Below are 115,343 nucleotides of genomic sequence, written 5' to 3'. Positions count from 1 at the left end.
GCCGCGACCGGGCCGTCCGCGCCCACCGTCGGGCGCGGTGGCCGTTCGCGAAGCCGGTCAGGATGAGCAGCATCGTCGCGACCAGGCCGAGCACACCCAGCTCGAGCAGGATCATCAGGTACTGGTCATCGAGGATGCGGTAGTGCCGCGGCACGAAGGTGAACAGCCCGCGGCCCAGCCACGGGTGCTCGCCGTAGAGCTCGAAGACCACGCCGTAGTCGTCGGTGCGCCCGCTCACGCTGGGGTCGTTCTGGACGTTCTTGAACAGCGAGACGATCGTGCCGACCAGGCCGGGGATCGCGAGCCGGAGACCGACCACGACGAACGGCGCCAGCATCAGCGCCCGGATCCGCCAGGCGTTCGGCCACCCGAGGAGCAGCACGACCATCGTCACCGCGAGCACCAGGATCGCCGATCGCGACACCGACAGCGTCGCGCCCACGAGCACCAGCCCGACCGGCAGCAGCGCACCGCGCCGGCCCCACCGGTGGATGCTGTAGTGCAGCGCCAGCGGGAAAATGCTGGCGAGCACCACGCCGAACTCGATCGGGTGCACGGCCGTCCCGGACACCCGGTTCAGCGTCGAGCGCGCCAGCACCGCACCGAAGTCGGCGTTCGGGGTGAGCCCCGGGATCTGGATGTAGCGCGCGATGTCGATGCCCCAGAGGAACTGCGCCAGCCCGAGCGCGGCCAGCAGCGTCCCGAGCCAGGCCACCACCGCGACGACCAGCTCCAGGTCCCGCCAGGAACGGATCCCCTCCGCAGAGATCAGCACCACCGCCATCCAGCCGGCGAAGGAGAGCAGCCCGCGGTCGGCGGCCTTGATCATCGTGGCGGTGATGTCGGAGACCGTCGGCGGCACCAGGGTCCACAGCTCGTCGGTCACCTGACGAACGTCCGGCGGGGCGTACCAGCCCGACACGGTCCCGTTGGCGTACGCAGCGAGCACCGCCACGGTCAGCATGCCGACGGCGATCCGGGTCGCGGTGGCGCCGCGCACCGGGTTCAGGCCGCCGACCGTCGCGCAGATCCAGCACAGCAGCCCGCCGAGCGCCCAGAGGTTGGCGGGAGTGCCCGGGGCACCGAGCGGCGCCAGGATCAGCTGCGAGGGCACGGCCAGCAGCAGCACGGCGTACCCGACGACGAAGAACGCCGCGGCCCGGGGCGCACCGCGGTGCTCGCCCAGCCCCAGCCTCCTGATGACCCACCGCATCGGGGTCAGCTCGCCATGGCCGAGGTTCCACCGGCCTCCTTGTGCTCGCCCGCCACCCGCATCCGGGACGGAGAGGCAGCCGAGGCCTCCTCGTCGGCCGCCGCCTCCGGGTCGCCCTTGCCGCGCTCGGCGGCACGCGCGCGGCGCTCCCGGCGGAGGTTCGCGATCCGGTCGGTGCCGAAGGCGAGCAGCAGGGTGAGCAGCATGCCGGCACCGGCAGCACCGGCGAGGGCCCGCATCCGGCTGCCGGGCAGCACCTCGGCGTTCTCGGAGGTGCTGCTGATCTGGGCGGTGATCATCTGCCGGTTCGGCACCCGGGCCGTGGTCTGGATCGCGGCCAGGTCGGCGGAGATCCTGTCCATCACGGCGTCGCGGGTGGCCAGGGCGACCGCGGGGTCCTTGTCCTTGCTGGTGATCACCAACAACGGCCCGGCCTCGGGGGTCAGGGCGACGGCGTACTCCGCGCTGTTCCCCTCCGCCGCGAGCTCGCGCTGGGCGTCCTTGGTGGCCACCCGGCCCGCGACCAGCGACCCGGCGGTGGACAGGCCGGCCTGGAAGTTCAGGAACGGGCTGGTGGGCGTCGACTCGCCCGACGCCTCCGGCGGCAACAGGAACAGCATCTGGCCCGAGGCCTGGTAGTCGGGTTCGACGTACTTGATCACCGCATAGCAGGCCCCGCCGGTGAGGAGGACGCCCAGCAGGACGACGACCCAACGGCGCAGCAGGACGGTCAGCGCGTCAGCGAGGTACATGGCACTTCCCCTTCGGAGTTGTCGCGGATGTCGGGTGCTACACCGCTCCGGTCGGGCGCGACGGGTCGGGCGACCACGCGCAGCAGGGCCTGCTCGACCTGGGCGCCGGCCCGGTCCCAGCCGACGTCCTCGACCGAGTCCGCCGCCGCCAGGGCCCGGACCCTGCGTGCCGTCGGCGGCTGGCCGACCAGGTCGGCGAGCGCGTCGGCGAGGTCGCGCGGGGTCGGTGTGGCGTAGCGGACCTGCGGGTTGTCGAGCACCGCCCGGTGCTGGGCGGCGTCGTTGACGACCGGCACGCAGCCGGCGGCGAGCATCTCCAGGGGAACCAGGGAGACGTTGGTCGCCGAGAGCACCAGTCCGGCGACGCAGCGCCGGTACAGCGCGCCGAGCTCGACCGGTGAGAGCCGGCCGTGCTGGATCGCCGGGAACGGCAGGTCGGCGACGACGGTGCCGTAGCAGTGGATCGGGACGTCCGGGTGCAGCCGGGCGAACCGGGTGAGGGCGAGCAGCGCGAGCTCGTGCGCGCGCCGGGGGGTGCCCGGACGGCAGTAGTAGGCGATGCCGTCGCGCGGCACGGTGGGCTCGTCCTCGCGCGGCCGGTAGACCGCGAGGTCGCAGCCGAAGTCGAAGTGGTCGGCCGTCATGCCGTGGTCGGCCCGCAGCCGCTCGGCGAGCCAGGGCCCGGCCGTGAGGCCGTGCATGCCGAAGTTGTAGGTCGCCTCCGCGAGCAGCGCCGCGCTCCCGGCCGGGTAGAACATCGGCTCCAGGTCCTGCACCAGGTAGCAGCGGCGGCCCCGGGCCGGCGAGGCGAGCACGGCGTACGCCGACTCCCAGGCGGTCGCGACGACGGCGTGCGAGTCCGCGATCCCGCCGGCGAGGTCGTGGACCCCGGCGCGCACCTCCGGCCAGTGGGTCCGGATGATCTCCCGGTGCTGGTCGAGTGACCAGCCGTGCCGGTCCCGGAGGTAGAGGTCGCACCGGTGTCCGGCCTGCTCGAGTGCGCTGACCAGACGGAACATGGTCGTGTGCCCGCCCGAGCCCGGGGCCGGCGGCGTGCAGACCCACGCCACGCGCATCGGCTCGCCCGGCCGCCAGGGCAGCGGCCCGGGAGCCGGTACGACGCCCGCCGCCACCGCCGTCGCGCGGTCGACCTCCTCCTCGCTGACGGCGAGGCCGGTCGAGCCGGGGGGCACCAGGGCCTCGGCGAGTCGCAGCCGCACCCGCCGGCCGAGCCCGGCGGTGCCCTCGGTGGCGAGCAGCCGGCGGACCTGCCGCCAACGATCGCCCACCCCAGCGGCGGGCCGCATCATGATCCGAGCTCCGAGACCGCGGCGACCAGCGCAGCCGCGACCCGCTCCTGCTGGACGGCGGTCAGGCCGGGGTACATCGGCAGCGACAGGATCTGGCCCGCAGTGCGCTCGGCGACCGGGAAGCTCCCGGGACCCAGGCCCAGGTCGGCGAAGGCCGGCATCAGGTGGATCGGGGCCGGGTAGTGCAGTCCGGTGCCGATCCCGGCGTCGGCCAGCGCCTGCTGCACCCGGGCCCGCTCCGGCACCCGGACGACGTAGAGGTGCCAGACGTGCTCGTTGCCGGCCACCGTGCGCGGGAGCACGACCTGCGGGAGGTCGCCGAGCAGGGCGGCGTAGCGGTCGGCGACAGCGGCCCGCTGCGCGTTCCACTCCTTGAGGTGGGTGAGCTTGATCGAGAGCACCGCGGCCTGGATCGAGTCCAGCCGCGAGTTCGTGCCGACCACCTCGTGCCGGTAGCGCTCGACCCCGCCGTGGTTGCGCAGCTTGCGCAGCTCGGTGGCGAGGTCCGCGCGATCGGTCGTGACGGCGCCGGCGTCGCCGACCGCCCCGAGGTTCTTGCCGGGGTAGAAGCTGGTCGCCGCGACGTCGGCCAGGCTGCCCGTCGGACGGCCGTGCCGGGCGCCGCCCTGCGACTGGGCGCCGTCCTCGACCAGCAGCACGTCGGGCCCGACGACGGCACGCAGCCGCTCGAACGGCGCGGCCTGACCGTAGAGATCCACGCCGACGACGGCGCGGGTCCGCGGGGTCAGCCGGGCCGCGGCCGCGTCGACGTCGATCAGCAGGTCCTCGTCGCAGTCGACGAGGACCAGCTCGGCGCCGGCCAGGACCACGGCCTCCGCCGTGGCGACGAAGGTGTTGGCCGGGACGATCACCTCGTCGCCGGATCCGATGCCGGCCGCCCGGAGGGCCAGGTGCAGCGCGTCGGTCCCGTTGCCGACGCCCACGCAGTGGTCGGTGCCGCAGAAGGCGGCGTACTCCTCCTCGAAGCGCGAGACGGGCGGGCCGAGGACGTACGCGCCGCTCTCGAGCACCGCCTGCACCGCGTCGCGGACCTCGGTGGCGACCCGGTCCTGCTGCGGCCGGAGGTCGACCAGGGGCACCGGGTCCTCCGGGTGGTCGGCGCGCGTGAGGTTGCTCATGCGAGAACTCCTTCGTCAGTACGGGGTCGAATGGCGGGGCTCGGTGCACTCATCGCGGCGTCCCCCCGGTCAGCAGGACGGGAACCCGTCGACGGGCGTCGCTCCGACGCAGTTCGGCGATCCGGCGCAGCCACCACGGGCCGAGTGGCAAGGCGTAGGTCGCGAGCGCGACGAGGCTGCCGGCGGCCAGCACCAGCAGGGGCGGGCCCGACCGGGTACCGACCCACCAGCAGGCCGCCGCCGCGGGAACGGCCGCGGCGATCGGCACCAGTCCGGCGCGCAGGAAGGCGGTCGTGTCGACGCCGGCCCGCCGCAGGCACACGCTGTACGCCGGGACGACCACGACGAGGGTGACGAGGACGTGGCTCCAGCCGGCTCCCGAGAGCCCGAAGCCGACCAGGCCGACCCATATCGTCGGCACCAGCGCCACCATCCACAGAACCTGGACCGCCAGCACCGCGGTGGTCGCGCCCACGGCTATCAGGAACGTGGCGACGAGGTCGAGCAGGACTCGCAGGGCGCCGAAGACCGCGAGGCCGGTCAGGGCCTCGGCCGCGCCCGACCAGCGCTCGCCGTACAGCACCGCGACCAGGGGGTCGGCCAGCGTCGCGAGGGTGAGCCCCATCAGCACAGCGACCGTGACGGCCGGCGCGACCGCGCGCAGCAGGGCTCGGTTGCGCTCGCCCGGGTCCTCGACCTGGGCGAAGCCGGGCAGCGCGACGACGCGTAGGGCCTGGCCGAGGGCGCTCATCGGCCACGACGACACGTTGAAGGCCAGCAGGTAGAGACCGAGCTCGGCGGGCCCGAGAACCCGGGCGACCATCAGGTTGTCGACGCTGAGCAGCGCCCACGAGACGAGGTTGGCCAGGGCCAGCGGCAGGCAGAAGGCCAGCGACGCCCGGGCGATCTCCCGGTCCAGTCCGAAGCGAGGCCGGCGGCGGGTGGCCAGGTGCAGCCCGACGACCAGGACGACCTGGTTGGCCACCTGTCCCCAGGCCAGCGACTCCGGTCCGACGTCACGCAGCGCCAGGGTGGTCATCACGATCGCCGAGCTGAGCAGGCCGGCGGCGTTGACCCAGAGCAGCGTCTGTTGACGGAACTCGCGCTGGAGGCGGGCGGCTGGGACGATGGTGAAGCCGAAGACGGCCATGCCGAGCGCCATCACGACGATCACGCCACGCGCCTCCGGGCTGCGGAACGCCTCGGCCAGTGGACCGGCGGCCAGCACCATGCCGACGGCCAGCGCGCCACTGGTCAGCACGCCGAGGGTGGCGACGGTCGGCGCCCGGCGCTCCGGGTCGCTCGACCGCACCAGGTCGGAACCGAGCCCGAACTCCGCCAGGGTGCCGAGGATCGCCCAGACGGTCAGGGCGACCGCGAAGACACCGAGCTCGTCGGGTGCGATCAGGCGCGCCATCAGGATCGACATCGCGACGTTGCCGACGCGCAGCACGACGTTCCCGCCCAGGCTCCACCCGAGGCCCCGGCCGATCCGCGCCGCGCGCGACGAGACCTCGGCGCTCATGTGCCGTACCGCCGCTCGTAGCGCCAGCGCAGGTGGCGCCCGGCCCGGCCGGCCGCCCGCAGGGCGGCTCCCCCGGGCAGCGGACCGGCGGAGCGGGCCAGCAGCGCCTCGAGCCGCCAGCTCAGGTCGCGCTCCGTGGTCGAGCAGACGGACCGGGCGAAGGCGCGATAGGCGTCGGCCTCGGCGGGCCGGTCGTCACGACGGGCGGCCAGGGCACGCCGGGCCGCCTCCCGGCACAGGGCCCGCTGGGCGATGGGCTGCTGGGCGCGCGCGGTCGATGGGTCGGCCACCTCGGCGAAGAAGAGGTCGAAGGTACGCCGCCGCTCGACGAGGTCGGTGAGCCAGCCGGCGTACGTGGTCAGATGCATGTTGGCGTCGTGCACGCGGTACCAGGCCTGGATCGGGCCGTTCACGCGGGCGACGTCCCAGTGAGCCGCGGCCCGCAGCCACAGCGCGAAGTCCGCGGAATGCGGGAGCCGCGCGTCGTAGCCGCCGCCGGCGAGCACCTCGCGACGCACGACCGCCTCGGGGCTGCTGATGAGACACCGTCCGCGGCGCGCGGTGAGGTCGAGCCACTCCCGGCCCGCGTACACGCTCCAGCTGCGCACCCGTGGGACCGCGACCGGCACCTCGCCGGTGAACGAGCGGGCGTAGCCGTAGACGAGGCCGACCCCGGGGTGCGCCTCGAACAGGGCGGCGGCCCGGGTGAGCGAGCCCGGCGTCAGCAGGTCGTCGGCGGAGAGCAGGCTGACGTACTCACCCTCGGCCAGGGCGAGACCGTCGTTGTAGGTCTGGATGTGACCGCGGTTCTGCTCGTGGACCAGGACCCGGACCCGTGGGTCGGCGGCGGCCAGGGCACGGGCGACCTCGGCGCTGTCGTCCGGGGAGGCGTCGTCGACGACGATCACCTCGACCTCGACCCCCGGCTGGTCCAGAGCGCTCGCGACCGCGGCAGGCAGGTAGCGCCCGTAGCGGTAGCAGGGCACGACCACCGACACGGTGGGCGTCGAGCGAAGCGGGCGCGGGCGGCGGAAGCGCATCAGGCACCCCCCACGCCACCGGCCACGAGCGGCCCGGCCGGGACGCCGGCCCAGGTCTCGCCGGCGGGCAGCGACCGGACCAGCGCCGCTCCCATCCCGAGCACCGCGTCGGGCCCGATCTCCACGCCCTGACGCACGCTCGCGTTCATGCCGACGTACGCCGCCTCGCCGACCAGCACGCTGCCGCCCAGGCTCGTCCCGGCGCACAGCGTCGCGTAGTCCTCGACGACGACCTCGTGGGTGAGCGTCACGTGCGGCATGGCGACCACGTGCCGCCCCACCCGCACCGCTCCGGTGAGCACGGTCTGGGCCAGCAGGATGCTGCCGCCGCCGACCCGACAGCCTGTGGGGACATCGACGCTCGGGTGGACCACCGGCGGGTAGCGGTCCGGCGAGACCCCCAGCTCGGCCAGCCGCGCCACGATCCCGCGCCGGACCGCGCCCTGCCCCGCGCACACGACCAGGTCGGCGTCGCGGGCACCCGCATGGGCGAGGTCGCCGAGGACCAGGACGTCGTCGATGGTCGAGCCCCACAGCCGGCGGTCGTCGTCGACGAGGAACATCCGGCCGTAGCGGTCCAGGGTCCGCTCCACGGCGATCACCTCGCGGGCCAGGCCGCTGGCGGCCACCAGGATCAGGGTGCGTTCGGAGGTGCTCACGTGCGGCGCCCCGATCGGCGGAGCACGTCGACGACCCGGGCCTGCTGGTCCTCGCCCAGCTCGTGGAACAGCGGGAGGATCAGGGTGGTGTCGCTCAGCCGCTCGGTCACCGGCAGGGCGCCGGTCCGCAGGCCGGCGCGGGCGTACGCCGGCTGCCGGTGGATGGCCATGATCCCGCGGCGGGCCGAGATGCCGGCGGCGGCCAGCGCGGCCATCAGCGCCTCGCGGTCGAGCGGGTAGCCGCTCTCGACCTCGACCCAGAAGGACTGGAAGTTGCTCTCGCCGTACGCCGGGTCCGCGACCGGTCGCAGCCCGGGGACGCGGGCGAGCGCGTCGGCGTACGTCGCGGCGAGCTCGCGGCGACGGCGTACCACCTCGGGGAGCCGGGCCAGCTGCACGATCCCGACGGCCGCCTGGAGGTCGGTCATCCGGAAGTTGAAGCCGACCTCGGTGTACTGCTCCGGCGGCGCGAGGAGGCTGGCGTGCCGATCGGCGGCGGAGACGCTCATCGCGTGCTCGCGCAGCAGCCGGGCGCGCTCGGCCCAGGCCGCGTGCTGGGTGGTCAGCATCCCGCCCTCGCCGGTGGTGAGCACCTTACGCGGGTGGAAGGACCACGCCGCGACCTCGGCGCCGGCACCCACCGGGGCGCCCCGGTAGGTCGACCCCGCGGCACAGGCCGTGTCCTCGACGACGACGATCCCGAGCGGGTCGCACAGCGCCCGCACCTCGTCCAGGTCGACGGGCACCCCGCCCTGGTCGACGACCACGACGGCCCGCGTGCTCCGGGTCAGCGCCGGCTCGATCGTCGCGGCGGTGAGGTTGCCGGTGGTGGCGTCGACGTCGGCGAAGACCGGGCGCGCGCCGACGTACGTCGCTGCGTTGGCCGTCGCGACGAAGGAGAAGGACGGCACCACCACGTCGTCGCCCGCCTGCACCCCGGCGGTGAGCAGGGCGAGGTGGAGCGCGGTCGTGCAGCTGGAGACGGCCCGGGCGTGCCGAGCGTGCTGGCTGAGGGCGAAGGCGGCCTCGAACTCGGCGACCCGCGGTCCCTGGGCGACCCAGCCGGAGCGGAGCACCGCAGCGACCGCCTCGACCTCCTCCTCGCCCAGCCAGGGGCGCATCACGTCGATCCGCCCCAGGTCGGTGGCGGGGGCGATGTCGGCGGTCATGACCGGGCCGCCATCGGCCGGCCCGCGGCGATCTCCTCACGCAGCGGGCGCCACCAGGCGACCAGCTCGCGCAGGCCGTCCTCGAGCCCGATCTCGGCGACGAAGCCGAGGTCGCGCTCGGCGGCGCTGGTGTCGGCCAGCCGGCGGCTGACGCCGTTGACCGCGCGATCGGGTCCGTGCTCCACGGGCAACGGGCTGTCCATCACCCGCAGCAGCGCCTCGGCGAGCCCGAGCAGGCTGGTCTCGGTGCCGCTGGCGACGTTGTAGACGCCCTCGCGGACCGGCGCGGCGGCCGCGAGCAGATTGGCCCGGGCGATGTCGCGGGAGAAGACGAAGTCCATGGTCTGCCGGCCGTCGCCGAAGACCAGCGGCGGCAGCCCGTCGGCGATCCGCTCCATCCACCGGACCAGCACCTCGGTGTAGAGGCCGTGCACGTCCATCCGCGGGCCGTAGACGTTGAAGTAGCGCAGCGAGACGTGGTCGAGCCCGCGCATCGCGCCGTAGCTGCGGAGCAGTCCCTCGCCGAAGGTCTTCGCGGCGCCGTACAGGGTGTCGTTGTCGTGGTGGTGGTGCCGCTCCGGCGTCGGGAACTCCTCCGCGAGGCCGTAGACCGAGGCCGAGGAGGCCGAGACGATCTTGTCGACCATGGCGTCGGAGGCCGCCTCGACGACGTTGAACGTGCCGTCGACGAGCACCTCGAGCGCGAGCCGCGGCTCGTCGGCGCACTGGGTGATCCGGATCGCCGCCTGGTGGAAGACCAGGTCCTGCCCGCGGGTCACGTCATGGACGAGGTCGCGGTCGCGGATGTCGCCGGGCACCAGCCGGACCCGCTCGTCGGCGAGGGCCGACTCCAGGTTGGAGATCCGACCACGCACCAGGTTGTCCAGCACGTCGACCCGTGCGACCCCCGCGTCGAGCAGCTGGTCGACCAGGGTCGACCCGATCGTCCCGGCGCCCCCGGTGACCAGCACCCGGGCCCCCTGCAACGCGCTCATCGGACGATCTCCAGCGGCCGGTCCAGGATCGCGACGTCGACCAGCGCACCCCGGGCGCGCAGGCTGGTCGCCGCGGCCTCGAGCACCGACAGCACCCGGAGCCCCGCCTCCCCGTCGGTGGCCGGCGCCCGCTCCCCGCGGATGCTGGCCGCGAACTCGCGGACCATCGCGCCCAGCGCCTCGCGCTCGGGCAGCGCCGGCGACCAGGTGTCGCCGAGGCGGTACGACACCGAGGCGGTACGCCGGTCCGCGCTGTCCACCGACTGCTGGACCAGGTCGACGCCCCGGTCGTAGACGCTGATTCGCTGCTGCGGGTTGAGGTCGTCCCAGACCAGGGTCCGCTCGCTGCCCCCGATCACCATCTGGCGGATCTTGGTCGGGCTGAGCCAGTTGACGTGGACGTGCGCCATCGCGCCGCCGGGCAGCGGCAGGCTCAGGTAGCCCACGCAGGGCCGCCCGGCACCGACGGGGTCGGACCCCTGGGCAGCGACGCCGAGCGGCCGCAGGCCGCCGGGCAGCACGTGGTCGAGCACCGACAGGTCGTGCGGCGCCAGGTCCCAGAAGACGTCCACGTCGGGCTGGATCAGCCCCAGGTTGATCCGCACCGAGTCGACGTACAGGATCTGGCCGAGGGCGCCCTCGGCGACCAGCTCGCGGATCTTCTCGACCGCCGGTGTGTAGCAGTAGGTGTGGTCGGCCATCAGGACCAGGCCCTGCTGGCGGGCCAGCTCGACCATCGCTCGGCCGGCCTCGACGCTGTCGGCGAGCGGCTTCTCGACCAGGACGTGCTTGCCGGCCCGCAGTGCCGCCACCGCGATCGCGTGGTGGGTGCGGGCCGGGGTGGCGATGGCGACCGCGGCGACGTCCTCGCGGGCGAGCACCTCGTCCAGCGAGTCGGTCACCTGGACCGGCCGGCCCGCGGCGACCTCCCGGGCCCGCTCCTGGTCGAGATCGCACACGGCGAGCAGCTCCCAGTCGGGCGAGGCGGAGAGGTTGCGGACCAGGTTCGGGCCCCAGTAGCCCGCCCCGACGACCGCGATCCCCGAAGGGGCGTCGGGCGCCGGGGCGGACGTGGACGGGTGCTGCGCTGCGGACATCGGTCGGGCTCCTGACGGATGGTGGCCGGGACACCCCCATCGAAGTTCGCGGGCACCGGGCCCGGGCCTGTGCCGGGGTGCTATCCCCTCAATTGGGGAGACCGTCCGAGCGGTCCTCAGGGCTTGCGGAGGACCGCCCCGACGAAGTAGTTCGTCCCCGCCCAGCTGAGGGTCGGGTACGCGCCTCCGAGCAGGTAGCGGTAACGCCCGTTGTCCGTCGCAGGCATGGAGAACAGATCGTCTCTCAGCGGACTGGAGCCCGTGAAGTAGTTCGGCGTCGCGCTGTAGTGCCCGTTCGGCGCGTAGTACGACACGACGTACGTCGTCCCCGCCGTCAGCCGGTACGGCGTCGACAGCTCGGCCGTCTGCCAGCCGGTCGCGGTCTCGTCCTGGAACACGACCTGGGCCTGGGGATAGGCCCCGTGCGACCACAGGCGACCGACGTGGGTGCCGGTGTTCCCCGGCCCCTTGTAGAACCGGATCGCGGTGACGTCCACGTCGTAATCGGGAGTGAAGGCGACGCCGACCTCGATGGGATCGGAGTCGTTGACCGACGCCGTCGCGGGGGTCATGCCGTTGAACATCGTGACGGTGGTCCGGTAGGACGGGTGGGTGTGGAAGGTCCAGCTCTCGTCGGGCAGCACCGCGTCGTCGGTGGAGACCACCCCGGAGAGCGCCACCGTGACCTCTTGGTCGTGCGGCAGCGGTCCGTACGGGACGAACCTGAGCCGTCGGCCGTTCTCGGAGAGGCTCGCGGTGCCGGCCACCGGCTGACCGCCGACGAGCACGCGGATCGTCGACGTCGGCCGCACCGGCACGCTGAACGACGCCGAGGGATGGACCTCAGCCGTCACGTCCGTGGCCCCGGAGGCGGGCGAGCGCGAGCTCACCGTGATCGTGGCCGGGTCCGGGAGGTACTCGACGTCGGCGAAGTAGCTCGACGAGCGGAAGCTGTAGGTCGGGAAGCCGCCGCTGGCGCCGTAGAGGAACTGGCCGTTGTCGCCGGCCGGAGCCACCAGCTGGCCCGAGGTCACCGGCTGGGCGAAGTGGTCCAGCGAGTAGGAGTAGTGGCCCTGCGGGGCGAGGTAGGAGACGACGTACCGCTTCCCCGCCTCGACCCGGACGGGCGTGGACAGCCGGGCCCGCTGCCAGCCGAGCGGCGTCTCGTTGGCGAAGGTCACCCGGGCCAGCACGCTCCCGGTGTCGCTCCACAGGGTGCCGACGTGGGTGCCCCCGTTGCCCGCGCCCTTGAGGAACCGCAGGGCGCGCACCGTCCCGTCCCGGCTCGGCACGAAGGCGGTGCCGAGCTCGACCGGCGTCGAGGAGTCGTCGCTCGGGACCGTCGGCATCGAGTCGCCGAAGATCGTCTGGGCAGGAGCGCCGGGACCCTCGGTGGTGAAGGTCCAGCTGCGGTCGGCGAGGACCACGCCCTCGGTCGAGCGGACCCCCGCCAGGTTCACCGTCACGACGCTGGCCGCGGGCAGCAGGGCGCTCGGGACGAAGGAGAGTCGGGTGCCGTCACCGGAGAGCGCGGCGGTGCCGGCTACCGGCTGGCCCGCGACGGTCGCGGAGAGGGTGGCGCCGGACTGGATGGGCGTGCTGAACCAGACCCGGACCGGGTTGTTCCGGGGCACCTCCAGGGCACCGGCCGGCGGGTCCTGGGCCTCGATCGCGATCGTCGCGGGCCGCCGCTCGAAGACGACGTCGACCAGGTAGCTAGACGACGACCGCGACGACGGGAATCCGGTGCCGTAGGTGAAGCTGCCCGCGGTCGAGTCGACCCGCAGCGGGGGGCGCGACAGGTTGGATCCCGAGAACGCTCCCGCGGTCAGGGAGTAGCGCCCGGTGGGGCTGCGGTACGACACGATGTACTCGGTGCCGGGGGTGACCTCGACCGGTTCCGCCAGCACGAGGGTCTGCCACCCCGCGGTGGACTCGTCGGTGAAGGTACCGACCGCGAGCCGTTCGCCGGCGCCCGACCACACCGCGCCCTCGTGGGTCCCGGTGTTGCCCGCGCCCTTGTGGAAGCGCACGGCGGTGATCGTCCCCGCGACGTCGCTGGTGAAGCGGGTCCCGAGGGTCACCGCCGTCGGCTCGTCGATCTCCGTGCCGGGCACCGTGTCGTCGGAGAACAACGAGCACGGGCAGACTCCCGGCGCACCCGCGGGCATCGCCGTGGTGAACGACCACGAGGGCGAGCCGGTCAGCCCGAGCCCGTTCGAGTCGGTGCCCGCCGCCGTGGCGGTGAAGCGGACCCCGCCCGCCAGCGCGGCCGTGGGCGTGAAGGTGACGGTGCGGGTCGCGGCGTCGTACGCCCGGGTGCCCGGGACGGGGTCGCCGGCGCTGTCGACCAGGGTGATGGTGGCGCTCGCGGGGGTCACCGGCCGCGAGAAGCGGGCCGTGAGCTTCGTGCCGCGCGGCACGCTGGACGAGCCCGCGACCGGGGTCCGCCCGACCAGGGTCAGCGGCGAGGAGTCGGTCACGCTGTAGACCGGCTCGACGAAGTAGCCCGTGTTCGCGTGGGACTCCTGCGGGAAGTTCCCGGGCGCGCCGTACACGCCGGATGGCGGAGCCCCGAACCCACCGGGGACCCGGAACGGCGCACGAAGCCAGGCGATCGAGGAGAACGCGTCGGTCTCGACCGAGTACCGACCGTTGGGTGCGGTGTACGACGCGACGTACTGCTCCCCCGCGGCGACGGCGACCGGGGAGGCGAAGTCCACCCGCTGCCAGCCGGTCGCGGTCTCGTTGCCGAACGTCGCCGTCGCCAGTCGCTCACCGGTCGGGCTCCACACGGAGCCGACGTGGGTGCCGCCGTTGCCGGTGCCCTTGAAGAACCGGACGCCGGTCAGGTAACCGTCCTCGGCCATGGTGAACCGCAGGCCGAGCTCGACCCCGGAGGAGTCATCCGCCGGGGCGGTCTGGGGCTCGTCGGCGCCGTACACCGTGCAGGGACAGGTGACCGTCACCCCGCGACTCGTCGCGGCACCGATGTTGCCGCTGTCGTCGATCGCGCGGGCCCGGATCGTCTCGGACCCCACGCCGCGCTGCGGAGCCGTGTAGGTCCAGGCGCCGGTCAGCTGGTCCAGCGTCGTGGCCGGGTGCCAGGTGTCCCCGTCGTCGGTGCTGACCTCGATGCCCGCGACGCGGCCGCCGCCCGTGTCGGTGGCAGTGCCGGTCACGGTGAGCCGGGCGCCGTTCGCCCGGGAGGCACCGGCCGTGGGACTCGTGATGCTCGTCGTCGGGGCGGCCGTGTCGGTGGAGGCGGTGGCGAGGGTCAGGTCGCTGCTGAGGGTCTTCGGCTGCGCGCCCATGTCGGCGAGCAGGTTGACCTGCGCCTGCTGCATCCGCTTGTCCGCGGGCTCGGGGGCGAAGGGCGTGTCGTGCTCGGCGTCGAGTCCCCACGTCCACTGCACGCTGCCCGCGCTGAAGACCAGCGCGCCACTGGCCGCGCGGTAGAGCGTGAGGTGGTGGGTGGTCGTTCCGGGCACCACCGTGTTTCCGTAGTCGGTGAGGTACTCGGGGGTCGGCCCGTTCGTCGTGGACAGCCGCACCAGGCCCGGGGGGCGGAAACCGTTGTCGACGTCCTCGTTGGACTCGTAGCCGATGGTGTGCGGCGCGAGCGTCGCCGTCGTGCCGGCTGCCAGGCTGGTCAGGGTGGTGCCGCGCCACAGCCGCAGCCGGCCCTCTGCGGCACTCACCTTGACCGCCAGATCGTCGTGGTTGACCTGGTACTGGGTGCCGATCAGGCGGTTCTCCGGCAGCCCACCACCGTCGGACTGGGCGGCGTACCGGGGATCGCGCCAGGTGCCGGTCCACTGCGCCGAGCTGGTGTCCGACTTCCTGCGGTCCCAGGTCTCCTTGTAGCTCACCAGGGTCCGGTACGGCGTGTGGCCGGCGTCGGCGGACGGCTCGTAGCGGGTGCGCCAGTAGACCTCGTTGCCGCTGAGGAACTGCAGGTTGACCCCGGCGTCGCGGGCGGCCTCGACGTTGGTGCGCTGCGCACCGCTCCAGTACTCGTCGTGGCCGACGGACAGGAAGGTCTTGTGGTTCGTCAGCAGGTGGCCGCGGCGGTCGGTGTCGACGCCGGCCTGGTAGCTCACGTCGTACCCGTTCTTCTCGAGGAAGCGGATCAGCGGGTACTCGTTGGCGAAGAAGAAGTCCCGGCCGCCGGTGCCGCCCCGGGTCAGCATCGGCCGGTTGTAGCTGACCTTGTAGGCGCGCCCGTTGGCTCCGCCGTTGTAGAAGTTCGACCCGCCGTACAGGTTGTAGGCCTGCCAGGTCGTGTCGGAGGTCTGGAAGACGACGTCGGAGTGGCTCGAGTCGTCCCGCACGACGAAGGTGATCTGACTCGCGGCCCCGCTCGAGGGGATCTCCAGGCGCGCGACGTAGACGCCCGAGACGGCCGTGCTCGGTACCTGCCAGGAGGCGGAGACCCCCCAGTTGCCGCAGTCGTAGAGCTCGGTGGTGACGTCGGTGATGCACGCGGGCTGGTGCTGCGGCAGGGAGGCCGTGACCGGAACCGTGGTGATCCGCCGTGCGCCGTCGCCGTCGTAGTAGCCGATCCGGTAGATCGTGACTGTGTACGCCGTGGCGGCGGTGTCGATCTTGAAGTCGACCCGGTTGCCGACGTTGACGCTGATGTCGGTCGAGAAGCCCTGGATGTCGTCGCTCCCGGCCCCCCACTGGTCATCCCACACGTCGCTGGACGTGCCGGCCTGACTGTTCTCGCAGGTGATCTTGTTGCCCTGGGCGCTGCACGGGTCGACGGCGGCCGCCGAAGCGGGCGGGCTCGCGACCGGGGCCAGGCCGAGGCCGGCCAGCACAATGGCGAGCGCGAGGGTGAGGCGCGGGAATCGACGGGTGGTCCGGCCGCGCCGGGGGTGGGTCCGGTTCACGAGGATGCCTTCTCTGCTGGAGCGGACCCCCACCCTCGGGGCCGGACTCCTCGCGGGCGCTCGTCGAGCTCCCCTTTCCCCCGAATGGGGTAACTCCCCCGGGGGCCGCCTGTGACCCGGGCCGGGAGCGGTGCGATGACGACATGAGCGAGCAGACCGTGTCCGACCTCCCGCACCTCGTCGAGCCGAGCGCCGACGTCGATCCCCGCGCGCAGCTCGGCGCCGGCACCCGGGTCTGGCACCTCGCGCAGGTGCGGGAGGACGCCAGCGTGGGCCGGGACTGCGTGATCGGTCGGGGGGCCTACGTCGGTCCCGGCGTCCGGGTCGGCGACCGGTGCAAGCTGCAGAACCAGGCGCTGGTCTACGAGCCGGCGGTGCTGGAGGACGGCGTCTTCGTCGGTCCCGCCGCGGTGCTGACGAACGACGTGTTCCCCCGGGCCGTCACCCCGGAGGGCCGGTTGAAGACCGCCGACGACTGGGACGCCGTCGGCGTCACCCTGCGGGAGGGGGCGAGCATCGGGGCCCGGGCCGTCTGCGTCGCGCCCGTCGTGGTCGGGCGGTGGGCGCTGGTCGCCGCCGGGGCGGTGGTCGTGGCCGACGTGCCCGACTTCGCGCTGGTCGTCGGGGTCCCGGCCCGGCTGATCGGCTGGGTCGGGCACGCCGGCGTACCCCTGGTCCGGGACGGGGCGACGTGGCGCTGCCCCGAGACCGGCCGCCGGTACGTCGAGTCCGCCGCCGGTCTCGCCCCGCTCACCGACTGAGTCCCCGGCTGACTCACCGACCGACTTGCCGGCGCTCGCCTCAGCCGCCGTCCCCGCCCAACAGCCCCAGCTGGGCGTAGACGGCGACGGCGGACAGCTGGGAGCTGACCCCGAGCTTGCGCAACACGGACCGCACGTGGCTGCGCACGGTCGCCACGGCGACGCCGGTGCGCTCGGCGATCTCCTGGACGGACTCGCCCAGGTAGAGCATCCGCAGCACCTCGCGCTCGCGCGGGCTGAGGGAGGCGAGCCGCGCGGCCAGCTCGTAGCGCTCCTGGACGGTCCGACGCCACTCGTCGACCAGCTCCTGGCGTCGGCGCGGGGGGACCAGGAGCGCGCCGCGGACCGCTCCGCGCAGGGCCCGGACGACCTCGTCCAGGGTCGCCGACTCCGGCAGCACGACCGACGCGCCGCTCTCCAGCACCGCACCCCACTCGACGTCCCCCTCGGTCCCGGACAGCACCACGGCGGGGAGCTTCAGGTCGTCGATCATGGTGCGCACGCCCTCGAGCCGGCTGGAGCGGGAGAGGTCGGAGATCACCAGCAGGACGGTGGAGTCCAGCTGGAGCAGCCGGGCGGTCTGCGAGGGCGAGATCGGCCCCCGGCTCACCGGGGTCGCGAACGCCTCCAGTCCCTGGCTGATCAGCGCCGTGTGGACCGCGTCGGCGACCAGGGGCTGGTCGGACGCGACCAGCACGGCCAGGTGGGCCGGCCGCAGCGGCCGGGAAACCTGCGGGGCGGAGCACGTCGCCGGCATGTGTCTCCCTCTCGTCGTTCTGTCCGCCTCGTCGTCACAGGCACGCGCATCGTGCGCGAGCCCGGTCCCAGCGAATGGCCTTCCGGCCTCCGCGTCCCCACCTCTGGGGACGGTTTCCCCAGAGGTGGGTATCTCGACCGGGGTCCGGCACCCGGTCAGGACGGCTTCCCTACGGTGGTCCGACGGGTGCTCCCCACAGAGTTCCGTCGGAAGCAGATCAGATGAGCATGCGGTCGCCCACGCGCGTCGTCGTGGCGGTCGGCCATGCCCTGCTCGCGGAGTCCATCGAGCTGGCGCTGCGGGCCGCGGGGCACGTCGCGCGACACGTCGTGCTCTCCGCCACGGCCGGCACCCTGGCCCGGGTGATCGCCGACATCACCGACGACCCACCGGACATCGCCCTCGTCGACATCGACCCGGGCTCCTTCGAGGGCATCCGGCTGGTCGCCCCGCTCTCCCGCAACCAGATCGAGGTGGTGGCGCTCACCACGTCCCCCGTGGGCGCGCGCTGGGGCGAGGCCGTGCGGTACGGCGCCAGCGCCGTACTCAGCCGCTCCCGACCGCTGTCCGACATCCTGGGCACCGTGGACCGGCTCGCCGCGGGCCTGCCGGTGATGTCGCGCGAGCAGCTCGACCGGTTGGTCGACGAGTGGCAGCGCGGCCAGGCCGAGCGCCGAGCGGTGCTCGCCCGCCTGGACAGCCTCACGGCCCGCGAGGCAGAGGTCCTCGGGCAGCTGCTGGCGGGCCATCAGGTCCGCCGGATCGCGGCGGACTCGGGGGTCAGCGAGTCGACGGTGCGGACCCAGGTCAAGGCGATCCTGACCAAGCTCGGCGTCACCACCCAGATCGGAGCCGTGGGCCGCGCCAACCAGGTCGGATGGCGTCCCCCCACGGCTCCGTGAGCCGGTCCGCTCCGGCAGATGCCCCATTTGCGGCATGAAGGGGGGCCCGTCCCGTTCCTACGGTGAGCGGACCCCGACGGAAGGAACCCCAGTGGTCACGACGACTCCCGAGGCACTGCCCCGGTCAGTCTCCACCGCCCCGGCGTCCGTGACGCTCGTGGCGGCTCCGCCCGACGACTGTGTGGCTCCGGCTCGGGGCCGGTCGCTCCACCGCCACCGGCTGGCCGTGGTCGGCGCGGACGCCCTGACGGCGCTGGTCGGCACCCTGCTCGTTGCGTTGCCCGCGACGACACCGGAGTCCGGACTGCTGCTGGTGGTGCCGGTCCTCTGGCTGGTGCTGCTGGCCGCGACCGGTGCACACCGGCACGGTGGCACCCGTCCCGTGCTCCGGGCCGGGACGATGCTCGGGCTGACCTGCTGGGTCGCCTCCGCCGTCCCGGCCGGCCCAGCCGGCCCGGCGACGGCACTCCGGCTCATCGTGCTGACCGCGGTGCTGGTGCTGACCGCGCTCGCCGTACGCCGCCTGCTCGGGGCGCCGGACACCCGGGTGCTCCTCGTCGGCGAGCGCAGTGCGGTCGACGGCGCCGTCGACGAGCTCAGCCGACCCGGCCACCGGTTCGTGCTCGCCGGGGTCGCGACCGGCTGCACCGACGGCCCCGGCACGCTGGCGGACCTGGCGACCCGCGGCAACGCCGACGCCGTGCTGGCCCTGCCGGGCTCGGGCCTCGACGCGGTCCACCTGCGGCGGCTCGGCTGGGAGCTGGAGCGGCGCGGCCTGGACCTGTACGTCGGCACCGGACTGCTCGACGTGTGCGCGACGCGCACCTCGCCCGACCGGGTCGGCGACCTCGGGCTGCTGCACGTGCGCGGCAGCGTCCGGCGTGGTCCACAACGGGTGACGAAGGAGATCGGCGAGCGCGCGCTGGCCGCGGTGGCCCTGCTGCTGCTGAGCCCGCTGCTGCTCACCCTCGCGGCCGTGGTCCGCACCTCGACCCGGGGGCCGGCGCTGTTCAGGCAGACCCGGATCGGACTGGAGGGCCGTCCGTTCACGATGCTGAAGCTGCGCACGATGAGCGCCGGCTCCGACCGGCCGGACGCCGCGCTGACGAGTCGGAACGAGGGCGCGGGCGGGGTGCTGTTCAAGCTGCGCGATGACCCGCGGGTCACCCGGGTCGGCCGGGTGCTGCGGCGCTACTCCCTCGACGAGCTGCCCCAGCTGGTGAACGTGCTGCGCGGCGACATGTCCTTGATCGGCCCTCGGCCCGCCCTGCCCCAGGAGGTGGAGCGGTACGCCGTCGACCCGTTGCGACGGCTCGCCGTCCGCCCCGGGCTGACCGGCCTGTGGCAGGTCTCGGGACGCTCCGACCTCTCCTGGGACGAGACCGTCCGTCTCGACCTCAGCTACGTGGACAACTGGTCGCTCGCCCTGGACGCGCGCATCGCCCTGCGCACCGTCGGAGCCGTCGTCAGCCATCGCGGGGCGTACTGAGCAGCAGGGCCACTCGGTCCCCCGACCCTCTCGCTTGATGCCGCACCAGACCGGGGGTGCGGATTGCCTCGCCGTCGTCTAACGTCCACATCGTGGGATTTCTCGAGGGCAGCTGCTGCCGTCCAGACCTGAGGAGCAACTGAGCAGCAGAGACGCACGGTCGGGAGGGGAGCCAGACGTGTCGAAGTTCAGCGTGCCCGGAGGAGTGTGGAGCCGTAGCGCGACGGTGTGCACGACCGCCGTGATCGTCGCGCCGTTGGTCATCCTCGCGCTCTCCCGCGGGGTGCCCGGCCTGGCTCAGCTCACCGCCTCGTCCGCGCCCACCGTCAACCTGGTGGGACTCGTCGCCTCGCTCCTGCTCCACCTGCACTGGCGACTCACGCGCACCGCCTCCACGGCCTGGCTCTGCGCCGGCGTCGCGCTGGTGTCCCTGCAGGGGCTGACCGTCGCCGTCATCGCCCAGCGGACGTCGGTCGCCGGGGTGTCGTCGTACCTCGCCGCGGCGAGCCTGGTGGTGGCGCTGCTCCTCGTCCTGCTCGCCTGGTTCCCGCCGACCGTGCGGGGCCCGGCCTGGCTCGACCCACTCGGCGTGGGGCTGACCCTGGGCGCGCTGGTCGCGGCCTGTCACCTCGTGGTCCTGAACGGCGAGCGGAGCTGGGCGCTCCCGCCGGGCGCCGGCGTGCCCTCCGCCGTCGTCCTGGTCGCCAGCGGAGCCGCGCTCGCCCAGGCCCTCCCCCGCCGCTCCGACCTGCCGCCCTGGGCGCAGGTGCGGTTCCAGGTCGCCATCGTCGTGAGCTTCCTGTGGCAGGCGCTCGCGCTCCAGGACGAGTCCTTCCCGCTCCACAGTGACCTCGTCCTCAGCCTGGGTCTGCTGTCCGGCCTGGTCGTGGCCGTGCTGACCTCGACGACCTCCCTGGCCCTGCTCCGACTGGGGATCCGCGACCAGCAGCGGATGGTCAGCGCGGTGCGCGACCGCCTCGACGACCTGGAGGAGAGCACCCGGGCCGACCGCGAGCGGATGCACGAGGTGATGGGGTCGATCGCCGGGATCGCGAGCGCGACCGAGCTGATGAGCTCCCCGCACGTCCTGACCGCCGAGGAACGGCCCGAGCTGGAGCGGATGGTCACCCACGAGGTGGCCCGACTTCACCGCATGCTGCACAACGTCCATCCACCGCGGGCGGTCGACATCGCCCTCGACGACGTGCTGCAGCCGCTGGTCGTCGGGCACCGGGCCCAGGGCAACGAGGTCCGCTGGGCGCCCGACGGTCGCTGCGTCTCGGTCGTCCCGGACGCGCTCGCGCAGGCGGTCAGCGTGCTGCTCGCCAACGCGGCCCGACACGCGCCCGGGTCTCCGGTCGAGATCCGGGTGACCGACGAGCCGGGCTGGGTGATGATCCGGGTCACCGACGAGGGTCCGGGGGTGTCGCCCTCGGTGGCCGACGCCATGTTCGACTGGGGCGCCCGGTCCGGCACCTCCTCGGGGAGCGGGATCGGCCTCCACCTCGCCCGGCGGATGCTGGTCGACGGCACCGGGCGGCTGACGTACGACCCCGCGCACCGTCCCGGTGCGTCGTTCGTCGTGGGGGTACGTCGGGTCGTCGCGGAGCCGTCGTACCGAGCACTCCCGTGAGCCAACGGATCGCCGTCGTCGACGACCACCAGCTGTTCGCCGAGACGCTCGTGCTGGCCCTCGAGCAGGAGGGCTACCCCACCCGCCGCTTCGCCGTACCCCTCCAGCCGAGCAGCGCCGACGCACTGCTCGCGGAGATCAGCGACTTCCGGCCGACCATCGCGCTCCTCGACCTCGACCTCGGTCCCTTCGGCAGCGGCCTGCGCATGGTGCGGCCCCTCGCCGAGGCCGACGTCGCGGTCCTGGTGCTCACCTCCGCGCCCCGGTCGCAGTGGGGCGAGTGCCTGCTCCACGGGGCGAGCCGGGTGGTCGCGAAGACGACGGCACTCCACGACATCACGCAGGACGTCCGCAGGCTCAGTCGCCGGGAGGCCGTGCTGGCGCCCGGGGAGTACGAGGAGCTGGTCGCGCAGTGGGAGTCGGGCGCGCGGGCGGCCGCCGAGCTGCGGGCTCGGTTCGCCGTCCTCAGCGCCCGCGAGCAGGAGGTCCTGGACCAGCTGATGGCCGGACGCACGGCCCGCGACATCGCCCACCAGTGGGTGGTCTCCGAGGCCACCGTGCGGACCCAGATCAGCGCCATCCTGGGCAAGCTGGAGGTGTCCTCGCAGCTGGCCGCGGTGGTCCTGGCCACGCAGGCCGGGTGGCGGCTGAAGCGGGACTGAGCCCGCTCAGCCCTCGGTGGCGGCGAGCTCCTGCTTCCAGCTGCGGAAGCCCTCCTCGGTGCGGCCGCGCCGCCAGTAGCCGGAGATCGAGGCGTCCTGGCGGGGCACCCCGCGCTCCTTGATCACGTAGGGGCGGATCCCGTGCATCGTCACCTCCGCCTCGCCGTGCACGAACACCTGGACCCGGCCCTCGCGCCACGGCAGGGCCCGTACGGCGCCCGCGAGGTCGCCGTCGTGGTGCCAGCTGATCTCGACGCCCGCCGGACCGGTCAGGGACTGGACGTGGTCGGCGCCGTACGCCTCCACGACGGCGTAGCCCACCGCGTCCGGGGGCAGCGCCGCCAGCGCCGCCCGGATCGCCGGCAGCCCGGCCTCGTCCCCCGCGAGCAGGTGCCAGTCGGCGGTCGGGTCGGGCGCGTACCCGCCCCCCGGCCCGCGGACCTCCAGCACGTCGCCCGGCTTCGCGGACGCCGCCCACGGACCGGCGTACCCCTCGTCGCCGTGGACCACGAAGTCGATCGCCAGCGTGCCTGCGGCGACATCGGGCGCCACCACCGTGTAGGTCCGCAGGACCGGCTCCTCGGGCGTGCCGAGCACGAGCTTGACGTAGCGGTCGGTGTCGGCGCTGGCGGTGAAGGCCGAGAGGTCGTCACTGCGGAAGTGGACCCGGACCATCCCGGGGCTGAGCTGCTCGGTCGAGGTGACGACGAGGGTGGTGGTGCTTCTCGGCACGAAGGCTCCTGACGATGGGTGTTAGGCCAGCCTAACTCGGTGTTCGCTGCGCCGACGGACAGCGGTGCCACGCAGTCGCCTGGTGAACGTGGGCACCGCTAGGTGGCCCGGGCGTGCCTGTAGCCCTGACAGGCGGGTCGGTGGCCGTCAGGGCTGAGGCTTCGAGGTCGGTCAGGTGAGCTCGGTGGTGCCGATGTGGTCGCGCTTGAACAGCAGACCGTTCGGGGTTTGCCACGCGAAGGTGGTGTCGTCGAGCTTGTCGTAGCGCCATCGGGTGTGGGTCTTCGCGCGATGGTGGCGGCGGCAGAGCGGGGCGATGTTGCAGTCGCAGGTGGGTCCGCCGCGGGCGGCGGGGTCGATGTGGTCGCAGTCGCAGCGTCGGGCCGGCTTGCGGCACCACGGGAACACGCAGCTGTGTTGGAGCAGGACCTGGCGTTCGCGGAGCCGGTCCGGGGTCTCATAGGCGTCGACGTGGACATGGCCGTGGAGGTCGATGACCGGCTTCACGACCACCTGGGTGTCGGAGTTCGCGCACCACGTCTTCACCTGCTCGGCGGAGACGAAGGACCGGGTCTCCTCCACGCGGGCCAGGTGCAGGTCGTCACCGCCAGTGGTGCCGAGGGCGGCTTCGGAGACGTGCACGTGCAGGACCACCTGTCGCGGCCGCTTCCGCTGCCGGTCGTCGGGCTCCCCGGTGTTCAGCTCTAACGACAGCTGGCGGCGGGCGAGGTCGCCGACGGCGATGGAGCGGCGGATGTCGACCGGCACATCGAGGCCGAGCTGGCCGAGCTCGCGGGCGCGGCGGGCGACGGCGTCCTCGAGGTCGAGGGCGTCGGCCAGGTCGAGGGTGCCGTGGACGTCGACGGTGCCGTCGAAGGAGACCTGCTGGGACTCGATGTCGAAGTGCCGCTTCTCGAACGCCGCCTCCCACCGGGCCTTGGCCTCGGCGGGGTCGTACGTCACCCGGGCTTCCTCGACGGTCCGGTCGAGCTGGGCGATCGAGACCTTGTGCGCCACCGCGTGCAGGTGCGCGTCCACGTAGGCCGCACCCTCCATCGGAAGATCGGCCGTGGACTTCGCGATCCGACGCGCCTTCCACGCCGGCAGGTCCAGGGCCTGGACCCGGCCGTAGAGGTTCGGGAGCCGGTGCGCCAGCTCGACCGCATCGCCGAGGTAGATCCGCCCAGCGTCGGTCGAGAGTCCGAGGGCGGCGGCGAACTCCAGGACGGAGAACTCCGCCACCAACGGGGCACCTTCGCCGGCGATGGTGGCCGCGTCCTGTGCGCCGAAGACGGTTACCGCAGCCACGTCGAGGGCGTCGGTCGAGTGCATCGCCGCCCAAGCGACCGCGGAGGCAAGGAGATCGGCTTCGGCCTGGGCCGCGACGGTGCGGCGGGCGCGCACGAACGCGAGCAACGCAGCTGCGTCGTCGCCGTCGTGGAACTCACCGTTGGCCATACCAGTAATGTATTCGAGGTCACCGACAGTCCGGGGTGTTCCTCCACAGCGGTGACCACAACGGTGGACCCGAAGCCACCGTAAGCCGACAAGCAACCGCGACCAGGTGCGACGAGTGCTGCGAACGACGAGCCCCCTATTTCATTGAAAGTCTTCGAACCAGCCTGGTGCCAAGAGGACACCCCAACCCACCGCCATACGGAAGCTCACCGGATCTCGACAACGTCAGGCGCCAGGGCGCCTGACCTGCTCGACTACCGGCCAGCGTCGGGAGCGGCGCTCAGCCGCCGGTCCGCTCGGCGTAGGAGGTGGCGGCGGAGTGGACGGCGTCGACGTACGCCTGGGCGTGGTTGTAGGAGAAGATCGCGTCCGCCCAGCCCTGGCCGGTGGTGAGGTCGTGGCCGTCGGCGCACAGGTAGCGGGCTGCGGCGTAGGCGGCGTCGTCGAGGTCGTTGGGGTCGGCGGTGCCGTCACCGTCGCCGTCGGCGCCCCAGGTGTCCCAGGTCGTCGGGATGAACTGCATCGGGCCGACGGCGTGGTCCCAGCGGTCGTTGCCGTGCCAGGCCGAGCTCTCGGGGGTGGCGGGGATCGCCGCGACGCCCTCGCCGTCCAGCGCGGGGCCGAGGATGCGCGAGGAGGACTGGCCGTCGGTCTGCAGGATCCGGCCGTCGATGGTGCCGTGCTGCGACTCGACCCAGCCGATGCCGGCGAGGGTCGTCCAGCCGAGCGCGCAGGACTTCGCGAGCCGGAGCTGGGCGGTGGCGTACGCGCGCAGGGCAGTCTCGGGCACCCCGGCGGCCTCGGCGTTGGTGGCGACCCAGGCGGCGTCGACGACGGGCAGGCCGACCGGCTCCCCCGCAGGCGCGACCGGAGCCGCCGCCTCGGCCGGGACCGGTGCGGCGACGTACGCCTGCTGCGGGGGCACGGGGATCTGGGTCGGGGCCAGGACGGTGATCGAGGCGAGGTAGCCCAGGCCGGCGACCGTGACCAGCAGCGCCGCCAGCAGGCCGATCAGACGGGCAGGGCTCACCCGAAACGACCGTTGACGTAGTCGTTGGTGCGCTGGTCCTGCGGGCTGGAGAACATGGCCCCAGTATCCCCGTGCTCCACGATGACGCCGGGGGTGCCCTGGGCGGCGAGGAAGAAGGCGCAGGTGTTCGACACCCGCGCGGCCTGCTGCATGTTGTGGGTCACGATGACGATGGTGACCTCCTTGGCCAACTCGAGCATGGTCTCCTCGATCACCCGGGTGGAGGTCGGGTCGAGGGCCGAGCAGGGCTCGTCCATGAGGAGGACGCGTGGCTTGATGGCCAGCGACCGGGCGATGCAGAGGCGCTGCTGCTGACCGCCGGAGAGCCCGCCGCCCGGGGCGTCGAGTCGATCCTTGACCTCGTTCCAGAGGCCGCCGCGGACGAGGCAGTACTCCACGAGGGCGTCGCGGTCGGACTTGGCGGCCTTGGTGCCCGTGAGCTTCAGCCCCGCGAGGACGTTCTCCCGGATCGACATCGCCGGGAACGGGTTGGGCTTCTGGAAGACCATCCCGATGCTGCGCCGAGCGTCGGTGAGCCGACGCTGCGGGTCGTAGATGTCGGCACCGTCCAGCAGCACCTCCCCCGCGAGCTGCGCCGACGGCACCAGCTCGTGCATCCGGTTCAGGATCCGCAGGAACGTCGACTTGCCGCAGCCGGACGGGCCGATCAGCGCGGTGATCTGACCCGCGGGCATGGTCAGCGAGACCCGGTCCAGCACCTTGTGGTCGCCGAACCAGGCGGTGATGTCGCGCGCCTCGAGGTCCGCGAGCGGCTGGCTCGGCGGCGTCGCGGTGTACGCCTCGACGGCGGGGATCTGGGTGGTCGGGGCCTCGGACGAGGTGGTCATCGGCGTTCTCTCAGCTGGTGTGGTTCAGGAAGGCGGTCCGGGCGGACGCCGTGAGGCGACCGCCCGGACCGGGGTGGTGCGGAGTTGCTACTTCTTCTTGGCCTTGGCGACCTTGACCTTGGCGGCCTTCTGCGAGCCGACGGCGTTCGCGTCACCGGACCAGACGACCTTCAGCTTGTTGACGCCGGACTTGAGCCCCTTCTTCAGGGTGATCTTGGCCTTGCCGTTCACCAGCTTGACCCTGGCGATCGTCTTCTTGCCCTTCAGCACCTTGACGGTGCCCGTGGCCTTCGAGGAGACGCCGGCCAGGGTGACCTTGACGGTGCCCTTGACCTTCTTGCCCGCCTTGGCGGCCTTCTTCGGGAAGGTGACCTTCAGCGTCGAGGAGGTCTTGACCGTGCCGACGCCGGTGCCCTGCGAGGACTTGAAGTTGGTGCCGGCCGCGGGACGGTAGACCGCCCGGAAGTTCTGCGCACCCAGCGCCGAGTCGACGGAGAAGGACGCCTGGCCGCCGGCCACGGCGACGTTGCGGGACAGCACGGTGCCGTCGGCCTTGAAGAACGACACGCTGCCCGACGGGGTGGTGCCGCCGGCGATCTTCGCGGTGATCCGCGCCTTGCCGGCGGCGTCGCTGGCCACCGCCACGGCGGTGGTCGTGTCGACCGGGGTGGCGTCGTTCAGGTCGAAGTCGGTCGTCGCCGCCTGGGTGGTCGTACCGCAGACACCGCCCTTGGCCGGCGTCGCGAACTGCTTGAAGCCGGCACCCTCGATCAGGGGCTTCGCCTCGGTCGAGCACAGGAAGCCACCCGTGCCGAACACGTCCTGGACCTCGGGCTTGCCGATGTCCGAACCGCGGACGACGTTGTAGACCGCGCGGTCAGCCTTCCAGCCCGCCGCGAGCTTGACCTGCGGGGCGCGAGCGGCGCGGCCCGCAGAGAACGGGACGACCGCGTTCGGGTTGCCCTGGATGTCGGCGACGCTGTGCTCCTGCGTGGTCGGCAGACCCGTGGTGCTGACCGCGGTGCCGCCGTTGAGCTTGGTCAGCTCACCCTCGAAGAAGCTGCGGGTGCCGGAACCGGCCTGCGGGATGTAGGCGGTGATCGCCGCCGTGCTCGTGAAGCCCAGGTCGTCCCAGCTGTTCACCGGGTCGCCCTCGGCGTCGACCCGCTCGTAGATCGCGAGGATCTGGGCGCCGGTCAGGGTGTCGGGGGCGTTGGAGGTGGCCGCCTTGGCGATCTGGATCGTGTCCAGGGCGAACGGGAACGCCTGGAGACCGGCACCGACCTCCGCGGTGTTGAGCCCCGACGACGAGCGCGCGAAGTCGATGTCCGCGACGTTGCCCGTGCCGTAGAGCAGCTTCTTGCCGTCACCGGAGCCGTTGACCCGGTTGGTGGACCCACTCGGGATCGCCACGGTGTCGCCGGTGCCGGCCTGGTAGGTCGCGACGCGCGAGGCGGGCTGCGTGGCGTTGTACGCGTCGGCGGCGGCCTTCACGACCTCCTGCGTGGTGTCGGATCCCATGCCGACCAGGTCCGCTGCGACGGGCGCGAAGGTCGTGTCGTTGGGCTGGACGGCGGCCTGAGCCGGCGCAGCGGTCAGGGCGATCCCCGAAGCCGCCACCGCGGCGGTGGCCAGGCCAGCAAGCAACTTGCGTGCGTGCATCAGTTGGATTTCCTTTTCGTTTTGGCCACGGTCGCGGCCAGATGGAGGTGCGGCTCGATCGTGAGACGGATGTCCCGGTGCCGCCGTCGGTTTGGTCTGGAGTTGGGTGAGGCGTCGCCTGACGTTCAGACGAGGTTGGGCAGAAGCCGCATGACGACGTCCGTCGCCTGCCATGCGAGGGCGATGGCCACCGGCGTGGCCACCACCCAGACCAGGAGGGCCGACCACCGCTGCCGTGCAGCGACGACCGCCAGGGTCAGCGCGAGCAGCAGGGCCATCCACAGGACGAGCAGCGGCATCGCGTTGGCGGAGTCGTCGGCCATCGGCCGCTCCGATTCCGGCACCGTCACCGCGGCCGCCGGAGGCGCGGGGAACGCCTCGGGTGCCTCGGCGTCGATGTAGACGACCTCGCCGGGCCGCAGGGCCGACAGGCTGCCCTCGCCCTCGCCCTCCGCACTGATCAGCGTGAGCCGAGCCGTGCCGACAGGGCGGGGCTGCGGGAGCGGGTCACCGGTGCGTCGTACGCCGAGGACGGTGAAGGTCTTGACCCCCTGCGCGGAGGTGACGGTGATCGGGTCGCCTGCCTTCAGCGTGCTGATGTCGCCGAACGGCCCGCCGTACGACGCCGCGCGACCCATCACGACGCTGGTGCCCTCCTGTCCGGGAAGGACCGTGCCCCGCAGGTGCCCGGGACCGACGAGTAGGTCTCCCGACGCGGTGCCCTCGATCACCACCTGCTCCAGGTCGAGCCCCGCGATCTCCATCAGCGCGACCGGGACACCTGGTTCGATCGGCGTGTCGCCGACGGGGGCGGTGGCCGCCGCCAGCTGCTCGCGGAAGTCGCCGTACAGCAGCGACTGGTCCCGAGCCTGCGACAGGCCGCCGAGCACCAGCATCTGCAGCACGATCCAGCAGGCCACCAGGCCGAGCATCGTGAACGCCGAGCTGGCCGCCGCCAGGGCGTTGTCGTGGGGATGCGGTGCCCTCGGCGGGCGGGCCGGACGGGCTCGTTTGGTCCGCCCGGGCCGCTGGGGCAGCCGCCCGCGCTGCCCCTGCTCGGCCACGTCAGCGGTGGCTTCGGACATCGTCTGCGTCATCGCAGCCTCGGGCGCTGGAGCAGGAAGCGGAGCAGGCTCGCGATCGCGATGCCCACCAGCCCGATGATCAGGAGGGACGGCACCACGCCGCTCGCCGTTCGCGAGCTGATCGACTCGGTCGCCGGCATCGCCACCGGAGCGGCCGCCACGGGCACGTCGGGCACGCCGGTCGGAGCCGTCGAGACGCTCGGCTCTGCGGCAGAGGGAGCTGCGTCCGGAATCACGACTGGTGCGGAGGCGCCGTCGTCGGGGGTCGCCGACGCGCTCTCAGCCGGCCGGACCGATGCCGGCTTCTGTGCCTCGACCGCGTCCGCGACCTCCTTGGCGGACCGGTAGAGGGCGGCCGTCGCACCGCTCTTGCGGAGAGGCAGGAAGCCGCCGGGTAGCTCGCCGTTGCCGAAGCCCTCGCGCTGGCCCTCCGTCGTGGCGGTGCGCATGAACAGCGCGACCTTCTCCGCGTCCTCCTCCGGCAGGTTCCGCAGGCGGGCGGCGGTGTAGACGACCATCGTGCCCGGGTAGGCCTTCCTGGACTTGCGGACGTCGGCCTGGTCCAGGACGAACGGTGCCAGCTTCTTCTTCTGCTCCATCAGCTGGAGAGCAGACCTCAGCGACGAGGTGGTGGCCTCGACGTACTGCTTGGACGTGGTCTCCAGCGCCGCCGTGCGCAGGCCGTAGCGCTCGGCGTCGCCGAGGCTGACCAGGCCGAGCATGAAGCGTGAGCCGTACGACTGACGGTCCTTGCGCCCGAGCTTCCAGCCGCCGGTGGTCAGGTCGGCGTCACAGCGCGTCTGCACGTTCGGCCAGGCGTCGATGAGCGCCTCGGAGATCTTGCGCAGGGTGGTGACGGGCGCTGCCAGCTGCGTGAAATAGACCCCGGGGTTCGCCTGGAGGCAGGGGTCAGGCGTCTTCGGGGCGTACTCGTCGAGTAGCGGCCATCCCTCTCGCGGCAGCTCGATCTTCTCGTACGCGGGGTTGACCTTCATGCCCCACCGGTCGGGCTTGCCACCGATCCACCTCATCGCGTCCTTGTCATGGGCGATGTAGTCGGTGAGCTGGTGGACGATGTCCGAGTCGTTCGACAGGGAGAGCAGCGTCGCGCCTGCCTCCTGGCTGTTGCGGGTCAGGCCCGGGTTCAGCGCGATGAACTCGGGGTCGTTCATGAGGCCGATCGGGTTGCCGCTGATGCCGGGATGCCCGAGCCCGAGCGCCGAGCCGAGGTAGGACTGGGTTAGCAGCTTGGCGATGAGCCGGGCGCTCAGGCGCAGGTTGGTGTACTCGCCGTTGTTGTCCGGCTTGTCGATCGCGTAGCCGATGCCGAAGCCGGTCACCGCGGTCGGGGCGTAGCCCACCGGGTCGTCACCGGTCCGCTTGTGCTCCGAGGACACGATCGCGGCCGCACCGCTGCCGCCCTCCATGAATTTGAAGCCCGCTACGTCGGACATCAGGTTGTGCTGGAACTTGAACCGCTTCTTGTCCAGGCAGTACGCCGGCGCCCACTGGATAGAGGCCTGCGCGAGCAGCTCGGAGCCGTAGAAGCCCGTCGGTGCCCGCGGGTCCCTGATGTCGCACGTGCTCGGCGGCAGGCCGAAGGTGATCGGCACGACGAACCGGTTGCGCCAGTTGGACTCCGACCACCACAGCAGCGGCGAGACCGCTTGGTCGACACCGACGCCGGCGAAGTTGCTCGACCCCGGGGCGAACTGGCCACCGAGCCGGCAGGCCTCGTCCGTGAGCTTGGTCGAGTCGCCGGGAGCGACGCAGGACAGACCCTTGATCGGGACCACCACGATGGCGCACGCGGTCCTCTCGTTGCAGCCCAGCGACTCGTTCTCGACGTCGCTGCGGACCTCGAACTCGACCGACCCGGCGCCGTCCTCGTCGGAGAAGGCGGAGATCTCATTGGGCGGGAATGCTGAGTCGACGGCCGCCTCGGGGGGCATGTGCGCGGAGTCGCAGGCCGGGTAGACGACGCCCTTCTTGGACACGAACGGCGTCAGGTGCGTGAAGTAGTAGTCCGGCGCCACGTCCTTGCAGGTCTCCAGGCCCGGGAAGGGCTCGATCCCGGACAGCCGCTGGGTGTCCTCCGGGCCCGCGTGGAGGTCACGGGTCCAGGTGGCCTCATGCAGGTCCTTGTTGATCTGGGAGCGCTGCACGACTGAGCTGGTCCAGCAGGTCTCCGGCCGGACCTGCTGGGCGAGCGGAGCCGCCGGGTCGTCGACGCCACGGCACTGCATGATGACGACGGGGTACTCCTGCTGCATCCCCTTCTCGCCGTACGGGTCGGCGGTCCGCCCGCCGCTCTGCGGAGCGCCGGCCCACTCGACCCGCACGCGCTGGCGCCCGCGCAGGTTCTCGGTCTCCTCGACCTTCACGCTCATCGTGTTGGGCTCCGCCTCGACGTCGCCCTCGACCGGGTCGACCATCGTCCGGGTCAACGTCTTGGTCTGCGTGTACGCCGGCTTGTCGGCGGCCACCCGACCGACCACGCTCTCGACTGCGTCAGCCGGGGCCCAGGCCAGGGTCGCGGCAGCCATCAGTGCGGCGCCAGCGACAGCCAGTGGGCGCTTGCTGCGCCCGGACCACCACGAACCAGTGGCACTCACTTGGCACCTCGCGAGACCGAACGGCGACGCAGGGACCCGGCGTACACCCCTGGCAGCACGACCAGACCGATCAGCAGAGCGACCGCCAGCAGGCTGAACGCCTTGGCGTCCCCGGGCCGATCTGCGGACAGCTCCGTGGGGTTGGCGTAGATCGCCTCGGTGGAGGTCTCACCGGTCGTGCTCGCAACCGGGACGGTCGACTCCCCCGTGACCGGGTCCACGACCGCCGGCGCCGCCTCGACGGGCGCCGCGCCCGGATCGGCGGCCGGCACCTCGCCACCGGCGGCGGGCGCCGCCTCGTCGGCCGGTGCCGCCGGCTGGTCGGTCGACGGCTGGCCGGTGCCGGTCTTGGTCCCGCAGGGGCCCGCGCCGGCCTTGTCGCAGGCGGCCGGCTGCGGCGCCTTCTCGGCGAGCAGGTTCTTGCGCAGGTTCTTGCCGTCGAAGGTCGGGTTGTTGCACGACTTCACATCGCGGTTGGACAGCTCGACCGCCGGGTCGGCCACCTTGAGCTTGGCCAGCTGCTCGAAGCCCGCCTGCACCAGGTTGACCGGCAGTGGGCTGTAGCCGTAGGCGCCGGCCTTCGACTGGCCCGAGCACAGCGAGTAGAACATGAAGTCGGCGAGCGTCTGCCGCTTGGCCGTGCTCATCCGGGTGTCGGTCGCGCCGGTCGGAATGACCATGTACGAGTACGACGAGATCGGATAGGCCCGCGGGTCGGGGTTCGTGTAGACGCCGTCCAGGATCTGGGTCAGGTAGAGCTGCGACGCCTTGTCCTCGTTGATCTTCGCCTTGGTCAGGGCCACGGCGGTGTTGAACTCGGTCGGCTCAACGAAGTAGCCCGCCTGGTTCAGCACCTTGACGACCGGGAAGTCCTTGTCGAGCGGGTAGGCGTACTCGACGTACCCGATGGTGCCGTTGCCGGCGTTGCTGGCGATGTAGTTCATCACCTGGTCGGATCCGGACTGGCTGACCGCTCGCCCCTTCCGCGGGAAGTACGACGTCAACCCGGCCTTGCCGAAGAAGGCGCGCCAGTCAGCCGGGTGGGCCTTGTCCATCCAGGTCGTGAACTGGGCCGTGGTGCCGGAGCCGTCCGAGCGGACCACCGGCGTGATCGGGAGCTTGGGGAACGAGCGGCCGTTGTTGTCCTTGGCGATCGCGGGGTCGTCCCAGCTGGTGATCTTGTTGGTGAAGATCTTGGTCAGGGTGTCGCCCGACAGACGGAGGTTGTCGACCCGTTTGTTGCCGATCTTCAGCTGGTAGGTGAACGCGGTGCCACCGGCCACGATCGGCAGGTAGGCGTACTCGCGACCGGCGCTGGTGTCGGCGTTGCCCTGCTCATCGGTGCCCTGGTAGGGGATCTCGGAGATCGCGAAGTCGGTGCTCTTCAGCGAGAAGTCCTTGCGGCCCTTGGAGGAGCCGCCGCCGGTGTAGACGACCTTCATACCGTTGGCGCTGACGTCGGCGATCCACTGGTCGACGATCAGGCTCGACCAGGTCGAGCCGGTGCCCTCGATCTGTGCGTAGACGACTCCGGACGCGGAGCCGGGCACGCTCAGCACGAAGCCGAACGAGAGCAGAACGGCGACCAACGAGCGGCCGAGAGCGGACAGGCGCTTCACGAGCGGTCCTCCGGAGTGGACGTGGTGCCGGAGATCCGGCGCGGGACGAGACGGGAGAGCAAGGGCGGCTTGTTGCCGCGCGGGCGGGCGAGCAGCCGCGCGATGACGAACAGGGCGAGCACCAGGACGAGCAGCACGGTCGCAGCCGCGAAGGCGCGGTCCTCCGCGGCACCCTGGCCGCTGCGGACGTTGGTGTAGATGAACAGCGGGAGCGAGTTCATGACCCCGTCGGTCGGGTCCGCGACGAGGAACGCCGCGGCGCCGGAGGTCAGCAGCACCGGGCTCGTCTCCCCCGCACCCCGGGCGATCCCGAGGATGAGCGCGGTGGCCAGGCCGGACCGCGCGGTCGGGAGGACCACGTGCCAAACGGTCTTCCACTTTCCGGCGCCGAGCGCGAGGCTCGCCTCGCGCAAGCCGCCGGGCACGACGCGCAGGACCACGTCGGCCGCGCGGGCGATGATCGGCAGCATCATCACGCCGAGCGCCAGGCCGGCGGCGAGGCCGGAGCGCGGGTAGCCGAGAGCGACGATGAAGACGCTGTAGATGAACAGGCCGGCGACGATCGAGGGCAGCGCGGTCATCGCCTCGACCACCGTGCGCACCACGGTGGCGAACTTGCCGCCGACCTCGGTCATGAAGACCGCCGTGCCGATGCCGAGCGGCAGGGTGATCGCCACCGCGATCGCCAGCTCGATGACCGTGCCGACCAGCGCGTGCAGCACCCCACCCTTGTCGAAGGAGTCGGACGGACCGACGCCGCTCATGTCCTTGAGGTAGAAGTTCGCATGCGTCAGCGGCTCCCAGCCGCGGTAGAAGATGTAGCCGATCGTGCTGACCAGGGCTGCCCCGACGAGGACGGCCCCTCCGACGATCACTGCGCCGACCACCCGGTCGCTCACCTCGACCGAGCGACCCTGCATGGCGGCGGTGACGCCCGACATGACCAGTCCGCAGGCGAAGAAGAAGATCAGGAACCACGGGATGCCCGCCAGCGGCAGGATCTCCTGCGTCATGACCCAGGCCAGGCCGAAGGCTGCGGCCCAGGTCCCCCAGGCGACGAATCGCTCCTCCGGGCTGAGACGGCCCAGTGACCCCCGCGGGACCGCGGGCGCGGCGTCGTCGTCGAGGATCGGGACGTACGTCGTACCGACCTGCTGCACGGTCGTCATCAGGCGTCCGTCCCGGCGCCCGAGCGGCTGCGGTTCACGATCAGGGCGGCGAGGGTGTTGACGATCAGGGTGATCACGAAGAGCACGAAGCCGGCGGCGAGCAGTGCCGAGAGCTGCCCGGCGCTCGCCTCACCGAAGCGGTTGGCGATCAGCGAGCTGATCGTGGAGTGGCCGACCTCGAGGATGTTGAACTTCACCTCGAAGGCGACGGACAGGATGAGGGCGACCGCGATGGTCTCGCCGAGGGCCCGGCCGAGGGCCAGCATCGTCCCGCCGATGATGCCGCCGCGACCGAAGGGCAGCACGACGCTGCGGATCATGCCCCAGCGGGTCGCGCCGAGCGCGAGGGCCGCCTCCTTCTCGCCGGGCGGCGTCTGCGAGAACACCTGGCGCATCACGGCGCAGGCCATCGGCATCACCATCATCGAGACGGCGATGCCGGCGCACAGGGCGCTCGAGTAGTAGCGCGAGACGTCCCAGTACGCCGCGTCCGGGTCGGCACCGCGGACCTGGAAGATCGGGATCCACCCGAGGTTGCTCTCCAGCCACCGAGCCATCCGGGCGGCGTACGGCATGATGAGGAAGAAGCCCCACAGGCCGTAGACGATCGACGGCACAGCGGCCATCAGGTCGACCATCGACACCAGTACGCCGCGCAGCTTCGGCGGGGCGTACTCGCTGATGTACAGCGCCGTCGTCAGGGCCAGCGGAAAGGCGATCACCATGGCGACCACGGCGACCGCGAAGGTGCCGGTGAGGACGCCGGCGATGCCGATCCGGTCCTCGTCGGGCAGCCACTGCGACTCGGTGAAGAAGCTGAAGCCGTAGCGCTGCAGCGTCGGGTAGCCCTGCCAGCCGAGGAACAGCCCGACCCCGCCGGTGATCACCAGGACGGAGGCGCCGACGGCGCGGGCGGACCACTCGAACACCGCGTCGGCTCCGGTGGCCTTGCGGGAGATCTTCCGTGGACGGACGGCGTCGACGTCGCCGAGGGCGTCCAACGCGGGAGTGGTGGTCACGTAGTCCTGCTTCTGGTGTTGCGAGCGTTGCTGGAAACGCCAGAAGTGTCAGGAGCGGACCGGAACGGATACGCCCTCCGGGGTGAACGCGAGGCGAACAACCCGGCGGGCTTTCCGGAACAGGTCCGGGCGACGCAAGTCGCCTAGTCCGAACGGGCCATGCCCACCTAGTCAGACCCGACGATGTCGACCTGGGGAGATGGATCAGGGGTGAACGGAGGGTGTTCCCGCGGCTCTCTCCGCCTCGGACCGGACGAGGCAGAACTCGTTGCCCTCGGGGTCGGCGAACGTCACCCAGCCGGTGCCCGGGCCGCCGATCCCCCGGTGGTCGGCGAGCACCGTCGCACCGTGCGCGACGAGCACCTCCACCTCCGCGTCCCGGCTCGCGTCCCGGGAGGCGAGGTCGAGGTGCAGCCGGTTCTTGACGGCCTTGTCGTCGGGCACCTCGATGAACAGCAGCCGGTGACCGGTCTCGGGGTCGCGGATCATGCACTCGTCGTGGCCCGGCAGGTTCGGGTCACCGTCGAGGTCGACGTAGCCGAGGACCGGCTTCCACCACTCCGACAGCTCGTAGGCGTTGTGGCAGTCGATGGTCGTGTGCGAGATGAAGGCCGTCATGCCGCCACTCTGGTCCGGTCGGTGTGGGAGTTCAAAACGGCTTCGACCTCGGGCGTTCGGGACGGGTGCGCGGGAGCCGCCCGTCAGCCGTGAACGAGCACCCCGTGGCCGGCGAGCAGCTCGCGCAGGACCGCGTGCCCGTCGGCGAGCTCCCAGCGCTCGGCGACCAGGCCCGCGGAGCGAGCGCCGTCGACGTTCTCCTGTCGGTCGTCGACGAAGAGCACGGACCCGGGCTCGGCGCCGATCATCGCGACCGCCTTGTCGAAGTACGCCGGGTCCGGCTTCGCGAGCCCGATGTCGCAGGAGTAGACGGCGACGTCGAAGCGGCCGTCGTCGAAGCCGAGGTCGGCGCGCATGAACCGGGCCCGGTGGTGCTCCTGGTTGGTGCCGAGGTGCACGCCGTACCCGGCCACTCGGAGCCGCGCCACCAGCGCCGTCGAGTCGGGGTCGACGACGATCGAGCGCCACGCCTGCGTGAACAGCTCGGCGGGGTCCAGCTCGGCCCCGTGCCGCCGGGCGATGGCGGCGGACTCCGCGAAGAAGTCGATCTCACCGCGCAGTGCCGGCCACTCCAGCGCCCACAGGTCGGCACGGAGCTCCGGGGAGACCCGCTCGGCAAGCTGCCCCGCGGCGGCCTCCAGGCTCACCGGGGTGTGCTGGAGGACCTCGTCGGCGTCCAGCAGGACGTGCCGGATCTCGGGTGCGGTCATCCCGCCGAGGTGACGCCGTGGCGGCGTACGAAGTCGACGATCTGGTCGGCGAGCTCCGGGCGGCACACGATCAGGTCGGGCAGGTAGACGTCGTCCTGGTTGTACTCCAGCGGGCGCCCGTCGATGCGCGAGGTGAACAGCCCGGCAGCGCGGGCGACGGCGACGGGCGCGGCGGAGTCCCACTCGTACTGGCCGCCGGCGTGCACGTAGGCGTCGGTCAGGTCGCGGACCACCGACATCACCTTGACGCCGGCCGAGCCCATCGGCACCAGCTCCGCGTCGATCTCGTGGGCGAGCACGGTGACGAACTCCGGCGGGCGGCTGCGCGAGACCGCGATCCGGGGCCGCCCCGGCGTGCGCGGGGGTACGACGGGGGCGGCGGATCCGGTCGTGAAGGTCTCCCCCAGGCCCGGCTGCGCGACCGCCCCGGCGGTGAGGTCGGCCGGTCCCCGCTCCCACAGCGCGACGTGCACGGCCCAGTCGTCGCGCGGCGGCTCGGAGAACTCGCGGGTGCCGTCGAGCGGGTCGATGATCCAGACCCGGTCCGCGCCGAGCCGGACCTTGTCGTCCTTGCCCTCCTCGGACAGCACCGCGTCGGCCGGACGGTGCTCGGCCACCAGGGCCATCAGCAACTCGTGGGCGGCGGCGTCGCCGGCGTCCTTGAGCTCGCGGCCCGTGAGGCCCTCCTCGCGGACCTCGAGCAGCCGACGGCCGGCGACCTCGGCCAGCCACGCGGCGAGCACGTGGTCGTCGTGGGCGGCGGCGTCGGGCGGCGTACCAGGCTCGAAGGTCACGGCGACACCTTAGGTGTCGCTCAGGAGTTGAATTTCTGCTGGGTGCGCTCGAGGCCCTCGGTGACCAGGCACTCGACGGCGTCGGCGGCGGTGTCAACCGTGAACGGCACGACCTTGCGTTCGGTGCTGGAGTAGTTCGACAGCACGAAGTCGGCCACGTCCTGGCGGCCCGGCGGCCGGCCGATGCCGACCCGGACCCGGTGGAAGTCACCGGTGCCGAGGGAGGAGCGCATCGACTTCAGGCCGTTGTGGCCGTTGTCGCCGCCGCCGAGCTTGACCCGCATCGTGTCGAACGGGATGTCGAGCTCGTCGTGGATCGCGACGATCCGCTCCGGCGGCACCTTGTAGAAGGAGGCGAGCGCCTTGACCGACCCGCCGACCTCGTTCATGTACGAGCGCGGACGGGCGAGTACGACGCGCGGGCCCGGCAGTCCGGGCGCGCCGAACCGGCCCTCGACCACGTCGGCGCGGCCGGTCTTGTGCGCGCGGAAGGTCGCGCGCATCCGGCTGGCGAGCTCGTCGTTGACGAGGTAGCCGATGTTGTGACGGTGACCGGCGTACGCAGGCCCGGGATTGCCGAGCCCGACGACCAGCCACACGGGCGTGCTGGAGTCGGTCACGGAGTCCCGGGCCTTTCGACGTAGGAAGCGGAAGGTCACTCCTCGGTGGAAGCGGCCTCGCCCTCGGCGGGCGCAGCGGCGGCAGCCTCGTCGGACTCCTCGCGCTCGATGCCGGCCTCGGCCTCGGCCTCCTCCAGCTCGGACTCGAGGGCCGCGGCGCTGATCTGCTCGGTGATGTTGACGATGAGCGTGTCGGCGTCGAGCAGCAGCGTCGAGCCCGACGGCAGGGTCAGGTCGGAGGCGTGGATCTGGGTGCCGGCGGCCAGGCCCGCGATCGAGACCTCGATGAACTCGGGGATGTGGGTCGCCTCGGCCTCGAGCTCGATCTCGGTGGTGTCGGTGACCACGAGCGTGTCCGGGCCGGCCTCGCCGATGATGTGCACGGGCACCTGCACGGTGACCTTCTCGCCCTTGACCACGGCGACGAAGTCGATGTGCTCGATGACCCGGCGGATCGGGTCGACCTGGACCTGCTTGGTCAGCGCGAGCTGGGTGCCACCGTCGACGTCGAGCTCCAGCAGCGCGTTGGCGCCGAGGTGCTTGAGCGCCATCATCGTGGCGTGGCCCGGCAGGGTCAGGTGGATCGGGTCGTTGCCGTGCCCGTAGATGACGGCCGGGATCTTGTTGTCGCGACGGATCCGGCGGGCGGCACCCTTGCCGAACTCGGTCCGGGTCTCGGCGGTGATCTTCTCAGACATGGTGACTCTCCTCAGTACTGGCTTCTCGAAGGCTTCGGGCCCCGGCTCGACGGCACGGCGCATCCCGGAGGAGAGCCAGCCCTGTCGATCACGGAGCGGCCTACGTTCGGTGCAGCCGCTCCCTCGCCGAGGCAACCGCAGCAGTCTAGCCAGCGACCGTCCGCACGTGAAATCGAAGCGTCAGACCCGCGTGAGGGTGTCCAACCGCCGGCTCTGCTGCTCCAGGAAGCGCAGCAGCACGAGGCCGAGGACGGCGTACACCGCCCCGATCGCGAGCTCGGTCAGGACCAGGTCGGCCACCGAGCCGAGCGCGGCCCCGTCGGCGAGCTGCCGCGCGGCCTGGATGCCGTGGGTGAGCGGGAGCCAGTCGCCCACTGCGGCCATCCAGCCGGGCAGGTCGTCCTGGGCGACGTTGACCCCGGAGAAGACCAGCAGCACGCAGAAGATCACGTTGCCGAACGTCGCCGCCTCCCGGACCCGGAGGCAGACCGCGCCCATCGCCAGGCCCAGGCCGGTGCAGGACACCGACGTCGCGACCACCACCAGCAGGATCGCCGGCCAGGCGGCACCCGGGATGTGCACGTCGAGCAGGAGTACTCCGGCGAGGACCCCGACCATCGCGACGCACCAGCCGTTCACGACCACCGGCAGGGCCCGGCCCAGGAACAGCGGGAGCCGGCGCGCGGGCGTCGTGAGCACGATGCTGAGCGTGCTCGCCTGCCGCTCCCCCTCGATCGTCGCGGACATCGCGAACAGGCACGGGATCGCGGCGTAGTTGAGCGCGTTGCCGATGACGTAGAACTCGTCGTCGCCCACGCCGGCGCTGCGGCCGATGAAGGCGAACAGCAGGATCTGGCAGATCGGCGAGATCAGCAGCGACGGGATGAGGACGCCGGGCGTGAGCCACCCGAACATCGCGCGGTAGCTCATCAGCCCGCCGACGAAGAAGATCCGCAGCGAGGTCACGTCAGCGCCAGGGTGGCGTGGCGGCGGGCGGAGTCGACCAGGCGGCCGCCGAGCCAGGCGGCCAGGACGGCGTACGCCGCGCCGGTGGCCGCGCAGAGCGCCAGGTCACCCCACGGGCTGCCGCCGTCGGCCGCCGACCGGATCGCGGCCATCCCCCAGGTCGTGGGGATCACCCACGACAGCGGCTGGATCCACACGGGGAGCAACGTCACCGGGACGAGGAAGCCGCAGAGGATCCAGCCGGGGTACTCCAGCGCCGCCCCGAGTGCCCACGAGTAGCGGAACCGGACCGCGGTGACGGCGAGGAAGAAGCCGACCAGGGCGACCGTGAGCGCGGTGGCGAGCACCGAGACCAGGAACAGCGGCCAGCTCTCGATGTGCAGGCGCAGGTCGAAGACCCAGCGCATCCACACGATGGTGGCGACCACGCTGTAGAGGCCGATCGTCGACATGGCCAGGGTGACCGGGACGATGACCCGCGCGATGGCGACCGGTGCCGCGACGACCAGCTCAAGCGTGCCGGCCCAGCGCTCCCGGGTCAGCAGCGAGGACGCGACCACCCCCTGGCAGGTCCACATGCCCATGATCGCGGCGCCGAGGCCGGCGTACTGCATGGCGTCGGGGTCGTCCTGGACCCGGTAGACCAGCAGCGCGGAGGTGGCGAACATCAGCGGGAACAGCACCGCCAGGAAGCCCTCGAAGGCCGACGTGGAGAGCACCTTCAGCTGCAACCGGTAGCAGGTCCACTGCTGGTGCAGCAGGGCGTTCATCCGGTGACCAGCTCGACGTAGGCGTCCTCGAGGGTGGGTTCGCGCGCCGTGACCCGGCCGACCCGGACGTCGCCCAGCCGGGCCAGCACCGCCTGGGTGATCTCGGCGTCCGGGGCGACCTGGAGGAGCAGCACCTGCTGCTGGCCGCGATCCTCGACGGCCACGTGGCGGACCCCGGCGAGGGTGCCGAGGCGCTCGACGGCCTCGGGCGGGGCGCCGTACGTCTCGACCTCGAGCACGCGGTGCCCGTTGACCCGCTGCTTGAGCTGGGCCGGGGTGCCCTCGGCCACGATCTCACCTGAGCGGATGACCGCGATCCGGTCGCAGAGCTCGTCGGCCTCGAACATGTAGTGCGTCGTCAGCAGCACGGTCTTGCCGACCGCGGTCAGCGACGCAATGGTCGCGCGGAGGTCTCGGGCGCCGACGGGGTCGATGCCGATCGAGGGCTCGTCGAGGAAGATCACGTCCGGGTCGTGCAACAGCCCGCGAGCGATGTGCAGGCGCTGGCGCATGCCGCGGGAGTAGCCCTCGACCCGCTCGCGCTCGCGGCCGGTCAGCCCGACGAGCTCGAGCAGCTCGGCGATCCGGGTGCGCTGCTCGCGGGGCGCGACGCCGTACAGCTCGGAGAAGTAGCGGAGGTTGTCGATGCCGGAGAGCCGCTCGTAGAGCCCGCGGTCGCCGCCGAAGACATAGCCGATCCGGCGGCGCACCTCGCGGACGTCGCGGACCACGTCGTGCCCCAGCACGCTCGCCGACCCCGAGGTCGGCAGCAGCAGGGTAATGAGCATCTTGATCGTGGTCGTCTTGCCCGCGCCGTTGGGCCCGAGCAGGCCGAACAGCTCCCCGGGCTCGATCGCGAAGCTCACGCCCCGGACGGCCTCGGTCTCCTTGACGCTGCGCCGCAGGACGCCGGTGGACGTGTGGAAGGTGCGGCGCAGGTCCCGAGCCTCGACAGCGGTCACCCGCGCGAGCCTAGGGATCTTCGGGGACGGCCGCCCCCTCTTTACCGCGAAAGCTCAGGCGTGACCGTCGAACATGGAGGTGATCGAGCCGTCCTCGAAGACCTCGCGGATCGCGCGAGCCACCAGGGGCGCGATCGAGAGAACGGTCAGCTTGTCGAAGTGCCGGTCCGCCGTGATCGGCAGGGTGTCGGTGACGATGACCTCGACCGCGGAGCAGTTCTTCAGGCGGTCGACGGCCGGGTCGGAGAGGATCGCGTGGGTCGCGGCGATGATCACGCCCGCAGCTCCCTCCTCCATCAGCGCCTCGGCGGCCTTCACGATCGTCCCGCCGGTGTCGATCATGTCGTCGGTGAGCACGCACATCTTGCCGGCGACCTCGCCGACGACCCGGTTCGCGACCGTCTCGTTCGGGCGGTCGGTGCGGCGGGTCTTGTGGATGAAGGCCAGCGGTACGCCGCCGAGCTTGGCCGACCAGCGCTCGGCGACCTTGATCCGGCCGGCGTCGGGCGAGACCACGCAGAGCTGCTCGCGGCCGTACTTCTCCCGGACGTACTCGGTGAGGATCGGCAGCGCCATCAGGTGGTCGACCGGGCCGTCGAAGTAGCCCTGGATCTGGTCGGCGTGCAGGTCGACGGTGATCAGCCGGTCGGCCCCGGCGGTCTTGAACAGGTCGGCCATCAGCCGGGCCGAGATCGGCTCGCGGCCGCGGTGCTTCTTGTCCTGGCGGGCGTAGCCGTAGAACGGCATGACCACGGTGATCCGCTTGGCGCTGGCCCGCTTCAGGGCGTCGACCATGATCAGGTGCTCCATGATCCACTCGTTGATCGGAGCCGTGTGGCTCTGGATCACGAAGGCGTCGCAGCCGCGGACCGACTCCTCGTAGCGGACGTAGATCTCGGAGTTCGCGAACTCGTACGCCGACGTCGGCACCAGCTCGGTGCCGAGGAGCGTCGCCACCTCCTCCGACAGGGCCGGGTGCGCCCGGCCGCTGAAGACCATCAGGTTCTTCTCGGTGGTCTTCTTCATGCCGGTCACGATGCAGCTCCAGGGCGCCGAAGGGAGGAGGGAACTCTCAGGATTCTGCCCCCGCCTACCCCGCGTCCCCAACTCCGGGTCCGCCGTTGTGAGACGCGTCTCCACCAGCGGGCCTCGCACCGCCGGCCGCCTCCGCCGCGGCCGCCTGGGCGGTGCCGGAGCGGCGGGTCTGGGCCCAGCCGGGAATGTTGCGCTGGGCGCCGCTGCTGACCGCGAGCGCGCCGGGCGGGACATCGCGTCGTACGACGGTTCCGCCGGCGGTCGAGGCGCCGTCGCCGATGGCGACCGGGGCGACGAAGGTGTTGTTGGAGCCGGTCCGGGCGTGCCGGCCGACGGTGGTGCGGTGCTTGTTGACGCCGTCGTAGTTGGCGAAGATCGTGCCGGCGCCGATGTTGGTGCCCTCGCCGATCTCGGCGTCCCCGACGTACGACAGGTGCGGCACCTTGCCGCCGGCGCCGATCTGCGCGTTCTTGGTCTCCACGAAGGCGCCGATCTTGCCCTCGGCGCCGAGCTGGGTGCCGGGGCGCAGGTAGGAGAAGGGCCCGACCGTCGCGCCGGCGCCGATCACGGCGAGCTCGCCGTGCGTGCGGACGACCCTGGCCCCCGCCCCGACCTCGCAGTCCTTCAGGGTGGTGTCCGGGCCGACGACGGCATCCTCCGCGACGACCGTCACGCCGAGCAGCTGGGTGCCGGGCAGCAGCGTCACGTCGGGGGCGAGTACGACGTCCGCGTCGACCCAGGTGGTCGCGGGGTCCATCACCGTGACGCCCTCGCGCATCCAGCGGTCGAGGATCCGGCGGTTCAGCTCGGCGCCGAGCACGGCCAGCTGGGCGCGGTCGTTGACGCCCTCGGTCTGGCGGACGTCGTCGAGCACGTGCGCGCCCACGGTCAGCCCGGCCTCGCGGGCCAGGTGGACCACGTCGGTGAGGTAGTACTCGCCCTTCGCGTTGTCGTTGCCGATCCGCGGCAGGGCCTCGGCGAGGAACGCGGCGTCGAGCGCGTAGATGCCGGAGTTGATCTCGCGGAGCTCGCGCTGGTCGGCGTCGGCGTCCTTCTCCTCGACGATCGCCACCACGTCGCCCTCGGCGTCGCGCACGATCCGGCCGTAGCCGAACGGGTCCTCGACCACCCCGGACAGGATGCTCACCGCCCGCTGGGCGGCCTCGTGCTCCGCGGCGAACGCCCGCAGCGAGTCGCCGGCCAGCAGCGGGGTGTCGCCGCACGCCACCACCACGGTGCCCGAGGTCCGGCCCGCCGCCGCCATCGCCATCGCCATCGCGTGGCCGGTCCCGAGCTGCTCCTCCTGGACCGCCAGGACGACGCCGGGCAGCAGCTCCTCCACGTGCGGCCCGACCAGCTCGCGCTGGTGCCCGACGACCGCGACCACGCGGCGCGGCTCGAGGTCCTGCACCGCGGCCAGCACGTGACCCACCATGCTGCGGCCGGCGAGCTCGTGCAGGACCTTGGGGGTCTTCGACCTCATCCGGGTGCCGCCCCCGGCGGCCAGGACGACGACGGTCAGGTCAGTGGGCACGCGACTTTCCTCCAAGATCGGCGACCGGTTCACTGTAGAGGGCGGAGCTGACGCGGCCCCGGCCCGGCCGCATGGACCGCCCGTCCGGTGCCCGCTGCGCCCACGTCGGGGGAGCACGAGTCCGCCGCCCGGGGCGGGCCGTCGACAGCTGTGTCGAGACAGCTGAACTGACTAGCCCGCCAGGTGGCCGTGGTCGACGACCTGGACGCTGCCGTGCACGGCGGCTGCGTCGTCGGAGGCGAGGAAGGCCACGACGGCCGCCACGCTGTCGGCGCTCATGAAGCCGCGGGCAGCCGAGATCCGCATGACGAGGTCGAAGTCGGCGCCCTCGGGCACCTCGATGGTGTGCACCTGCGGGGTGTCCATGCCGCCCGGGCACACGCAGTTGACCCGCAGCGGCGAGCGGACGTACTCCACCGCGAGCGCCTTGGTCAGCCCGACCACGCCGTGCTTCGCGGCGGTGTACGCCGCGGAGTACGCCTCCCCCACCACGCCGGCGACGGACGAGACGTTGACGATGTTGCCGGCGACCTCGAGCAGGTGCGGGATCGCGGCCTGCGAACAGAAGAAGGCACCGCCGAGGTTCACGGCCACGTCCTGGACCCACTGCTCCTCGGTCACGTCCGGCGTCAGCCGGAAGTCGTGACGCCCCGCGTTGTTGACCAGTACGTCGAGCCGCCCGCACGCCTCGACCGCGGCGGCCACGGCCTCCCGGCACGACGCCGGCGAGGCCACGTCGAGCGGACCGAACAGCACCTGGCCGGGCAGGTCGGCGCACGACGCGGCGACCTCGGCGAGCCGAGCCTGGTCGCGCGCCGCGGCGTACACGGTCGCGCCGCCTGCCGCGAAGCGCCGGACGGACGCCGCACCGAGTCCTGACGACGCGCCGGTCACGAGGACGGCCTTGCCTGCGAAGGTGCTCCCTGCTGCGGACATGTGCCGCAACCTAGCCACTGCGGCGCTCCCCGGGGCAGGAACCGGTCCGACTTCCCGGTGGGCGGGCGCGTGCGGACACGGGCTAAGACAATTGCCGAAATTCGCGGACGAGAGGTCCCCCCGCGCCATAGCCTGCAGATCTCGGGCATCAAGGGGGCGGTCCGTGGAGACGGAGCGGGAAGCGACGACGGCGGCGCCGGCGTTCCTGCGCTTCGCCGACGCCGCACTCGACCGGGCGCTCGACGGCGACGGCACCCGGCTCGAGCAGGCCCGTGCGGAGCTCGCGGACCCCGGCGACGAGGTCGACGCCTTCGGCGCCCTGTGTGCGAACGTCGGCGCGCACGGGGTCGTGCGCGAGCTGCTCGCCCTGCTCCTCGCCTGCGAGACCGACCTCAGCCGGACGGCGCGGCTGGCCACCCTGACCGGCAGCGGCCGCCCCGGCCGGCTCACCCTCGGGGCGGCGGCGCGGCTGCTCGGCGGAGTCGGCCCGACCGTGGTGGCGACCGGACCCGCCTCCCCGCTGCGGCGCGCGGCGGTCGTCGAGCTGGTCGAGACCGGCCCGTGGTCGACCACGGAGATCGTGCTGGCCCCGAGCGTCGTCTGGGCGTTCGGCGGGGACCCGTCGCCCGACCCCGACCTGCCCCTCGGCGCCTGGATGATGGCGGCTCTGCCCGGCTCGGTCACGTACGACGACCGGCTCGTCCTGGTCTCCGGCCCGACCCCGTACGCCGGCGCGCCCTCGCGACCCGCCGCCGCGCGGCGTCGGCGTACGTCGTCTCGCCGGCCCCGAACAGCGACGAGGGCTGGTCGGCCCTCGTCCGCGAGGCGACCCTCACCGGTGCCGGCGTCGTGGTCGAGCTCGGGGACGACCTGCCCCCGGCCGGCCGCCGCTGGATCGACCGGGCCACCCACCTGCCCTGGGTGCTCTCCTGCCGCGACGAGATCCCGCTGGCGGAGCTGCCCTCGCGCGAGCGCGTCGAGCTGCGGGCCGGCGACGAGGTGGTCTCCGAGGAGGAGTGGCGCGAGGTCTTCGGGGACGACACCGCGCGCACCCACCGGCTGAGCGCCCACCAGCTCGAGCAGGTGGGCTCGGCGCTGCCGGCCGTCGGCGACCTGGATCTCGCCGTCCGGCGGCTCCTCGCCGGCCCCCTGGCCCGCCTGGCGCGGCGGGTCCGGCCGCGCAAGACCTGGGATGACCTCGTGCTCGGCGAGCCCCAGCTCGACCAACTGCGCACGATCGCGGCCCGCTTCCGCCATGCCGGGACCGTCTACGACGACTGGGGGGTGACCTCGGCGTCCGGCCGCGGCATCGTCGCGCTCTTCACCGGCCCGTCCGGCACCGGCAAGTCACTGGCGGCCGAGGTCGTCGCGCACACGCTCGGCCTCGACCTCTACAAGGTCGACCTGTCGGCGGTGGTCAGCAAGTACATCGGCGAGACCGAGCAGAACCTGGAGAAGCTCTTCAGCGCCGCCTCGGCCGGCAGCGCGGTGCTGTTCTTCGACGAGGCCGACTCGCTGTTCGGCAAGCGCTCCGACGTCAAGGACGCTCGCGATCGCTACGCCAACCTCGAGGTCTCCTACCTGCTCCAGCGCCTCGAGAGCTACGACGGCATCGTCGTCCTGGCCACCAACCTGCCCAAGAACCTCGACGACGCGTTCCTGCGACGCATCCACGAGGTCGTCTCGTTCACGCTCCCCGCCGTCGACGAGCGTCGGGCGATCTGGGCCCACCACCTCGCCGACGGCGACCTGCCGGTCGACCGCGGCGTCGACCTCGCCCGGCTGTCGAAGCAGTTCGAGATCTCGGGCGGCATCATCCGCAACGTGGTCGTCGGTGCCGCGTTCCGGGCCGCCGACGAGGGCCGGCCCATCACGATGGCGCACCTCCTCCAGGCACTCTCCGGCGAGTACAAGAAGCTAGGACGCCTCCTCAATCCGGAGGACTTCGTGGTCACCGGTTGAGCCCCGCCTCATCCCTTCGGGCGATACCATCGGCCGTCTCGGCGGCACGGTCCCGACCCGGACGACGGGCTGTCCACCCCGTTCTCAGCGTTGAGGACATCAGGCCGGCAGCATGCGGAGGAGCTTTCGATGTCAGGACGTGAACGACACCCCCGGTCCGCGCGACGCCGTCCGGACGGCGAGCGCGACACAGCTCCGGGCTCGCTGAAGGTCGGGGCCGCCGACGACCACGCCGAGCGCGACGCCGACCGGCGCGCGCACGACGCCCTCGGCTGGTTGGCGGCGCAGGATCCCGCTCCCCTGGGCCCGGTCAGGACGACCACGCCGGCCGAGCGGCCGGCGAGTGACGTACGGCGTCGCCACGCTCCCGGGCAGGACAGCGTCATCGGCGCCGCCGGCGGCACCCTGGACGCCGGCACGGAGCGGGAGATCAAGGCCGCCGCCGGCCGCGGCACGGCCCTCGAGGCACCGGTGCTTCGCTCCATGGAGGCGGCGTTCGGTGCGGATCTCGACCGGGTCCGAGTGCATCGCGGCGCCGACGCCGACCGACTCTCGCGGTCGATGTCCGCGCGGGCGTTCACGACCGGCAACGACATCTTCTTCTCCCAGGGCGCCTACGCCCCCGAGACCGAGCAGGGCCGCCACGACCTGGCCCACGAGCTCGGCCACGTGCTGCAGGGCGGTGGCGCCGTACGCCGGCTGCTGTCGATCTCGACCCGCGACCTCGACGCCGTGGGCACGGCGGGCCCGCGGGCGATGACGTCGTCGTTCGCGAAGGTCCGGGAGGCCCTCGCCGACGTCTGGCGGGCGAAGACGCCGGAGAAGCGGATGCAGTTCATGCACAAGCTGAACAATCTCTGCCTCGACTACCTCAACACACACAAGCGCAGCGACGACCCGAAGGGCGCCGAGCGGCGCCGGCTGGTCGACGCCCTGGCGGACCAGCTCGCGGCCGAGCTGGCGCGGGGCAGCCAGGACGAGGCGCAGGCCGACTACCTCCAGGCCGCCGGCGGCAAGGCGAAGGGCGCTAAAGAGCGGTTCAACCTCAAGGCCATGTCGCACAGCTCGCGCGTGACCGCCCGTCGGGAGGACTCCACCCCGGACCTCGTGGCCGCCAAGTCGATCGGCCTGAGCCAGGCGGAGTACAACGCCATCACCACCTTCACGGGCGAGGACTACAAGTACATCAACCCCGCCACGGCCAACAGCCCGGGCTGGATGGACACGACCAAGAAGAACGCGCGGACCGTGGTCGACCACGACATGCTCGACAACGACACGGCGACCCTCGTCGAGGAGGGCACCCTGCACACCGGGGTCGCCATGCAGGGTCTGGCCCGGATGCCGGAGTACACCCAGACCGTCTACCGCGGGCAGCCGATGGACGACCAGCAGCTCGCCGCGCTGCGCCGGTCGAAGGCGTGGTCGTGCGCCAGCATGGCCAGCGCGACCAAGGCGCGCCACATCGCCGAGAGCTTCAGCGTCCGCAATGCCCAGGACAAGACGCACCGCGTGGTCTTCGCCATCGAGGACAGCGGCGGCCGCGACATCGAGGTCTTCTCCCAGGTCAAGTCCGAGAAGGAGGTGCTCCTCCTCGCCGGCTCGAAGTACGCCGTCACCAAGATCGAGCGGACCGACGCACCGTCGTACTACGAGAAGGTGAAGGCCAGCGACGGCACCGTGCCGCGGTGGTGGCTGGTCACCCTGAAGTCGACCAAGAAGGGAGCTCGCGCCCCCGAGGCCGCCCCGGCAAGGCCGGCCCGACCCGCGCCCGGGAAGCGGCCGTCCGGCTCCTGAGGTCGGCACCGCGGGTCGCCGCGGCCGAGCTCCCCGGGTAGGAGTCGAACCTACGTCGCTAGTCCTGATTCAAAGTCAGGCGGGCCCTGCCGGCAGACCAACCGGGGATTGCGGGATACACCCTAGGTCCAGCGCCAGCGGTCATGCGAAAGGCGTCCCTGGCGCTCGACGCGCGTGACGTCCGCGTCCGGGGCTCCTCGGCGGGCCGGTCGGCGGATAGGTTGCTCAGCGTGGACCTGCCCGTGCTGCCGCCCGTCCGGCCGATGCTCGCCAAGTCGGTGTCCGGCATCCCCGACCCCGACAAGTACGGCGGGCTCAGCTTCGAGCCCAAGTGGGACGGCTTCCGGTGCCTGGTCTTCCGCGACGGCGACGAGGTCGAGCTGGCCTCGCGCAACACCAAGCCGCTGACCCGTTACTTCCCCGAGGTGGTCGCGGCGATCAAGGAGCAGCTGCCGGAGCGCTGCGTGATCGACGGCGAGCTGTTCGTCGCCGTCGACCAGCGACTGGAGTTCGAGGTGCTCCAGGAGCGGGTGCACCCGGCCGCGTCGCGGATCGCGATGCTCAGCGAGAAGACCCCCGCCGGGTTCGTGGCCTTCGACCTGCTCGCACTCGGCGACGAGTCGTACCTCGACCGCCCGTTCGCCGAGCGCCGCGCCGCCCTGGAGCGGGCCCTGCCGGGCCTGACCGGCCCCTGCCACCTGACCCGCACCACCACCGACCCGGCTGTCGCAGAGGGCTGGTTCGACCGGTTCGAGGGCGCGGGACTCGACGGCGTGGTCGCCAAGCCGCTGGGGGCGCCGTACTCCCCCAACGGGCGGACGATGCTGAAGATCAAGCACGAGCGCACCGCGGACGTGGTGCTGGCCGGCTACCGCGAGCACAAGACCAGCACCCCGGAGCGGCCGTTGATCGGCAGCCTGCTGCTCGGCCTGCAGACCGACGAGGGCCTGCAGCACGTCGGCGTCAGCGCGAGCTTCACCGAGAAGCGACGCGCGGAGCTGTACGACGAGCTGCAGCCGCTGGTCTGCCCGATCGACGAGCATCCGTGGGGCCACTGGGCGGAGTTCCTGACGGCGAACCCCGCTCGGGTCCCCGGCACCCAGAGCCGCTGGAGCCAGGGCAAGGACCTCTCGTTCACGCCGCTGCGACCCGAGCGGGTGCTGGAGGTGAAGTACGACCACATGGAGGGTCGCCGGTTCCGGCACACCGCCCACTTCAAGCGGTGGCGGCCCGACCGCGACCCGGAGTCGTGCGGCTACGGACAGCTCGAGGAGCCGGTCGGCTACGACCTTTCCGAGGTCCTCGGCGGCGGCGCCGAGGACTAGGATCCGAGACATGAACGACTACGACGTGGTGCTGCTCATCGAGCAGGCACTCACCCCGGCCGACGCTGCTCAGGTCCGGTCCCTGCACGAGGGACTCGAGGAGCCGGTGACCTACCACGTGCTGCTGCCCCTGGAGGACGCCGCGGCCCGGATCGAGGCGGCCATGGGCTCGCTCTCGGCCGGCGAGATGATGGCCTCCCCCGTGCTGGCGATGTCCGACTCCGAGATCGAGGCGCTGCGCAAGGAGTGCGAGGACCGCTCCTCCACCGAGCTGCGGGCGACTCTCGACGCCCTGGCCGGCGCCGGTGCGGACGCGACCGGCCAGGTCGTCTCGGGGCCTCCGATCGGAGCGCTCGCCGAGAAGGTCAAGGAGGTCGACGGCCGCGAGGCGATCATCCTCACCCGCCCGCACGTCGTCGCCGAGTTCTTCCACCTGGACTGGACCTCCCAGGCCCGCCGCAAGATCGGCGTACCGGTGCTCCACCTGCTCGAGCACGAGAACTTCGACGAGCAGGCCGGCGGCGGCGAGGGCGTCACCGGCGCCTGAGCCGCTTTGTTACCGAACGATGGGTCTCGTGTGGATCTTTCGTGGAGTACCGCCGCTTACCGTTCTAGCGTCAGCAAGGCCTGGACACGAACTAGTACGAGCTGACGACGCCGGACGGCCGGAGCTTCGGGGGGAGCGCTGGCGTACCGGACCCGCAAGGGTTGAGCGTCCACGGAATTCCGGGGGGAGTTCCAGGTTCTTCGGAGCCACGGACGCTCACCAGTAGGAGCCCGCCCGGCGCTGTCCAGAGCAGTGCCAGGCGGGCCTTCTGCATTTCTGCGGCGGTTCGCGGGCCCGGTCAGACCTGGCGCTTCGGCGAGACGTAGTCGCTCGGCTCGTCCTCGATCATGTAGTTCGGGTCCGCCTCGATGGCGGCGACCGTGCGCCGGAGCCACTCCTCGTCGGAGGTCTCGATCTCGCGCTCGGCGAGCTGGTCGCGCAGGTAGCCGATCAGGTCGTCGGCCTCGCCGGTGTCCTTCGCGATCGACGTCGCGTCCACCGCAGCCTGCAGGTCAGAGTCGTAGACAGCCATGACGGGCTAGTACCCAGCGGCTCACGGCTCGACCCGGTTGCCGTCCTCGTCCCAGTGCGAGGCGACCTTCTTGCTGGGCTGCACGCGCGGCGGCTCGCCCGGCATCTTCGGGTAGTCCGGCGGGAAGTTGAGCTCGACGGCACCCTGCTCCTCCCACAGGTCCAGCAGCGGCTGGAGGGAGTACGCCACCTCGTCGATGCCGGCCCACGCGTCGCCGGTGTCGGCGAGCCGCTCGGGGACCGTGAACAGGTTGAGCTCCTTCGGGTCCTTCGTCTCGGCGAGCTCGGCCCAGCTCAGCGGGGTGGAGACGGGCGCACCGGGCAGCGGGCGCAGGGAGTACGCCGACGCCATGGTGCGGTCGCGGTTGTTCTGGTTGAAGTCGACGAAGATCCGCTCGCCGCGCTCCTCCTTCCACCACTCGACGGTCACCTGGTCGTCGCGGGCGGCGAGCGCGCGGCCGAAGGCGATCGCCGCGTGCCGCACGTCGACGAACTCCCACCGCGGCTCGATCCGGACGAAGACGTGCACGCCGCGGTTGCCGGAGGTCTTCGGGTAGCCGACCAGGCCGAGCTCCTCGAGGAGCTCCTTGGCCACGCCGGCGACGCGGACGGAGTCGGCGAACGTCGTGCCGGGCTGCGGGTCGAGGTCGAGGCGCAGCTCGTCGGGCCGGTCCACGTCGGCGCGGCGTACCGGCCAGGGGTGGAAGGTCAGCGTGCCCATGTGGGCGCACCAGACGGGGACGGCGATCTCGGTCGGGCAGATCTCCTCCGCGGTGCGCCCCGAGGGGAAGGTGATCTCGACGGTCTCCAGGAAGTCGGGCGCGCCCTTGGGCACCCGCTTCTGGTAGAACGCGTCGGCGTCCTTGTCCTGCGGGCCGGTGGCCAGCTTCATCCCGGGCCGCACGCCGGACGTCCACCGTTCCAGCGCGGTGGGCCGCTCGCGCAGCGCGCGCATCAGGCCGTCGTCGACGCTCGCGAAGTACTCGGCGACCATCAGCTTGGTCACCTCGGGCGTCTGGTCGGTCGCCTCGTAGATCACCCGGTCCGGGCTGGAGATGCGGACGGCGCGGCCACCCGCCTCGACCTCTACCGCGGGAGCCTTTGCCATGGCCACACGCTAGCGCCGTACGCTGGACGACATGGGTTACGACGTGGAGAAGTCCGACGCCGAGTGGCGCGAGCAGCTCTCGCCCGACGAGTACGCCGTACTCCGTCAGGCCGGCACCGAGCGCGCCTTCACCGGCGAGTACACCGACATCGAGACGACCGGCATCTACCGCTGCAAGGCCTGCCAGTCCAAGCTCTTCGAGTCCGACACCAAGTTCCACTCCGGCTGCGGCTGGCCGAGCTTCTACCAGCCGATCAGCGACACGATCGAGTACATCGAGGACGTCTCCCACGGGATGAAGCGGGTCGAGGTCCGCTGCGCGAACTGCGGCTCGCACCTGGGCCACGTCTTCCCCGACGGGTACGGCACCCCCACCGGCGACCGCTACTGCATCAACTCGATCAGCCTGACGCTGGAACCGGTCGACCCCGCTTGAGGCGAGCCGGCCGCGAGAGTTTCATCGGTTAGCCGACAAACCTCCCGCTTGGACGATGAAGCTTCGTCGTCCCAGCATGAGTTTCATCGGTTAACCGATGAAACTCCCCCACGCCCTCGTCAGGCGAACCAGCCGGAGGGGCTGAGCTCGGAGCCCATCCGCGGGACGTACTGGTCGAAGTAGACCCGGGAGATCAGCTCGCGGCGGCTGCGCACGTCGGCCTTGTCGAAGACCGACTTCAGGTGGTCCTGGACGGTGTACGTCGAGACGTGCAGCGTGGCCGCGATCTCCTTGGTGTCGACGCCCTGCAGCACCAGCTGGGTGACGTCGCGCTCGCGCTGGGTGAGCCCGAAGGCGGCCACGACCAGGGTCACGATCTCGGGCGGGCGGGCCTCCTCGATGGTGACCACGACGTCCCCGTCGCGGTCCCCGAAGGAACTCAGCGGGGCGGCGTGCACCACCAGCCACATCCCACTCACGGCACGCACCCTGGCCCGGGGAGGCAGGCTGGACTCGCCCCGGGCGTAGCGGCGCGCGGCACCGACGAGGGAGCCGATGACAGCCATCGGGTCGCCGGCGGCCGCTCCGCCCATCAGGTCGGCGACTCTGGCCTCGGCGCCGAGGCTCATCTGTGCGACCTGGTTGTCGGAGCCGATGATGAGGACGGCCGGCCCGGCGGGTGAGTCCGGCGGCGGGGTGTCGGCCAGCCGGGTCAGCATGCCGGTCCGGACCCCGCGGGCGAACTGCGTCGACAGCGAGGCCAGGAACTCCACGTCGGCGGGGGCGAACGGCGGCTCGTCGGAGCCGCGGAACAGCGCCATCGCACCCCAGGTCTGCGCCCCGTCCCGGAAGACCATCCGCACCTCGTCGCCGAACCCGAAGTTCGGCACCATGAACGAGCTCATCCGGCCGGAGCGCTCGATCTCGCCACCGTGCGTCAGGTGGACGCCGGCCGCGGGTCGCGCAGCGACGGCGAGCTCGGTGAAGGCGGTCGGCTCGACGGTGCCGTACTCGATGAGCCCGAACTCGTGGTCGTGGTCGTTCGCGTCGCGGTCGAAGCCGTACTTGCGGGCGCTGGTGAGCATGTGCGTGCCGGGGTCGTGCGTGGCCAGGCAGGCGGCCGCCCACGGGACGGCCCGGCGTACCGACTCCACCGCCTCCTCCAGGAAGGCGTCGAGGTCGAGCCCGGCCCGCGCGACGACGTCGACGTCCTGTCGCACGCGCTCGGCGGTCAGTCCTCGGGCCATGCCAGCCAGTGTCGGCACGAGGACGCCGATCGCACATCCCAGATATCTGGGTGGACCAGACCACCAGTTCCGACGGCGCCGAACTCCCCGCCCGCTCGGGATGGGCCGAGACCCCGTTCACGGCCGAGGGTTCTGCCATGACCACGATCTCCCTCACCGGCCCCGTCGACGACGCCGGACGCCTGCTCCACGAGGACGACCTCGTCGCCCAGCTGGCACTCTCCCTCGCCCGGCTCGAGGACACCCTGGCGGCCCGCGGCCGCGAGCCCGCCGACCTGGCCACCCTGCGGGTCCTGGCCGTCGACCCGGTCGCCGCCGCCGGCGTACGCGACGTGCTCACCGAGCGGCTCGAGGCCACCGGCGCCGATCCAGCCATCGAGGTCGTCCCGGGTGACCTGCCCCTCCCCGGGATGCAGGTCGCGATCGAGGCCGAGCTCTGGGCGCGACTGCTCGTCGTGGTCGCCCACCCCGACGACGAGGCCTTCGGCACCGGCTCGGTGCTCGCCCACGCGAGCGCCCACGGTGCCCGGACCGTCGTCGTCTGCGCCACCCGCGGCGACCTGGGCGAACCCGCCCCCGGCAGCGGCCTCTCGCGGAGCGACCTCCCTGCGGTCCGCGAGCAGGAGCTGCGCTCGGCGTGCGCCCTGCTCGGGGTGGAGCGCGTCGAGGTGCTCGGGTACGTCGACTCCGGCGTCGACGGCGACCCGGCGCCCGGCTCGCTGGCGGCGGCGGACCCGGCCGAGCTGCGCGCGCGGGTCACGGCGTACCTGGACGAGGTCCGGCCGGACGTCGTCGTCACCCTGGACGCCAGCGACGGCCACCGTGACCACGCCGCCGTCCGCGACGCGGTGATCGCTGGTCTGGACCATGCAACCGAACGTCCCGCTGCGACGTATCTGTCCTGCTTGTCGCGTGTCCTGATGCGCGAGTTCACCGGAGCCGAGCTCGGTACGCCGGACGAGGCGATCACCACGATCGTCGACGTCGCCGACCTGCTCGATCTCCGGTGGCAGGCGATCCGGACGCACGCCTCGCAGGTACCGCCGTTCGACGCGATGGACAAGGAGCTCCAGCTCGGGTTCCTCGCGACCGACCGGCTGCTCCGGGTCGACCCGGCCTGGGGCGGCGGCCCGGTCGAGCGCGACTGGCTGCCCCGCACGAACCCCCGCACGAACCCCAACAGAACCCCCCACCCGAGCTCCAGCACGAGTCACCCCGACCAGACCCAAGGAACCCGCATGTCCATCGCCACCCCCTCCTCCCCCGCCGCCACCCTGCGCGGGGCCTGCGAGGTCCACCTGCCCGGCGACCCCGGGTACGACGTCGCGCGCCAGGCCTGGAACCTCGCCGTCGACCAGCGACCCGCCGCGGTCGCGATCCCGACCTCGGTCGCCGAGGTGGTCGCGGTGGTCCGCGCCGCCGTCTCGGCCGGCCTCCGGGTCGCGCCGCAGAGCACCGGCCACGGCGCCTCCGCCCTCGCGGAGCAGGACCTCTCCGAGGTCGTGATCGTGCGGCTCTCCTCACTGACCGGCGTCAGCGTCGACGCCCCCTCGCGGACCGCGTCGGTGGTCGGCGGCACGCTGTGGCAGGACGTCGTGGCGGCGGCCGCGCCGTACGGCCTGACGGCGCTGCACGGCAGCGCGCCCGACGTCGCGGTGGCGGGCTACGCCCTCTCGGGCGGACTCTCCTTCTACGGCCGCAGGCACGGCGTCGCGGCGAACTCGGTCCGCGCCGTCGAGGTGGTCACCGCCGACGGCTCGCTCGTGCGCGCCGACGCCGCCGAGCACGCCGACCTGTACTGGGCGGTGCGCGGGGGCGGCGGCAACCTCGGCGTCGTGGTCGGCATGGAGCTCGAGCTGCTCCCGTACGCCAACGTGTACGCCGGCATGCTGCTCTGGGACGTCGAGCGGGCTCCCGAGGTCGTCCGCGCCTGGGCGGCCTGGACCCGCGAGGCACCGGAGTCGGCCACCACCTCGCTGCGGGTGATGAGCTTCCCGCCGCTGCCCGAGCTGCCGCCGTTCCTCAGCGGCCGGAGCCTGATGATCATCGACGGCGCCGTCCTGGAGGACGACCAGCAGGCCGCCGAGGTGCTGGCGCCGCTGCGGGCCCTGGACCCCGAGCTGGACACCTTCGGCCGGATCCCCTCCGCGGCGATGCTGGAGGTGCACATGGACCCGCCGGCCCCGACCCCGGCGGTCTCCGACCACAGCGTGCTGGGCGAGCTGACCGACGCGGCGATCGACGCCTTCCTCGGCCAGGTCGGTCCCGGCACGGCGAGCGGGCTGATGTTCGCGGAGCTGCGGCACCTCGGCGGCGCGTTCGCGCGGCCGGTCGAGGGCGGCGGCGCCGTGTCACACGTCCCCGGCAGCTACGCGCTGTACTGCGTCGCGATCGCCCCGTTCCCCGAGGCCGCGGTGGCCGGCCGCGCCGCTGCGCAGGCCGTGGTCGCGGCGATGGCGCCCTGGTCCCAGGCCAGCCTGGTCCCGACCTTCGCGGAGAGCGCCGTCGACACGAGCACGTTCTTCGACGGCGAGGACTGGGCGCGGCTGGCACACCTGCGGACCCAGCTCGACCCCGCCCGACGGATGGTCGCCAACCACAGGGTCTGACTCAGAGACGGCTGCCGACGACCAGCATCTGCTGGCCCAAGACACGCCAGGCCGGCCGGATCCTCAGGTAGTTGCGGACCATGAACGGACGCACCTCGAACCGAGCGTCCTTGACGGTGTAGGGCAGGAAGCGGCCGACCTGTTCGTCGACGGTGTAGCCCGAGATGTCCAGCGCCTCCGCCACGCTGGCGTCGGTGAGCGGCAGGTGGTGGTCGAGGTAGTCCCAGTAGCGGCCACCGACGTAGCGGATGTTCGGCATCAGGATGACGATCCGGCCACCCACCCGGGTGACCCGACGGCACTCGGCCAGCGTCGTCATCAGGTCGTCCTTGCTCGGCAGGTGCTCGAAGAAGTTCGAGGTGAAGACGGTGTCGACAGAGCCGTCCTCGAGCGCGCTCATGTCGTCGGAGCGGGTTGTCAGCACCTCGACCCCGGGCGAGGCGAGCCGGACGGTGTCGGGGTTGAGGTCGACGGCGATCCGTCGGGCTGCCCGCACCTGGTTGACGAACTCGCAGTTGCCGGCGCCGAGGTCGACCACGGTCCCGTCCTGCGGCACGTAGCGCTGGAAGAAGTCCTCCACGAGGACCTTCCACAGCACGAGCTTGTTGTCGAGATCGCGGTCGTCGAAACGCTGGCGATAGATGCGGATCAGGTCATCGGCGTCTGCGGACTCGGTCATGCCGCAGGATTATCCAACATCGAACGGGCTCTCCGCTCCAATGTCGAGCTTCCGGCTTACGGACGGCGGCATTGTCGCGCTGACGTAGCCGTCGTCGCAGGCGACGCGGGCAGGCCGTCGTCGGCCTCCCCGGCAGCCGCCTCGACAGCACGGATGGCCCGCCCCTCCCACCTGCGAGAACAGCTCGACCCGCCCCGGTGCGACAGGCGCGAACCACCCGAATCCGAGTCGGGGACACGGAAATCACGATGCTGCGGGCGTTCGCGCCGCTGTCGGCGTGTCGAGCCCGGAGGGAACGTGAACGTCCGACGTGGATCCCCGCCGCCGCCTCGACCGGACCTGCTCGGTCTACGACCGGGACACGGGCGACCGATAGCTTCGGGACGTACGACCCCGAGCTCGGCTCCTCCGTCACGCGGACCTGACCGGATGTCCACATGCTGAGCGTCGATCTCACGCGGACCAGAGCCGCCACGGCCGCCGGATCGCCACGCGACCCGCTGCGAGCCACGCGCGGCACTCGGTTCGCCCCTATGCGCCCGCTGCCGCACCCGAACGGCCTCGGACCGAACACCCGGAGGCGCCCGACGGCGCGGCCGAGGGCTCGCGGCGGACTTCGGCGAACGACGCCCAGCCCCTAGAATGACCGTCGGCGTGGCGCCGATCGCCCATGTCGACCACGAAAGACCTACGGGAGTGTGAACAATCGTGACGGAGTCGAGCGGACCCTTCGATCTCGACGCCGTGGTGGTCGGCGGCTGCGGCCATGTCGGTCTCCCGCTGGCGATCGCGTTCGCATCGCGCGGCATGCGGGTCGGCATCTACGACATCAACCAGGCCGCCGTCGACACCGTCAACGCCGGTGAGCTGCCCTTCCAGGAGGACGGCGCGCTCGACGTGCTCCGCAAGGGCCTGGCCGACGACCTCCTGCACGCCACCACCGACCCGGCCGTGATCGCCCGGGCTGCGGCCGTCGTCATCGTGGTCGGCACCCCGGTCGACGAGCACCTCAATCCCAACCCGCACGCGGTGGGTCGGTCCATCGAGGGCGCCATCGAGCACTACCGCGACGGCCAGCTGGTGGTGCTGCGGAGCACGGTCTATCCCGGGGTCACCCGCAACGTGGAGCGTCTCTTCGAGCGCCGTGGCGTCGAGGTCGAGGTCGCCTTCTGCCCCGAGCGGATCGCCGAGGGCAAGGCGATGACCGAGCTGTACTCCCTCCCGCAGATCGTCTCCGGACGCTCGCAGGGCGTGCGCGACCGCGCCGGAAAGCTCTTCGGCAACCTCACCGACCAGATCGTCGAGCTCGAGCCGGAGGAGGCCGAGCTGGCGAAGCTGTTCACGAACACCTGGCGCTACATCAAGTTCGCCGCGGCCAACCAGTTCTTCGTGATGGCCAACGACCACGGCCTCGACTTCGAGCGGATCCGCAGCGCGCTGTCCCACGACTACCCCCGCGCGGCCGACATGCCGGGTGCCGGGTTCGCGGCCGGGCCGTGCCTGTTCAAGGACACGATGCAGCTGGCCGCCTTCAGCGACAACTCCTTCGTCCTGGGCCACTCGGCGATGCTCGTCAACGAAGGTCTCCCGCTGTACGTCGTCACCCACCTGGAGAAGAAGCTCGACCTGGAGAACCTCCGGGTCGGCATCCTCGGGATGGCGTTCAAGGGCGAGAGCGACGACATCCGGTCGAGCCTGTCCTACAAGCTGAAGCGGATCCTGGAGTTCCGCGCGGCCGAGGTGCTGTGCACCGACCCCCACGTGACGGTCGACGACACCCTGCTGCCGCTGGAGGAGGTCCTGGAACGGGCCGACGTGCTGATCCTGGCCGCCCCGCACCGCGCGTACCGCGGCCTCGACACCGGCGACAAGCAGGTCGTCGACATCTGGAACCTCCTCGGCCGGGGCACGACCGTATGACCACCGCCGTCACCGTCGTCATCCCCGCCTACAACGAGGGCGCCGACATCGTGCCCGTCCTCGACCGGATCTTCGACTCGGTCCACTCCGAGTGCCACGTCGTCGTGGTCGTGGACTTCCCCGAGGACACCACGGTCCCGGTGATCGAGGCCTACCAGGCCGACGAGCCCCGGCTGACGTACGCCGTAAACACCTACGGCCGCGGACCGGCGAACGCGATCCGCTACGGCATCGCCCAGGTCACGACGCCCGTCGTCGTGGTCACCATGGCCGACGGGAGCGACGACCCGCGACAGATCGACCCCCTCGCCCGCCTGGTCGACCGCGGCGTGGTGGTCGCAGCCGCGTCGCGCTACTCCCCCGGCGGTCAGCAGGTCGGCGGCCCGCTCGTGAAGGGCCTGATCTCCCGCACCGCCGGGAAGTCGCTCGGCATCTTCGGCCGGGTCGGCACCCGCGACGCCACCAACAGCTTCAAGGCCTACTCGACCGAGTTCGTTCGCGAGGTCGACATCCACTCGCGCAGCGGCTTCGAGATCGGACTCGAGCTGACCGCCAAGGCGCGCCGGCTGCGACGCCCGGTGGCCGAGATCTCCACCATCTGGCTGGACCGTACCGTCGGCGAGTCGAATTTTGACCTCAAGACCTGGTTGCCCAAGTATCTGCGGTGGTACCGCTTCGCCTTCGGGCCGGCGCTCACGCCCGAGCAGGTCGCAGAGCAGTCAGCCCGGATCGCCGCCCTCAACTACCAGGCCACCGCCGAGTGATAGCCGCCGCAACCACACGAAGAGAGCACACGCATGTCTGAGCAGCAGAAGGTCCTCGTCTCCGGCTCCGCCGGCTTCATCGGCGGCTACGTCGTCGAGGAGCTCCTGAGCCGCGGGTACGCCGTCCGGGGAATCGACAACTACTCGAAGTACGGCAAGGTCGAGAAGTCCTACGACAACCACCCCGACTACGACTTCGTCGAGGATGACGTCCGCAACACCGACGTCATGAAGAAGCTGCTCTCCGACTGCGACCACTTCGTCGCCGGCGCGGCGCTGATCGGTGGCATCTCCTACTTCCACGCCTACGCCTACGACCTGCTGGCCACCAACGAGCGGATCATGGCCTCGTCCTGCGACGCCGCGATCGAGGCGATGCAGCACGGCAAGCTGAAGAAGGTCACCTACCTCTCCTCCTCGATGGTCTTCGAGTCCACCGAGCACTGGCCCTCGAAGGAGGGCGACGAGCGGAAGATCCCGCCGCCGCTGTCGTCGTACGGCTTCCAGAAGCTCGCGGTGGAGTACTTCGCGAAGGCGGCCTGGGACCAGTACAAGCTGCCCTACACGGTCGTGCGGCCCTTCAACTGCGTCGGCATCGGCGAGGGCCGGGCCCTGGGCGACGTCGAGGTCGCCTCCGGCAACGTGAAGCTCGCCATGAGCCACGTCGTGCCCGACATCGTGCAGAAGATCGTCAAGGGCCAGGACCCGCTGCACATCCTGGGCGAGGGCAACCAGGTCCGCCACTACACCTACGGCGGCGACCTCGCCAAGGGCATCGTCGAGGCGATGAGCCAGGACGCGGCCTACAACAACGACTTCAACATCTCGACGGCCGAGTCCACGAACGTGCGCGAGCTCGCCGCGGTCATCTGGAAGAAGATCAAGGGCGACGCCCCGCTCACCCTGGTCAGCGACGAGGCCTACGAGTACGACGTCCAGAAGCGCGTCCCCGACGTGCAGAAGGCCAAGGACGTGCTCGGCTTCGAGTGCACCACCAGCCTGGACGTGATGCTCGACGAGGTCATCCCGTGGGTGACCCAGGCCGTGCACGACGGTCGCTTGTGACCCAGGGACCGGGCGGCTGTCGGTGAGGAGGGCCGGGATCGAACCCGGGCGGCACGCGGGTGCGCAGCACCAGGACGATCCCGTGCCCCTCGCTCCCCTCGCCAGCATCCTGCGCGCCGACGGCGGGCGACGCATCGCGTGGTGGGAGAGCCTGCTGGTCCTCCTCGGCGCCTCGTGCGTCGCCTTCTTCCGACTCGGCCGGGAGGCACTGGACGGGAAGGTCTGGGCAGAGGACGGCAGCACCTTCCTGCACTGGGCGTTGCACAGCAACGTGCTCACCGGCACGTTCGAGCCGTACGCCGGCTACGGTCACCTGCTGCCGCGACTCCAGGCCGAGACCCTGTCGTGGCTGCCGGTGACGTGGTACGGGCTGGCTCTGAACCTCACCGCCGCCGCGACCCAGGGCGCCGTCGCCCTCCTCGCCTACCACGTGGTCAACTCCCGGTCGTCGTTCCGGGCCACACCGGTCTTCGCCGCGCTGGCCGTCGTCGCGGTTCCCGTCGGCTCCGAGGTGGTCGACAGCATCGCCAACGACCAGTGGTTCCTGCTCATCGGCGGCACCTTGGCCCCGCTGTGGGCGCCCCGGCGGCTCCCGGGCAAGTTGCTGTCGGTCGTGACCATCGCCGCCGTCGCGGGGTCCTGCCCGTTCGGCTTCCTCTGCGTCGCGATCGGCGTCGCCGTGTGGCTCGTCAGTCGCGACCGGGCCGCCCTGGTCGTAGCGGCGGCCGGCCTCGCCGGAGGGCTCTTCCAGCTCGTCGTCATCGTCACCAGCCCGCCCCGGGGGCCGACGCCGTCCAGTCCGGACTCGGACCTGGTCGCGGGCTACCTCCGTCGCGTCCTCGGTGACGGCGTGCTGGGGACCTGGCGTCACGACGACCCGCTGTCGACCAGCGTGGTCGCCGGTTGTGGGGTTCTGCTCCTCATGGTCGCCGCGACGGTTCACGTCGCGCGGCGCGGGCGCGGCGCGGCCCTGGTCGTCCCCGCCCTGCTCGTCGGCGTCTCGGTCGTGCTGTACGCCGCGCCGATCCTGATCAGCCACGCACCGACGAACCACACCCTGATGTCCGGCCGCTACGCGGTGGCGCCCGTCGCCCTCCTCCTCATCGCCGTGGCACTGGTCGCCGACGCCTCGGTGCCGACGGGCGGCTTCTCCCTTCCCGATCTGGGAGCCGTCGCGGCCGGCGTGCTCGTGGTCGCCGCCCTGTTCGCGATGGTCAGCTCCTGGCAGGTGCCGTCCGAGGATCCCCGACGCTCCGCCCCCGGATGGCAGGAGCAGATCGAGATCGCCCGCGACCGGTGCGAGGGCAGGCCGGAGGGCACCGTGCAGAACATCGAGATCAGCCCACCCGGATGGCTGGTGCCCCTCACCTGCCGGGAGCTGCGATGACTCGCGGGCCCGGCCCCGCGGGTCCCGCGCAGCCGGACTCCCCCGGACCGGAGAGGCCATCTGACATGGACCTGAGCTCCTACGAGATCGCCGCGATCGTTCCCTGTCACAACGAGGCCCTTGCGGTCGCCTCAGTGGTGCGCGACCTGAAGGCGGCCGTCCCGGGGATCACCGTCTACGTCTACGACAACCTGTCGACCGACGGCACGGCCGAGGTCGCCGCGGCGGCCGGGGCGATCGTGCGCCGGGAGAACGTCAAGGGCAAGGGCAACGTCATCCACCGCGCCTTCGCCGACATCGAGGCCGACATCTACGTGATGATCGACGGCGACGACACCTACGACGCGTTCGCCACCCCCGACCTCGTCCGGACCCTCATCGACGGCCCGCACGACCACGTCCTCGGTGTCCGCGAGCAGCTCACCGAGAGCGCCTACCGGGCCGGGCACGCCGCCGGCAACCGGGCCTTCAACCGCCTGGTCGGGGCCATCTTCGGGATGCCGGTGACCGACATGCTCAGCGGCTTCCGCGTCTTCTCGCGACGGTTCGTCAAGTCGTTCCCGGCGGTCTCACGGGAGTTCGAGATCGAGACCGAGCTGACCGTGCACTGCGTCAGCCTGCGGGTCTCCACCGTCGAGCGTCCGGTCGGCTTCGGTGACCGCCCCGAGGGCAGCGAGTCCAAGCTGAGCACCTACCGCGACGGCCTGAAGATCCTGCGCCTCATCGTGCACCTGATGCGGCTGGAGCGGCCGGTGCTCTACTACGGCCTGATCGGGAGCCTCGTCGTCCTCGCCGGGCTGGTGATCGGCGTACCGGTGGTCCTCGACTTCATCGACACCGGCCTGGTGGCGAAGTTCCCCTCGGCCTTCCTGGCGGCCATCCTGGTCACGCTGGGCATCGTGACCTTCATGATCGGCATCGTGCTCGACGCCGTCACCAAGGCCCGGCGGGAGGCGGCCCGCCTCAACTACCTCGGGCTCCGGGCAGTCCGATGAGCACCGGGTCGACGAGGGCGTCGATCGCGACCCGGATCTCGCAGCGGCGCGCTGCCTGGCAGGCGCGGGTCACCCCCACCGCCGCCGGCCTTCCCAACGCGATCGTGTGGTGGTCGTTCCCCGGCCTGGTGCTGCTGGGCTTCGGGGTGCTGGTGCTGCTCTCCGTCTCGGGATCCTCGACCGGAGTGTTCTGGCAGTACTTCGGGCAGGGTCCCGATCCGGACCTCCTCGCCGGCACCCCCCGCGGGGTGCGCAGCGACGAGTGGCTGGTGCAGAGCAGCTGGGTCATCTCCCAGGTCTCGCAGGGGTTCCCGAGCATCAACCATGTCTTCCCCGGCGGCACCGATGCCACGGTGATGAACGACCTTCCCTCATGGGACTGGTCGACGCTGTTCCGTCCGCACACCTGGGGCCTGCTGTTCCTCGGGGTCGACCACGGCATGGCGTTCCGCTGGTGGCTGCCCGCCGCACTCGTTGCGGTGACCGTCTACTGGTTCGTCGTCTCGGTACTGCCCCGGCGCCCCCTGCTGGGGGCCGCGCTCGCCCTCGTCGTGATCCTGCAGCCGATCGTCCAGTGGTGGTGGTTGCCGGTCGTCCTGCTGCCGGTCGCCTTCGCCTTCGCCACCGCGACCGCGGTCGTGTGGGCGGTCCGCGCGTCGACCTGGCGCAGGCGGCTCGTCCCGGCCGTCCTGGCGGGCTACCTCGCTGTCGACATGGCGATGAGCATCTACGTGCCGTCCATGATCGCGGCGATCGTCGCGACGGCCGCGTTCGCCGTCGGCTACCTGGTGCTCGAGTGGCGCTCCGGCACCGCGCCACGTGTCCTGGTGCGGCGCATGGTCCCGCTCCTCGGCGCCGGTGCGGCCGCGGCCGCCGTCCTGGTCGCCTGGGTCCTCACCCGCCGCGACACGGTCGACGCCCTGCTGTCGACCGTCTATCCCGGGCAGCGGCTGACGCCCACCGGCACCGGCACGTCCGACGACCTGCTGAGTCTTCTCAGCGCCCCGTTCCAGCGTTCCCTGCAGTACGACGACCTGGTCCCGTCCTTCGGCGCGAACGCATCCGAGGGCTCCTCCGTGCTGCTGGTCAGCCTGTTCCTGCTGCCCGCACTGGTGAGCGTCGCCTTCGTCGTCTGGCGCCGGAACCGCCGCGTCGACTGGCTCGTCGCGGCGCTGGTCGCGGTCCAACTGTTCCTCCTCGCCTTCCTGTTCGTGCCCGGCTGGGACTCCCTGGCCCACCTGATCGGCATCGACCGGGCAGTCCCCCAACGCACCCGACTGGCCTTCGTCGTCCTCGCCGTGATGGTCGTGGTCGTCCTGGTCGAGCGGCTGGACGAGCTGGACCTGCGCGCGAGCTGGCCGGGCTCGCTGCTCGGTGGCGCCGTGGCGCTGGCCAGCAGCGCCTGGGTGTGGAGACGACTCGCCGGCGTGGACTCCGCCGCGGTCCCGTCCGTCTGGTCGGTGGCGGTGATCGCGCTCCTGGTGGTGTCCGTGGTGGCCTTCGCGCGCCGGGCCGTCCTCCTCGGAGGGGTCGCGCTCCTGGTCGGCAGCCTGGTGGTGGGGGCCGGAGTCAACCCGGTCTACCGCGGGGTGTTCGACCTGCGCGAGCAGACCGAGGCCGGCCGCGCCGTCGTACGCATCGCCGGCGCCGAACCGGACGGCGCCTGGGTCGGTGTCGGCTCCTACGTCTCGATGGCGACCCTCGTCGAGGCCGGCGTCCGGGCCTACAGCGGAGTGCAGACCTATCCGTCACGCACGATGTGGAGGCACATCGATCCCGACGGGCAGGCCGAGGACGCCTGGAACCGCCTGGCGCACGTGTACTGGGAGGCCGGGACGGGCGACCCCGATCCGCGCCAGCCGCCCAGCGGCCAGGCTGACGTCATCCAGTTGACCTTCGACTCCTGCACGGCGTTCGCCCAGGAGCACGTCACCTTCGTCCTGGTCGACGGACCACCGATCGACCAGCCCTGCGTCAGCCCCCTGCGCCGGGTGCGCCAGAACGGCGCCCTCCAGTGGATCTACCGCGTCGTCCCGCCCCCGGCCGGCTGACCGATCCGGTCACGTGCGCTTGGTGGCCACCATCAGGACGTTCTTGCCGAAGACCTTGCCGGTGACGGGGTGCAGCGCCCGACTCAGCGGGAACAGCGCGCGGTCGTAGAACTTCAGGGCCCCCGTCGGGATCGAGCCGTCGTCACTGCCGCGACCGTCCCGCGCCTTGTAGGCCAGCGTGGCGAAGAAGCCGATCGGGTCGCAGTAGAGCGAGTCGGTGATGTCCAACCCGGCGTTGCGCAGGATCCGCTCGAGCGGCTTGCGTCGGTAGCGTCGGTAGTGCTCGACCTTGGTGTCCATCGAGCTGTAGAGCATCTCCAGCGCCGGCACGTAGACGACGAGACGGCCACCTGGCTTCAGGAGCACCGCCAGGTCCTCCGCCGCCTCCTGGTCGTTCTTGATGTGCTCGAGCACGTTGAGGGTGTAGATGACGTCGAAGGAGTCGGCCTGCGAGCGCAGCGCGTCGTCGTCGAGCACCTCGTAGCCGTTGGCGCGCAGCTTGGCCTGCAGCGTCGGGTCGGGCTCGAGGCAGAAGGGCGACACCCCGTGCTCACGCATCATGTCGGCGTACGTGCCGGCGCCGGCGCCGAAGTCCAGGACCCGGGCACCGGGGGTCACGTGCTGCAGAACGGAGTCGACCAGGAACCGGTTGTAGCGGACCGCGTCCTGCATGACCTCGAGGTTGTCGCAGCCCGTGTAGGCGAAGTCGCCCGTGTCCATCCCAGCCCTCGAATCTGTCCGGCGCGACCAGCTCGGTCGCTCGCCGTCGGTCGCTTGCCGGCGGTCGTCCGCGCTCAATGTAGTCGAGGCGACAGGGTCGCCTGCGTCCAGCCAGGAAGCCGCTCCGGTAGCGTGGCGTGGACGCTCGAACACCGGCGACCTGGTCGGTTCCGCTCAGAACGAAAGCAGGCACCACGTGTCGCAGTACGACGCCGAGATCGATCTGGACAACGCCAACAACAGCCAGACCCAGGCGGTCTACTTCGTCGGTCGTGGCAAGCGAGTCCTCGACGTCGGCTGCTGGAAGGGTGCCCTGGGACGCGCCCTGATCGCCCAGGATTGCCAGGTCAGCGGACTGGACATCGACGAGGCAGCGGCCGAGGTCGCCCGTGAGTTCCTCGACGAGGTGGTCGTCGCGGACCTCGACAAGACCAGCCTGTCGTCGTGCTTCCCCGAGAAGTCCTTCGACGTCATCGTCTTCGCCGACGTGCTGGAGCACCTGGTGGACCCGGCCGCGGTCCTGAGGGACGCGAAGCAGCTGCTGCGGCCCGGTGGCTTCGTCGTGCTCTCGATCCCCAACATCGCCCACGGCTCGGTCCGCCTGGCCCTGCTGCAGGGCCTGTGGGACTACACCGACACCGGCCACCTCGACCGCACCCACCTTCGCTTCTTCTCCCGACGCGGCCTCGTGGACCTGGTCCGCGGCAGCGGCTACGCCATCGACGAGCTGCGCGCCACGGTCGTCGACGTGCTGAGCCGCGAGGTCGTCTACGACCCCGAGCCGCTGCCGCCCGGGATCATCGAGTGGGTGCGCGACCAGACCGACGCGATGACCTTCCAGTTCCTGGTCCGGGCCCACCCCGACGACGACGCCGCCACGGCAGCCGTACCGCCGCTCGAGCCCGTCGTCCCCTTCCGGACGCTGCGTCCGGAGGACCGATGGACCGAGCAGGCCGAGGCCGAGCGGACCAAGACCCACAAGTTGCTCACCCAGCGCGATCACATCGTCGGCCTCGAGGCCGCCACCGCGGCGGCCCGGGCCCGCGTCGCACACGCCGAGACGGCCAGGGCCAGCGTGCGCCGCCGGCTGGACTCCAGGAACGCCACGGTGGAGCGGCTTCGCAAGCGTCTCCGTAGCGCCGAGCGAGAGCTGCAGGAGCTGTCGGCCGCCCCCGCACCCCGGGGAGTCCTGGTCCGGGCGCGCGGGTGGGTCGGGCGCCGGCTGCGGCGCATGGGAGGCAAGGGTGCCTGAGGCTGTCGGAGCCCCCCTCTTCTCCATCGTCACTCCGGTCTACAACCCGTCACTCGACGTCCTGCAGGACACCATCGACTCGGTCCTGGCCCAGACCGACCCGAGATGGGAGCTCGTCCTCGTCGACGATGCCTCGCCGGACGAGAAGGTTCGCCACCTGTTGCGCCGGGCCGCTGCCGCCGACCCCCGGATCCAGGTCGTGGAACGGACCACCAACGGGCACATCGTGGCGGCGTCCAACGACGGCATCGAGGCGGCCCGGGGTGAGTTCATCGCACTGCTCGACCACGACGACCAGCTGACGCCGCACGCGCTCGAAGCCATGGCGGAGGCGATCGAGGAGCACCCGGACGCCGACTACCTGTACTCCGACGAGGACAAGCTCGCCGACGACGGCACCTTCTACGACGCCTTCCCGAAGCCCGACTGGTCGCCCGAACGGCTGCGCGGCCAGATGTACACCGGCCACCTCTCGGTCCTGCGCACGTCGCTGGTCCGCGAGGTGGGCGGCTTCCACCACGGCTTCGACGGGTCCCAGGACCACGACCTCGCGCTGCGGGTCAGCGAGCGGGCCCGCAACGTCGTGCACGTCCCGGAGATCCTCTACCACTGGCGGGCGGTCGTCGGCTCCACTGCGCACCAGGCGGAGGCCAAGCCGTACACCTGGGAGGCGGGGGTGCGCGCCGTCCAGGCCCACTGCGACCGGGTCGGCATCGACGCCACCGTCGAGTTCGGCCCCTGGACCGGCACCTACCGGCTGAAGCGGCGGCTCGACCCGACGCGGCGGGTGAGCGTCATCATCCCGACCCGCGGGTCCGAGGCGATCGTCTGGGGCGAGCGTCGGTGCATGGTCGTCGAAGCGGTGCGGTCCCTCCTCGAGTACGCCGGCCACGACAACCTCGAGATCGTCGTCGTCCACGACGTCGGCACCCCCGATGCCGTGCTCGACGAGCTAGCGGCCCTCGCGCACGACCGGCTCCGGCTGGTGCGCTACACCAAGGCGTTCAACTTCAGCGAGAAGTGCAACCTCGGGGCGCTGGCCGCCACCGGCGATCTGTTGCTGTTCCTCAACGACGACGTCGAGGTCACCTCCGACGACTTCGTGCCCGCCCTGTGCGCACCGCTCCTCGAACCAGGCGTCGGCATCACCGGCGCCAAGCTGTTCTTCGCCGACACCTCCATCCAGCACGCCGGTCTGATGCTGTACGGACGGCACTACCGGCACGCCTACAGCGGCTACGCACGCACCGACCCGGGACCGTTCACCGCCCTGTCGGTGAACCGGGAGTGCACGGGTCTCACCGCCGCCTGCGTGGCGCTCACCCGCGAGGTCTTCGACGAGGTCGGAGGGTTCAGTGAGCAGCTGCCCAACAACTTCAACGACGTGGACCTGTCGCTGAAGATCGGGATGCGCGGCTACCGCCGGGTCTGGATCAACGACGCCCAGGCGTTCCACTTCGAGTCGCAGACGCGGGAGGCCGTGGTCTCCGCTGCCGAGCTGCACTTCATGCACCGGCGCTGGGGCAACCTCCCTGCCGACCCCTATCTCCACCGGTCGAGCAGGACCCGGTCCTAGCGAGTCGTCACGGGGGTCAGGCGTCGACGAGGAGCGAGGACACCAGCACGACGCCCGCGCCGTACTCCTCGTCCGCCCAGGCCTGCAGCGAGCCGTCGTCGTACATCACCTCGGCGGTGACCGTCGTGCCGTTGCTGTAGCTGCCCTGGGCGCCGGGGAGGTCGCGCACCTCGGTGGCGACGGCCTCCAGCTCGGCCTCGGAGTACGACGCTGCCGGGGTCGGCATCGTGCTGGGTTCGACCGCAGGCGCGTCGTACAGCGGGCCGGGGACGGTCTCGGAGACCTCGAAGGCCGTGCCGTCCCAGGTGCCGGTGACCGCGAAGGTCCCCCAGCGGATGTCGCCCTGCTCGTCGAACATGTCGTGGCCGTGCTGCGCCCAGTCCCAGTTGGTGATCGCGGGACCGCCGCACTGGGGCGGGTACGACTCCGCGACCGGCCCCAGGCACAGCTCCGGGGTGCCGGTGTCCATGACCGTCGCCAGGTGGGCCGACCGGACCTGACCGGAGGGCACCGGCGGGTCCGTCGGCATCGCCGGCGAGTCGCCGGCGGGACCGGGGTCGGTCGCGGCGTCCTCGCCGTCGGACCCGCAGGCGTTCAGGGTGAGCAGCAGGGCAGCCAGGGCCACGAGGGTCTTCATGGTCGTGGGACGCCCGCGGGCGACACCGGGTTCCGGGCTCAGTCGACGGGCTGCAGCGCCGACCAGACGTCGACCAGACCGTCGCCGTACTGCTCGTCGAGGCGTTGCTGGAGGCTGCCGTCGTCGTGGATCACCCCGAGCTGGACCTGCTGGCCACCCACCCCGATCGAGAGCAGCCCCGGGGACTCGCCCAGCCGCCGCTGGATCCGACGCAGCTCCCGCTCGGTGTGCTCGGCCCGGGTGACGCAGAGTGCCCCCTGCCAGACCTCGCGCAGACGCGCCTCGGCGGCCGCGGGGTCGCCGGTCACCCGGACGTTCACCGTCCAGAGCGAGACGTCCTCGGCGCCGGTCGCGTGCTGCTGGTCCACCTGCTCCGGCGTCCGCGGGTCCCGCGACCTGTCCTGCCAGGCGTCGGCGTACCCCTCCAGACGGCGGGCCGCGGCGAACGCCCGGCTCACCGTCTGCTGGTCCGCGTCCGGGTGGACCGGCCAGCCGCCGGCCGGCTCGGGGCACGGGCTCGCGGACAAGGCGGACACGTCGATCTCGGGCCGCTCCTCCGCGACGGCCGCCGCGACCACCTCGGTCGGGGTCATCGTCTCCCCGTCGTAGGTCCCGGTGACGACGAACTCGCCCCAGCGGGTGCCGCCGGCCTCCTCGAAGCGGCCGGCGTGGTCCGCCCAGTCCCAGCCGACCAGCCGCGGGCCGTCGCACTGCGGTGGGAGGGAGAACCCGACGGCGCCCAGGCAGAGCTCCGCGCCGTCACCGTCGTCGATGACCGTCACGGGGTACGACGTCGTCAGCAGCTCCTCGCCGACCGGTTCGGCTGCCGGCGGCTCCGCGCCCTGCTCGGTGCCGCACGCGGCCAGGGGCAGGAGCAGCAGGGCCAGCGCCGTCAGGATCCTCATGACGCTGGGACGCTAGCGGACGAGAGCGGGTTCCCGCTAAGGAAGTCGGTCGATCAGGTCGGCGATCGGGGTGAGCGCGCCGGTGTAGAAGGGGATCTCCTCGCGCACGTGGCGACGGGCCTCGGAGCCGCGCAGGTGCCGCATCAGGTCGACGATCCGGTAGAGCTCGTCGGCCTCGAAGGCGAGGATCCACTCGTAGTCGCCGAGCGAGAAGCTGGCGACCGTGTTGGCGCGCACGTCGGCGTAGTCACGGGCCATCTTGCCGTGGTCGGCGAGCATCTTGCGGCGCTCGGCGTCCTCCAGGAGGTACCACTCGTAGGAGCGTACGAACGGGTAGACGCTGATGTGCCGCTTCGGCTCCTCGTCGCTGAGGAACGCCGGCACGTGGCTCTTGTTGAACTCCGCCGGGCGGTGCAGCGCCAGCTGCGACCAGACCGGCGCGAGGCGGCGGCCGAACGCCGTACGCCGAAAGCGGTGGTACGCCGCCTGCAGCTCCTCGGAGGTGGTCGCGTGGATCCACACCATCACGTCGGCGTCGGCGCGCAGGCCGCTGACGTCGTAGGTGCCGCGCACGACCACGTCGGCCTCGGCGAGCTCGGCGTACAGCTTCTCGACCTCGGCGGCCTCCCCCGCACGATCGGCGTCCTCGCCGAGCACGTCGGCGAGCCGGAAGACCGACCACATGGTGTAGCGGATGGAGTCGTTGATCTCCTTGACCCGGGCAGCGTTCGACGTCATGGGCTCATTCTGCCTCGCACCGCGCGACCGACCGGAGCGGGCACGGATGATCGGGACGTGGGTCACTCGGACCGACGACGATCGACCTGACAGGAAGGAGGGGCCGTGATCGCGGAGCTGAACCGGGTGGTCAAGGCAGTCGAGGAGCACCTCACGACCGAGGCCGGCGATCTGGACGTCGCCGCACTGGCCCGGACGCTCGCCACCACCGAGCACCACCTGCGCCGGATGTTCGCGGCGCTGGCCGGGATGCCGCTGTCGGCGTACGTCCGGCGGCGCCGGATGACGGTGGCCGCGGGCGACGTGGTGGCCGGGCGCGAGGACCTGCTGACGATCGCGGTGCGGCACGGCTACGGCTCGACCGAGGCCTTCGGGCGCGCGTTCCGCTCGGTGCACGGCGCCGGGCCCTCGGAGGTACGACGCGACGGCGGCCCTCTCCAGACACAACAACGGCTCAGGTTCGTCCTGAGCGTCGAAGGAGACACCCCCATGGACACTCGCATCGTCGAGTCCGACGCCTTCCGCCTGGTCGGCCACGCGACCCGGGTGCCGCTCGTGCACGCGGGAGCGAACCCCGACATCCAGGCGTTCGTCACCGCGATCGCGCCGGCCGAGCACGCGCGTCTGAAGGCGCTCTCGGACCGGCAGCCGGCCGGCCTGCTCGCCGTCAGCGACGACCTCGACCCGGACCGGGCCGAGGGCTCCGAGCTGACCTACCTGCACGGCGTCGCCCGGGCCGGTACGGCGCCGGACGACCTCGACTCGATCGAGGTGCCTGCCGGGACCTGGGCGGTGTTCCGCGCCAGCGGCCCCTACCCCGCCGTGCTGCAGGAGACCTGGGCCGCGACGGCCACCCAGTGGTTCCCGTCGAACCCGTGGCGGCTGCGGCCCGGTCCCGAGATCGTGGCGGTGCTGGAGCGCGCCGACGACTTCTCCACCGCCACGACCGAGCTGTGGCTGCCGGTCGAGCCTCAGGCCTCCCGGCCGTAGCCGGGCGACGGAGCCGCGGCTAGCCGGTCGCGGCCTCGGCGCAGCGGCACCTCCGCCTCCGGCCCGGGCACGAGCGGGTTGCGCGCGCGGACGACGGGGACGAGCAGGGCGACCAGGGTGGCGATCGCCAGGGCGATCGCCAGGAGCAGGAAGCCCACGGTGTAGCCGGACTCGACGGGCAGCCCGTCGGCACGGGCACCGGAGGTGATCACGCTGGCCACGACGGCAGAGCCGATCGCGCCGCCGACCGTGCGGATGTTGGCGTTCATCCCGCTGGCGACCCCGGTCTGCGCCGGCGGAACCGCGTCAACGACGAGGTTGGCCATGGCGGCGAAGGCCAACCCCAGCCCGAAGCCGAAGCCGGTGGCCTCGACCACGACGTACCCGAGCTCGCCGTGGGCGAGGGCCAGCCCGAAGAGGCTGACGGAGGCCAGGACCGAGCCGACCACGAGCAGTGCCTTGGAACCGAAGCGGGCGGCCAGTCGGCCCGAGAGGACGCCCATCAGGAAGGACCCGATGGTCTGGGGCAGGAGCAGCAGCCCGGACTCGGTGACGGTCGCCCCGAAGCCGTAGCCCGCCGCGGACGGGGTCTGCAGGAAGGCGGGCAGGAACGCGAACAGGCTGTACATGCCGGCACCGAGGAGCAGGGCGACCAGGTTGACCGTCCACACGGTCGGGATCCGCATCATCACCATGTCGACGAGCGGCGACTCGCTCCGCACCTCCGCGCGCACCCAGAGCGGCAGCAGCACCGCGGCGGCCACGAACAGGCCGACCACCTCGGGCGAGCTCCAGCCCCAGCTGTGCCCCTGGCTGGCGGCGAGCAGCAGCGCGACCAGCCACGCCGAGAGCAGCAGTGCCGAGCCGACGTTGATGCGTCCCGGGGTCCGCACGGGCGACTCGGGGACCAGCACCGCGGCGGCGACGGTGGCGATCACGGTCGCGACCATCGGCAGCCAGAACAGCCAGTGGTAGCTCAGCGCGTCGACGAGCGGGCCGGCCACGACCAGGCCGATGCCGCCGCCGACGGCGAGCAGGGCGGACGACGTACCGATGGCGCCGGCGATCTTCTCGCGCGGGAACTCGTCGCGGATGATGCCGAAGGTCAGCGGCAGCACGCCGCCGCCGATGCCCTGGATGACGCGGGCCGCGATCAGCACGCCGATCGACGGCGCCAGCGCCGCGACCAGTGAGCCCACCGCGAGCGCGCCCAGCGCGACGACCAGCATCCGCTCCTTGCCGACCTTGTCGCCGACCCGTCCGATGATCGGCGTGAACACCGAGGCCGAGAGCAGGTACGCCGTCAGCACCCAGGTCGCGGTCGCCTGGTCGGTGTCGAGCTCGCGGGCGATGGTCGGCAGCACCGGGTTGACCAACGACTGCAGGAGCGAGAACGTCGCGACCCCGAGACAGAGGACGACGAAGGTCACCCGGTAGTCGGTGCGGCGGTCGAGGGTGTTCATCGGGCTCCTGAGACGTGGTGAGACAGCGACAAGTTGTAACCGTCAACCAAGGAGCGGCATTCCTCGATCAGCCGGTGACCTGGGCCACCGCCAGCCGCGCGGAGCCGATCACGGCCGGGATCCCGACGCCGTCGTACGACGCGCCGCAGACGGCGAGTCCGGGCACCTCCGCGACCGCGGCCCGGACGCGGGCGACCCGGTCGAGGTGGCCGAGGGCGTACTGCGGCAGCCCGCCGCCCCAGCGCTGCACGTGCACGTCGACCGGGATCGCCGTCAGACCGGTGGCGTCGGCGAGGTCGGCCAGCGACCAGGCGACCAGCTCCTCGTCGGTGGCCTGCAGCGCCACCTCCTCGCCGTGCCGGCCGAGCGAGGTACGACAGAACAGCAGGTCGTCACCGTCGAGCGCGCCCCGTCCGGCGGCCCGGACCCAGCCCCACTTCGCGAACGAGAAGGTCGAGGCCTTGATCCGCCTCCCCTCGACCGGCGGGACCAGGAAGCCGGACGAGCCGAGTCCGTCGACGGCCGACGCGTCGGCCGCGCGGAACGCGATGGTGACCACCGCCATCGACGCCGACTCGACGCCCGCGAGCTCGGCCGCCGCGACCGAGGCGACCCCGGCCAGGAGCCGGGCGCTCGGTGCTGCGGGGGTCGCGAGCAGCACCGTCTCCGCCTCGACGACCTCGGGCGCGGTGGTCGGCCCGGTGACGAGCCGGAAGCCCGTCGCGGTCCGCTCCAGCGCGCGCACGGTGACCCCGGTCCGGACGTCCAGCCCGGCCGCCAGCGCCTCCGGCAGCCGGCCCATCCCCCCGGGCAGGCCCGCGAAGACCGGCCCGTCGTACGACGGAGGCAGGGCCGCGGCCCGCTCCAGCAGCGACCCGCGGCGGGCCAGGGCGAGCAGCTGCGGGACGGCCGCGCGGGCGGAGATGCGCCGGGCCTGGCCGGCGTACACCCCGCCGAGCAGCGGCTCCACCAGGCGGTCGGTGACCTCGGGGCCGAACCGGCGGTCGACCAGGTCGCCGACCGACATGTCCTCGTCGAAGGCCTCCGGCGGCTCGGGCGGCAACGAGGGCTCCTCGCGCACCCGGGCCAGGCCCTCCGGGCTGAGCACCTCCGAGGCGGCGAGCTGGTCGAGGTCGAGCGGCACGCCCATCAGCGAGCGCGGCAGCGGCCGGAGCACACCCCGCGACCAGATCCGCGAGGACACGACCGCCGGGTGCTCGACCTCCAGACCCAGGGCGCGGGCCAGGTCGACGCCCTCGGCGCGCCGGTTCAGCATCGCCTCGGCGCCGACGTCGACGGCGACCCCGGCGACCGACTCGCGGCGCAGCTTGCCGCCGACCCGGTCGGTCGCCTCCAGCACGGTCACGTCGTGGCCGGCGGCGACCAGGTCTCGGGCGGCGGTCAGGCCGGCGACACCGGCCCCCACGACGACGGCTCGGCGAGGCTGCACCCTGTCAGGCTAGTGGTCGTCGCTGTCGATTTCCGTATGGCGGTGGGTTGGGGTCTCCTCCTGGCACCAGGCTGGTTCGAAGACTCTCAATGAAATAAGGGGCTCGTTGTCCGCAGCACTCGTCGTACCTGGTCGCGGTTGCTGGTCGGCTCACGGTCGCTTCGGGTCGACCGTCGCGGTCACCGCTGTGGAAGAACAACCCGGACTGTCGGTGGCCTCGAATACATTACTGGTATGGCCAACGGTGAGCTCCACGACTGCGACGACGCATCCGCGTTGCTCGCGTTCGTGCGCGCTGAGCGGCAGGCCGAGGCCCGGGCCGCTGCGAATCTGCTGGCCTCGGCGGTTGCCTGGGCGGCGATGCACTCCACCGAAGCCCTGCACGAGGCCGCGGCGAACTGGATGCCCGGGCACGACGAGGAGATGGCCATCGCCGGTCCCGGTGCGCCGTTGGTCTCGGAGTTCAGTGTTCTGGAGTTCGCTGCCGCGCTCGGTCTGTCCACCGATGCTGGGCGGATCTACCTGGGCGATGCGGTCGAGCTCGCGCACCGGCTCCCGAAGCTCTACGGCCGGGTCCAGGCCCTGGACCTGCCGGCGTGGAAGGCCCGCCGGATCGCCAAAGCCACCAGCGACCTCCCCATTGAGGGTGCGGCCTACGTGGACGCGCACCTGCACACGGTGGCCCACAAGGTCTCGATCGCCCAGCTCGACCGCACCGTCGAGGAAGCCCGGGTGACGTACGACCCCGCCGAAGCTCGGGCCCGGCGGGAGGCGTCGTTCGAGAAGCGACACTTCGACATCGAGTCCCAGCAGGTCTCCTTCGACGGCACCGTCGACGTCCACGGCACCCTCGACCTGGCCGACGCCCTCGACCTCGAGGACGCCGTCGCGCGGCGCGCCCGCGAGCTCGGCCAGCTCGGCCTCGACGTGCCGGTCGACATCCGCCGCTCGATCGCCGTCGGTGACCTCGCCCGCCGGCAACTGTCGCTGGAGCTGAACAACGGTGAGCCCGCCGCGGACGACCCGCGGCGGAAGCGGCCCCGGCAGGTGGTGCTGCACGTGCACGTCTCCGAAGCCGCCCTCGGCACCACTGGCGGTGACGATCTGCACCTGGCCCGGATCGAGGAGACCCGCTCGTTCGTGACGGCCGAGCAGGTGAAGACCTGGTGCGCCAACGGCGACACGCAGGTGGTCGTGAAGCCGGTCATCGACCTCGACGGGCACGTCCACGTCGATGCCTACGAGACCCCGGACCGGCTCCGCGAACGCCAGGTCCTGCTCCAACACGCGTGCGTGTTCCCGTGGTGCCGCAAGCCGGCCCGTCGTTGCGACTGCGACCACATCGACCCCGCCGCCCTCGGCGGACCGACCTGCGACTGCAACATCGGGCCGCTCTGCCGGCGGCACCACCGGGCGAAGACCCACACGCGATGGCGTTACGACAAGCTCGACGACACCACCTTCGTGTGGCAAACCCCGAACGGTCTGCTGTTCAAGCGCGACCACACCGGCACCACCGAGCTCACCCGACCGACCCCACAGCCTCAGCCCTGACGAGCGCCGTCCAGTCAGGGCTACCGGCACGCCCCGACCTACCGCCGCACGTCGGCCACGGGGGTTCGAGGATCGCTCGCACCTATCCAGCGTCACGCGTCGGCCTCGTCGCGGCGGTGACCACGACGGTCGACCCGAGGCGACCGTGAGCCGAGAAGCAGCCGCGACCAGGTGCGACGAGTGCCGCCGACGGTGACCTCCCTGCCTCAATGGATCTTTGAGCCAGCCTGGTGTCGACAGGAGAACGCCGCCAACCGCGCGCTCGGCGCCGCCCACCCGGCATGTGAGGCCGGCTATCTAGGCGGTCTCGGAGAGCCGTCCGAACGCGCTGCGGTGGAAGACCAGCGGCAGCGAGGTGTCGGCGTGCTCGACGGCGTGCAGCTGGAGCAGCACGATCGTGTGGTCGCCGGCCTCGACCTCGCGGTAGATCGTGCAGTCGAAGCGGGCCAGCCCCTCGTCGAGCGTCACGGCACCGTCCTCGCTGACGCTCACCGGCACCCCGTCGAAGCGGTGCGCGACCGGCCCGGCCAGCTGGCGGCAGATCGGCCCGTGGTGGTCGGCCAGGATCGTCACGCCCAGGTGGCCCGCGCGGCGCAGGTCGGGCCAGGTCTTGGAGCTGTTGGCGATCGAGAAGGACACCAGCGGCGGCTCCAGGCTGACCGAGCTGAAGGAGCTGGCGGCGAGCCCGGTCAGGCTCCCGTCGACCTCGGCGGCCACCGCCACGACGCCGCTCGGGAAGATCCCGAATGCCTCCCGCAGCCGGGTGGGGTCGAGGTCCTGGTTGGTGGTGAGGCGGGTGGTGAGGCCGTCTGCCAGGGAAGGGGCGGTCATCGGAGAGCTCCTGTCGAGAGGTACGGCGCGAGTCGGGCGCGCGCCTCGGCGAGCCAGTCGGCGTACGCCGCCGGGTCGTCGTGCTGGGCGTCGAGGACGTAGAGCCCCCGGACCGGGATCGTCGCCCCGATCTCGCTGAGCACCGGGCGCAGCGTCAGCTCGGGCGCCAGGGCGTGGGCGGGCCCGCCCCCGAGCATCAGGGGGACGGCGACGCCGCTGATCCCGGTGGTGGAGAACCGGTCGAGGAACAGCTTCAGCAGTCCGGTGTACGTCGCCTTGTACGTCGGGCTCGCGACCACGACCAGGTCGGCCTGCCCCACCTCCGCGACCAGCCGGCCCACCTCGGGGTCGGCCCAGTCCAGCAGCGCCGGCCCGACGGTGCCGAGGTCGACCACCAGGTCCGGCTCGGTGCCGGTGAGCTCGCGGGCGAGGTACGACGCGGCGCTCAGCGTGCGGCTGGCCGGCTTGGGGTTGCCGACGACGACGGCGACGCGGGCGCTCACGACGCGGCCACCTTCGCGGGCGCGCCGAACGGGACGGAGGCGCGACCGACAACCGGTGCGGGGTGCTCCCACAGCCCGCGGCGGGTCAGCTCGGGCAGCACGCCCTCGCCGAACCAGTACGACTCCTCCAGGTGCGGGTAGCCGGAGAGCACGAACTCCTCGATCCCGACGGCGGCGTACTGCTCGATGAGGTCGGCGATCTCGCTGTGGCTGCCGACCATGGCGGTGCCGGCCCCGCCGCGGACCAGGCCGACGCCGGCCCAGAGGTTGGGGTGGATCTCGAGGCCGTCCTTGCTGCCCTGGTTGAGCTCGAGCATCCGGCGCTGGCCCTCGGACTCCGAGCGCTTCAAGCCCTCCTGCACGCGGGCGATGTCGTCGGCGGAGATGTTCTCGAGCAGCCGGTCGGCCTCGGCCCAGGCTGCCGCGGAGGTGTCGCGGGCGATGGTGTGCAGGCGGATGCCGTACTTCAGCTCGCGGCCCTCCGCGGCCGCGCGCTCGCGGACCCGGGCGATCTTCTCCTCGACGGCGGCCGGCGGCTCGCCCCAGGTGAGGTAGACGTCGGCGTGCCGGGCGGCGACGTCGAGGGCGGCCGGCGAGGAGCCGCCGAAGTAGATCAGCGGCTGCGGGCTCGGGATCTGGGTCAGCACGGCGTCCTCGACCCGGTAGTGCTCTCCCTCGAAGTCCACGGTCTCCCCCGCCCACAGCCGGCGGACGATCTCGAGGAACTCGTCGGCGCGGGCGTAGCGGCCGTCCTTGTCGAGGAAGTCACCGAACATCCGCTGCTCGTGGCCCTCGCCGCCGGTGACGACGTTGAGCAGCAGCCGGCCGCCGGAGAGGTTCTGGAAGGTGCCGGCCATCTGGGCGGCCAGGAAGGGTGCGGTCAGCCCGGGCCGGAAGGCGACGAGGAACTTCAGCCGCTCCGAGAGGCTGCTGAGCATCGCGGTCGAGATCCAGGCGTCCTCGCACCAGGCCCCGGTCGGCGTCAGCGCCGCCTCGAAGCCGAGCTGCTCGGCGCTGCGGGCGATCTGGCCCAGGTACGGCACCGAGGCCGGTCGGCCCGAGGCGCCGGCCTCGACGCCGTGACCGCCGCCGACGACGTTGCGGCCGTCGCCGCCGTTGGTCGGCAGGAACCAGTGGAACTTCAGGGTGCTCATCGCGATGCCTTTCGGGGAATTCGGTGGTTGAGGTGCGAGCGAAGCGAGCCTCGAAACCTCAGATCTGGCCGTGGTTGGGCGGGAGCGTCCCGTCCACGGCGTACCGGCCGAGGTGCTGGACCTTCCAGGCGACCGGGTCGTGCAGGGTGTGGGTGCGGGCGTTGCGCCAGTGCCGGTCGAGGTTGAGCGAGGCGAGCGCGGAGCGGGTGCCGGCGACCTCGAAGAGCCGGCTGCTCACCTCGACCGCGGCGCGGGCCGTCGACGCGCGGGCCGCGGCGACGGCCAGGCTGGCCGCGCCCACGCTCTCGGCCGACAGGTGCCGGTCGGCGTGCTCCACGGCACGCCCGGCCTCGGCGAGCAGCGCCTCGGCCGCCCGGACCGCCAGCTCCAGCTCACCGAAGGCCTGGACGACCAGCGGGTCCTCGGCGGCGCGCTCGACCCCGGCGTCGGGGTACGGGCGGCTCCTGGTGGTCACGAACCGCGCCGCCTCGTCGAGCGCCGCCCGGGCGATGCCGGCGTCGATGGCGGCGTGCAGCAGCTGGGCGAACGCGCCGTACGTCTGGGGGCCCTCGAACGTCAGATGGAACGGCGTGATCCGGGATCCGGGCACGCTCGCGCCCGCCAGCCGCACCGTGCCGCTGGCCGTGGTGCGCTGGCCCATGCCGTCCCAGTCATCGACGACGGTGACGCCGTCGGCTCCTCGCTCGACCCACGCGACGTGCATCGGACCGTCCTCCCCGAGGTGCGCGAGCACCGGGATCCAGTCCGCGAAGAGCGCGCCGGTGCTGTAGCCCTTCTCACCGTCCAGCAGCCAGTGGTCCGCCCCCGCCGGCCGCAGCGTGGTGCGGAAGTCGCGGATGTGCTTGGTGCCGACCTCGGACTGGGCGTTGCCGAACCGCTTCCCGGCCAGCACCTCGGCGAAGAAGAACTGCTGCTGCTCGGGGGTGCCCTGCTCGCGCAGCGCGTTGACGTAGACGAAGTGGCTGTGCGGGATCTGCGCGACGCTGGGGTCGCCCGCGGCCAGCAGCCGGAACACCTCCGCGACGGTGGCTGCGCCGAGGCCGGGGCCGTCGTACGCCGTCGGGACGGTGATGCCGAGCAGGCCCGAGCGGGACAGGGTGTCGAGCTCGCGCGCCGGCAGGATGCGCTGCGCGTCGCGGTCGGCGGCGCCGTCCGCGAGCTCCTCGGCGACCCGGGCGGCCGTGGCGACGGCGGTCTCGGCGTCGAGGACCGGCCCCCGCTCGGTGGTGAGGGTCGTCATCCCACCCGCTCCAGCTCGGCGGCCTCGAGCTCGCGCACGATCGGGAGCACGTGCCGGCCGAAGTACTCGACGTCCTCCAGGTAGTGCAGGAAGCCGCAGAGGATCAGGTGCACGCCGCGCTTCTTGTACTCCAGCATCCGCTCGGCGATCTGCTCGGGCGTGCCGACCAGTCCGGTGCGGAAGCCGTCGTTGTACTGGACCAGGTCGGAGAACTCCGAGTCCTGCCACATGCCCTTCTTGTCACCCGTCGCCTGGCCGGCCTGCTTGACCGCGGAGCCGAAGCCCTCGACGGCCTCCCGGTCGGCCTTGTCGATGATCTCGCGCAGCACGTCGCGGGCCTCGGCCTCGGTGTCGCGGGCCACGACGAAGCCGTTGACGCCGAAGTTGACCGAGCGGCCGTGCACCCGGGCGATCTCGCTGACGTCGCGCACCTGATCGGCGATCCCGTCGGGGGTGTTGCCGTTCATGAAGTACCAGTCCGCGACCCGGCCACCCATGCCGCGGGCGTCGGTGGAGTTGCCGCCCATAAAGATCTCGGGGTGCGGGCGGGTCGGGGTCGCGACCGGCTTCGGCCTCAGGTCGAAGTCGTGGAGGCGGTAGAAGTCGCCGGAGTACTCGGCGTGCTCGGAGGTCCAGATCTCGCGGAGGTAGCGGATGAACTCCTCGGAGCGGCGGTAGCGCTCGCCGTGCTCGAGCCAGGGCTCGCCGAGCTTGGTGAACTCGTCCTTGAACCAGCCGCTCACGACGTTGACGGCCAGCCGGCCACCGGTCATCACGTCGGCGCTCGCCACCAGCTTGGCGAGCACGCCCGGCTGCCACAGCCCGGGGTGGACCGCGGCGATGACCTTCAGCCGCTCGGTGGCCAGCGCGAGCGCGAGGCTGATGCTGGTGGACTCGTGCTGGTACGCCGCGCCGTACGACGCGATGTAGCGCACCTGGGAGAGGGCGTACTCGAAGCCGTTGTTCTCGGCGAGCACGGCCAGCTGCTTGTTGTAGTCGTAGCTCCAGTCGGTGCGCTGCTCGATCTTGCTGACGACCAGACCACCGCTGACGTTGGGGACCCAGTAGGCGAATCTCAGCGGCTCGTGGACGGGGGCGATCGGTGCGTTCATCGGGTGGCGCTCCTCTGCTTGACGCTTATGTTTATTAGATTGCTGGACTATTGGCGCAGATGCAAGGCGAGACGTGCCAGCAGGCGGCAGATGACCACGACCGGGTGATCGGCATTCCCGATCACCCGACCCGATCACCCGGGTCGTGCTGGCGGCGGACCTGGAGGGTGCGCCAGTGGACGCCGATCCCGCCGACCGACTCGGTGGCCGCCGAGCAGGCCTCCAGGCCGAGGTCGAGGGCGACGTGTCGAGCCGTCGTCGCGGCCACCTCGAGCTCGACTCCCCCGTCACCTCGCCCCACGAGCGTCGCCGCCCGGTCGGCGACCGCCTCGGCCACCCGCAGTCGGGCGCGCAGCTCGACGGCGTGCGGTGCGGCCGCCGCGAGCGCAGCGGCGGCGATGCCGAGGTAGAGGTTGGCGAAGACCAGGCGGACGACCGGGAACAGGCGGTCGCCGGGCTCGACGTCGCCGACGACAACCGGCGACACCCGGACGCCGTTCACCACCGCATCACCGGCGCCGGCGAGCCCCCACCGGGGAGCGTCCGGATCGCCCAGGAACCGGATCGCCGGATGACCGGTCGGCGCCACCGTGGCGACCTGCCGGTCGGAGCCGTCGACCGCGCCGACCAGGACCACGACGTCCGAGGCGCAGCCGCCGGCCGGGAGCGAGGTGGCTCCCAGGAAGACCAGCTCGCCTCCGTCCTCCCGGACGCGCAGGTCGCCCTCGCGCGGATCGCGGGCCCCGCTGACCAGCCAGGACTCCTCCGTCACGCGGGGCTCGACCAGCGCGTCGCCGGCCCAGCCCCACAGGTAGTGGTAGCCCAGCAGCTGGGCCACCGAGTCGTCCGCCTCCGCGACCGCGCGCACCACCCGCAGTGCCGTCACCCAGTCCTGACCGGCACCGCCGTGCGCGACCGGCCCGAGCAGCGTCACCAGCCCGGAGTCCTTCAGCAGCCGCACCTGAGCGTGCGGCGGCCGCGCCGACTCGCCACAGCCGATCGCCCCGACGGCGAGCTGGGCGGCGATGTCGTACGCGCGCGCGACCCAGCCCTCGGCGGGTGCGCGCTGGAGTGACCGGACGGTCATGTGGACCTCCTGGAACGGTAGAATCCGGGCTTAATTAATCTTTCTCGACCAATTTACTCGACTTATGTCGGAGAGCAAGAGGCACCCGTGCGCATCGAGCAGCTCGAGTACATCGCCGCCGTGACCCAGCACGGCTCACTGCGCAAGGCCAGCGAGCACCTCCACGTCTCGCAGCCGGCGCTCAGCGAGGCGGTCTCCAAGCTGGAGCGCGAGCTCGGGGTCACCCTCCTGGACCGGCGCCGATCCGGGGCGCGGATCAGCCGGCGCGGCCGGGAGCTGCTGCAGAACATGGTCGAGGTGCTCGAGGCCGTCGACCGGCTCCGAACCGCCGCGGGCGACCAGGCGGCGGGCCACCACGTGGTGCGGGTCGGCACCGTCAGCGCAGCGACCTCGACGGTGCTGGTCCCCGCGGTGCGCGACTTCCGCGCCGCCCACCCGGGCGGCACGGTCGAGGTGCTCAACATCCAGCAGGGCGAGATCGACCAGGGCCTCCAGGAGGGCGCCCTCGACCTCGGGCTGGTCAACGTGCTGGCCGGCGACGACACACCCCCCGACCTGATCGACCGCGGCCTGGTCCACGGGCGGCCGGTGGCGGTGCTGCCCACGGGTCACCCGCTCACGTCGTACGACGAGGTCACGACCGAGCAGCTGCGCGCCGAGCCGTTCGTGGCCATGCGTGCGGGCTACCTCATGCACCGCTTCGCGCACCGGCTGTTCGGCGCCGACATGCCCGAGGTGTCGTACACCACCGACGGTGCCGAGCTCGGGAAGATCATGGTGGCCGAGGGACTCGGCCTCACCGTGCTCCCCCACTACAGCGTCGTCGGCGATCCGCTCGAGCGGGCGGGCCTGATCACCCACCGGCCGCTGCAGCACGACGCGACGGCCGTCACGCTGGTGCTCAGGCAGCGCCGCCAGCAGCACGTCCCGTTGACGGTGCGCGACCTGAGCGCCGCCCTCGTCAGCCACGCGCGCGCCCACGGCGGAACCGTCCCCACCCGGGCGGCGTCCCAGAGCACATGAGACGCACCCTCGCCGCCGTCGCCGCCGCCTCCCTGCTCGCCCTCAGCGCGTGCTCGTCCGCCGGTGACGGCGAGAGCGACGCCGGCGGTGACGCCGGAGGGACCGCCGAGATCCAGGCCCCCGCCGGGGCGGCTGCTCCGTCGGAGGCGGAGGGTGGGCGCGCGGACCTGGCCAGGGACAGCCTGTACGACGCCGACCTGGCGTCGTCGGGCGACCAACCCGATCAACCCGCCGCCGACGAGCGCGCGATCATCTCGACCGGCAACGTCGCGCTGCGCAGCCCGGACGCGGCACAGGCGCTCTTCGACGTCGAGAAGGTCGTGGACCGCTTCCAGGGCGAGGTCGAGCAGAAGAACACCGAGACCGACAAGAGCGGCGAGGTGGTCCGTTCCCGGCTGGTGCTCCGGATCCCGAGCGACCGGTTCGCCGAGGCCATGACGGCGCTCGAGGGCACGGCCGACCTGATCTCCTCGGGCTCGGACAGCAAGGACGTCACGACCCAGGTCCTCGACGTCGACATCCGGGTGCGGGTCCAGCGCCGCAGCATCGAGCGGATCGCCCTGCTGCTCGACCGCGCGGAGAGCATCCGCGACATCGTCTCCATCGAGGCCCAGCTCTCGCAACGCCAGGCCGATCTCGCCTCGCTCGAGAAGCAGCAGGAGGTGCTGGCCGACCAGACCTCGATGTCGACCATCTCGGTCTCCGTCGAGCGCACGTCGAAGGAGCAGGCGGCGACCGAGGAGAAGGACGAGGCCGGCTTCCTCGGCGGCCTGGACGCCGGCTGGGACGCGCTCAAGACGTTCGGGGTCGGGCTCGCCACGTTCCTCGGCGCGGTGCTGCCGTGGACCGTCGTACTGCTCGTCCTCGCGATCCCCGGCTGGCCGCTCGTGCGCCGGCTGCGGCGCCGCCCGACCGCGGCCCCGGCTCAGAGCTCGTAGGACTGCACGAACTCCGTCAGCCGCGCCAGCTGGTCGGGGTCGGTCGACGGGATCACGCCGTGACCGAGGTTGAAGATGTGGCCCTTCGCGGCGCGCCCGGCCTCGATGACCTGCGCGGCGCGAGCGGTCATCACGTCGGTGGGCGCGAAGACCAGGGTGGGGTCGAGGTTGCCCTGGACGCCGCGGTCGCCGACCAGCGGGATCGCGGAGGCCAGCGGGGTGCGCCAGTCGACGCCGACGATGTCGGCCCCGGCCTCGCCCATCAGCCCGAGCAGGTTGGACGTGCCGACCCCGAAGTGGATGCGCGGCACGCCCAGCGCGCCGGCGCGCTCGAGTACCCGCGCGGAGTGCGGCATCACGTGCTCGCGGTAGTCGTCCGGGGTGAGCGCACCCGCCCACGAGTCGAAGAGCTGGACGGCGGAGGCACCGGCGGCGACCTGGACCTCGAGGTACGCCGCCGCCATGTCGGCGATCTTGCGCATCAGGGCGTCCCAGACGTCGGGTGCGCCGAACATCATCGCCTTGGTCTTCGCGTGCTCCTTCGACGGCCCGCCCTCGACGAGGTACGACGCCACCGTGAATGGAGCACCCGCGAAGCCGATCAGCGGCGTGCTGCCGAGCTGGCCGACCAGTCCGCGGACCGCCTCGGTGATGAAGGGGACGTGCTCGGGGGTGAGGTCGGGGATCGCCTCGACGTCGGCGAGGGTGCGCACCGGCTCGGCGACGACGGGGCCGATCCCGGGCTTGATGTCGAGGTCGACGCCGACCGCCTTCAGCGGCAGCACGATGTCGGAGAAGAAGATCGCGGCGTCCACGCCGTACCGGCGGACCGGCTGCATGGTGATCTCGGCGACCAGCTCGGGGTTCATGCAGGACTCCAGCATGCCGACGCCCTCGCGGAGCTTGAGGTACTCGGGCAGCGAGCGGCCCGCCTGGCGCATGAACCAGACCGGCGTGTGCGGCACCGGCTCGCCCCGCGCCGCCTTCAGGAAGGCCCCGTCCTGGGGGCCGGAAGGGTCAGGGCGGCTGTTCTCGGTGCTCACGTCGGCAAGGGTGACACCTGCCCCGGCGTGTTCGCACATCGGTTCGAGCGGTGCGGACCTACTGTGGAGCCATGGTCGTGCGTCAGGAGACGCGCCCGGACACGGGTGCGGCAGGCAGCCCCTCGGAGTTCCGGTCCGCCGTCGCCAGCATGCAGGCGGCCCGGCTGCGGCCCGAGGTGCTGTGCGAGGAGCTGCCCGCGCCGCAGCGGATCGCCCCGTACGCCGCCGCGGTGTCCGCCGACGTCACCGTCGACGACACCGATCTCGGCACCGGCCGGCTGATCCTGCTCCACGACCCGGCCGGCAACGACGCCTGGGACGGCACGTTCCGCTGCGTCGCCTACGCCCGCGCCGACATCGAGACCGACCTGATCACCGACCCGATGCTCGCCGACGTGGGCTGGACGTGGCTGACCGACGCCCTCGCCGGCCACGGGGCGTCGTACTCCGCCATCTCGGGCACGGTGACCCGGGTCGCGACCGAGAGCTTCGGCGGCATGGCCGACGAGGACGGCACCGCCCAGATCGAGATCCGCGCCTCCTGGACGCCGGTCGCCGTCGGCGACGGCCCGCTCGACGTGGGACCGCACGTCGAGGCGTGGGGCGAGCTCCTCTGCACGGCGGTCGGCCTGCCGCCCGTGCCCGACGGGGTCGCGGTGATGCCGAGCCGGCGCGGGCAGCGGGGCACGACCCGCTGATGACCGAGCCCGTCCCGGACGCGGTCGAGGCTCCCGCGGAGCCCGAGGCCGAACCCGCCCCGCTGCTGACCCTGCGCGACGGCCTGCCGCCGATCATCGACACCCCGCCGGCGCTCGAGGCCTTCTGCCGGCTGCTCGCCGCCGGCACCGGCCCGGTCGCGATCGACGCCGAGCGGGCGTCGGGCTACCGCTACTCCAACCGGGCCTATCTCCTCCAGCTGCGCCGTGAGGGCAGCGGGACGGCGCTGATCGACCCCATCGGCTTCGAGACGCTGGCCCCGCTGTCCGAGGCGCTCGCCGGCACCGAGTGGATCCTGCACGCCGCGACCCAGGACCTGCCCTGCCTGGCCGAGATCGGGCTGCGCCCCGACGCGCTCTTCGACACCGAGCTCGCCGGCCGGCTGCTCGGCCACCCGCGGGTCGGGCTGGCGACGCTGGTCGAGACGGTGCTGGGCTTCCGGATGAAGAAGGAGCACTCCGCGGTCGACTGGTCGACCCGCCCGCTCCCCGAGCCCTGGCTGGAGTACGCCGCCCTCGACGTCGAGGTGCTGGTCGAGCTGCGCGAGGCCCTGGGCCGGGAGCTCGACGAGGCCGGCAAGGCCGAGTGGGCCCGCCAGGAGTTCGACGCCCTGCGGTTCTTCGAGCCCACGCCGCGCGTCGACGCGTGGCGTCGTACCTCCGGCATGCACCGGGTCCGCGGCCGCCGCGGCCTGGGTGCGGTGCGGGAGCTGTGGCTGACCCGCGACGAGCTCGCCGAGCAGCGCGACGTCACGCCCGGTCGGATCATCCCCGACGCCGCGATCGTCGCGGCCGCCCAGGCGCTGCCCGAGGACCGGGCCGCCCTACTGGCCACCAAGGGCTTCCACGGCCGGGGCGCGGAGCGGTACTCCTCGCGCTGGGTCGCCGCCCTGCAGAAGGTCGCCGAGCTCGAGGAGCGCGACCTGCCGACCCGCTCACCACGCGGCGACGGCCCGCCGCTCCCGCGGGCGTGGGCCGAGAAGGACCCGGTCGCCGCCCGTCGGTTGGCCCTGGCGCGCGAGGGGATGGCGGCGCTCGCCGAGCAGCACCACCTCCCGGTCGAGAACCTGCTCACCCCCGACTACCTGCGCCGTACCCTCTGGGCGCCGCCGCGCACGCGCGAGCCCGAGCAGCTCGCCGTCGAGGTCGACGCCGCGCTCACGTCCCTCGGTGCCCGTCGCTGGCAGGTCGAGCTGACCGGTCCGGTGCTCGTCGACGCCATCGTGCGGGGCGACGAGGAGCCCCCGGCCGAAGCCGAGCCGGCAGCGGTCGAGTAGCTCTCCGCTACTCCGAGCCCTCGGTGCTCTCCGTGTCCTCGGGCTCGTCGGCCGGGTCCTCGGGATCGAGCACGGTCCGGGAGGCCTCGTCGATGCGGGTGGTGAGGTCCTCGAGGTCGTCGAGCACCGGCACCGAGAACATCTCGTCCAGCAACGGCGTGACGGCCTGGTCCAGCGCCGGCCACACGTCGAGGAGCGGCGGGATCCTCAGCGCCCGGATGCTCGAGGTGAACACCGCCGCGTGCTCGGGCTGGCGGTCCGGCTGCAGGAAGTCGTCGGTGAGCGCGACCTCCTGGTTGACCGGGACCAGGTAGCCGGAGCGGGCGACCAGCCGGACCGCCTCGGTCGAGAGCGCGTAGATGAGGAAGTCGGCCGCCTCGGGGACGCTCGCACCACCACTGGCGATGCAGGCGCCGGTGATGTCCCCCACCGTCGCGGGCGAGTCGAGGGTCGGCATCGGCAGCACGTCGAACCGCAGCCCCTCGACCTCGCGCAGCTCCGGCACCAGCGCGCGGGAGCCGGCGATCATGCCGAGCTTGCCGCGCTCGAACCACTCCAGCGGCGTCCGCCGCTGCAGCTGCTTCTCGGACAGGGTGACCGTCGGGTCGCGCAGCAGCGCCAGGGTGCGCGTCAACGCCTCGCGCGAGCTCTCGTCGGAGTAGGCCAGCGAGGTGGGCTCCTCCTCGTCGTCGAAGAGCTTGCCGCCGCCCGAGTAGATGAACGGCGCGAGTGCCCGGGTCGTCGGCTCGATGTGCACGCCCTTGCTGCCCCGGCGCTTGCGGCTGGCGAACCGGGCGGCTTCCTCGAACTGGTCGAAGGACCACCGGTTGTTGGTGTCGGAGGGCACCTGGAGGCCGCGGGCCGTCATCCGCTCGAAGTTGACGAGCTGGGTGTTGTAGAAGATCACCGTCGGCGAGATGGCGTACGGCATGCACTGCAACCGGCGCTCCGCGGAGAACGCCTCCAGCGCCGCCCGGGAGTACTGGTCGCCGAACTCGATGCCGCGCTCGTCGAGCAGCTCGTCGACGGGCGTGTTGAGCTCGCCCTCGCGCAGCCACACCAGGTCGTCGCGATCGGCCAGGAACACGTCCGGGGCGGACTTGCCGCCGGCCCGGACAGCCGCCTCGAGCGCGACGTTGTCGGCGTACGCCTGCACCTCGACCTGGCTCAGCTCGGAGGTCTCGTTGAATCCCGCGACCATCGACTCGTAGGCCGCGATCTCGGCCTGGTTGCCGAAGACCCCGAAGGTGAGTCGGGTCTTCTGCACCGGCGCGGTCGTGCTGGGCGTCGGGTCGGGGTCCGGTGCGGACTCGCTGTCGCACGCGGCCAGACCGAGCGAGACGGTCAGGGCCACGCTGGCCGCCAGGACCCGTCGTACACGCCTCGCCGTCACCGCACCCACTCCTGTCACTCCCGTCCCCCGCGCCGGGCACACCCTACCGACAGGTCACGAACTCGGACGGGCTCAGCCGAGGAACGGCCGAGCGGCGTTGATCACCCTGTCGAAGACGCCACGCTCCAGCGCGGCCCCCTCGCGGCGCACCGCGCCCGGGTCGAGGACCAGCAGACGGTCCAGTCGCGCCTCGCTCGGTCGTCCCTGGCGGTCCCACCCGCCGGCCCCGACGTCCATCCAGTGCCGACCGTGGCGCGCCTCGTCGGCGGCGTCGCGGTCGTGGTCCTTGCTGGTCAGCATCAGCCCGAGCAGCCGGTCGCCGCGGCGACCGATGACCAGCACGGGACGGTCCTTGCCCTGGCGTGGGTCGTCCTCGTAGGCCACCCACGCCCAGACGACCTCGCCCGGGTCGGGCCGACCGTCCGCCTGGGGCGCGTAACCGAGTTCGTCGCGGGCGGGCTTGGCGGCAGGCTTGGCGACGGGCTTGGCGACGGGCTTGGCGACGGGCTTGGCGGCACGACCGAGACGCGTGAGCAGGCCGAGGAGTCGGGACATGCCTCGAACCTAGGGCAGCGAGTGACGAGCACGTCGGACCGGGAGCGCCTCACGGCGCGTGGCCGCTCGTAGCGGCTTATTTTGGGACCCGGGGCTGCCACGGCCCGACGTGCTCAGTGGCCACCATAGGTCACGCCCGGTCGTTCCGGGAGGCATCCAGGCCGACCTGTGGGCAGGCTCTCAGGCGAGCCTCTGCTCGAGCTCCAGGTGGCCCGCCGCCTCGAGCTGCTCGGAGACCAGCAGCATCCGGCGCACGTCGGCGTCCTCGGTCCCGGGACGGACGGCGCGACCAGCCGCGACGACCCGCGCGAACGCCGCGGCCCGGAACAGCACGTCGGCGAAGTCGCCCGCCGCGATGCCGGTGAGCACCTGGTCGACCATCGCCTTCAGCTCGTCGGGACCGGGCGGGTCCGCCACCCCGGCGATGACCCTGGCCACCTGGGCCCGGGCCCGGCCATCCTCGAACTCGTGGGCGGCGGTCACCGGGTCGGCGTACACCCAGGCCCGGAGGACGAAGAGCCGCCACAGGCAGCCGGCCAGGGAGTCGGCCGGCGAGCCGGCCCAGAGCTCGGCGATGGTCTCGATGCCCTCCGTGTCAGCCAGCCGGAGCAGCCGCTCGGCCACGGCACTGTCGCCGCTCTCCCGCACCCCGCGCACCAGCAGCGCGGCGGCCCGGTCGGCGGCCTCGCTCACCAGGGCGGGGTCGGTACCGCCGAGCAGGTCGTCGAAGTACCGGTCGCCCGGCTTCATCGGACGGTGGTGGCGGCGCTCGCTCATCGGATCAGGCTACGACCCGAGGTCAGCCCAGGGCCTTGCGGATCCGCTGGTCGCTGACCGGCGTCGGGGTCCCGAGCTGCTGGGCCCACAGCGAGACGCGGTACTCCTCCAGCATCCAGCGCACCTGGCGCAGCCGCTCCCCCGGCGGCCGGCCCTCGGGGAGCGCGGCGAGCTGGTGGAGGTAGGCCTGCTGCAGCTCGCCGATCCGGTCCATCAGCTGACGGTCGCGGGCCGCGGCCTGGCCACCGTCGTCGAGCTTGGACCGACGCTGCTGGAGCGCGGCGAGGTACGTCGGGTAGCGGCGCAGCTGGGCGGGCCCGGCCTCGCCGACGAAGCCACGGTGCACGAGCCGACCGAGCTGGGCCTTCATGTCCGACAGTGCGGGCAGCATCATCATGTCGGCCCGGCCGCTGAGCGACTTCTCGGCCTGCCGCCACGCGTCCAGCACCCGGATCACGTCGGCCAGCAGGCCCCGCAGGGCGGCCTCCTGGTCGCGCGCCGCCTCGGCGCGGAGGGCGTCGTACGCCTGCTGGTCCCGGACGGGAGGGCGGGCGTCGACGACGGCCCCGACCACCGCGGCGCGGCAGTCCTCGAGCAGCTCCGAGACGGAGGGGTACGGCGAGCCCGCTAGCCCGAGCTTCTCGGCGTTGGTGAGCCCGTCGAGGACCGCCTTCACCGGAGACCCCAGCTCCAGGAGGAGCAGCCGTCGTACTCCCAGCCGGTGCCGGGCCTCCTGCTCCTCGGCGGAGCCGAAGACCTGCAGCCCGACGCTCGCGCCCTCGTCGACGAGCGCCGGATAGGCCTGTACCTCGTGACCGGCGCGCTTCTGCGTGAAGGACTTCTCGATGGTCCCGAAGGCCCAGGTCGTCTCGCCGGTGCGCGCCAGCCCGCTCTCGGTGGCCACCTCGGCCATCGCCTGCGCGAACTTGGGCCGCAGCGGCTCCTTCAGCGCCTCCAGGTCCTTGCCGCGGGCCTGCTCGCGACCGCTGTCGTCGACCACGCGGTACGTCGGCCGCAGGTGCTCGGGCACCTTCGCCCAGTCCCACGCCTCGCGCGGCACGACGACGCCGGCCGTCGACCGGCACCAGCGCTCGAGCGCGTCGAGCAGCGGCTCCTCCCCCGCGGGCACGCCGGCCAGGAACTCCCGCGCCTTGTCGGGGGCGGGCACGAAGCTGACCCGGAGGTTCTTCGGGAGGCTGCGGATCAGGCTGGTGACCAGCTCGTGGCGCAGGCCGGGGACGTTCCAGGAGAAGTCGTCGGCCTCGACCCGGTTCAGGGTCGCGACCGGCACGTCGATGGTCAGCCCGTCCTCGGCCGCGCCCGGCTCGAAGTGGTAGCTGATCGGGAAGGTGAGTCCCTCGTCGGCCTGCCACTGTTCGGGGTAGTCCCCCTCGGTCACCTCCTCGACGGTGTCGTGGGTGAGCATCGCCGGGTCGAACTTCAGCAGGTCGGGGTCGTCGCGGCGGGCCTGCTTCCACCAGGTGTCGAAGTGCGCCCCGCTGACGACCTCGGGACCGACACGGGCGTCGTAGAAGTCGAAGAGGGTGTGCTCGTCGACGACGATGTCGCGGCGTCGCGCGCGGTGCTCGAGCTCGGCTGCCTCCTCGAGGAGCCGCTGGTTCTCGGCGAACCACCGGTGGCGGCCGTTGTTGAGCTCAGCCCACTCGCCGTACACGAGGGCGTGCCGGATGAAGAGCTCGCGGGACAGCTCACGGTCGACCCTGCCGTAGGAGATGAGCCGGTCGGCGATCAGGGGTACGCCGTACAGGGTGGCCCGCTCGTGGGCCATCACGGACGCGCGCTTCTTGGACCAGTGCGGCTCGCTGTAGGTGCGCTTGACCAGGTCGCCGCCGAGCCGCTCGGCCCACTCGGGCTTGATCGCGGCGTTCTGGCGGGCCCAGAGCCGGCTGGTCTCGACGAGCTCGCCGGCCATCAGGTACTGCGGGTTCTTCCTGGCCAGGCCGCTGCCGGGGAAGATCGCGAAGCGGGCGCCGCGGGCGCCCAGGTACTCGCGCATCGGCCGGCGGCCGCCCCGCTGGCCGGTGGTCGAGCCTGTCGAGACCTCCTTCTCCTCCAGGAGGCCGATGTGGGACAGCAGCCCGGAGAGCAGGGCCTGGTGGATGCCGTCGGCGTCGGGGACGTCAGCGGGCTGGCCGAGGTCGATCTTCATCTCCTTGCAGACCTGGCGCAGCTGGGACTCGAAGTCCTGCCACTCCCGGACCCGCAGGTAGTTGAGGTACTCCCGCTTGCACATCCGGCGGAACGCGCTGCCGCTGAGCTCGCGCTGCTGCTCCTTCAGGTGCCGCCACAGGTTCAGCCAGGTGAGGAAGTCGCTGTTCTCCGCCTTGAACCGGGCGTGCAGCTGGTCGGCCTGCGCCCGGGCCTCCTCGGGTCGCTCCCGCGGGTCCTGCAGCGAGAGCGCCGCGGCGATCACGATCACCTCGCGCACGCAGCCGAGCCGCTCCGCCTCCAGGATCATCCGGGCCAGCCGCGGGTCGATGGGGAGCCGGGCGAGCCGGCGGCCGAGCTTGGTGAGGTCCTTCTCGGTGGTCGAGCCTGTCGAGACCTCCAGGGCGCCGAGCTCCTCGAGCAGCTGGACGCCGGACTGCACGTTGCGCTTGTCGGGCGGCTCCACGAAGGGGAACCGGGTCAGGTCGCCCAGGCCGAGCGAGGCCATCTGCAGGATGACGCTGGCGAGGTTGGTGCGCAGGATCTCGGGGTCGGTGAACTCCGGACGGCCCTCGAAGTCCTCCTCGGAGTAGAGCCGGATCGCGATGCCGGCCTCCACGCGGCCACAGCGGCCGGAGCGCTGGTTGGCCGAGGCCTGGCTGATCGGCTCGATCGGCAGGCGCTGGACCTTGGTGCGCAGGGAGTAGCGCGAGATGCGCGCGACGCCGGTGTCGACGACGTACCGGATCCCGGGGACGGTCAGCGAGGTCTCGGCGACGTTGGTGGCGAGCACGATCCGGCGGGTGGCATTGCCGTGGGAGGAGAAGACCCGGTGCTGCTCGGCGGCGGAGAGGCGCGAGTAGAGCGGCAGGATCTCGAGCCGCGCCCGTCGATCGGTCTTGTCGAGCTCCGCGAGGGCCTCGGCCGTGTCGCGGATCTCCCGCTCGCCGGGCAGGAAGACCAGGACGTCGCCGGGACCCTCGACCGACAGCTCCTTGACCGCCTCGACGATCGCCTCGGTCTGGTCGCGGACGACCGCCTCGCCCTCGTCGTCCTCGTCCGGGAGCTCCATCAGCGGGCGGTAGCGCACCTCGACGGGGTAGGTGCGGCCGGAGACCTCGACGACGGGGGCGTCGAAGTGCTTCGCGAACCGGTCGACGTCGATGGTGGCGCTGGTGATGATCAGCTTCAGGTCGGGCCGCTTCGGCAGCAGCCGCCTGAGGTAGCCGAGCAGGAAGTCGATGTTGAGGCTGCGCTCGTGGGCCTCGTCGATGATGATCGTGTCGTACTTGCGCAGCATCCGGTCGCGCTGCAGCTCGGCCAGCAGGATGCCGTCGGTCATCAGCTTGACCCGGGTGGCCTTCGAGGTCCGGTCGGTGAACCGGACCTGGTAGCCGACCACGCCGTCCGCGCCGCCCAGCTCGGTGCCGAGCTCGCTGGCGATCCGCTCAGCGACCGAGCGCGCGGCGATCCGGCGCGGCTGGGTGTGCCCGATCAGCGCCTTCTCCCCGCGACCGAGCTCGAGGCAGATCTTGGGCAGCTGGGTGGTCTTCCCGGAGCCGGTCTCGCCGGCGACGATCACGACCTGGTGGTCCCGGATGGCCTCGGCGATGTCGTCCCTGCGCTGACTGACCGGCAGCTCGGACGGATAGGTGATCTTCACGGCGGCACCATCATCCCAGGCCACGCCAGCGGGTTTCGCCACCTTCCCCCTAGCTAGAACCTGTTCTAGATTCAGCGCGTGACGCAGACACAGCAGTACGACGTGATCGTGGTGGGTTCCGGCGGCGGGGCGATGACCGGGGCGCTTCTCGCGGCTCGGGCGGGCCTGCGCACGGTGGTGGTCGAGAAGACGCCGCTGATCGGCGGCACCTCGGCGTACTCCGGAGGCGCCTGCTGGCTGCCCGGCAGCGCTGTCCAGCAGCGGGCGGGGATCCCCGACTCGACCGACGGCGCGCGGTCCTACCTCGGCGCCATCCTGGAGTCGGCCGACGAGGCGAAGGTCGAGGCGTTCCTCGCGCACTCCCCCGAGCTGGTGGCCGAGCTGGAGGAGGCGGGGCTGCCCTTCGAGTGGCTGCCGTTCGCGGAGTACTACGACGCGCCCGGCCGGGTCCCGATGGGCCGCTCGATCCAGCCGCTGAACGTCAAGCGCGGCGAGCTGCCTGCCGACGTCGCGTCGCTCGTGCGGCCGCCGGTCGAGCGGGACCGGGCCGGCGAGGGTGGCCGCAACACGCTCAGCGGCGGGCAGGCGCTGATCGCCCGACTCGCGACGCTGTACGTCGAGGCCGGCGGCGAGCTGCGCACGAACCTGCCGGTCACCGGGCTGGTCCTCTCCGAGTCGGGCGACCGGGTCGTCGGCGTTGCCGCGATGACCCCCGAGGGGCCGATCTCCTTGGGCGCGTCGCGCGGAGTGCTGGTGGCGGCCGGCGGGTTCGAGGGCAACGCCGAGCTGAGGTCGAAGCGCGGCGTACCCGGCGACGTGGCCTGGACGATGGCGCCGCGCGCCACCAACACCGGCGAGCCCATCGAGGCGGCGATCGCGATCGGCGCGGCTGCCGACTTCAGCGGGGTGGGCTGGTTCTGCCCGGGGCTGGCGCAGCCGGACGGCGGCGGCTCGTTCACGCTCGGCTTCCGCAGCGGGCTGATGGTCGACGCCCACGGTCGCCGGTACGCCAACGAGTGCCTGCCCTACGACCGGTTCGGCCGGGAGATGGCACAGGCGCCGGAGCGGATCCCGTCGTGGTTCGTCTTCGACTCCCGCGAGGGCGGCCGGCTGCCCGCGATCGCCATGCCCGAGGGCGACCCCGCCGAGCACCTCGCCGCCGGCACCTGGGTGCAGGCCGACACCCTCGAGGAGCTCGCCGCCGCGACCGGCGTCCCGGGCTCGGTCCTGGTGGAGCAGGTCGAGAGGTTCAACGTGTTCTGCGAGAAGGGCGTCGACGAGGACTTCGGGCGCGGCGAGGACGAGTACGACACCTTCTTCGCCGGCGGCACCGGCCCGAACAAGGCGCTGACCCCGTGCGACCAGCCGCCGTACTACGCCGCCCGGTTCGTGCTCTCCGACCTCGGCACCAAGGGCGGCCTGGTCACGGACCCCGCCGGCCGGGTGCTGCGCGAGGACGGCTCGACGATCGCCGGCCTCTATGCGTCGTCGAACTCGGCCGCCTCCGTCTTCGGCGGCGTCTACCCGGGCCCGGGCGCGCCGCTCGGGAGCGCGATGGTCTTCGCCTCGCTGGCCGTGCGGGACCTGCTCGGGTCGTGAGTTCCCGGCGTCTCGGGTGCCCCCGCCGTACTCGGACGCACACAAGTCGACGGCGCCGGCCCTCCCTGAGCGTCCGGCTCGTGGATCCGACGCGCTTGTGTCAGTCCGACTACGTGCGCGGAGCGACGGACGTTCGGACCGGTGATGCACCCAGCACAGACCATTCACAGACAACACACAGCTAACCTCGCGATCGTGTCCGGCATGGAGCTGACCCGACCCGACGGATCACCGTTGCGCGTCCTCGTCGTGGACGACGAGGTCAACATCGCCGAGCTGATCTCGATGGCGCTGCGCTACGAGGGGTGGCAGGTGACGACCGCCCACACCGGGGGCAAGGCGGTCGCGGCGGCCAAGGAGACCCAGCCCGACGCGGTCGTGCTCGACATGATGCTGCCGGACTTCGACGGCCTGGAGGTACTGCGCCGGATGCGCGGGCTCGACCCGGGCCTGCCGGTGGTGTTCCTGACCGCCAAGGACGCGGTCGAGGACCGGATCGCGGGCCTGACCGCCGGCGGCGACGACTACGTCACCAAGCCGTTCTCGCTGGAGGAGCTGGTCGCGCGGCTGCGCGGGCTGATGCGTCGCGCCGGGGCCCAGCAGGCGGCGGAGTCGTCGGTGCTCAGCGTCGGCGACCTGACCCTCGACGAGGACAGCCACGAGGTGTTCCGGGCCGGGCACGAGATCACGCTGACGGCGACCGAGTTCGAGCTGCTGCGCTTCCTGATGCGCAACCCCAAGCGGGTCCTCTCCAAGGCGCAGATCCTGGATCGGGTCTGGAACTACGACTTCGGCGGGCAGGCCAACGTCGTCGAGCTCTACATCTCCTACCTGCGCAAGAAGATCGACGCCGGGCGCGAGCCGATGATCCACACCATGCGCGGCGCCGGCTACGTCCTGAAGCCGGCCTCCTGAGCCATGCTCCCCCGTCCCCGCTCGCTGACGTCGCGCCTGGTTATCACCGCCGTCGCGCTCGTCGTGGTCGTCGCTCTTCTGGTTTCGGTCGCGACGACGCTCGCGCTCCGCTCCTACCTGACCGGCCAGCTCGACAACGAGGTCCACTCGACCCTCGACCGGGCGAGCCGGGCACCGGGTCCGATCGACCGGACCTTCGACGGTCCGCCGGGCGCTATTCCCGGCGGCGACGGCGACCGCCCGAACGTCTTCGGTCAAGGAGTCGGCACGCTGACCGCCTGGTTCTACGCGGACGACGAGCCCGGCCTCGGCGACGTCATTACGGAAGGATCCGACGGCATCGCGAGTCGACAAGACCTCTCGACCGAGGCGCTGGAGATCCTGGACGGCCTCCCGACCGACGGCACGGTCCACGTCGTCGACCTGCCGGCCCTCGGGACCTACCGCGTGGCCGTCACCGACTCGGGACCCGGCAACGAGAAGGTCGCCGCGGGGCTTCCCACCCGGGATCTCGATGACGCGGTCTCGACCCTGGTCACGACCGAGGTCGCGCTGATCGCGCTCGGCGGCCTGCTCGCGCTCGGCGCCGGCCTCGTCGTCGTACGACGTCACCTGCGCCCGCTGCGCGAGGTCGCCGAGACGGCCCACGCGGTGGCCAGCCTCCCGCTCGCGGAGGGCGAGATCGACCTGGCCGAGCGGGTGCCGGAGCACCTCACCGACGAGCGCACCGAGGTCGGCCAGGTGGGTTCGGCGCTGAACACGCTGCTCGCCCATGTCGAGGACTCCCTCTCCGCGCGGCACCGCAGCGAGATGCAGGTGCGGCAGTTCGTCGCGGACGCCTCGCACGAGCTGCGCACCCCGCTCGCGACCATCGCCGGCTACACCGAGCTGGCCCGCCGACGGCCCGACGACGCCGAGGCAGGCTCGATGGCGCTCGGCAAGGTCGAGGAGGAGTCGCGGCGGATGACCGCTCTCGTCGAGGACCTGCTGCTCCTCGCCCGTCTCGACTCCGGCCGGCCGCTCGTGCGCGAGCCGGTCGACCTGACCCGGCTGCTGCTCGAGGCCGTCTCCGACGCGCGCGTCCTCGCCCCCGGCCACCACTGGCGGCTGGACCTGCCGCAGGAGTCGGTCGAGGTGATCGGCGACGAGCAACGGCTGCACCAGGTCGTCACCAACCTGCTGACCAACGCCCGGAAGCACACCCCCGACGGCACCACCGTCACCGTCAGCGCCCAGCCCGGTGGATTCACCGTCCACGACGACGGACCGGGCTTCTCGCCGGAGCTGGTCGACCACGCCTTCGAGCGGTTCGCCCGCGGCGACGCCTCACGGCACCGCGAGGGTGGGGCCGGACTCGGCCTGGCCCTCGTGCAGGCGATCGTGTCCGCGCACGGCGGCACGGTGACGCTGGCGAGCACACCGGGTGACACGCGAGTCGTCGTACGGCTCGGCTGATCTCCAGAATCGGCCCTGCGGGCATCGAGTACCTGGCAGCATGTGCGCGCCTCGGCCGACCCACGGCCGCCCCCTGGGGAGCTCTTGATGCGCCGCGCCCTCACCATCCTGCTGAGTCTCGCCGCGCTGGTGGCCGGCCTCCTCACAGCGACCCCAGCAGTGGCACAGGCCGGTGCCGTGGCCGCCGACCCGGGGCCTGCCCAGGAGCGGCTGAACCGCGGCCGCTTCGAGACGGGCACCGTGCCGACACCGAACCCCTTCCCGACCGTCGAGCTCAGCGAGCGCGGTGTCTTCCACCTGCACTCGGGCGTCGTCCACTCCCAGTGGTTCGGCGCCCGCACCCCGTTCCCCGGCGCGGCGATCGACTGGTCCCCGGGGCCGCAGTCGGCCTCGGCCGCCAGCGGCACGGGCGACTACGTCGTCACGGCGACGGCCCTGACGGCCGACGGAGCCGTTCAGGTGCAGGTCCAGACGGTCGCCGTCGCCTCGACCACCGCCGACACCCGGACCTCACCATCCGTGTCGCTGACCAACGGCACGACCTCGCGCCGCCTCGTTCTCGCCGCGACCGGTGACCATGTCTTCCTTGCCGTGGTCCAGGGCAGCGCCGACGGCGACCGCTCGGCCCACCTGCTCCGCAGCCCCGACCGCGGCCAGACCTGGGAGGCCCCGGTCGACCTGCTCGCGCTTGCCGGCCTCGACGACGAGGGGGCCGTCCCCACGGTGAGCCTGGCGGCACAGGCTCCCAGCCTGGCGATCGTCGTGGGCGACGCCGACGAGGCGGGTTCGCTGCTGGTCAGCGACGACCGCGGCGCGAGCTTCGGCGCTCCTGTCGACGTCGACGCGCTGGAGGCCACGGCCCCGTCCGGCGCCGTACGGCGTCCGGCTGCGGTGGCAACAGACGGCTCGTCGGTCCGCGTCGCGTGGCTGCGGGGCACCGCCGGGTCCGCCCCGGTCCTGCTCAGCGCGCCGGTCAGCACCTCCGGCACGCCTGCGGCACCGGTGACGGTCCCGACCGCGCCGAGCACCTTCGCCGACGGAGTCGGCACCGAGGTCGTGCTGGCGGCGCTCGGCTCGACGTACTCCGTCCAGGTCGAGGGCGGCCGGCTCTTCTCCCTGGATCCGGACAGCGCCTGGCGGTGGCCGCTGCCCTTCGAGCCGACCGACTCCGACACCGACTGTGCCCCGTCGTGCCCGACGATCCTGCCCGCCGCCGTGTACGGCGATCGGCTGGTCCATCGTGGGTACGGCTACTTCTCGTACTGGTTCATCGACCGCATACCACCACAACTGGTGGTAGTGGAGGGCGCGGGCAAGTCGCTTCGGCCGTACGCACGTGTGACGGTGCGCGTGGTCGACGACGGCGCGATCAAGGAGGTCCTGTGCCGTCGCGACGTGGGCGGCGAGTATCTCAGCAGGTACCCGTGGGATTGCACCGCCGACAACGGCAACCGCGCGGGCGCACGCACACTCACCGCCGTGGTCACGGATCTGGCGGGCAACACGGTCGAACTCACCCACCACTGGGTGACCGACGGCACCGGGCCCCGGATCAGCCTCGTCCGGGACACGCCCCGGCTCGCGCCGGGACGACACGTCCGGTGGAGCTGGCGCTCGACGGACCCGGCCGAGGTGCGGGAGCAGGGCGCGATGGTCTGGCGCCTCAGCCGCGTGAAGGGCCAGACGATCCGCAGGACCCTGGCACCCACGCGGACGTCGTACTCGCCGCGTCTGAGGTCGGGCGAGACCGTCTGCATCGAGGTCCAGGCCCACGATGTCCTCGACAATCGCTCACGCGCGGGGTCGTGCGTGAGCGCGATGGCCGACGACCGGTTCCTAGAGGGTCCGGTCACGACGCTTCGCAGCCGAAAGTACCGCGGTGGCTCCGCCAGCCTGCTCGCCCCCGGACAGGCTGTTCGTCCCAGCGACGACGATCGCCAGAACATCTTCAACTGGGCGGTCCGCGTGCTCACCTGTCCGACGTGCGGCTCGCTGCTCATCGACGGTTTCCGGAAGCGGAAGGTTGACCTGCGTTCGTCGCGAACCCGCTTCCGGACGATCGTCCTGCAGCCGGGACGGAAGCGTCGGACGGGGCCGCCGCAGCTGGTGGCCTCCGGTCGCGTGATCGTCGACGGCTACTGGACGGTCAACGGTCTCTCGTCCGCCTTGCACTGAGGGCAGGGCCGGATCAGGTCACCTCAGTCCTCGACGCGGCGCTCCTTCAGCACCGCCACCGGGTCGACGGCGTCCCCGCCGTCGGGATGCACCTCGGCCCAACGGTTCGTGATCGGCGACGATCCGCGTTAGCCTGGACCCCAGATTGTCTGACAATCCTGACGGATGACCGAGGAGGCGAAACGATGACGGCCATGGCCACCCCCACGCAGCACGAGTCGAGCACCGAGCAGTTCCAGCGCGCGGAGTCCCGCACGGCGCACAACTACCACCCGCTGCCGGTGGTGGTGGAGCACGCGGCCGGCGCGTGGATGACCGACGTCGACGGCACCCGCTTCCTCGATCTGCTCTCCGGCTACTCCGCCCTGAACTTCGGGCACAGCCACCCGGTCCTGCTGCAGGCTGCACATGCGCAGCTCGACAAGCTCACGCTCACCAGCCGCGCGTTCGTGCACGACCAGTTCGCCGACTTCTGCGCCGCACTGGGCGACCTGTGCGGCAAGGACCTGGTGCTGCCGATGAACACCGGCGCCGAGGCCGTCGAGACCGCGATCAAGGTCATCCGCAAGTGGGGCTACGAGGTCAAGGGCATCGCCCCCGACCGGGCCGAGATCATCGTCGCGGCCGGCAACTTCCACGGCCGCACCACCACGATCGTCGGCTTCTCCGACGACCCGGACGCCCGCGACAACTTCGGCCCGTTCACGCCCGGGTTCGTGATGGTCCCGTACGGCGACCTGGCGGCCGTCGAGGCCGCGATCAACGAGAACACCGCCGGCATCATCATCGAGCCGATCCAGGGCGAGGGCGGTGTGGTGATCCCGCCCGACGGCTTCCTGCGCGGCCTGCGCGAGCTGTGCACCGAGCGCGACGTGCTCTTCGCCGCCGACGAGATCCAGGCCGGGCTCGGCCGCACCGGCAAGACCTTCGCCTGCGACCACGAGGACGTCGTCCCCGATCTCTACCTGCTCGGCAAGGCGCTGGGCGGCGGGATCGTGCCCGTCTCCGCCGTCGTCGCCGACCGGGAGGTCCTCGGCGTACTCCGCCCCGGCCAGCACGGCTCGACCTTCGGCGGCAACCCGCTGGCCTGCGCTGTCGGCACCGCGGTCGTCGGCATGCTGGCGACCGGCGAGCCCCAGGCCCGCGCCGCCGAGCTCGAGCTCGTGCTGCGCGAGCGGCTCGAGGCACTCATCGGCCACGGCGTGGTCGGCGTACGCGTCCGCGGCCTGTGGGCCGGCGTCGACATCGACCCCGCGGTCGGCACCGGCCGGGCGGTCTGCGAGGCGCTGATGGCCCGCGGCGTGCTCGCCAAGGACACCCACGGCTCGACGATCCGTCTGGCTCCCCCGCTGGTCGTCTCCGAGGAGGACCTCGTCTGGGGTCTCGACCAGCTGGCGGCGGTCGTCAGGGGCGAGTGAGGGTCGCCTCGACCAACGGACGCAGCGAGCCCGCGAGGATGCCGATCAGCTCCTCGCGGGTCACGCCGTTCGGCTCGACCTTCCAGGTCAGCACGAGCTCCTCGGTCATCGCCGACCAACCACGCACGACCAGCCGGGTGAGCGGTGTGTCGGGCAGGATCTCCCCCGCGGCGTCCTCGCGGAAGATCCGGTCGGTCAGCACGGACCGGGCCTCGTCGTAGATCTCGCGGAGCGCCTCGTTGCCGCTCGCGGCCGCCTTGACCAGCGACAGGTAGCCCTCGTAGTTGGCGCTCACGTAGTCGAGGTACGCCGTCACCGACACGAGCAGCCGCTCCTCCGGCTCGCCGTCGACGGGCGGCACGGTCTGGGCGATCAGGTCGTCGGCCGCACGTCGTACGACGGCCTCGCGGAACGCGTGCTTGCTGCCGAAGTAGTGGTAGAGCAGCCCGCGCGAGATCCCGGCCTCCTCGGCCAGGACGTCGATGCTCAGCTCCTCGATCGAGCGCTTCGCCAGCAGCCGGACGCCGAGGTCGAGCAGCTGGGCGCGGCGCTCGTCGGGGCTGAGCCTGGTGCGGGCGGGCTGGGTCACGAGGCCATCCTATCTATTGACAGCCATTCAATAGTGGGTACCGTCGAGGCATGATCCCCTCCCCTCTCGGAAGGTCGGGTGCGCCCCGCCGGGTCGAGCACCTGGTCGTCGGCGCCGGCTTCGCGGGCCTGTGCGCCGCGATCAAGCTGCAGGAGGACGGCGAGACCGACTTCCTCGTCATCGAGAAGGCCGGCGACGTCGGCGGCACCTGGCGCGACAACACCTACCCCGGGGCGGCCTGCGACGTCCCGAGCCAGCTCTACTCCTTCTCCTTCGCGCCGAACCCCGACTGGACCTCCTCCTTCTCTGCCCAGCCGGAGATCCACGCCTACCTCCGGCGGGTCGCCCGCGAGGCCGGCGTACTGGACCGGTTCCTCTTCGACACCCGTCTCGAGGACGCACGCTGGGACGACGCCGCCCACCAGTGGGTCAGTACGACGTCCGCCGGCGAGATCCGCTCGCGCACGCTGGTGCTCGGCGCCGGCGCGCTCTCCGAGCCGCGGCTGCCCGACATCGAGGGGCTGGCCGACTTCGGCGGCGAGGTCTTCCACTCCGCGCGCTGGGACCACTCCGTCGACCTGACCGGCAAGCGAGTGGCGGTGATCGGCACCGGCGCCTCGGCGATCCAGATCGTCCCCGAGCTGCAGCGGATCGTGAGCCACCTCGACGTCTACCAGCGCACCGCCCCGTGGGTGATCCCGCGGGCCGACCGGCGCTACTCCGCCCTCGAGCGGACCGCGCTGCAGAAGGTGCCCGGCCTGCAGCGGGCCTACCGCACGGGCATCTACCTGGCCCGTGAGACCTACGTCCCCGCCTTCACGATCCAGCCCAAGATCGCCTGGCCGGCCAAGCAGCTGGCGCTGGCCAACATCCGCCGCGGGATCCCCGACCCGGTGCTGCGCGAGCGAGTGACGCCGACCTTCGAACTCGGCTGCAAGCGGGTGCTGATCTCGAACGCCTACTACCCGGCGCTCGCCGCGGACAACGTCGACCTGGTCACCGACGGCATCGCCCAGGTCACCAGCGGCGCGGTCGTCGCCGACGACGGCACCGAGCGGGCGGTCGACGTGATCGTGGTCGCCACCGGCTTCTTCACGACCGAGCTCCCGATCGCCGAGCACGTCACCGGCCCCGCCGGCCGCACCCTCGCGCAGGTGTGGGCCGAGCGCGGCATGGCGGCGTACAAGGGCACCACCGTGCCCGGCTTCCCCAACCTGTTCTTCCTGGTCGGCCCGAACACCGGCCTCGGCCACTCCAGCATGGTCTTCGTCATCGAGTCGCAGGTCGCCTACCTGCGCGCCGCGGTGCGGGCGATGCGGGCCGGCCGGTACGCGGCGGTCGAGCCGACCCGGACCGCGACCGACCGATGGAACCGACGCCTGCAGCGCCGGATGGACCACACCGTGTGGAGCACCGGCGGCTGCTCCAGCTGGTACCTCGACCGGCACGGCCGCAACACCACGCTGTGGCCGCGGGCGACGTTCACGATGCGCGCGCAGCTGTCCCGCTTCGACCAGGACACCTACACCTGCACCCCTCTCCCCACCCCGACCCCGACCCGTGAGGACGTGACCGCATGAGGACCCTCGACGGCAAGGTCGTGGTCATCACCGGCGCCGGCTCCGGCATCGGCCGGGCCCTGGCGGTGAACTGCGCCGGGCGCGGCGCGCTGCTGGCGATCTCCGACGTCGACGAGAGCGGCCTCGCGGAGACCGTCGACCTGGTCAAGGCGGCGGGAGCGCGCGAGGTCCGGGCCGACCGGCTCGACGTCGCCGACCGCGCGGCGATGGCGTCGTACGCCGCCGCGGTGGCCGAGCAGTTCGGCCGGGTCAACGTGGTCGTCAACAACGCGGGCGTGGCGCTCGCGGGCGACTTCACCGACCTCGAGTACGACGACATCGACTGGATCGTCGGCATCAACCTCGGCGGCGTCCTGAACGGCACCAAGGAGTTCCTGCCTCACCTGATCGCCTCCGGTGACGGCCACCTGGTCAACCTGTCCTCGCTGTTCGGGCTGGTCGCCATGCCCGGCCAGAGCGCCTACAACGCCACGAAGTACGCCGTGCGCGGCCTGACCGAGGCGATCCGGATCGAGATGCTCTCCGGCGGGCACCCCGTCGGCGTGACCGCCGTGCACCCGGGCGGCATCAAGACCGCGATCGCCCGCAACGCGCGCGTCTCCGGCCGCGAGGACAAGGCGGCCACCGCCAGCTTCTTCGACAAGAAGCTGGCCCGGATGACGCCGGAGAAGGCTGCCTCGGTCATCGTGGAGCAGGGCATCGTGGGCGGGAAGGCGCGGGTGCTCGTCGGCATCGACGCGCACCTGCTGCACCAGTTCGGCCGGGTGCTCGGCGCGCGCTACCAGGACGTCGTCGCGCGGGTGTCTCGTCGGATGCTGCCGGAGAAGGCGAAGGTGGTCTGAGGGGCGGCGCGGCACTGAGGGGGGCCTGCGGATTCATCACGGTATGTCGGTGAGTTCGCAGTTCCCACGGCGTACCCACCGTGGGAACTGCCAGTCGACCTGCATACCGTGATGAGCCTGCGACTCGTGCGACTCGTGCGACTCGTGCGCCTCGTGGGACTGACCCCGGCGCTCAGCGCTTCCGCTTCGCGCGCGCCTCCTGCACCTTCGTCATCCCGGCCTTGAGCCGCTCCTGGTTCTGCGGCTTGCGGGCCTCGTCGTAGACCTTCTTGGCGATACCGATGGCGGCGACCTTGCGGAAGAGACTCATACCTCCCGGTACCCGCTAGAAAGGTGTCCGTGCTCCCCCGTCCAGGTGATCCGGCCCGCATCGAGCTGAGCAAGTGGGGCGACCGGCCGCACTGGGAGCTCGACGCGACGTACCTCGGCTCCGACGAGCACGGCGACTGGCTCGGCGTCCCTGCCGGCACCGCCCACTCCCGGCCGGGGGCGAGCTTCACGTCCGAGGTCGACTCGGTGACGCTCGCGCCCCGCGACCGTCCGTGGTGTGCGACGTTCCACGCCCCGGGGATCTGGTGCACGGTCTACGTCGACATGACCACGCCCCCGCACTGGGACGGCGCCGTCGTGCGCGCCGTGGACCTGGATCTCGACGTCATCCGCGGCTCGGACGGCCGGGTCCGGGTCGACGACGAGGACGAGTTCGCCGAGCACCAGGTCACGCTCGGCTACCCAGCCGAGATCGTGCGGGTCGCCGAGGCGAGCCGCGACGCCGTACTGAACGCCGTACGACGTGCCCAGCCGCCGTTCGACCTCGACACCTGCCGCCCGTGGCTGGCCCAGGTCGCCGACCTCACCCCGCCCTGACGGGGCGAGCGGTCACGAGCCGCCGCGCGAGCGGCGCCGCGACCGCGCCATGGTCCGGGACGCGCCGACCAGCCGCGGCCCGGAGAGCCGCGACTCGACCTTGCGGGCCTCGCGCTTGAGCGGCTGGGCGACGTACTCCCCGAGGATCACGCCGGAGGACAGGGCGATCGCCACCGAGGCGGCGGTGACCATGGCGAGCAGGCCCGCGGAGGTGTAGGCGCCGCCCTCGGCGAGCAGGGTGAGGCCGCGGTAGATCGACAGGCCGGGCAGCATCGGCACCACCGCGGACACCACGACGACCAGTGGCGGGACCCGCATCCGGCCCGCGACCGTGTAGCTGACCAGGCCGACGAAGAGCGCCGCCATCGCGACCGACCAGGTGCGCCCGATGCCGGGGAACTCGACGGACTGCGAGATCCCGATCGCGATCGCCGCGATGACGGCGATCGGCAGCAGGATCCGCTTGGGGGCGTACGACGCGTACGCGAACGCGCCGGCACAGAGGGCCGACCCGACCGCGAGCATGCTGACGCTCTGGAGGTCGGCCGCGCCCGGGTCGAGCTGCGGGATCTCGACACCGAACGCACCGGCCAGGCTGAGACCCCCGCTGACGCCGCCGATGATGCCGGCGGTCGCGAGCATCGCCTCGGTCAGCCGGGCGGTGGCGGTGATGTAGAAGCCGGTGAGGGCGTCCTGCAGCGCGCCCATGAAGCCGATCCCGGCGAGCAGCATCACGATGTTGGCCGTGACGACGAGGGAGACGTCCACGTCCAGCGGTGTCGACGCGGCCGCGAGGGCGATCAGGGTCGCGACCCCGCCTCCGGCGACCTGCTGGTAGAAGGACGGCATCCGGCGCCGGGAGATCTGCAGCTGCAGCCGGTCGATGACGGCCGAGGCCAGGAACGCGAGCGCGACCACGACCGGGCCGCCGCCGAGCTGGATCGCGACGCCGGCGCACATCAGGCCCCAGGCGAGGGTGATGGCCCAGCGCGGCCGGTCGTGGCCCGACGAGGTGATCCGGGCCAGTGACGCCCGCGCCTCCTTCAGCGTCACCTCGTCGCGCAGCACCGCCCGGATCAGGTGGTCGACCCGGGTCAGGTGCTCGTAGTCGATCACCCGCTGCCGCACCAGCCGGGTGGCGTGCAGCGGCACCTCCTCGGGCCCCTGCTGCCAGCTCATCGACAGCGAGGTGAAGGTGACGTCGATGTCCGCCTCCCGCAGCCCCAGGTGATAGGCCAGCGTCTGCATGGTCGCCGTCACGTCGGCAGCACCCGCGCCCGAGGACAGCAGCACCTCCCCGATCCGGAGGCAGAAGTCCAGCCCGAGGTTGACCTCTCGTACGTCCGCCATGGGCGCGATGCTGCCAGAGCGGGTCGCCGCACCCTGTGGAAGGCTGGTGCCGTGCGCATCGACTTCCGAGGTTCGCCCGAGCCGACACTGGGTGTCGAGTGGGAGCTCGCCCTCGTCGATCGCCGTACCCGCGATCTCCGCAACGACGCCAGCCACCTCTTCGCCCGCGCCAAGCCCCGGCTCGCCGAGCCCGAGCGGATGCACAAGGAGCTGCTGAAGAACACCGTCGAGCTGGTCACCGGTGTCTGCCACACCGTCGACGAGGCGATGACCGATCTGCGCACGACCCTGGCCGCGGCCATCACCGCCGGCGACGAGCTCGACATCGACCTGTACGGCGCCGGCACCCACCCCTTCGCGTCCTGGACCGGGCAGCAGCTGACCGAGGGCCACCGCTACGAGGAGCTGATCAACCGCACCCAGTGGTGGGGCCGGCAGATGCTGATCTGGGGCGTGCACGTGCACGTCGGGCTGCCCGAGCGCGACCGGGTGATGCCGGTGCTCTCCGCGCTGCTCAACTGGTACCCCCACCTGCAGGCGCTCTCCGCCTCCTCCCCCATCTGGGCCGGGGTCGACACCGGCTACGCCTCCAACCGGGCGCTGATGTTCCAGCAGCTCCCGACGGCGGGGCTGCCGTTCCAGTTCGCGACCTGGGCGGAGTTCGAGTCCTTCGCGCAGGACCAGCTGACCACGGGCGTCATCGACGTACTCTCCGAGATCCGCTGGGACGTGCGACCGTCCCCGCACCTCGGCACCATCGAGAACCGGGTGTGCGACGGCGTCTCCAGCATCGACGACCTCGCCGCCCTGGTCGCGCTCGTGCACTGCCTGGTCGTCGACCTGGACACCCGGCTGGCCGCCGGCGAGACGCTGCCGACCATGCCGCCGTGGCACGTGCAGGAGAACAAGTGGCGCGCGGCCCGCTACGGGCTGGACGCGATCGTCATCCTGGACGCCCAGTCCAACGAGCGGCTGATCACCGACGACCTCGCCGACCTGCTCGTGCGGCTCGAGCCGGTCGCCGAGCGCCTCGGCTGCTCCGCCGAGCTAGCCTCGGTCGCCGACATCCCGCGGCGGGGCGCGTCGTACCAGCGTCAGCGGGAGGTGGCCACCCGCACCGACGGTGACCTGGTCGCCGTCGTCGACTCCGTCGTGCGCGAGCTGCGCGCCAGTCTGTGAGCTACCGCTCGTAGCCGCCCTCCGGCGGCACCATCTCCAGCCGTACGCCGAGCAGCCGCACCGGGCGGTCGCGATCGCGCTCCTCCAGCCGGTCGAGGAGGGAGGCCGCCGCCTCCGCGAGCGCTACGGGATCGTTGGTCGGCACCGGCAAGGTCAGGCTGCGGCTGACCGTGAAGAACGGCCGGAACCGCACCTTCAGCCCGACCCGGGCGGCCGGCCGGCCCTCGCGGTCGATGTCGTCCACCACGCGTCGGGCGAGGACCCGCACCTCCTCGGCGATCCGCTCGGGATCGACGAGGTCGTCCTGGAACGTGGTCTCGCGGCCGTGTGCGCGCGGCACCCACGGGGTCGCGTCGACCGGGCTCGTGTCGGCCCCGCGGCCGAGCCGGTGGTACCACGGCCCCATCGTCGGCCCGAGCTCCGCGGCCAGGACCCGGGCGTCGGACTCGGCGAGCTGGCGCACAGTCTCGATGCCGAGCGCGGCGAGCTTCTTCTCGGTCTTGCCGCCGATCCCCCACAGCGCCCGGGTGGGCCGCTCGCCCATCACCTCGAACCAGTTGTCCGCCGTCAGCCGGAAGGTCCCGCGTGGCTTGCCCAGGTCGGTCGCGACCTTGGCCCGCAGCTTGGTGTCGCCGATGCCGACCGAGCAGTGCAGCCGGGTCACCGCGAGCACCTCCTGGCGGATCCGGTCGGCGAAGGCCTGCGGGTCGAGCGCGGAGTCGGGCACGCTCGCGGCGAGGAAGGCCTCGTCCCAGCCGAGCACCTCGACGACGACCGGCGCGCCACCCCAGGTCAGGGTGCGCAGGCAGTCCATGACCTCGGCCGAGGCGGCGTCGTACGCCTTTTTGTCGACGGGCAGGAACACCGCCTCGGGGCACTTGCGAGCGGCCAGCCGCAGCGGCATCCCGGAGCCGACGCCGTGCTCGCGCGCCTCGTACGACGCCGTCGAGACCACGCCCCGCTCGGTCGGGTCGCCGCGGCCGCCGACGACGACGGGGCGCCCGGCCAGCTCGGGTCGGCGCAGCACCTCGACGGCCGCGATGAACTGGTCGAGATCGACGTGGAGCACCCAGGCCGTCGTCGGGGCGGTCATCGCATGCTCATCGAGGGGGCGGCGGGAGCGCCTCGGTGGTCTCCCGCTGGTCGAGCCCGGTGAGCAGGAGCAGGTCGACGACGACCGAGCGGAGCTGGACCAGGACCACCTCGGCCGTCATCTCCTCGGACCGCTCGACCCGCCCGGTCGCGTTGCCGACGGCGAGCAGGTCGTCGCGGGCCGCGACGGCCATCCGGTCGGCGGCGAGCTCGTCGGCGACCTTCTCGGCGGCCGCCGCCAGGTCGATCGCCAGCACGGAGTACGACGACGGCACCGGCCGTCGGTGGTACGCCGCCACCGCGACCTGCCGGACCAGCACGCGGGTGCTGCGCAGCGCCCGGTCGAGCGGGTCGACCAGGTCGGCCATCCGCCGGATGTTGCCCTTGTGGCGGACCCGGAACGGCGAGGAGGCGACCACCGCCATCCCCTCGTCGGCCGCGGCCTGCAGCTCCCGGATCAGGTGGTCGGTCGAGCGGGCGTCGGCGAGCAGGTCGAGACCGCGTTCGGCCTCACCGTCGACCATCACCTCGCCAGCGGTCCGGAGCAGCTCGGCGATCTTGCGCATCACCACCGCCGCCTGCTCGCGCGGTCGCCGCAACGGTGCCGCGGGCACCGCCGAGGCGGCGACCAGGGCGACCAACCCGCCGATGACCGCGTCGGTCCAGCGGGTGAACGCGGCGTCCGGGTCCGGGACCAGGGTGCTGACGATGATCGACTGCACCGCGGCCTGGGTGACCAGGAGCTGCCCGCCGTCGAGCAGGAACGCGCTCGACATCGCGAGTCCCACGATCAGGGCGATCTGCCACCCGCCGGTGCCGAGCTCCAGCACCAGCAGGTCGGCGATGAACACCCCGACCGCGACGCCGACGGTGATCTCCGCGACCCGACGCAGCCGCTGGCCGTAAGACGTCCCGAGGGCGACCACCGCCGCCACCGGCGCGAAGAACGGCGTCGGGTGGTCGAGCAGGTCCGCGGCGATCACCCAGGCGACGCCGGCGGCCAACGCGCACTGGGCGATCTGCCAGCGCTTGGAGCTCAGCCGCGCGATGCGGGCCCGCAGAGACAGCCGGCTGCGGCTCCACATCCTGTCGAGCGGTCCGGCCTCCATACCCCGATCGTGCCAGGTCTCGATACGCCCGCTCGTGCCTCACGGGCTACTCGACCAACGATTCGGGATTACGACGCGTGCGCCCAGTCGAGCGCCTGCTTCAGGTCACCGAGGTCGCGGTACCACGTGCGCACCTCGGTGCGGCAGCGCACCCGGGCGACGTGGGTGTCGTACTCGGCGCACTCGGCGCGGGCCTCGGAGTCGGTGGGCGGGTAGGCCGCCGAGCCGTCGTAGTAGTGGATCTCGAAGCCGTTGGCCTGGTCGCCGGTGACCGCCACGATCGTGTCGGGCGCCGGCGCCTGGGCGGTGCTGCTGCTGGCGGACAGGCCGCCGCAGAGCAGGAGCAGGACGGCGGCAGCGGCCGCGACGGCCAGGGTGAGGAGCTTGGGCATGGGTGGACTCCCGAGGGTCGGTGTGCCGGCGAGTTCCGGCGTACCGACGACGCTAGGGAGGACCGGCGACGGTCGGCGGCGACCGGAGACCGCCTGGGGAGAACCCGTGCGGGACCGGCCCCTGTGGACGGAGGACGGCCCGCCGCCCCCGGCCTGCCGCGCGTCCCTTGTGGCGACGGTCACCCATTGCGATAGTCGCCACTGCGTGGCAACACCTCAGCCCCGACAGCAGCCAGCGAAAGGCCCTCCGTGGTCACTCCGATCGACCCCACCTCGGCCGCGTTCCTGCTCGCCGAGAACCGCAGCCAGCCGATGCACGTCGGCGGACTGCAGCTGTTCGAGAACCCCGAGGGTGCGGGTCGTGGCTACACGCGGCGGATGTACGAGGCGATGACCGACGTGGCGGAGGTCCGCCCGTTGTTCCTCAAGCACCCGCACCGCTCGCTCTCGACCGCCGGCCAGCTGGTGTGGCGCGAGGACGAGCAGTTCGACCTCGAGCACCACGTCCGGCACAGCGCGCTGCCGAAGCCGGGTCGGATCCGCGAGCTGCTCAACCTGTGCGGACGGTTGCACAGCACCCGGCTGGCCTGGGAGCGGCCGCTGTGGGAGTCGACCGTCATCGAGGGGCTGCGCGACGGACGGGTCGCGCTCTACACCAAGACCCACCACGCCCTGCTCGACGGCATCTCGGCGATGCGGCTGATGCAGAGCGTGCTCAGCACCGACCCCGACCAGCGCGACATGCCGGCACCGTGGGGGGTCCGGCCCGAGCACTCTCGTACGCCGGAACCCGCCGCCGACGTACCGGCCGACCTGTTCCGCCACGCCCTCTCCACCGGGCTGGGGCTGACCGCGGAGGCGGCCGGCCTGCCCGCGGCCCTGATCCGGACCCTCAACGCGGGCGTCCGCAACGAGACCTCGGCGGTCTCCTTCCACGCTCCCCGCACGATCTTCAACGAGCGGATCACCGGCTCCCGGCGCTTCGCCGCGCAGGACTGGCCGATCGAGCGGCTCCGGGCGATCGGGAAGGCCAGCGGCGCGACGATCAACGACGTCGTCCTGGCGATGTGCTCCGGGGCGGTGCGGCAGTACCTCCTCGAGCTCGGCGAGCTCCCCCAGGCACCCCTCGTCGCGATGGTCCCCGTGGGGCTGAACGCCAAGCAGTCGCACGTCGCCTCCGCCGACGGCGGCAACGCCGTCGGCGCCGTCATGTGCCGGCTCGGCACCGATCTCGACGACCCGGCCGCCCGGCTCGCGACCATCCAACAGTCGATGAGCGACGGCAAGGTCGCCCTGTCCAGCATGACCCCGCTGCAGATCGTCGCGATGAGCGCGCTCGGGCAGGCGCCGGCCATCCTGCCGCCGCTGCTGCGCCTGCAGGGGATCGTGCGCTCGCCGTACAACCTGATCATCAGCAACGTGCCCGGCCCGCGCACGACGCACTATTGGAACGGCGCGAAGATGGTCGGCACCTACCCGCTGTCCATCCCGATCAACGGGATGGCGCTCAACATCACCTGCACGTCGTACGACGGGAAAATGGGCTTCGGGCTGACCGGCTGCCGCCGGACCGTTCCGCACCTGCAGCGCCTGCTCATCCACCTCGACGCGGAGGTCAGCGCGCTGGAGAAGGCTGTCGGGGCGTAGCGGCCTCGTCGTCGACCCACTCGAGGAGGTCGCCGGGCTGGCACTCCAGGACCCGGCACATCGCCTCCAGGGTGCTGAACCGGACCGCCTTGGCGCGGCCGTTCTTCAACACGGCGACGTTGGCCGGGGTGAGCCCGACCTGCTCGGCGAAGTCGCCGACCGACAGCTTGCGCTTGGCGAGCTCGACGTCGATGCGCACCACGATCGGCATCAGATGACCGCGTCGAGGTCGAGGCGCAGCGTGGTGGCCTGGTGGAGCAGGGCACGCATCACCACCATCACCAGCAGCACCACGCCCCCGGCGAGCGTCATGCCGATCACCAGGATGGGCGTGCCGGGGTCGTCGGACTTCGAGATCACGTACAGGGCGAAGCCGGCGAACAGCGCCCACCCGACCCCGAGCGCCGCCACGATCAAGTCGACCCAGCGGAACGCCTCCTCGCTGAAGATCCGGTCGGCCCGCACCAGGGACAGCAGCCGCCAGGTGCACACGACCACCACCTGCACGGCGGCGATCTCCAGGATCGACCAGATGGTCAGGGGCCAGCGCAGGTGGGCCAGGTCGGGCTCCTCGGTGGCCAGGTGGGCGAACTGCCCGGGCATGCTCACCACCTGGCCGAAGACGAGGCCGACGAAGAAGACCACCAACAGGATCCGGAGCGGGACCACGACGCGATCGAGCAGGTTCATGCATCGACTTTCGCTTGAGATCTATCGAAAGTCAACAGATCGCGTTGGATGCGAACCTCACGCGAGGCCGAACACGTAGGAGAGGTATGAGCAGACGCGAGCCCCGCGAGCGGGAGTTCACCGAGTTCTTCGGCTCGCACGCGCTCGGGCTGCGGCGTACGGCGTACCTCGTCGTCCGCGACTGGCACCTCGCCGAGGACCTGACACAGCAGGCCATGGCCAAGCTGTACGCCGCCTGGGGGCGCACCCGGCCGGACACCCGGCTGGCCTACGCCCGGAGGATCGTCGTCAACGAGTGCCTCAGCCACCTGCGCCGGCACCGGCCGGAGTCGGCCGTCGAGGCGGTCCCGGACCTGCCGTCCCCGTCGGCCGGTGACCACCCGCTCGACCTCGGCGCCGTGCTCGCCCTGCTCCCCGCCCGGCAGCGAGCGATCGTCGCGCTGCGCTTCCTCGACGACCTGTCCGTCGAGGAGGTCGGGCGGCTGCTCGGCGTCGCCGACGGCACGGTCAAGAGTCAGACGTCCCGCGCGCTCGACACCCTGCGTCGCCACCTGCCCGACCTCGCCGAGGAGCTCCGATGACCCACCACGACCTGTCCACGCTGCTGCGCGACCACGTCTCGCACGACGAGCCGCCCGTCCCACTGGCCACGCGGGCGATCGCCGGCGGCCGGCGCCGGATCCGCACGCGACGGCTCGCCGCGACCGGTGGCACGCTCGCCGCGCTCGCCCTGGCGGGCGCGGTCGCCGTACCTCTGTTGCCCGAGGACGACGCCGGGTCCCGCGACTCCGGGATGGATCCGGCCTCCGTCGACGCACTCGAGGAGTACGACGCGCTGCGGATGCCCGAGCTGATGGACGAGCACACCCGCCCGGTGCTGGAGCGCAGCGTGCCCGACCTGGGGCCGTCGACCTTCACGGCGCGCGACGACCAGTGGACCCCCATCCCCCGACGGCACTGGGACAAGGCCAGTCAGCTGTCCGTCAGCTACGGGACGCGCGAGCACGAGTGGGTGGTGTCGATCGGCCACGCCCGGGGGGAGGCGGAGGGCGGTGCGGAGGAGTACTGCGCCAGCGAACTCACTGGCGGCTATGCACTGGAGTGCACGGTGGAGCGAACCGCAGACGGAGACGTCGTGATCAAGCAGCTGACGGCGCTCACGATCCACCGAACATTCGGGAGAGTGGACCCGAACATGCCCTGGGGGATCGTCCGCGTCGACCGGATCCCGTCGACGCGGCTCGACGAGCTCTGGTTCGAGCACCGCGTCAAGGTGATCAAGTCCGAGACGCTGCTGACCTACGTCAAGGAGAGGGTCAAGGTGACCGACCGCGACCCGGCGACGGCGGGGTTCCAGACGTCGTACGACGACCTCGCCGAGATCGGGACCGACCCGACGATGGTGATGCCGCCACCACCGGACGAGAACGGCTGCGGGTGGACCTGGAGGATGGAGGTCAGGTGCATACGGCGCTGAGCTCCTGGTAGCCGCCACCGACCGTGTCGGCCACCGCCTGCAGCCGAGCCCGCGTGATGTCGGCGACCGTCGCGTAGCCCGCGACCTGGGCGTTGGAGCCGACCCTCGTCGGCTCGGCGGAGTTGATGCTGACGCAGCGACGGGTGCCGCCGTCGGCGGCGTTCTGGAGCGCGACGGCGTGGCCCGTCGTACCGCTGCCGGCGAAGAAGTCGAGCACCCGCGCGTCGTCGGGCATCGTGCCGAGCAGCCGGCGCAGCAGACCGGTGGGCTTGGGCGACTCGAAGACGTGCCCGACGATCTGCTTCAGCTCCGCGACCGCGGTGTCGGTCGAGCCGACCTCGGCGGCGAGCCAGATGGTGGTGAGCTTCTTGCGGCGGCCGCCGGACTCGTCGCGGTGCAGCCAGTCGCGCTGGAAGACGTCGACCCGTTCCCCCGCCCGCCCCTTGATCCGGCGACAGACGAGGTCGTCGGGGCGCTCGTCGATCCGCGGCCGGCTCCACCGCCACACGGCGGGCGTGCCGTCGCCGAAGACCGGGGTGATCTCCTGGGCGTCGCCGAACGGCTCGGTGCGGACCTCCCCGGTCTCGGGGTCGCCCCAGACGCTGAAGTGCAGGGTCCGCGCGGTGACCGGGTTGAACTTCTTGTTGGTGTTGCGCAGCGGCAGGTGCCGGAAGCGCCGCCCGTCCGGCGCGATCTGCGGGAAGTCGGACTCGCGGACGGTCTCGGCGCTGCTGGCGTCGAGTACGCAGCGGCGGGCGTCCTTGGCGTAGACGAGGAGGTACTCGTGACTCGTCGCGAAGCCCCTCCCCAGCTGGCGTCCCTTGGGGTTGTGGTTGACGACCACCTGGGCCAGCCGCTGCGGCTCGCCGTACACCT

Annotated in this window: 101 protein-coding genes and 1 tRNA gene (2 of these 102 cut by a window edge); 38 read left to right on the top strand and 64 right to left on the bottom strand. The window is 72.1% G+C overall.

What is annotated here, in order from left to right; translation table 11 throughout:
- From MUB56_RS09895 to MUB56_RS09845, 11 genes are all read right to left on the bottom strand, one after another.
- Positions 1-1,213 carry the 5' portion of an O-antigen ligase family protein gene (locus MUB56_RS09895; protein WP_244931731.1) on the bottom strand. The gene continues 212 nt to the left of window position 1, outside the view, so the window shows 1,213 of its 1,425 coding nt (coding positions 1-1,213); it begins with the start codon at positions 1,211-1,213; its stop codon lies off the left edge, out of view.
- A gap of 5 nt (positions 1,214-1,218) precedes the next feature.
- Entirely contained in the window at positions 1,219-1,965 is a 747-nt protein-coding gene (locus MUB56_RS09890) for a hypothetical protein (protein ID WP_244931730.1), read from the bottom strand.
- Complete coding sequence (locus MUB56_RS09885; RefSeq protein ID WP_244931729.1) at positions 1,944-3,275, bottom strand: glycosyltransferase family 1 protein; 1,332 nt, start codon at positions 3,273-3,275, stop codon at positions 1,944-1,946. Before MUB56_RS09885 ends, MUB56_RS09890 begins: the two co-directional genes overlap by 22 nt.
- Positions 3,272-4,414, bottom strand: a complete 1,143-nt coding sequence (locus MUB56_RS09880) for a DegT/DnrJ/EryC1/StrS family aminotransferase (RefSeq protein ID WP_244931728.1) — start codon at positions 4,412-4,414, stop codon at positions 3,272-3,274. Before MUB56_RS09880 ends, MUB56_RS09885 begins: the two co-directional genes overlap by 4 nt.
- A gap of 49 nt (positions 4,415-4,463) precedes the next feature.
- Positions 4,464-5,939, bottom strand: coding sequence for an oligosaccharide flippase family protein (locus MUB56_RS09875; RefSeq protein WP_244931727.1), 1,476 nt, complete (start codon positions 5,937-5,939; stop codon positions 4,464-4,466).
- Positions 5,936-6,979, bottom strand: a complete 1,044-nt coding sequence (locus MUB56_RS09870) for a glycosyltransferase family 2 protein (RefSeq protein ID WP_244931726.1) — start codon at positions 6,977-6,979, stop codon at positions 5,936-5,938. Before MUB56_RS09870 ends, MUB56_RS09875 begins: the two co-directional genes overlap by 4 nt.
- The gene (locus tag MUB56_RS09865) at positions 6,979-7,638 is read right to left on the bottom strand and encodes an acetyltransferase (RefSeq protein ID WP_244931725.1); all 660 of its coding nucleotides are present in this window, start codon (positions 7,636-7,638) and stop codon (positions 6,979-6,981) included. Before MUB56_RS09865 ends, MUB56_RS09870 begins: the two co-directional genes overlap by 1 nt.
- Positions 7,635-8,807 (bottom strand): DegT/DnrJ/EryC1/StrS family aminotransferase, encoded by a 1,173-nt coding sequence (locus MUB56_RS09860; RefSeq protein WP_244931724.1) that lies wholly within the window; start codon positions 8,805-8,807, stop codon positions 7,635-7,637. Before MUB56_RS09860 ends, MUB56_RS09865 begins: the two co-directional genes overlap by 4 nt.
- Positions 8,804-9,802, bottom strand: coding sequence for an NAD-dependent epimerase/dehydratase family protein (locus tag MUB56_RS09855; protein ID WP_244931723.1), 999 nt, complete (start codon positions 9,800-9,802; stop codon positions 8,804-8,806). The genes MUB56_RS09860 and MUB56_RS09855 overlap by 4 nt, the downstream gene beginning before the upstream one ends.
- On the bottom strand, positions 9,799-10,899 hold the full coding sequence (locus tag MUB56_RS09850) for a Gfo/Idh/MocA family oxidoreductase (RefSeq protein WP_244931722.1): 1,101 nt from the start codon (positions 10,897-10,899) through the stop codon (positions 9,799-9,801). Before MUB56_RS09850 ends, MUB56_RS09855 begins: the two co-directional genes overlap by 4 nt.
- Positions 10,900-11,015: 116 nt before the next feature.
- The gene (locus tag MUB56_RS09845; protein WP_244931721.1) at positions 11,016-15,797 is read right to left on the bottom strand and encodes a DUF4082 domain-containing protein; all 4,782 of its coding nucleotides are present in this window, start codon (positions 15,795-15,797) and stop codon (positions 11,016-11,018) included.
- Between the two features lie 143 nt (positions 15,798-15,940).
- On the opposite strand from MUB56_RS09845, the gene MUB56_RS09840 reads away from it, so the two are divergent.
- Positions 15,941-16,558, top strand: a complete 618-nt coding sequence (locus MUB56_RS09840; protein WP_244931720.1) for an acyltransferase — start codon at positions 15,941-15,943, stop codon at positions 16,556-16,558.
- 40 nt (positions 16,559-16,598) lie between these two features.
- On the opposite strand, the gene MUB56_RS09835 is transcribed toward MUB56_RS09840, so the two are convergent.
- Positions 16,599-17,315, bottom strand: coding sequence for a response regulator transcription factor (locus tag MUB56_RS09835; RefSeq protein WP_244931719.1), 717 nt, complete (start codon positions 17,313-17,315; stop codon positions 16,599-16,601).
- A 221-nt stretch (positions 17,316-17,536) separates the two neighbouring features.
- On the opposite strand from MUB56_RS09835, the gene MUB56_RS09830 reads away from it, so the two are divergent.
- From MUB56_RS09830 to MUB56_RS09815, 4 genes are all read left to right on the top strand, one after another.
- Positions 17,537-18,217: a response regulator transcription factor gene (locus MUB56_RS09830; protein WP_244931718.1), complete on the top strand. Its 681-nt coding sequence runs from the start codon at positions 17,537-17,539 to the stop codon at positions 18,215-18,217.
- Positions 18,218-18,308: 91 nt separating this feature from the next.
- Positions 18,309-19,706, top strand: coding sequence for an exopolysaccharide biosynthesis polyprenyl glycosylphosphotransferase (locus MUB56_RS09825; protein ID WP_244931717.1), 1,398 nt, complete (start codon positions 18,309-18,311; stop codon positions 19,704-19,706).
- A 178-nt stretch (positions 19,707-19,884) separates the two neighbouring features.
- A complete protein-coding gene (locus tag MUB56_RS09820; RefSeq protein WP_244931716.1) occupies positions 19,885-21,339 on the top strand; it encodes a HAMP domain-containing sensor histidine kinase in 1,455 nt (484 codons plus the stop codon).
- Positions 21,336-22,001, top strand: a complete 666-nt coding sequence (locus tag MUB56_RS09815; protein ID WP_244931715.1) for a response regulator transcription factor — start codon at positions 21,336-21,338, stop codon at positions 21,999-22,001. Before MUB56_RS09820 ends, MUB56_RS09815 begins: the two co-directional genes overlap by 4 nt.
- A gap of 6 nt (positions 22,002-22,007) precedes the next feature.
- Here MUB56_RS09815 and MUB56_RS09810 read toward each other — a convergent pair whose 3' ends face one another.
- From MUB56_RS09810 to MUB56_RS09710, 21 genes are all read right to left on the bottom strand, one after another.
- Positions 22,008-22,733: a siderophore-interacting protein gene (locus MUB56_RS09810; RefSeq protein WP_280637390.1), complete on the bottom strand. Its 726-nt coding sequence runs from the start codon at positions 22,731-22,733 to the stop codon at positions 22,008-22,010.
- A gap of 171 nt (positions 22,734-22,904) precedes the next feature.
- On the bottom strand, positions 22,905-24,191 hold the full coding sequence (locus tag MUB56_RS09805; RefSeq protein WP_244931714.1) for an HNH endonuclease signature motif containing protein: 1,287 nt from the start codon (positions 24,189-24,191) through the stop codon (positions 22,905-22,907).
- A 280-nt stretch (positions 24,192-24,471) separates the two neighbouring features.
- Positions 24,472-25,221: a lytic murein transglycosylase gene (locus MUB56_RS09800; protein ID WP_244931713.1), complete on the bottom strand. Its 750-nt coding sequence runs from the start codon at positions 25,219-25,221 to the stop codon at positions 24,472-24,474.
- Positions 25,218-26,069: a phosphate ABC transporter ATP-binding protein gene (locus MUB56_RS09795; RefSeq protein ID WP_244931712.1), complete on the bottom strand. Its 852-nt coding sequence runs from the start codon at positions 26,067-26,069 to the stop codon at positions 25,218-25,220. The genes MUB56_RS09800 and MUB56_RS09795 overlap by 4 nt, the downstream gene beginning before the upstream one ends.
- Positions 26,070-26,156: 87 nt before the next feature.
- Positions 26,157-27,731, bottom strand: a complete 1,575-nt coding sequence (locus MUB56_RS09790; RefSeq protein WP_244931711.1) for an Ig-like domain repeat protein — start codon at positions 27,729-27,731, stop codon at positions 26,157-26,159.
- 125 nt (positions 27,732-27,856) lie between these two features.
- The gene (locus tag MUB56_RS09785) at positions 27,857-28,816 is read right to left on the bottom strand and encodes a class E sortase (RefSeq protein WP_244931710.1); all 960 of its coding nucleotides are present in this window, start codon (positions 28,814-28,816) and stop codon (positions 27,857-27,859) included.
- An 8-nt stretch (positions 28,817-28,824) separates the two neighbouring features.
- Entirely contained in the window at positions 28,825-31,362 is a 2,538-nt protein-coding gene (locus MUB56_RS09780) for a hypothetical protein (protein WP_244931709.1), read from the bottom strand.
- A gap of 65 nt (positions 31,363-31,427) precedes the next feature.
- Positions 31,428-33,050 (bottom strand): substrate-binding domain-containing protein, encoded by a 1,623-nt coding sequence (locus MUB56_RS09775; RefSeq protein WP_244931708.1) that lies wholly within the window; start codon positions 33,048-33,050, stop codon positions 31,428-31,430.
- Positions 33,047-34,219, bottom strand: a complete 1,173-nt coding sequence (gene pstA, locus MUB56_RS09770; protein WP_244931707.1) for a phosphate ABC transporter permease PstA — start codon at positions 34,217-34,219, stop codon at positions 33,047-33,049. Before pstA ends, MUB56_RS09775 begins: the two co-directional genes overlap by 4 nt.
- A complete protein-coding gene (gene pstC / locus MUB56_RS09765; RefSeq protein ID WP_244931706.1) occupies positions 34,219-35,238 on the bottom strand; it encodes a phosphate ABC transporter permease subunit PstC in 1,020 nt (339 codons plus the stop codon). Before pstC ends, pstA begins: the two co-directional genes overlap by 1 nt.
- 204 nt (positions 35,239-35,442) lie before the next feature.
- Positions 35,443-35,856, bottom strand: a complete 414-nt coding sequence (locus tag MUB56_RS09760) for a VOC family protein (protein WP_244931705.1) — start codon at positions 35,854-35,856, stop codon at positions 35,443-35,445.
- Between the two features lie 83 nt (positions 35,857-35,939).
- Positions 35,940-36,566 (bottom strand): HAD-IA family hydrolase, encoded by a 627-nt coding sequence (locus MUB56_RS09755; RefSeq protein ID WP_244931704.1) that lies wholly within the window; start codon positions 36,564-36,566, stop codon positions 35,940-35,942.
- Positions 36,563-37,360: a 3'(2'),5'-bisphosphate nucleotidase CysQ gene (locus MUB56_RS09750; protein WP_244931703.1), complete on the bottom strand. Its 798-nt coding sequence runs from the start codon at positions 37,358-37,360 to the stop codon at positions 36,563-36,565. Before MUB56_RS09750 ends, MUB56_RS09755 begins: the two co-directional genes overlap by 4 nt.
- 20 nt (positions 37,361-37,380) lie before the next feature.
- Positions 37,381-37,980, bottom strand: coding sequence for an aminoacyl-tRNA hydrolase (gene pth, locus MUB56_RS09745; RefSeq protein WP_244931702.1), 600 nt, complete (start codon positions 37,978-37,980; stop codon positions 37,381-37,383).
- 35 nt (positions 37,981-38,015) lie between these two features.
- Complete coding sequence (locus MUB56_RS09740) at positions 38,016-38,678, bottom strand: 50S ribosomal protein L25/general stress protein Ctc (RefSeq protein WP_244931701.1); 663 nt, start codon at positions 38,676-38,678, stop codon at positions 38,016-38,018.
- A 180-nt stretch (positions 38,679-38,858) separates the two neighbouring features.
- Positions 38,859-39,644, bottom strand: coding sequence for an ABC transporter permease (locus MUB56_RS09735; protein WP_244931700.1), 786 nt, complete (start codon positions 39,642-39,644; stop codon positions 38,859-38,861).
- Positions 39,641-40,414 (bottom strand): ABC transporter permease, encoded by a 774-nt coding sequence (locus MUB56_RS09730; protein ID WP_244931699.1) that lies wholly within the window; start codon positions 40,412-40,414, stop codon positions 39,641-39,643. Before MUB56_RS09730 ends, MUB56_RS09735 begins: the two co-directional genes overlap by 4 nt.
- Entirely contained in the window at positions 40,411-41,376 is a 966-nt protein-coding gene (locus tag MUB56_RS09725; RefSeq protein WP_244931698.1) for an ABC transporter ATP-binding protein, read from the bottom strand. The genes MUB56_RS09730 and MUB56_RS09725 overlap by 4 nt, the downstream gene beginning before the upstream one ends.
- Before the next feature lie 54 nt (positions 41,377-41,430).
- Positions 41,431-42,402 carry a ribose-phosphate diphosphokinase gene (locus tag MUB56_RS09720; protein WP_244931697.1) on the bottom strand — a complete coding sequence of 324 codons (972 nt, stop codon included), beginning with the start codon at positions 42,400-42,402 and terminating at the stop codon, positions 41,431-41,433.
- 64 nt (positions 42,403-42,466) lie between these two features.
- Positions 42,467-43,945: a bifunctional UDP-N-acetylglucosamine diphosphorylase/glucosamine-1-phosphate N-acetyltransferase GlmU gene (gene glmU, locus MUB56_RS09715; protein WP_244931696.1), complete on the bottom strand. Its 1,479-nt coding sequence runs from the start codon at positions 43,943-43,945 to the stop codon at positions 42,467-42,469.
- A gap of 171 nt (positions 43,946-44,116) precedes the next feature.
- Positions 44,117-44,881 (bottom strand): SDR family NAD(P)-dependent oxidoreductase, encoded by a 765-nt coding sequence (locus MUB56_RS09710; protein WP_244931695.1) that lies wholly within the window; start codon positions 44,879-44,881, stop codon positions 44,117-44,119.
- Positions 44,882-45,044: 163 nt separating this feature from the next.
- On the opposite strand from MUB56_RS09710, the gene MUB56_RS09705 reads away from it, so the two are divergent.
- The 3 genes from MUB56_RS09705 to MUB56_RS09695 all read left to right on the top strand — a co-directional run bounded on the left by MUB56_RS09705 (position 45,045) and on the right by MUB56_RS09695 (position 48,640).
- Positions 45,045-45,944, top strand: a complete 900-nt coding sequence (locus tag MUB56_RS09705) for a hypothetical protein (RefSeq protein ID WP_244931694.1) — start codon at positions 45,045-45,047, stop codon at positions 45,942-45,944.
- Positions 45,881-46,843 carry an ATP-binding protein gene (locus MUB56_RS09700; RefSeq protein WP_348536723.1) on the top strand — a complete coding sequence of 321 codons (963 nt, stop codon included), beginning with the start codon at positions 45,881-45,883 and terminating at the stop codon, positions 46,841-46,843. The genes MUB56_RS09705 and MUB56_RS09700 overlap by 64 nt, the downstream gene beginning before the upstream one ends.
- Before the next feature lie 129 nt (positions 46,844-46,972).
- Positions 46,973-48,640 (top strand): DUF4157 domain-containing protein, encoded by a 1,668-nt coding sequence (locus tag MUB56_RS09695; protein ID WP_244931693.1) that lies wholly within the window; start codon positions 46,973-46,975, stop codon positions 48,638-48,640.
- Between the two features lie 29 nt (positions 48,641-48,669).
- Here MUB56_RS09695 and MUB56_RS09690 read toward each other — a convergent pair.
- Positions 48,670-48,748, bottom strand: a tRNA-Gln gene (locus MUB56_RS09690).
- A 122-nt stretch (positions 48,749-48,870) separates the two neighbouring features.
- Here MUB56_RS09690 and MUB56_RS09685 point away from each other — a divergent pair.
- Positions 48,871-49,965 (top strand): ATP-dependent DNA ligase, encoded by a 1,095-nt coding sequence (locus tag MUB56_RS09685; RefSeq protein ID WP_244931692.1) that lies wholly within the window; start codon positions 48,871-48,873, stop codon positions 49,963-49,965.
- A 10-nt stretch (positions 49,966-49,975) separates the two neighbouring features.
- A complete protein-coding gene (locus MUB56_RS09680; protein WP_244931691.1) occupies positions 49,976-50,512 on the top strand; it encodes a hypothetical protein in 537 nt (178 codons plus the stop codon).
- A gap of 298 nt (positions 50,513-50,810) precedes the next feature.
- On the opposite strand, the gene MUB56_RS09675 is transcribed toward MUB56_RS09680, so the two are convergent.
- Entirely contained in the window at positions 50,811-51,044 is a 234-nt protein-coding gene (locus MUB56_RS09675; protein ID WP_244931690.1) for a hypothetical protein, read from the bottom strand.
- 21 nt (positions 51,045-51,065) lie between these two features.
- A complete protein-coding gene (locus MUB56_RS09670; RefSeq protein WP_244931689.1) occupies positions 51,066-52,151 on the bottom strand; it encodes a DNA polymerase domain-containing protein in 1,086 nt (361 codons plus the stop codon).
- A 31-nt stretch (positions 52,152-52,182) separates the two neighbouring features.
- On the opposite strand from MUB56_RS09670, the gene msrB reads away from it, so the two are divergent.
- Complete coding sequence (msrB, locus tag MUB56_RS09665) at positions 52,183-52,587, top strand: peptide-methionine (R)-S-oxide reductase MsrB (RefSeq protein ID WP_244931688.1); 405 nt, start codon at positions 52,183-52,185, stop codon at positions 52,585-52,587.
- A gap of 119 nt (positions 52,588-52,706) precedes the next feature.
- On the opposite strand, the gene MUB56_RS09660 is transcribed toward msrB, so the two are convergent.
- The gene (locus MUB56_RS09660) at positions 52,707-53,834 is read right to left on the bottom strand and encodes a helix-turn-helix transcriptional regulator (protein WP_244931687.1); all 1,128 of its coding nucleotides are present in this window, start codon (positions 53,832-53,834) and stop codon (positions 52,707-52,709) included.
- A gap of 137 nt (positions 53,835-53,971) precedes the next feature.
- Between MUB56_RS09660 and MUB56_RS09655 the strand changes: the two genes are divergently transcribed.
- Positions 53,972-56,443, top strand: coding sequence for a PIG-L family deacetylase (locus MUB56_RS09655; protein ID WP_244931686.1), 2,472 nt, complete (start codon positions 53,972-53,974; stop codon positions 56,441-56,443).
- 1 nt (position 56,444) lies between these two features.
- Here MUB56_RS09655 and MUB56_RS09650 read toward each other — a convergent pair whose 3' ends face one another.
- Complete coding sequence (locus MUB56_RS09650; protein WP_244931685.1) at positions 56,445-57,122, bottom strand: class I SAM-dependent methyltransferase; 678 nt, start codon at positions 57,120-57,122, stop codon at positions 56,445-56,447.
- 708 nt (positions 57,123-57,830) lie between these two features.
- Here MUB56_RS09650 and MUB56_RS09645 point away from each other — a divergent pair.
- The 6 genes from MUB56_RS09645 to MUB56_RS09620 all read left to right on the top strand — a co-directional run bounded on the left by MUB56_RS09645 (position 57,831) and on the right by MUB56_RS09620 (position 65,304).
- On the top strand, positions 57,831-59,042 hold the full coding sequence (locus MUB56_RS09645; protein WP_244931684.1) for a nucleotide sugar dehydrogenase: 1,212 nt from the start codon (positions 57,831-57,833) through the stop codon (positions 59,040-59,042).
- Entirely contained in the window at positions 59,039-59,806 is a 768-nt protein-coding gene (locus MUB56_RS09640) for a glycosyltransferase (RefSeq protein WP_244931683.1), read from the top strand. Before MUB56_RS09645 ends, MUB56_RS09640 begins: the two co-directional genes overlap by 4 nt.
- Positions 59,807-59,839: 33 nt before the next feature.
- A complete protein-coding gene (locus tag MUB56_RS09635; protein ID WP_244931682.1) occupies positions 59,840-60,871 on the top strand; it encodes an NAD(P)-dependent oxidoreductase in 1,032 nt (343 codons plus the stop codon).
- A gap of 82 nt (positions 60,872-60,953) precedes the next feature.
- Entirely contained in the window at positions 60,954-62,258 is a 1,305-nt protein-coding gene (locus MUB56_RS09630; RefSeq protein WP_244931681.1) for a hypothetical protein, read from the top strand.
- Positions 62,259-62,323: 65 nt separating this feature from the next.
- The gene (locus tag MUB56_RS09625; protein WP_244931680.1) at positions 62,324-63,253 is read left to right on the top strand and encodes a glycosyltransferase; all 930 of its coding nucleotides are present in this window, start codon (positions 62,324-62,326) and stop codon (positions 63,251-63,253) included.
- Positions 63,250-65,304, top strand: a complete 2,055-nt coding sequence (locus MUB56_RS09620) for a hypothetical protein (protein ID WP_244931679.1) — start codon at positions 63,250-63,252, stop codon at positions 65,302-65,304. Before MUB56_RS09625 ends, MUB56_RS09620 begins: the two co-directional genes overlap by 4 nt.
- A 9-nt stretch (positions 65,305-65,313) precedes the next feature.
- On the opposite strand, the gene MUB56_RS09615 is transcribed toward MUB56_RS09620, so the two are convergent.
- Positions 65,314-66,024, bottom strand: coding sequence for a class I SAM-dependent methyltransferase (locus tag MUB56_RS09615; protein ID WP_244931678.1), 711 nt, complete (start codon positions 66,022-66,024; stop codon positions 65,314-65,316).
- Positions 66,025-66,220: 196 nt separating this feature from the next.
- Here MUB56_RS09615 and MUB56_RS09610 point away from each other — a divergent pair, with 196 nt between their 5' ends.
- Together MUB56_RS09610 and MUB56_RS09605 are read left to right on the top strand one after the other, a co-directional pair.
- Entirely contained in the window at positions 66,221-67,276 is a 1,056-nt protein-coding gene (locus MUB56_RS09610; protein WP_244931677.1) for a class I SAM-dependent methyltransferase, read from the top strand.
- Positions 67,269-68,852 carry a glycosyltransferase gene (locus MUB56_RS09605; RefSeq protein WP_244931676.1) on the top strand — a complete coding sequence of 528 codons (1,584 nt, stop codon included), beginning with the start codon at positions 67,269-67,271 and terminating at the stop codon, positions 68,850-68,852. Before MUB56_RS09610 ends, MUB56_RS09605 begins: the two co-directional genes overlap by 8 nt.
- Before the next feature lie 16 nt (positions 68,853-68,868).
- Here the strand turns inward: MUB56_RS09605 and MUB56_RS09600 are convergent, their stop codons facing one another.
- From MUB56_RS09600 to hemQ, 3 genes are read right to left on the bottom strand one after another with little or no spacing between them, the layout of a single operon-like run.
- Positions 68,869-69,489 carry a hypothetical protein gene (locus MUB56_RS09600; protein ID WP_244931675.1) on the bottom strand — a complete coding sequence of 207 codons (621 nt, stop codon included), beginning with the start codon at positions 69,487-69,489 and terminating at the stop codon, positions 68,869-68,871.
- A gap of 38 nt (positions 69,490-69,527) precedes the next feature.
- A complete protein-coding gene (locus tag MUB56_RS09595) occupies positions 69,528-70,394 on the bottom strand; it encodes a hypothetical protein (RefSeq protein ID WP_244931674.1) in 867 nt (288 codons plus the stop codon).
- Between the two features lie 36 nt (positions 70,395-70,430).
- A complete protein-coding gene (gene hemQ / locus MUB56_RS09590; protein WP_244931673.1) occupies positions 70,431-71,132 on the bottom strand; it encodes a hydrogen peroxide-dependent heme synthase in 702 nt (233 codons plus the stop codon).
- Between the two features lie 105 nt (positions 71,133-71,237).
- On the opposite strand from hemQ, the gene MUB56_RS09585 reads away from it, so the two are divergent.
- The gene (locus MUB56_RS09585; protein WP_244931672.1) at positions 71,238-72,122 is read left to right on the top strand and encodes an AraC family transcriptional regulator; all 885 of its coding nucleotides are present in this window, start codon (positions 71,238-71,240) and stop codon (positions 72,120-72,122) included.
- Here MUB56_RS09585 and MUB56_RS09580 read toward each other — a convergent pair.
- Positions 72,104-73,585, bottom strand: coding sequence for an MFS transporter (locus MUB56_RS09580; RefSeq protein ID WP_244931671.1), 1,482 nt, complete (start codon positions 73,583-73,585; stop codon positions 72,104-72,106). The two genes, MUB56_RS09585 and MUB56_RS09580, sit on opposite strands and share 19 nt — an antisense overlap.
- A gap of 67 nt (positions 73,586-73,652) precedes the next feature.
- Complete coding sequence (gene hemG, locus MUB56_RS09575) at positions 73,653-75,035, bottom strand: protoporphyrinogen oxidase (protein ID WP_244931670.1); 1,383 nt, start codon at positions 75,033-75,035, stop codon at positions 73,653-73,655.
- A gap of 234 nt (positions 75,036-75,269) precedes the next feature.
- On the opposite strand from hemG, the gene MUB56_RS09570 reads away from it, so the two are divergent.
- Entirely contained in the window at positions 75,270-76,589 is a 1,320-nt protein-coding gene (locus tag MUB56_RS09570; RefSeq protein ID WP_244931669.1) for an HNH endonuclease signature motif containing protein, read from the top strand.
- Positions 76,590-76,886: 297 nt separating this feature from the next.
- On the opposite strand, the gene MUB56_RS09565 is transcribed toward MUB56_RS09570, so the two are convergent.
- From MUB56_RS09565 to MUB56_RS09540, 6 genes are all read right to left on the bottom strand, one after another.
- Complete coding sequence (locus MUB56_RS09565; protein WP_244931668.1) at positions 76,887-77,420, bottom strand: flavin reductase family protein; 534 nt, start codon at positions 77,418-77,420, stop codon at positions 76,887-76,889.
- On the bottom strand, positions 77,417-77,923 hold the full coding sequence (locus tag MUB56_RS09560) for an NAD(P)H-dependent oxidoreductase (RefSeq protein WP_244931667.1): 507 nt from the start codon (positions 77,921-77,923) through the stop codon (positions 77,417-77,419). The genes MUB56_RS09565 and MUB56_RS09560 overlap by 4 nt, the downstream gene beginning before the upstream one ends.
- Positions 77,920-79,077 (bottom strand): LLM class flavin-dependent oxidoreductase, encoded by a 1,158-nt coding sequence (locus MUB56_RS09555; RefSeq protein WP_244931666.1) that lies wholly within the window; start codon positions 79,075-79,077, stop codon positions 77,920-77,922. The genes MUB56_RS09560 and MUB56_RS09555 overlap by 4 nt, the downstream gene beginning before the upstream one ends.
- Before the next feature lie 58 nt (positions 79,078-79,135).
- The gene (locus MUB56_RS09550; protein ID WP_244931665.1) at positions 79,136-80,338 is read right to left on the bottom strand and encodes an SfnB family sulfur acquisition oxidoreductase; all 1,203 of its coding nucleotides are present in this window, start codon (positions 80,336-80,338) and stop codon (positions 79,136-79,138) included.
- Complete coding sequence (sfnG, locus tag MUB56_RS09545) at positions 80,335-81,450, bottom strand: dimethylsulfone monooxygenase SfnG (protein ID WP_244931664.1); 1,116 nt, start codon at positions 81,448-81,450, stop codon at positions 80,335-80,337. Before sfnG ends, MUB56_RS09550 begins: the two co-directional genes overlap by 4 nt.
- 121 nt (positions 81,451-81,571) lie before the next feature.
- Complete coding sequence (locus MUB56_RS09540; protein WP_244931663.1) at positions 81,572-82,537, bottom strand: hypothetical protein; 966 nt, start codon at positions 82,535-82,537, stop codon at positions 81,572-81,574.
- 87 nt (positions 82,538-82,624) lie between these two features.
- Between MUB56_RS09540 and MUB56_RS09535 the strand changes: the two genes are divergently transcribed.
- Both MUB56_RS09535 and MUB56_RS09530 read left to right on the top strand, forming a co-directional pair.
- Positions 82,625-83,560 (top strand): LysR family transcriptional regulator, encoded by a 936-nt coding sequence (locus MUB56_RS09535; protein WP_244931662.1) that lies wholly within the window; start codon positions 82,625-82,627, stop codon positions 83,558-83,560.
- Positions 83,557-84,498, top strand: coding sequence for a DUF4349 domain-containing protein (locus MUB56_RS09530; protein WP_244931661.1), 942 nt, complete (start codon positions 83,557-83,559; stop codon positions 84,496-84,498). The genes MUB56_RS09535 and MUB56_RS09530 overlap by 4 nt, the downstream gene beginning before the upstream one ends.
- Here MUB56_RS09530 and hemE read toward each other — a convergent pair.
- Positions 84,486-85,541 carry a uroporphyrinogen decarboxylase gene (hemE, locus tag MUB56_RS09525; RefSeq protein WP_244931660.1) on the bottom strand — a complete coding sequence of 352 codons (1,056 nt, stop codon included), beginning with the start codon at positions 85,539-85,541 and terminating at the stop codon, positions 84,486-84,488. The genes MUB56_RS09530 and hemE overlap by 13 nt on opposite strands.
- A 71-nt stretch (positions 85,542-85,612) precedes the next feature.
- Between hemE and MUB56_RS09520 the strand changes: the two genes are divergently transcribed.
- Together MUB56_RS09520 and MUB56_RS09515 are read left to right on the top strand one after the other, a co-directional pair.
- The gene (locus tag MUB56_RS09520) at positions 85,613-86,239 is read left to right on the top strand and encodes a DUF3000 domain-containing protein (RefSeq protein ID WP_244931659.1); all 627 of its coding nucleotides are present in this window, start codon (positions 85,613-85,615) and stop codon (positions 86,237-86,239) included.
- Entirely contained in the window at positions 86,239-87,534 is a 1,296-nt protein-coding gene (locus tag MUB56_RS09515; protein WP_244931658.1) for an HRDC domain-containing protein, read from the top strand. The genes MUB56_RS09520 and MUB56_RS09515 overlap by 1 nt, the downstream gene beginning before the upstream one ends.
- 7 nt (positions 87,535-87,541) lie before the next feature.
- Here MUB56_RS09515 and MUB56_RS09510 read toward each other — a convergent pair whose 3' ends face one another.
- From MUB56_RS09510 to hrpA, 4 genes are all read right to left on the bottom strand, one after another.
- Positions 87,542-88,927, bottom strand: coding sequence for an extracellular solute-binding protein (locus MUB56_RS09510; RefSeq protein ID WP_244931657.1), 1,386 nt, complete (start codon positions 88,925-88,927; stop codon positions 87,542-87,544).
- Positions 88,928-88,999: 72 nt separating this feature from the next.
- The gene (locus tag MUB56_RS09505) at positions 89,000-89,482 is read right to left on the bottom strand and encodes a type II toxin-antitoxin system PemK/MazF family toxin (protein ID WP_244931656.1); all 483 of its coding nucleotides are present in this window, start codon (positions 89,480-89,482) and stop codon (positions 89,000-89,002) included.
- A gap of 180 nt (positions 89,483-89,662) precedes the next feature.
- Positions 89,663-90,259, bottom strand: coding sequence for a hypothetical protein (locus MUB56_RS09500; RefSeq protein ID WP_244931655.1), 597 nt, complete (start codon positions 90,257-90,259; stop codon positions 89,663-89,665).
- A 22-nt stretch (positions 90,260-90,281) separates the two neighbouring features.
- A complete protein-coding gene (gene hrpA / locus MUB56_RS09495) occupies positions 90,282-94,091 on the bottom strand; it encodes an ATP-dependent RNA helicase HrpA (RefSeq protein ID WP_244931654.1) in 3,810 nt (1,269 codons plus the stop codon).
- Between the two features lie 78 nt (positions 94,092-94,169).
- Between hrpA and MUB56_RS09490 the strand changes: the two genes are divergently transcribed.
- The 5 genes from MUB56_RS09490 to rocD all read left to right on the top strand — a co-directional run bounded on the left by MUB56_RS09490 (position 94,170) and on the right by rocD (position 101,653).
- Positions 94,170-95,690 carry an FAD-dependent oxidoreductase gene (locus MUB56_RS09490; protein ID WP_244931653.1) on the top strand — a complete coding sequence of 507 codons (1,521 nt, stop codon included), beginning with the start codon at positions 94,170-94,172 and terminating at the stop codon, positions 95,688-95,690.
- 204 nt (positions 95,691-95,894) lie between these two features.
- A complete protein-coding gene (locus MUB56_RS09485; protein WP_280637410.1) occupies positions 95,895-96,605 on the top strand; it encodes a response regulator transcription factor in 711 nt (236 codons plus the stop codon).
- A gap of 3 nt (positions 96,606-96,608) precedes the next feature.
- Positions 96,609-98,060, top strand: coding sequence for a HAMP domain-containing sensor histidine kinase (locus MUB56_RS09480; protein ID WP_244931652.1), 1,452 nt, complete (start codon positions 96,609-96,611; stop codon positions 98,058-98,060).
- 87 nt (positions 98,061-98,147) lie between these two features.
- A complete protein-coding gene (locus MUB56_RS09475; protein WP_244931651.1) occupies positions 98,148-100,235 on the top strand; it encodes a hypothetical protein in 2,088 nt (695 codons plus the stop codon).
- Positions 100,236-100,429: 194 nt separating this feature from the next.
- A complete protein-coding gene (gene rocD / locus MUB56_RS09470; RefSeq protein WP_244931650.1) occupies positions 100,430-101,653 on the top strand; it encodes an ornithine--oxo-acid transaminase in 1,224 nt (407 codons plus the stop codon).
- Here the strand turns inward: rocD and MUB56_RS09465 are convergent.
- Positions 101,640-102,242, bottom strand: a complete 603-nt coding sequence (locus MUB56_RS09465) for a TetR/AcrR family transcriptional regulator (protein WP_244931649.1) — start codon at positions 102,240-102,242, stop codon at positions 101,640-101,642. The two genes, rocD and MUB56_RS09465, sit on opposite strands and share 14 nt — an antisense overlap.
- A 50-nt stretch (positions 102,243-102,292) precedes the next feature.
- On the opposite strand from MUB56_RS09465, the gene MUB56_RS09460 reads away from it, so the two are divergent.
- Positions 102,293-103,822 (top strand): NAD(P)/FAD-dependent oxidoreductase, encoded by a 1,530-nt coding sequence (locus tag MUB56_RS09460; RefSeq protein WP_244931648.1) that lies wholly within the window; start codon positions 102,293-102,295, stop codon positions 103,820-103,822.
- Positions 103,819-104,664: an SDR family NAD(P)-dependent oxidoreductase gene (locus tag MUB56_RS09455; RefSeq protein WP_244931647.1), complete on the top strand. Its 846-nt coding sequence runs from the start codon at positions 103,819-103,821 to the stop codon at positions 104,662-104,664. The genes MUB56_RS09460 and MUB56_RS09455 overlap by 4 nt, the downstream gene beginning before the upstream one ends.
- A gap of 172 nt (positions 104,665-104,836) precedes the next feature.
- Here MUB56_RS09455 and MUB56_RS09450 read toward each other — a convergent pair whose 3' ends face one another.
- On the bottom strand, positions 104,837-104,974 hold the full coding sequence (locus MUB56_RS09450; RefSeq protein ID WP_244931646.1) for a hypothetical protein: 138 nt from the start codon (positions 104,972-104,974) through the stop codon (positions 104,837-104,839).
- 29 nt (positions 104,975-105,003) lie between these two features.
- On the opposite strand from MUB56_RS09450, the gene MUB56_RS09445 reads away from it, so the two are divergent.
- Positions 105,004-105,531 (top strand): DUF402 domain-containing protein, encoded by a 528-nt coding sequence (locus MUB56_RS09445; RefSeq protein ID WP_244931645.1) that lies wholly within the window; start codon positions 105,004-105,006, stop codon positions 105,529-105,531.
- Between the two features lie 12 nt (positions 105,532-105,543).
- Here MUB56_RS09445 and MUB56_RS09440 read toward each other — a convergent pair whose 3' ends face one another.
- Positions 105,544-106,881 (bottom strand): threonine/serine exporter family protein, encoded by a 1,338-nt coding sequence (locus MUB56_RS09440; RefSeq protein ID WP_244931644.1) that lies wholly within the window; start codon positions 106,879-106,881, stop codon positions 105,544-105,546.
- 51 nt (positions 106,882-106,932) lie between these two features.
- Here MUB56_RS09440 and MUB56_RS09435 point away from each other — a divergent pair, with 51 nt between their 5' ends.
- Positions 106,933-108,060, top strand: coding sequence for a glutamate--cysteine ligase (locus MUB56_RS09435; RefSeq protein WP_244931643.1), 1,128 nt, complete (start codon positions 106,933-106,935; stop codon positions 108,058-108,060).
- 1 nt (position 108,061) lies between these two features.
- Here MUB56_RS09435 and MUB56_RS09430 read toward each other — a convergent pair whose 3' ends face one another.
- The 3 genes from MUB56_RS09430 to MUB56_RS09420 form a co-directional block, all read right to left on the bottom strand.
- Positions 108,062-109,153: a DNA polymerase IV gene (locus MUB56_RS09430; protein WP_244931642.1), complete on the bottom strand. Its 1,092-nt coding sequence runs from the start codon at positions 109,151-109,153 to the stop codon at positions 108,062-108,064.
- 7 nt (positions 109,154-109,160) lie between these two features.
- Positions 109,161-110,261, bottom strand: coding sequence for an FUSC family protein (locus MUB56_RS09425; protein ID WP_244931641.1), 1,101 nt, complete (start codon positions 110,259-110,261; stop codon positions 109,161-109,163).
- A gap of 68 nt (positions 110,262-110,329) precedes the next feature.
- The gene (locus MUB56_RS09420) at positions 110,330-110,653 is read right to left on the bottom strand and encodes a hypothetical protein (RefSeq protein ID WP_244931640.1); all 324 of its coding nucleotides are present in this window, start codon (positions 110,651-110,653) and stop codon (positions 110,330-110,332) included.
- A 249-nt stretch (positions 110,654-110,902) separates the two neighbouring features.
- Between MUB56_RS09420 and MUB56_RS09415 the strand changes: the two genes are divergently transcribed.
- A complete protein-coding gene (locus tag MUB56_RS09415) occupies positions 110,903-112,300 on the top strand; it encodes a wax ester/triacylglycerol synthase family O-acyltransferase (protein WP_244931639.1) in 1,398 nt (465 codons plus the stop codon).
- Here MUB56_RS09415 and MUB56_RS09410 read toward each other — a convergent pair.
- Complete coding sequence (locus MUB56_RS09410; RefSeq protein WP_244931638.1) at positions 112,269-112,511, bottom strand: helix-turn-helix transcriptional regulator; 243 nt, start codon at positions 112,509-112,511, stop codon at positions 112,269-112,271. The genes MUB56_RS09415 and MUB56_RS09410 overlap by 32 nt on opposite strands.
- Positions 112,511-112,990 (bottom strand): DUF2975 domain-containing protein, encoded by a 480-nt coding sequence (locus tag MUB56_RS09405; protein WP_244931637.1) that lies wholly within the window; start codon positions 112,988-112,990, stop codon positions 112,511-112,513. Before MUB56_RS09405 ends, MUB56_RS09410 begins: the two co-directional genes overlap by 1 nt.
- A gap of 86 nt (positions 112,991-113,076) precedes the next feature.
- Here MUB56_RS09405 and MUB56_RS09400 point away from each other — a divergent pair, with 86 nt between their 5' ends.
- Together MUB56_RS09400 and MUB56_RS09395 are read left to right on the top strand one after the other, a co-directional pair.
- Positions 113,077-113,571 carry a SigE family RNA polymerase sigma factor gene (locus MUB56_RS09400; protein ID WP_244931636.1) on the top strand — a complete coding sequence of 165 codons (495 nt, stop codon included), beginning with the start codon at positions 113,077-113,079 and terminating at the stop codon, positions 113,569-113,571.
- Positions 113,568-114,467 carry a hypothetical protein gene (locus MUB56_RS09395; protein ID WP_244931635.1) on the top strand — a complete coding sequence of 300 codons (900 nt, stop codon included), beginning with the start codon at positions 113,568-113,570 and terminating at the stop codon, positions 114,465-114,467. Before MUB56_RS09400 ends, MUB56_RS09395 begins: the two co-directional genes overlap by 4 nt.
- On the opposite strand, the gene MUB56_RS09390 is transcribed toward MUB56_RS09395, so the two are convergent.
- Positions 114,448-115,343, bottom strand: partial view of a site-specific DNA-methyltransferase gene (locus MUB56_RS09390; RefSeq protein ID WP_244931634.1) — the 3' portion only. The gene runs 304 nt beyond the window's last position; the window shows 896 of its 1,200 coding nt (coding positions 305-1,200); its start codon lies beyond the right edge, outside the window; it ends in the stop codon at positions 114,448-114,450. The two genes, MUB56_RS09395 and MUB56_RS09390, sit on opposite strands and share 20 nt — an antisense overlap.

The sequence above is a fragment of the Nocardioides sp. W7 genome (genome assembly GCF_022919075.1).
Classification (GTDB): domain Bacteria; phylum Actinomycetota; class Actinomycetes; order Propionibacteriales; family Nocardioidaceae; genus Nocardioides.
The sequence above is the reverse complement of the archived record's forward strand: the minus strand, read 5'-3'. Positions and strand labels throughout refer to the sequence as shown.

Coding starts and splice junctions, on each gene's coding strand:
- MUB56_RS09890 (WP_244931730.1), bottom strand. CDS start 1,965: ATGTACCTCGCTGACGCGCTGACCGTCCTGCTGCGCCGTTGGGTCGTC.
- MUB56_RS09885 (WP_244931729.1), bottom strand. CDS start 3,275: ATGATGCGGCCCGCCGCTGGGGTGGGCGATCGTTGGCGGCAGGTCCGC.
- MUB56_RS09880 (WP_244931728.1), bottom strand. CDS start 4,414: ATGAGCAACCTCACGCGCGCCGACCACCCGGAGGACCCGGTGCCCCTG.
- MUB56_RS09875 (WP_244931727.1), bottom strand. CDS start 5,939: ATGAGCGCCGAGGTCTCGTCGCGCGCGGCGCGGATCGGCCGGGGCCTC.
- MUB56_RS09870 (WP_244931726.1), bottom strand. CDS start 6,979: ATGCGCTTCCGCCGCCCGCGCCCGCTTCGCTCGACGCCCACCGTGTCG.
- MUB56_RS09860 (WP_244931724.1), bottom strand. CDS start 8,807: ATGACCGCCGACATCGCCCCCGCCACCGACCTGGGGCGGATCGACGTG.
- MUB56_RS09855 (WP_244931723.1), bottom strand. CDS start 9,802: ATGAGCGCGTTGCAGGGGGCCCGGGTGCTGGTCACCGGGGGCGCCGGG.
- MUB56_RS09850 (WP_244931722.1), bottom strand. CDS start 10,899: ATGTCCGCAGCGCAGCACCCGTCCACGTCCGCCCCGGCGCCCGACGCC.
- MUB56_RS09840 (WP_244931720.1), top strand. CDS start 15,941: ATGAGCGAGCAGACCGTGTCCGACCTCCCGCACCTCGTCGAGCCGAGC.
- MUB56_RS09835 (WP_244931719.1), bottom strand. CDS start 17,315: ATGCCGGCGACGTGCTCCGCCCCGCAGGTTTCCCGGCCGCTGCGGCCG.
- MUB56_RS09830 (WP_244931718.1), top strand. CDS start 17,537: ATGAGCATGCGGTCGCCCACGCGCGTCGTCGTGGCGGTCGGCCATGCC.
- MUB56_RS09805 (WP_244931714.1), bottom strand. CDS start 24,191: ATGGCCAACGGTGAGTTCCACGACGGCGACGACGCAGCTGCGTTGCTC.
- MUB56_RS09795 (WP_244931712.1), bottom strand. CDS start 26,069: ATGACCACCTCGTCCGAGGCCCCGACCACCCAGATCCCCGCCGTCGAG.
- MUB56_RS09790 (WP_244931711.1), bottom strand. CDS start 27,731: ATGCACGCACGCAAGTTGCTTGCTGGCCTGGCCACCGCCGCGGTGGCG.
- MUB56_RS09785 (WP_244931710.1), bottom strand. CDS start 28,816: ATGTCCGAAGCCACCGCTGACGTGGCCGAGCAGGGGCAGCGCGGGCGG.
- MUB56_RS09780 (WP_244931709.1), bottom strand. CDS start 31,362: ATGGCTGCCGCGACCCTGGCCTGGGCCCCGGCTGACGCAGTCGAGAGC.
- pstA (WP_244931707.1), bottom strand. CDS start 34,219: ATGACGACCGTGCAGCAGGTCGGTACGACGTACGTCCCGATCCTCGAC.
- MUB56_RS09760 (WP_244931705.1), bottom strand. CDS start 35,856: ATGACGGCCTTCATCTCGCACACGACCATCGACTGCCACAACGCCTAC.
- MUB56_RS09755 (WP_244931704.1), bottom strand. CDS start 36,566: ATGACCGCACCCGAGATCCGGCACGTCCTGCTGGACGCCGACGAGGTC.
- MUB56_RS09740 (WP_244931701.1), bottom strand. CDS start 38,678: ATGTCTGAGAAGATCACCGCCGAGACCCGGACCGAGTTCGGCAAGGGT.
- MUB56_RS09730 (WP_244931699.1), bottom strand. CDS start 40,414: ATGAACGCCCTGCTGCACCAGCAGTGGACCTGCTACCGGTTGCAGCTG.
- MUB56_RS09720 (WP_244931697.1), bottom strand. CDS start 42,402: ATGAAGAAGACCACCGAGAAGAACCTGATGGTCTTCAGCGGCCGGGCG.
- MUB56_RS09710 (WP_244931695.1), bottom strand. CDS start 44,881: ATGTCCGCAGCAGGGAGCACCTTCGCAGGCAAGGCCGTCCTCGTGACC.
- MUB56_RS09695 (WP_244931693.1), top strand. CDS start 46,973: ATGTCAGGACGTGAACGACACCCCCGGTCCGCGCGACGCCGTCCGGAC.
- MUB56_RS09680 (WP_244931691.1), top strand. CDS start 49,976: ATGAACGACTACGACGTGGTGCTGCTCATCGAGCAGGCACTCACCCCG.
- MUB56_RS09675 (WP_244931690.1), bottom strand. CDS start 51,044: ATGGCTGTCTACGACTCTGACCTGCAGGCTGCGGTGGACGCGACGTCG.
- MUB56_RS09670 (WP_244931689.1), bottom strand. CDS start 52,151: ATGGCAAAGGCTCCCGCGGTAGAGGTCGAGGCGGGTGGCCGCGCCGTC.
- msrB (WP_244931688.1), top strand. CDS start 52,183: ATGGGTTACGACGTGGAGAAGTCCGACGCCGAGTGGCGCGAGCAGCTC.
- MUB56_RS09660 (WP_244931687.1), bottom strand. CDS start 53,834: ATGGCCCGAGGACTGACCGCCGAGCGCGTGCGACAGGACGTCGACGTC.
- MUB56_RS09655 (WP_244931686.1), top strand. CDS start 53,972: ATGACCACGATCTCCCTCACCGGCCCCGTCGACGACGCCGGACGCCTG.
- MUB56_RS09650 (WP_244931685.1), bottom strand. CDS start 57,122: ATGACCGAGTCCGCAGACGCCGATGACCTGATCCGCATCTATCGCCAG.
- MUB56_RS09640 (WP_244931683.1), top strand. CDS start 59,039: ATGACCACCGCCGTCACCGTCGTCATCCCCGCCTACAACGAGGGCGCC.
- MUB56_RS09635 (WP_244931682.1), top strand. CDS start 59,840: ATGTCTGAGCAGCAGAAGGTCCTCGTCTCCGGCTCCGCCGGCTTCATC.
- MUB56_RS09625 (WP_244931680.1), top strand. CDS start 62,324: ATGGACCTGAGCTCCTACGAGATCGCCGCGATCGTTCCCTGTCACAAC.
- MUB56_RS09620 (WP_244931679.1), top strand. CDS start 63,250: ATGAGCACCGGGTCGACGAGGGCGTCGATCGCGACCCGGATCTCGCAG.
- MUB56_RS09615 (WP_244931678.1), bottom strand. CDS start 66,024: ATGGACACGGGCGACTTCGCCTACACGGGCTGCGACAACCTCGAGGTC.
- MUB56_RS09600 (WP_244931675.1), bottom strand. CDS start 69,489: ATGAAGACCCTCGTGGCCCTGGCTGCCCTGCTGCTCACCCTGAACGCC.
- MUB56_RS09595 (WP_244931674.1), bottom strand. CDS start 70,394: ATGAGGATCCTGACGGCGCTGGCCCTGCTGCTCCTGCCCCTGGCCGCG.
- hemQ (WP_244931673.1), bottom strand. CDS start 71,132: ATGACGTCGAACGCTGCCCGGGTCAAGGAGATCAACGACTCCATCCGC.
- MUB56_RS09580 (WP_244931671.1), bottom strand. CDS start 73,585: ATGAACACCCTCGACCGCCGCACCGACTACCGGGTGACCTTCGTCGTC.
- MUB56_RS09570 (WP_244931669.1), top strand. CDS start 75,270: ATGGCCAACGGTGAGCTCCACGACTGCGACGACGCATCCGCGTTGCTC.
- MUB56_RS09565 (WP_244931668.1), bottom strand. CDS start 77,420: ATGACCGCCCCTTCCCTGGCAGACGGCCTCACCACCCGCCTCACCACC.
- MUB56_RS09555 (WP_244931666.1), bottom strand. CDS start 79,077: ATGAGCACCCTGAAGTTCCACTGGTTCCTGCCGACCAACGGCGGCGAC.
- MUB56_RS09550 (WP_244931665.1), bottom strand. CDS start 80,338: ATGACGACCCTCACCACCGAGCGGGGGCCGGTCCTCGACGCCGAGACC.
- sfnG (WP_244931664.1), bottom strand. CDS start 81,450: ATGAACGCACCGATCGCCCCCGTCCACGAGCCGCTGAGATTCGCCTAC.
- MUB56_RS09540 (WP_244931663.1), bottom strand. CDS start 82,537: ATGACCGTCCGGTCACTCCAGCGCGCACCCGCCGAGGGCTGGGTCGCG.
- MUB56_RS09530 (WP_244931661.1), top strand. CDS start 83,557: ATGAGACGCACCCTCGCCGCCGTCGCCGCCGCCTCCCTGCTCGCCCTC.
- MUB56_RS09520 (WP_244931659.1), top strand. CDS start 85,613: ATGGTCGTGCGTCAGGAGACGCGCCCGGACACGGGTGCGGCAGGCAGC.
- MUB56_RS09515 (WP_244931658.1), top strand. CDS start 86,239: ATGACCGAGCCCGTCCCGGACGCGGTCGAGGCTCCCGCGGAGCCCGAG.
- MUB56_RS09505 (WP_244931656.1), bottom strand. CDS start 89,482: ATGTCCCGACTCCTCGGCCTGCTCACGCGTCTCGGTCGTGCCGCCAAG.
- MUB56_RS09500 (WP_244931655.1), bottom strand. CDS start 90,259: ATGAGCGAGCGCCGCCACCACCGTCCGATGAAGCCGGGCGACCGGTAC.
- MUB56_RS09485 (WP_280637410.1), top strand. CDS start 95,895: ATGGAGCTGACCCGACCCGACGGATCACCGTTGCGCGTCCTCGTCGTG.
- MUB56_RS09480 (WP_244931652.1), top strand. CDS start 96,609: ATGCTCCCCCGTCCCCGCTCGCTGACGTCGCGCCTGGTTATCACCGCC.
- MUB56_RS09475 (WP_244931651.1), top strand. CDS start 98,148: ATGCGCCGCGCCCTCACCATCCTGCTGAGTCTCGCCGCGCTGGTGGCC.
- rocD (WP_244931650.1), top strand. CDS start 100,430: ATGGCCACCCCCACGCAGCACGAGTCGAGCACCGAGCAGTTCCAGCGC.
- MUB56_RS09460 (WP_244931648.1), top strand. CDS start 102,293: ATGATCCCCTCCCCTCTCGGAAGGTCGGGTGCGCCCCGCCGGGTCGAG.
- MUB56_RS09455 (WP_244931647.1), top strand. CDS start 103,819: ATGAGGACCCTCGACGGCAAGGTCGTGGTCATCACCGGCGCCGGCTCC.
- MUB56_RS09450 (WP_244931646.1), bottom strand. CDS start 104,974: ATGAGTCTCTTCCGCAAGGTCGCCGCCATCGGTATCGCCAAGAAGGTC.
- MUB56_RS09440 (WP_244931644.1), bottom strand. CDS start 106,881: ATGGCGGACGTACGAGAGGTCAACCTCGGGCTGGACTTCTGCCTCCGG.
- MUB56_RS09430 (WP_244931642.1), bottom strand. CDS start 109,153: ATGACCGCCCCGACGACGGCCTGGGTGCTCCACGTCGATCTCGACCAG.
- MUB56_RS09425 (WP_244931641.1), bottom strand. CDS start 110,261: ATGGAGGCCGGACCGCTCGACAGGATGTGGAGCCGCAGCCGGCTGTCT.
- MUB56_RS09420 (WP_244931640.1), bottom strand. CDS start 110,653: ATGCCCAAGCTCCTCACCCTGGCCGTCGCGGCCGCTGCCGCCGTCCTG.
- MUB56_RS09410 (WP_244931638.1), bottom strand. CDS start 112,511: ATGCCGATCGTGGTGCGCATCGACGTCGAGCTCGCCAAGCGCAAGCTG.
- MUB56_RS09405 (WP_244931637.1), bottom strand. CDS start 112,990: ATGAACCTGCTCGATCGCGTCGTGGTCCCGCTCCGGATCCTGTTGGTG.
- MUB56_RS09400 (WP_244931636.1), top strand. CDS start 113,077: ATGAGCAGACGCGAGCCCCGCGAGCGGGAGTTCACCGAGTTCTTCGGC.
- MUB56_RS09395 (WP_244931635.1), top strand. CDS start 113,568: ATGACCCACCACGACCTGTCCACGCTGCTGCGCGACCACGTCTCGCAC.